General features: G+C 71.1%; 107 protein-coding genes, 1 tRNA gene and 1 pseudogene (2 of these 109 cut by a window edge). 53 read left to right on the top strand and 56 right to left on the bottom strand.

Annotated features, from left to right (window positions below; genetic code table 11):
- The 4 genes and pseudogenes from M6I34_RS17510 to M6I34_RS17495 form a co-directional block, all read left to right on the top strand.
- Positions 1–1356, top strand: the 3' end of a protein-coding gene (locus M6I34_RS17510) for a pyruvate carboxylase (RefSeq protein WP_272487094.1). 2247 nt of this gene lie to the left of the window's left edge; 1356 of the gene's 3603 nt are visible here — the last part of the coding sequence; its start codon lies beyond the left edge, outside the window; its stop codon occupies positions 1354–1356.
- Between the two features lie 52 nt (positions 1357–1408).
- Positions 1409–1900, top strand: a pseudogene (locus M6I34_RS17505) (GNAT family N-acetyltransferase); the annotation flags it as partial.
- Positions 1897–2424, top strand: coding sequence for a methylated-DNA--[protein]-cysteine S-methyltransferase (locus M6I34_RS17500; protein WP_272487093.1), 528 nt, complete (start codon positions 1897–1899; stop codon positions 2422–2424). The pseudogene M6I34_RS17505 and the gene M6I34_RS17500, both read left to right, overlap by 4 nt.
- Positions 2425–2596: 172 nt before the next feature.
- A complete protein-coding gene (locus tag M6I34_RS17495) occupies positions 2597–3487 on the top strand; it encodes a dienelactone hydrolase family protein (RefSeq protein WP_272487092.1) in 891 nt (296 codons plus the stop codon).
- Positions 3488–3539: 52 nt separating this feature from the next.
- Here the strand turns inward: M6I34_RS17495 and araD are convergent, their stop codons facing one another.
- The 5 genes from araD to M6I34_RS17470 form a co-directional block, all read right to left on the bottom strand.
- The gene (gene araD, locus M6I34_RS17490; protein ID WP_272487091.1) at positions 3540–5273 is read right to left on the bottom strand and encodes an L-arabinonate dehydratase; all 1734 of its coding nucleotides are present in this window, start codon (positions 5271–5273) and stop codon (positions 3540–3542) included.
- A 2-nt stretch (positions 5274–5275) separates the two neighbouring features.
- The gene (locus M6I34_RS17485) at positions 5276–6145 is read right to left on the bottom strand and encodes a carbohydrate ABC transporter permease (protein ID WP_272487090.1); all 870 of its coding nucleotides are present in this window, start codon (positions 6143–6145) and stop codon (positions 5276–5278) included.
- A 51-nt stretch (positions 6146–6196) separates the two neighbouring features.
- Positions 6197–7099 carry a carbohydrate ABC transporter permease gene (locus M6I34_RS17480; RefSeq protein WP_272487089.1) on the bottom strand — a complete coding sequence of 301 codons (903 nt, stop codon included), beginning with the start codon at positions 7097–7099 and terminating at the stop codon, positions 6197–6199.
- 88 nt (positions 7100–7187) lie between these two features.
- Positions 7188–8507, bottom strand: coding sequence for an ABC transporter substrate-binding protein (locus M6I34_RS17475; protein WP_272487088.1), 1320 nt, complete (start codon positions 8505–8507; stop codon positions 7188–7190).
- 41 nt (positions 8508–8548) lie between these two features.
- Positions 8549–9604 carry an ABC transporter ATP-binding protein gene (locus tag M6I34_RS17470; protein WP_272487087.1) on the bottom strand — a complete coding sequence of 352 codons (1056 nt, stop codon included), beginning with the start codon at positions 9602–9604 and terminating at the stop codon, positions 8549–8551.
- A gap of 223 nt (positions 9605–9827) precedes the next feature.
- Here M6I34_RS17470 and M6I34_RS17465 point away from each other — a divergent pair, with 223 nt between their 5' ends.
- Positions 9828–10349, top strand: a complete 522-nt coding sequence (locus tag M6I34_RS17465; RefSeq protein ID WP_272487086.1) for a ferritin family protein — start codon at positions 9828–9830, stop codon at positions 10347–10349.
- Positions 10350–10417: 68 nt separating this feature from the next.
- Positions 10418–10786, top strand: a complete 369-nt coding sequence (locus M6I34_RS17460; RefSeq protein WP_272487085.1) for an HPF/RaiA family ribosome-associated protein — start codon at positions 10418–10420, stop codon at positions 10784–10786.
- A gap of 84 nt (positions 10787–10870) precedes the next feature.
- On the opposite strand, the gene M6I34_RS17455 is transcribed toward M6I34_RS17460, so the two are convergent.
- Positions 10871–11953 carry a malate/lactate/ureidoglycolate dehydrogenase gene (locus M6I34_RS17455; protein ID WP_272487084.1) on the bottom strand — a complete coding sequence of 361 codons (1083 nt, stop codon included), beginning with the start codon at positions 11951–11953 and terminating at the stop codon, positions 10871–10873.
- Positions 11954–12157: 204 nt separating this feature from the next.
- Here M6I34_RS17455 and M6I34_RS17450 point away from each other — a divergent pair, with 204 nt between their 5' ends.
- From M6I34_RS17450 to M6I34_RS17440, 3 genes are read left to right on the top strand one after another with little or no spacing between them, the layout of a single operon-like run.
- Positions 12158–12925, top strand: coding sequence for an HpcH/HpaI aldolase family protein (locus tag M6I34_RS17450; RefSeq protein ID WP_272487083.1), 768 nt, complete (start codon positions 12158–12160; stop codon positions 12923–12925).
- 13 nt (positions 12926–12938) lie between these two features.
- Positions 12939–13724 (top strand): SDR family NAD(P)-dependent oxidoreductase, encoded by a 786-nt coding sequence (locus M6I34_RS17445; RefSeq protein WP_272487082.1) that lies wholly within the window; start codon positions 12939–12941, stop codon positions 13722–13724.
- Between the two features lie 34 nt (positions 13725–13758).
- Positions 13759–15531 carry a cation:proton antiporter domain-containing protein gene (locus M6I34_RS17440; protein ID WP_272487081.1) on the top strand — a complete coding sequence of 591 codons (1773 nt, stop codon included), beginning with the start codon at positions 13759–13761 and terminating at the stop codon, positions 15529–15531.
- On the opposite strand, the gene M6I34_RS17435 is transcribed toward M6I34_RS17440, so the two are convergent.
- The gene (locus tag M6I34_RS17435) at positions 15485–16435 is read right to left on the bottom strand and encodes a methylglyoxal synthase (RefSeq protein WP_272487080.1); all 951 of its coding nucleotides are present in this window, start codon (positions 16433–16435) and stop codon (positions 15485–15487) included. The genes M6I34_RS17440 and M6I34_RS17435 overlap by 47 nt on opposite strands.
- A gap of 54 nt (positions 16436–16489) precedes the next feature.
- On the opposite strand from M6I34_RS17435, the gene M6I34_RS17430 reads away from it, so the two are divergent.
- Both M6I34_RS17430 and M6I34_RS17425 read left to right on the top strand, forming a co-directional pair.
- On the top strand, positions 16490–18292 hold the full coding sequence (locus M6I34_RS17430) for a M14 family metallopeptidase (protein WP_272487079.1): 1803 nt from the start codon (positions 16490–16492) through the stop codon (positions 18290–18292).
- Positions 18293–18466: 174 nt separating this feature from the next.
- Positions 18467–20023 carry an aminotransferase-like domain-containing protein gene (locus M6I34_RS17425; protein WP_272487078.1) on the top strand — a complete coding sequence of 519 codons (1557 nt, stop codon included), beginning with the start codon at positions 18467–18469 and terminating at the stop codon, positions 20021–20023.
- Between the two features lie 288 nt (positions 20024–20311).
- Here the strand turns inward: M6I34_RS17425 and argF are convergent, their stop codons facing one another.
- Together argF and M6I34_RS17415 are read right to left on the bottom strand one after the other, a co-directional pair.
- Positions 20312–21232 (bottom strand): ornithine carbamoyltransferase, encoded by a 921-nt coding sequence (gene argF / locus M6I34_RS17420; protein WP_272487077.1) that lies wholly within the window; start codon positions 21230–21232, stop codon positions 20312–20314.
- A gap of 15 nt (positions 21233–21247) precedes the next feature.
- Complete coding sequence (locus tag M6I34_RS17415; RefSeq protein WP_272487076.1) at positions 21248–22447, bottom strand: aspartate aminotransferase family protein; 1200 nt, start codon at positions 22445–22447, stop codon at positions 21248–21250.
- A 201-nt stretch (positions 22448–22648) separates the two neighbouring features.
- Between M6I34_RS17415 and M6I34_RS17410 the strand changes: the two genes are divergently transcribed.
- The 5 genes from M6I34_RS17410 to M6I34_RS17390 all read left to right on the top strand — a co-directional run bounded on the left by M6I34_RS17410 (position 22649) and on the right by M6I34_RS17390 (position 27088).
- Positions 22649–22945, top strand: coding sequence for a DUF3579 domain-containing protein (locus tag M6I34_RS17410; RefSeq protein ID WP_272487075.1), 297 nt, complete (start codon positions 22649–22651; stop codon positions 22943–22945).
- A gap of 144 nt (positions 22946–23089) precedes the next feature.
- Positions 23090–24136: a DctP family TRAP transporter solute-binding subunit gene (locus tag M6I34_RS17405; protein ID WP_272487074.1), complete on the top strand. Its 1047-nt coding sequence runs from the start codon at positions 23090–23092 to the stop codon at positions 24134–24136.
- Positions 24137–24310: 174 nt separating this feature from the next.
- A complete protein-coding gene (locus M6I34_RS17400) occupies positions 24311–24832 on the top strand; it encodes a TRAP transporter small permease (RefSeq protein ID WP_272487073.1) in 522 nt (173 codons plus the stop codon).
- Complete coding sequence (locus M6I34_RS17395; protein ID WP_272487072.1) at positions 24829–26112, top strand: TRAP transporter large permease; 1284 nt, start codon at positions 24829–24831, stop codon at positions 26110–26112. Before M6I34_RS17400 ends, M6I34_RS17395 begins: the two co-directional genes overlap by 4 nt.
- A 139-nt stretch (positions 26113–26251) precedes the next feature.
- On the top strand, positions 26252–27088 hold the full coding sequence (locus tag M6I34_RS17390; RefSeq protein WP_272487071.1) for a response regulator: 837 nt from the start codon (positions 26252–26254) through the stop codon (positions 27086–27088).
- An 82-nt stretch (positions 27089–27170) separates the two neighbouring features.
- Here the strand turns inward: M6I34_RS17390 and efp are convergent, their stop codons facing one another.
- Positions 27171–27734 carry an elongation factor P gene (efp, locus tag M6I34_RS17385; RefSeq protein ID WP_272487070.1) on the bottom strand — a complete coding sequence of 188 codons (564 nt, stop codon included), beginning with the start codon at positions 27732–27734 and terminating at the stop codon, positions 27171–27173.
- A gap of 47 nt (positions 27735–27781) precedes the next feature.
- Positions 27782–29011: an elongation factor P maturation arginine rhamnosyltransferase EarP gene (locus tag M6I34_RS17380; protein WP_272487069.1), complete on the bottom strand. Its 1230-nt coding sequence runs from the start codon at positions 29009–29011 to the stop codon at positions 27782–27784.
- Positions 29012–29136: 125 nt separating this feature from the next.
- Here M6I34_RS17380 and M6I34_RS17375 point away from each other — a divergent pair, with 125 nt between their 5' ends.
- Complete coding sequence (locus tag M6I34_RS17375; RefSeq protein ID WP_272487068.1) at positions 29137–30510, top strand: MFS transporter; 1374 nt, start codon at positions 29137–29139, stop codon at positions 30508–30510.
- Here M6I34_RS17375 and M6I34_RS17370 read toward each other — a convergent pair.
- On the bottom strand, positions 30396–30674 hold the full coding sequence (locus M6I34_RS17370) for a KTSC domain-containing protein (RefSeq protein ID WP_272487067.1): 279 nt from the start codon (positions 30672–30674) through the stop codon (positions 30396–30398). The two genes, M6I34_RS17375 and M6I34_RS17370, sit on opposite strands and share 115 nt — an antisense overlap.
- Positions 30674–32677 carry a gamma-glutamyltransferase family protein gene (locus tag M6I34_RS17365; RefSeq protein WP_272487066.1) on the bottom strand — a complete coding sequence of 668 codons (2004 nt, stop codon included), beginning with the start codon at positions 32675–32677 and terminating at the stop codon, positions 30674–30676. The genes M6I34_RS17370 and M6I34_RS17365 overlap by 1 nt, the downstream gene beginning before the upstream one ends.
- Positions 32678–32757: 80 nt before the next feature.
- Between M6I34_RS17365 and M6I34_RS17360 the strand changes: the two genes are divergently transcribed.
- The gene (locus M6I34_RS17360) at positions 32758–34122 is read left to right on the top strand and encodes an amidase (protein ID WP_272487065.1); all 1365 of its coding nucleotides are present in this window, start codon (positions 32758–32760) and stop codon (positions 34120–34122) included.
- A 61-nt stretch (positions 34123–34183) separates the two neighbouring features.
- On the opposite strand, the gene M6I34_RS17355 is transcribed toward M6I34_RS17360, so the two are convergent.
- The 5 genes from M6I34_RS17355 to M6I34_RS17335 all read right to left on the bottom strand — a co-directional run bounded on the left by M6I34_RS17355 (position 34184) and on the right by M6I34_RS17335 (position 40607).
- Positions 34184–34912, bottom strand: coding sequence for an NUDIX hydrolase (locus M6I34_RS17355; RefSeq protein WP_272487064.1), 729 nt, complete (start codon positions 34910–34912; stop codon positions 34184–34186).
- Entirely contained in the window at positions 34909–37986 is a 3078-nt protein-coding gene (locus M6I34_RS17350; RefSeq protein ID WP_272487063.1) for an efflux RND transporter permease subunit, read from the bottom strand. Before M6I34_RS17350 ends, M6I34_RS17355 begins: the two co-directional genes overlap by 4 nt.
- 1 nt (position 37987) lies before the next feature.
- A complete protein-coding gene (locus M6I34_RS17345) occupies positions 37988–39145 on the bottom strand; it encodes an efflux RND transporter periplasmic adaptor subunit (RefSeq protein WP_272487062.1) in 1158 nt (385 codons plus the stop codon).
- Between the two features lie 58 nt (positions 39146–39203).
- The gene (locus M6I34_RS17340; protein ID WP_272487061.1) at positions 39204–39767 is read right to left on the bottom strand and encodes a peptidase associated/transthyretin-like domain-containing protein; all 564 of its coding nucleotides are present in this window, start codon (positions 39765–39767) and stop codon (positions 39204–39206) included.
- Positions 39768–39836: 69 nt separating this feature from the next.
- Positions 39837–40607 carry a class II aldolase/adducin family protein gene (locus M6I34_RS17335; protein ID WP_272487060.1) on the bottom strand — a complete coding sequence of 257 codons (771 nt, stop codon included), beginning with the start codon at positions 40605–40607 and terminating at the stop codon, positions 39837–39839.
- Positions 40608–40721: 114 nt separating this feature from the next.
- Here M6I34_RS17335 and M6I34_RS17330 point away from each other — a divergent pair, with 114 nt between their 5' ends.
- Positions 40722–41528: an enoyl-CoA hydratase/isomerase family protein gene (locus tag M6I34_RS17330; protein WP_272487059.1), complete on the top strand. Its 807-nt coding sequence runs from the start codon at positions 40722–40724 to the stop codon at positions 41526–41528.
- 10 nt (positions 41529–41538) lie between these two features.
- Here M6I34_RS17330 and M6I34_RS17325 read toward each other — a convergent pair whose 3' ends face one another.
- The 9 genes from M6I34_RS17325 to M6I34_RS17285 all read right to left on the bottom strand — a co-directional run bounded on the left by M6I34_RS17325 (position 41539) and on the right by M6I34_RS17285 (position 49717).
- Positions 41539–42678 carry an aminotransferase class V-fold PLP-dependent enzyme gene (locus M6I34_RS17325; RefSeq protein ID WP_272487058.1) on the bottom strand — a complete coding sequence of 380 codons (1140 nt, stop codon included), beginning with the start codon at positions 42676–42678 and terminating at the stop codon, positions 41539–41541.
- Positions 42679–42814: 136 nt separating this feature from the next.
- Positions 42815–43579 (bottom strand): 3-hydroxyacyl-CoA dehydrogenase, encoded by a 765-nt coding sequence (locus M6I34_RS17320; RefSeq protein ID WP_272487057.1) that lies wholly within the window; start codon positions 43577–43579, stop codon positions 42815–42817.
- 4 nt (positions 43580–43583) lie between these two features.
- Positions 43584–45671, bottom strand: coding sequence for a sodium-translocating pyrophosphatase (locus M6I34_RS17315; protein ID WP_272487056.1), 2088 nt, complete (start codon positions 45669–45671; stop codon positions 43584–43586).
- Between the two features lie 112 nt (positions 45672–45783).
- Positions 45784–46437 carry an adenylate kinase gene (gene adk, locus M6I34_RS17310; RefSeq protein ID WP_272487055.1) on the bottom strand — a complete coding sequence of 218 codons (654 nt, stop codon included), beginning with the start codon at positions 46435–46437 and terminating at the stop codon, positions 45784–45786.
- Between the two features lie 102 nt (positions 46438–46539).
- A complete protein-coding gene (kdsB, locus tag M6I34_RS17305) occupies positions 46540–47313 on the bottom strand; it encodes a 3-deoxy-manno-octulosonate cytidylyltransferase (protein WP_272487054.1) in 774 nt (257 codons plus the stop codon).
- Positions 47313–47513, bottom strand: a complete 201-nt coding sequence (locus tag M6I34_RS17300) for a Trm112 family protein (RefSeq protein WP_272487053.1) — start codon at positions 47511–47513, stop codon at positions 47313–47315. Before M6I34_RS17300 ends, kdsB begins: the two co-directional genes overlap by 1 nt.
- On the bottom strand, positions 47431–48564 hold the full coding sequence (gene lpxK, locus M6I34_RS17295) for a tetraacyldisaccharide 4'-kinase (protein WP_272487052.1): 1134 nt from the start codon (positions 48562–48564) through the stop codon (positions 47431–47433). The genes M6I34_RS17300 and lpxK overlap by 83 nt, the downstream gene beginning before the upstream one ends.
- Entirely contained in the window at positions 48561–48995 is a 435-nt protein-coding gene (locus M6I34_RS17290; RefSeq protein ID WP_272487228.1) for an ExbD/TolR family protein, read from the bottom strand. Before M6I34_RS17290 ends, lpxK begins: the two co-directional genes overlap by 4 nt.
- Positions 48996–49009: 14 nt before the next feature.
- Entirely contained in the window at positions 49010–49717 is a 708-nt protein-coding gene (locus tag M6I34_RS17285) for a MotA/TolQ/ExbB proton channel family protein (protein ID WP_336254713.1), read from the bottom strand.
- A 317-nt stretch (positions 49718–50034) separates the two neighbouring features.
- Here M6I34_RS17285 and xseA point away from each other — a divergent pair, with 317 nt between their 5' ends.
- The 3 genes from xseA (at position 50035) to M6I34_RS17270 (ending at position 52552) form a co-directional block, all read left to right on the top strand.
- Positions 50035–51390, top strand: coding sequence for an exodeoxyribonuclease VII large subunit (xseA, locus tag M6I34_RS17280; RefSeq protein WP_272487051.1), 1356 nt, complete (start codon positions 50035–50037; stop codon positions 51388–51390).
- 158 nt (positions 51391–51548) lie between these two features.
- Positions 51549–52130, top strand: coding sequence for a superoxide dismutase [Fe] (gene sodB, locus M6I34_RS17275; RefSeq protein WP_272487050.1), 582 nt, complete (start codon positions 51549–51551; stop codon positions 52128–52130).
- Positions 52131–52303: 173 nt separating this feature from the next.
- Positions 52304–52552 (top strand): GlsB/YeaQ/YmgE family stress response membrane protein, encoded by a 249-nt coding sequence (locus M6I34_RS17270; protein WP_272487049.1) that lies wholly within the window; start codon positions 52304–52306, stop codon positions 52550–52552.
- Here the strand turns inward: M6I34_RS17270 and M6I34_RS17265 are convergent.
- Complete coding sequence (locus tag M6I34_RS17265; RefSeq protein WP_272487048.1) at positions 52525–53034, bottom strand: DUF192 domain-containing protein; 510 nt, start codon at positions 53032–53034, stop codon at positions 52525–52527. The genes M6I34_RS17270 and M6I34_RS17265 overlap by 28 nt on opposite strands.
- A 112-nt stretch (positions 53035–53146) precedes the next feature.
- Between M6I34_RS17265 and icd the strand changes: the two genes are divergently transcribed.
- Positions 53147–54400, top strand: coding sequence for an NADP-dependent isocitrate dehydrogenase (icd, locus tag M6I34_RS17260; RefSeq protein WP_272487047.1), 1254 nt, complete (start codon positions 53147–53149; stop codon positions 54398–54400).
- 46 nt (positions 54401–54446) lie between these two features.
- On the opposite strand, the gene M6I34_RS17255 is transcribed toward icd, so the two are convergent.
- The 6 genes from M6I34_RS17255 to M6I34_RS17230 all read right to left on the bottom strand — a co-directional run bounded on the left by M6I34_RS17255 (position 54447) and on the right by M6I34_RS17230 (position 59489).
- Positions 54447–55718 (bottom strand): NAD(P)/FAD-dependent oxidoreductase, encoded by a 1272-nt coding sequence (locus M6I34_RS17255; RefSeq protein ID WP_272487046.1) that lies wholly within the window; start codon positions 55716–55718, stop codon positions 54447–54449.
- A gap of 207 nt (positions 55719–55925) precedes the next feature.
- On the bottom strand, positions 55926–56459 hold the full coding sequence (locus tag M6I34_RS17250; protein ID WP_272487045.1) for a DUF3299 domain-containing protein: 534 nt from the start codon (positions 56457–56459) through the stop codon (positions 55926–55928).
- Between the two features lie 25 nt (positions 56460–56484).
- The gene (locus tag M6I34_RS17245; protein WP_272487044.1) at positions 56485–57747 is read right to left on the bottom strand and encodes an ABC transporter permease; all 1263 of its coding nucleotides are present in this window, start codon (positions 57745–57747) and stop codon (positions 56485–56487) included.
- The gene (locus M6I34_RS17240; RefSeq protein WP_272487043.1) at positions 57744–58463 is read right to left on the bottom strand and encodes an ATP-binding cassette domain-containing protein; all 720 of its coding nucleotides are present in this window, start codon (positions 58461–58463) and stop codon (positions 57744–57746) included. Before M6I34_RS17240 ends, M6I34_RS17245 begins: the two co-directional genes overlap by 4 nt.
- Entirely contained in the window at positions 58460–59011 is a 552-nt protein-coding gene (locus M6I34_RS17235) for a ZrgA family zinc uptake protein (RefSeq protein ID WP_272487042.1), read from the bottom strand. The genes M6I34_RS17240 and M6I34_RS17235 overlap by 4 nt, the downstream gene beginning before the upstream one ends.
- Before the next feature lie 274 nt (positions 59012–59285).
- A complete protein-coding gene (locus M6I34_RS17230) occupies positions 59286–59489 on the bottom strand; it encodes a cold-shock protein (protein WP_272487041.1) in 204 nt (67 codons plus the stop codon).
- Positions 59490–59796: 307 nt separating this feature from the next.
- Here M6I34_RS17230 and clpS point away from each other — a divergent pair, with 307 nt between their 5' ends.
- The 6 genes from clpS to tal all read left to right on the top strand — a co-directional run bounded on the left by clpS (position 59797) and on the right by tal (position 65730).
- Positions 59797–60105, top strand: a complete 309-nt coding sequence (gene clpS / locus M6I34_RS17225) for an ATP-dependent Clp protease adapter ClpS (RefSeq protein WP_147704152.1) — start codon at positions 59797–59799, stop codon at positions 60103–60105.
- Positions 60102–62411, top strand: coding sequence for an ATP-dependent Clp protease ATP-binding subunit ClpA (clpA, locus tag M6I34_RS17220; protein WP_272487040.1), 2310 nt, complete (start codon positions 60102–60104; stop codon positions 62409–62411). The genes clpS and clpA overlap by 4 nt, the downstream gene beginning before the upstream one ends.
- A gap of 209 nt (positions 62412–62620) precedes the next feature.
- Entirely contained in the window at positions 62621–62938 is a 318-nt protein-coding gene (locus M6I34_RS17215; protein WP_272487039.1) for a c-type cytochrome, read from the top strand.
- Positions 62939–62955: 17 nt separating this feature from the next.
- Positions 62956–64275 carry an NAD(P)/FAD-dependent oxidoreductase gene (locus tag M6I34_RS17210; RefSeq protein ID WP_272487038.1) on the top strand — a complete coding sequence of 440 codons (1320 nt, stop codon included), beginning with the start codon at positions 62956–62958 and terminating at the stop codon, positions 64273–64275.
- A gap of 25 nt (positions 64276–64300) precedes the next feature.
- Complete coding sequence (locus M6I34_RS17205; RefSeq protein WP_272487037.1) at positions 64301–64792, top strand: disulfide bond formation protein B; 492 nt, start codon at positions 64301–64303, stop codon at positions 64790–64792.
- On the top strand, positions 64789–65730 hold the full coding sequence (tal, locus tag M6I34_RS17200; protein WP_272487036.1) for a transaldolase: 942 nt from the start codon (positions 64789–64791) through the stop codon (positions 65728–65730). The genes M6I34_RS17205 and tal overlap by 4 nt, the downstream gene beginning before the upstream one ends.
- Positions 65731–65786: 56 nt before the next feature.
- Here tal and M6I34_RS17195 read toward each other — a convergent pair whose 3' ends face one another.
- The 4 genes from M6I34_RS17195 to coaBC all read right to left on the bottom strand — a co-directional run bounded on the left by M6I34_RS17195 (position 65787) and on the right by coaBC (position 68529).
- Complete coding sequence (locus M6I34_RS17195; RefSeq protein WP_272487035.1) at positions 65787–66299, bottom strand: flavodoxin family protein; 513 nt, start codon at positions 66297–66299, stop codon at positions 65787–65789.
- A 120-nt stretch (positions 66300–66419) separates the two neighbouring features.
- A complete protein-coding gene (gene dut, locus M6I34_RS17190; RefSeq protein ID WP_272487034.1) occupies positions 66420–66866 on the bottom strand; it encodes a dUTP diphosphatase in 447 nt (148 codons plus the stop codon).
- Positions 66863–67327 carry a hypothetical protein gene (locus M6I34_RS17185; RefSeq protein ID WP_272487033.1) on the bottom strand — a complete coding sequence of 155 codons (465 nt, stop codon included), beginning with the start codon at positions 67325–67327 and terminating at the stop codon, positions 66863–66865. Before M6I34_RS17185 ends, dut begins: the two co-directional genes overlap by 4 nt.
- The gene (gene coaBC / locus M6I34_RS17180; protein WP_272487032.1) at positions 67324–68529 is read right to left on the bottom strand and encodes a bifunctional phosphopantothenoylcysteine decarboxylase/phosphopantothenate--cysteine ligase CoaBC; all 1206 of its coding nucleotides are present in this window, start codon (positions 68527–68529) and stop codon (positions 67324–67326) included. Before coaBC ends, M6I34_RS17185 begins: the two co-directional genes overlap by 4 nt.
- Before the next feature lie 96 nt (positions 68530–68625).
- Here coaBC and M6I34_RS17175 point away from each other — a divergent pair, with 96 nt between their 5' ends.
- Complete coding sequence (locus M6I34_RS17175) at positions 68626–70386, top strand: FAD-dependent monooxygenase (protein ID WP_272487031.1); 1761 nt, start codon at positions 68626–68628, stop codon at positions 70384–70386.
- A gap of 8 nt (positions 70387–70394) precedes the next feature.
- Complete coding sequence (locus tag M6I34_RS17170) at positions 70395–70592, top strand: DUF2783 domain-containing protein (protein WP_272487030.1); 198 nt, start codon at positions 70395–70397, stop codon at positions 70590–70592.
- A 43-nt stretch (positions 70593–70635) separates the two neighbouring features.
- On the opposite strand, the gene M6I34_RS17165 is transcribed toward M6I34_RS17170, so the two are convergent.
- On the bottom strand, positions 70636–71568 hold the full coding sequence (locus tag M6I34_RS17165) for a bile acid:sodium symporter (RefSeq protein WP_272487029.1): 933 nt from the start codon (positions 71566–71568) through the stop codon (positions 70636–70638).
- 130 nt (positions 71569–71698) lie between these two features.
- On the opposite strand from M6I34_RS17165, the gene M6I34_RS17160 reads away from it, so the two are divergent.
- Both M6I34_RS17160 and M6I34_RS17155 read left to right on the top strand, forming a co-directional pair.
- Positions 71699–72580, top strand: a complete 882-nt coding sequence (locus M6I34_RS17160; RefSeq protein WP_272487028.1) for a DMT family transporter — start codon at positions 71699–71701, stop codon at positions 72578–72580.
- A 41-nt stretch (positions 72581–72621) separates the two neighbouring features.
- Positions 72622–73092 carry a GFA family protein gene (locus M6I34_RS17155; RefSeq protein WP_272487227.1) on the top strand — a complete coding sequence of 157 codons (471 nt, stop codon included), beginning with the start codon at positions 72622–72624 and terminating at the stop codon, positions 73090–73092.
- Between the two features lie 52 nt (positions 73093–73144).
- Here M6I34_RS17155 and lspA read toward each other — a convergent pair whose 3' ends face one another.
- From lspA to M6I34_RS17140, 3 genes are all read right to left on the bottom strand, one after another.
- Complete coding sequence (lspA, locus tag M6I34_RS17150) at positions 73145–73639, bottom strand: signal peptidase II (RefSeq protein WP_272487027.1); 495 nt, start codon at positions 73637–73639, stop codon at positions 73145–73147.
- Positions 73639–76509 carry an isoleucine--tRNA ligase gene (gene ileS / locus M6I34_RS17145; protein WP_272487026.1) on the bottom strand — a complete coding sequence of 957 codons (2871 nt, stop codon included), beginning with the start codon at positions 76507–76509 and terminating at the stop codon, positions 73639–73641. The genes lspA and ileS overlap by 1 nt, the downstream gene beginning before the upstream one ends.
- 86 nt (positions 76510–76595) lie before the next feature.
- Positions 76596–77552 carry a bifunctional riboflavin kinase/FAD synthetase gene (locus tag M6I34_RS17140; RefSeq protein WP_272487025.1) on the bottom strand — a complete coding sequence of 319 codons (957 nt, stop codon included), beginning with the start codon at positions 77550–77552 and terminating at the stop codon, positions 76596–76598.
- A gap of 99 nt (positions 77553–77651) precedes the next feature.
- Here M6I34_RS17140 and purN point away from each other — a divergent pair, with 99 nt between their 5' ends.
- From purN to M6I34_RS17125, 3 genes are all read left to right on the top strand, one after another.
- Positions 77652–78317, top strand: coding sequence for a phosphoribosylglycinamide formyltransferase (purN, locus tag M6I34_RS17135; protein WP_272487024.1), 666 nt, complete (start codon positions 77652–77654; stop codon positions 78315–78317).
- A gap of 164 nt (positions 78318–78481) precedes the next feature.
- Positions 78482–79690: an RsmB/NOP family class I SAM-dependent RNA methyltransferase gene (locus M6I34_RS17130; protein ID WP_418953571.1), complete on the top strand. Its 1209-nt coding sequence runs from the start codon at positions 78482–78484 to the stop codon at positions 79688–79690.
- A 164-nt stretch (positions 79691–79854) separates the two neighbouring features.
- Complete coding sequence (locus M6I34_RS17125; protein ID WP_272487022.1) at positions 79855–81048, top strand: DesA family fatty acid desaturase; 1194 nt, start codon at positions 79855–79857, stop codon at positions 81046–81048.
- Positions 81049–81132: 84 nt separating this feature from the next.
- On the opposite strand, the gene rpmG is transcribed toward M6I34_RS17125, so the two are convergent.
- From rpmG to radC, 3 genes are all read right to left on the bottom strand, one after another.
- Entirely contained in the window at positions 81133–81288 is a 156-nt protein-coding gene (gene rpmG, locus M6I34_RS17120) for a 50S ribosomal protein L33 (RefSeq protein WP_147704130.1), read from the bottom strand.
- A gap of 37 nt (positions 81289–81325) precedes the next feature.
- A complete protein-coding gene (rpmB, locus tag M6I34_RS17115; RefSeq protein WP_272487021.1) occupies positions 81326–81559 on the bottom strand; it encodes a 50S ribosomal protein L28 in 234 nt (77 codons plus the stop codon).
- 164 nt (positions 81560–81723) lie between these two features.
- Positions 81724–82398, bottom strand: a complete 675-nt coding sequence (gene radC, locus M6I34_RS17110) for a RadC family protein (protein WP_272487020.1) — start codon at positions 82396–82398, stop codon at positions 81724–81726.
- 157 nt (positions 82399–82555) lie between these two features.
- Here radC and M6I34_RS17105 point away from each other — a divergent pair, with 157 nt between their 5' ends.
- Genes M6I34_RS17105 through guaD form a run of 7 tightly spaced genes read left to right on the top strand, consistent with a single transcriptional unit; the run spans position 82556 to position 89997 of the window.
- Positions 82556–83044, top strand: a complete 489-nt coding sequence (locus M6I34_RS17105; protein ID WP_272487019.1) for an FKBP-type peptidyl-prolyl cis-trans isomerase — start codon at positions 82556–82558, stop codon at positions 83042–83044.
- On the top strand, positions 83044–84009 hold the full coding sequence (gene ispH, locus M6I34_RS17100; RefSeq protein ID WP_272487018.1) for a 4-hydroxy-3-methylbut-2-enyl diphosphate reductase: 966 nt from the start codon (positions 83044–83046) through the stop codon (positions 84007–84009). Before M6I34_RS17105 ends, ispH begins: the two co-directional genes overlap by 1 nt.
- Positions 84010–84019: 10 nt before the next feature.
- Positions 84020–85537: an ABC transporter ATP-binding protein gene (locus M6I34_RS17095; RefSeq protein ID WP_272487017.1), complete on the top strand. Its 1518-nt coding sequence runs from the start codon at positions 84020–84022 to the stop codon at positions 85535–85537.
- Positions 85527–86630, top strand: a complete 1104-nt coding sequence (locus tag M6I34_RS17090; protein ID WP_272487016.1) for an ABC transporter permease — start codon at positions 85527–85529, stop codon at positions 86628–86630. The genes M6I34_RS17095 and M6I34_RS17090 overlap by 11 nt, the downstream gene beginning before the upstream one ends.
- Before the next feature lie 4 nt (positions 86631–86634).
- Positions 86635–87567 carry an ABC transporter permease gene (locus M6I34_RS17085; RefSeq protein WP_272487015.1) on the top strand — a complete coding sequence of 311 codons (933 nt, stop codon included), beginning with the start codon at positions 86635–86637 and terminating at the stop codon, positions 87565–87567.
- 22 nt (positions 87568–87589) lie between these two features.
- Positions 87590–88678, top strand: coding sequence for a BMP family ABC transporter substrate-binding protein (locus tag M6I34_RS17080; protein WP_272487014.1), 1089 nt, complete (start codon positions 87590–87592; stop codon positions 88676–88678).
- Positions 88678–89997, top strand: a complete 1320-nt coding sequence (guaD, locus tag M6I34_RS17075; RefSeq protein WP_272487013.1) for a guanine deaminase — start codon at positions 88678–88680, stop codon at positions 89995–89997. Before M6I34_RS17080 ends, guaD begins: the two co-directional genes overlap by 1 nt.
- Before the next feature lie 18 nt (positions 89998–90015).
- Here guaD and M6I34_RS17070 read toward each other — a convergent pair whose 3' ends face one another.
- From M6I34_RS17070 to M6I34_RS17060, 3 genes are read right to left on the bottom strand one after another with little or no spacing between them, the layout of a single operon-like run.
- A complete protein-coding gene (locus M6I34_RS17070; RefSeq protein ID WP_272487012.1) occupies positions 90016–90999 on the bottom strand; it encodes a tripartite tricarboxylate transporter substrate binding protein in 984 nt (327 codons plus the stop codon).
- Between the two features lie 29 nt (positions 91000–91028).
- The gene (gene catC / locus M6I34_RS17065) at positions 91029–91307 is read right to left on the bottom strand and encodes a muconolactone Delta-isomerase (RefSeq protein WP_272487011.1); all 279 of its coding nucleotides are present in this window, start codon (positions 91305–91307) and stop codon (positions 91029–91031) included.
- A gap of 1 nt (position 91308) precedes the next feature.
- Entirely contained in the window at positions 91309–92517 is a 1209-nt protein-coding gene (locus M6I34_RS17060; protein ID WP_272487010.1) for a muconate/chloromuconate family cycloisomerase, read from the bottom strand.
- A gap of 152 nt (positions 92518–92669) precedes the next feature.
- Here M6I34_RS17060 and M6I34_RS17055 point away from each other — a divergent pair, with 152 nt between their 5' ends.
- Genes M6I34_RS17055 through ydiK form a run of 4 tightly spaced genes read left to right on the top strand, consistent with a single transcriptional unit; the run spans position 92670 to position 96237 of the window.
- Complete coding sequence (locus M6I34_RS17055; protein WP_272487009.1) at positions 92670–93575, top strand: LysR substrate-binding domain-containing protein; 906 nt, start codon at positions 92670–92672, stop codon at positions 93573–93575.
- A gap of 23 nt (positions 93576–93598) precedes the next feature.
- Positions 93599–94279, top strand: a complete 681-nt coding sequence (locus M6I34_RS17050; RefSeq protein WP_272487008.1) for a flavin reductase family protein — start codon at positions 93599–93601, stop codon at positions 94277–94279.
- A gap of 50 nt (positions 94280–94329) precedes the next feature.
- Positions 94330–95160 (top strand): metal-dependent hydrolase, encoded by an 831-nt coding sequence (locus tag M6I34_RS17045; protein WP_272487007.1) that lies wholly within the window; start codon positions 94330–94332, stop codon positions 95158–95160.
- A 21-nt stretch (positions 95161–95181) separates the two neighbouring features.
- A complete protein-coding gene (ydiK, locus tag M6I34_RS17040; RefSeq protein ID WP_272487006.1) occupies positions 95182–96237 on the top strand; it encodes an AI-2E family transporter YdiK in 1056 nt (351 codons plus the stop codon).
- Between the two features lie 60 nt (positions 96238–96297).
- On the opposite strand, the gene M6I34_RS17035 is transcribed toward ydiK, so the two are convergent.
- Positions 96298–96373: transfer RNA gene (locus tag M6I34_RS17035), tRNA-Thr, on the bottom strand.
- Positions 96374–96478: 105 nt separating this feature from the next.
- The gene (locus M6I34_RS17030; protein WP_272487005.1) at positions 96479–97552 is read right to left on the bottom strand and encodes a Rossmann-fold NAD(P)-binding domain-containing protein; all 1074 of its coding nucleotides are present in this window, start codon (positions 97550–97552) and stop codon (positions 96479–96481) included.
- 60 nt (positions 97553–97612) lie between these two features.
- Here M6I34_RS17030 and M6I34_RS17025 point away from each other — a divergent pair, with 60 nt between their 5' ends.
- From M6I34_RS17025 to M6I34_RS17010, 4 genes are all read left to right on the top strand, one after another.
- Entirely contained in the window at positions 97613–98656 is a 1044-nt protein-coding gene (locus M6I34_RS17025; RefSeq protein ID WP_272487004.1) for a CDP-6-deoxy-delta-3,4-glucoseen reductase, read from the top strand.
- A 262-nt stretch (positions 98657–98918) separates the two neighbouring features.
- The gene (locus M6I34_RS17020; protein WP_272487226.1) at positions 98919–99578 is read left to right on the top strand and encodes an ABC transporter ATP-binding protein; all 660 of its coding nucleotides are present in this window, start codon (positions 98919–98921) and stop codon (positions 99576–99578) included.
- Entirely contained in the window at positions 99575–101971 is a 2397-nt protein-coding gene (locus tag M6I34_RS17015) for an ABC transporter permease (protein WP_272487003.1), read from the top strand. The genes M6I34_RS17020 and M6I34_RS17015 overlap by 4 nt, the downstream gene beginning before the upstream one ends.
- Positions 101972–101977: 6 nt before the next feature.
- Positions 101978–103153, top strand: a complete 1176-nt coding sequence (locus tag M6I34_RS17010; RefSeq protein WP_272487002.1) for an efflux RND transporter periplasmic adaptor subunit — start codon at positions 101978–101980, stop codon at positions 103151–103153.
- Between the two features lie 21 nt (positions 103154–103174).
- Here the strand turns inward: M6I34_RS17010 and M6I34_RS17005 are convergent, their stop codons facing one another.
- The 5 genes from M6I34_RS17005 to M6I34_RS16985 all read right to left on the bottom strand — a co-directional run bounded on the left by M6I34_RS17005 (position 103175) and on the right by M6I34_RS16985 (position 107609).
- A complete protein-coding gene (locus M6I34_RS17005; RefSeq protein ID WP_272487001.1) occupies positions 103175–103903 on the bottom strand; it encodes an ABC transporter ATP-binding protein in 729 nt (242 codons plus the stop codon).
- A gap of 26 nt (positions 103904–103929) precedes the next feature.
- Positions 103930–104703 (bottom strand): ABC transporter ATP-binding protein, encoded by a 774-nt coding sequence (locus M6I34_RS17000; protein ID WP_272487000.1) that lies wholly within the window; start codon positions 104701–104703, stop codon positions 103930–103932.
- Between the two features lie 13 nt (positions 104704–104716).
- On the bottom strand, positions 104717–105886 hold the full coding sequence (locus M6I34_RS16995; protein WP_272486999.1) for an ABC transporter permease subunit: 1170 nt from the start codon (positions 105884–105886) through the stop codon (positions 104717–104719).
- A gap of 10 nt (positions 105887–105896) precedes the next feature.
- Positions 105897–106829 carry a branched-chain amino acid ABC transporter permease gene (locus M6I34_RS16990; RefSeq protein ID WP_272486998.1) on the bottom strand — a complete coding sequence of 311 codons (933 nt, stop codon included), beginning with the start codon at positions 106827–106829 and terminating at the stop codon, positions 105897–105899.
- A 468-nt stretch (positions 106830–107297) separates the two neighbouring features.
- Positions 107298–107609: a c-type cytochrome gene (locus tag M6I34_RS16985; RefSeq protein WP_272486997.1), complete on the bottom strand. Its 312-nt coding sequence runs from the start codon at positions 107607–107609 to the stop codon at positions 107298–107300.
- Positions 107610–107826: 217 nt separating this feature from the next.
- Between M6I34_RS16985 and M6I34_RS16980 the strand changes: the two genes are divergently transcribed.
- On the top strand, positions 107827–108105 hold the full coding sequence (locus M6I34_RS16980) for a TIGR04438 family Trp-rich protein (protein ID WP_272486996.1): 279 nt from the start codon (positions 107827–107829) through the stop codon (positions 108103–108105).
- 60 nt (positions 108106–108165) lie between these two features.
- On the opposite strand, the gene ilvD is transcribed toward M6I34_RS16980, so the two are convergent.
- Positions 108166–109845 (bottom strand): dihydroxy-acid dehydratase, encoded by a 1680-nt coding sequence (ilvD, locus tag M6I34_RS16975; protein WP_272486995.1) that lies wholly within the window; start codon positions 109843–109845, stop codon positions 108166–108168.
- 200 nt (positions 109846–110045) lie between these two features.
- On the opposite strand from ilvD, the gene lgt reads away from it, so the two are divergent.
- On the top strand, positions 110046–110769 hold the 5' portion of the coding sequence (gene lgt, locus M6I34_RS16970; RefSeq protein WP_272486994.1) for a prolipoprotein diacylglyceryl transferase. It continues 86 nt past the right edge of the window; the window shows 724 of its 810 coding nt (coding positions 1–724); the start codon lies at positions 110046–110048; its stop codon lies beyond the right edge, outside the window.

Raw genomic sequence — 110769 nt, 5'->3', positions numbered from 1 at the left:
CAGCGCGCCGGCGTGCAGATCATCGGCGTCAAGGACATGTCCGGCGTGTGCCGGCCGCGGGCGGCGCGCGAGCTGGTGGCCGCGCTGAAGGCCGAGACCGGCCTGCCGGTGCACTTTCACACGCACGACACCAGCGGCGCGTCGGTGGCCTCGGTGCTGGCGGCGATCGAGGCCGGCGCCGACGCGGTCGATGGCGCGATGGACGCGATGAGCGGCCTGACCTCGCAGCCCAACCTCGGCGCGATCGTCGCCGCGCTCGAGGGCGGCGACCGCGACCCGGGCATCGATCGCGAGTCGATGCAGGCGATCTCGCACTACTGGGAAGGCGTGCGCCGGCTCTACGCGCCCTTCGAGTCCGACATCCGCGCCGGCACGTCGGACGTCTACCGGCACGAGATGCCGGGCGGCCAGTACACGAACCTGCGCGAGCAGGCCCGGGCGCTGGGCCTGGAGCACCGCTGGCCCGAGGTCGCGCAGGCCTACGCCGAGGTCAACCAGCTGTTCGGCGACATCGTCAAGGTGACGCCGACCTCGAAGGTCGTCGGCGACATGGCGCTGTTCATGGTGGCCAACGACCTCGACGCGGCCGACGTCGCCGACCCGGCTCGCGAAGTCGCCTTTCCCGAGAGCGTGGTGTCGCTGTTCAAGGGCGAGCTCGGCTTCCCGCCGGACGGCTTTCCGGCGGCGCTGTCGCGCAAGATCCTCAAGTGCGACAGCGCCAATCCGATCCTCGCCGAGCCGCCTAAGCCCTATCGGCCGGGCGACCGGCTGGCGCCGGCCGACCTGGAGCTCGCGCGCGAGGAGGCCGCGAAGGCGGCGGGCCGGCAGGTGAGCGACGACGACCTGTCGTCCTGGCTGATGTACCCGAAGGTGTTCCGCGACTACGCCGAGCACCGGCGCCACTACGGCGACGTGTCCGTGCTGCCGACCCAGGCCTTCTTCTACGGCATGCGCGAGCGCGAGGAGATCTCGATCGACATCGACCCGGGCAAGACGCTGGTCGTGAGGATGCAGGGCACCGCGCCCGCCGAGGAAGAGGGCCTGGTGCGGGTCTTCTTCGAGCTCAACGGCCAGCCGCGCACGATGCGGGTCGAGAAGGCCGGCGCTGCGCGGGCGGCGAAGCGGCGCCAGGCCGACCCGACAGATCCCTCGCAAGTGCCGGCGCCGATGCCGGGAATGATCGTGACGGTGGCGGTGAAGGCCGGCCAGAAGGTCCGCGCCGGCGATCCGCTGGTCTCGATCGAGGCGATGAAGATGGAAACCCAGATCCGCGCCGAGCGGGACGGCACGGTGAAGGCGGTCCACGTGAAGTCCGGCGACACGGTGGAGGCGCACGACCTGCTGGTCGAGTACTGATCGGGGAAGGGGGAAGAGAGAGGGCGGAAGGGAGAAGAAGATGACGGACGGGCGGTGGGTCGTTCGGCCTCTGCGGGCCGACGAGAAGGAGAAGTGGTGGCCGCTGTGGCGCGGCTACCAGCAGTTCTACGGGGTCGAGATTCCGGACGAGGTCAGCGACCTGACCTGGGCGCGCTTCCACGATTCGAGCGAGCCGATGCACGCGATGGGCGCGTTCGCTGCCGGCGAGGCCGGTGCGTCGGGCGCCGGCGAGGCCGCGGCGGACGGCGACCGCCCGCGCCTGCTCGGCATCGTGCACTACGTCTTCCATCGCTCCTGCTGGACGGCCGGCCCCTACTGCTATCTGCAGGACCTGTTCACGGTGCCGGAGGCGCGCGGCCGGGGCGTGGGCCGGGCGCTGATCGAGGCGGTCTACCAGCGCGCCGCCGAGGCGGGGGCCAGCCGGGTCTGGTGGCTGACCCAGGAAACGAACTACGCGGGCCGGATGCTCTACGACCGGGTCGCCGACCGGCCCGGCTTCATCCAGTACCGCAAGCTGCTGTGAAGCCGGAGGCTTCCGCCGCCTCCTTCCGGCGCGTCGACTCGCCGCTCGGCCGCGTGTTGCTGGTCGCCGCGCGCGGCCGCCTGACCGGGCTCTACTTCGAGGGCCAGCGGGACGAGCCCGATCTGGGCCTGGCGCCTGGCGAGGACCGGCAAGCGCATGCCGAGGACGCGACCGTGCTCGACCGGGCGAGCGGGCAACTGCGGGAGTACTTCGACGGCCGCCGCCGGCGCTTCGACCTGCCGCTGGAACTCGTCGGCACGCCCTTTCAGCGCGAGGTCTGGCAGGCCCTGCTCGCCATCCCATTCGGCGCCACGAGCACCTACGGCGAGATCGCGGCGCGAATCGGGCGGCCGCGGGCCGTACGGGCGGTCGGCGGCGCGATCGGGCGCAACCCGGTGTCCATCGTCGTTCCCTGTCACCGGATCGTCGGCAGCGACGGTTCGCTGACCGGTTTCGGCGGGGGGCTGCCGCGCAAGCGCGCGCTGCTCGGCATCGAAGGCGCCATGCCATCGTCGCTGCTCTGACTCGGTCGCAAGGGCCGGGCGTCCCGCGGCCCGGTTCGGCCGTGGAGTCGGCTGCTTCGGGCCGCCCTGTTGCTCGTCGGCCTGCTGCGGCGCGGTTGAAAGTCCCCCTCGCTTCGGGTGACCATCCATCGTCCGGGTGATCTTTCGCGGGTGACCGCAACGGGGGACGGCGATGAACGCACCGCAAGCGCTGACGCAGCTCGAGATCGACCAGCGCGTGTTCGATCTCTACGACGAGTACTGCCACGGCCGGATCGACCGGCGCACCTTCCTGGCCCGCGCTGCCGCGGTGACGGCCGGCGGGCTGGCGATGGCCCATGCGCTGCTGCCGAACTACGCGGCCGCGCAGACGATCTCCTTCACCGATTCGCGCATCAAGGCCCGCTACGTCGATTACCCGTCGCCCGGCGGCAACTCCGGGCAGATGCGGGGCTACCTGGTGCAGCCGGCCGGCGCCGGGCCCTTTCCCGCCGTGCTGGTCATCCACGAGAACCGCGGGCTGAACCCGTACATCGAGGACGTCGCGCGCCGGCTCGCGGTCGAGGGCTTCCTCGCGCTGGCGCCCGACGGCCTGTCCCCGCTCGGCGGCTATCCGGGCAACGACGACGACGGCCGCGCGATGCAGGCGAAGCTCGACCAGCCGAAGCTGCGCACCGACATGCTGAACGGCGCGCGCTTCCTGAAGGCGCATCCGCTGTCCTCAGGCAGGCTGGGCGTGACCGGCTTCTGCTGGGGCGGCGGGACGACGAACTGGCTGGCCACCGAGCTGGGCGCCGACATGCAGGCGGGCGTGCCGTACTACGGCGCCGCGGCCGAGACCGCGAGCGTCCCGAAGATCGCGGCGCCGCTGCTGGTCCACTATGCCGAGAAGGACGAGCGGATCAACGCGATGCGGCCGGCCTTCGAGGCGGCGCTGAAGCAGGCCGGGGTGCCGCACGAGATGCACGTGTACCCCGGCACCCAGCACGGCTTCCACAACGACTCCACGCCGCGCTACGACGAGGCGGCCGCTAAGCTGTCCTGGGAGCGCACCCTGGCCTTCTTCCGCAAGCGCCTGATCTGAGAACGCGCGCTCCCCGGAGCCGTTATCGGGGTCGGCAGGGCCTGCCCGGGCCTCAGTGGATCTCGGGCTCGGGATTGCGGCCGGGCTTGGCCAGGAAGTCGAAGTCGCAGCCCAGGTCGGCCTGCTGAACGTGCTGCGAGAACAGCTCGCCGTAGCCGCGCTCGAAGCGGCGCTCGGGGCGCTTCCAGGCCGCGCGCCGGCGCGCGAGCTCGGCCTCGTCGACCTCGAGCTTCAGCACCCGGTCGGGCACGTCCAGCGTGATCATGTCGCCTTCCCGCACCAGCGCGAGCGGGCCGCCCACGTACGACTCGGGCGCCACGTGCAGCACGACCGTGCCGTAGCTGGTTCCGCTCATCCGGGCGTCGGAGATGCGGATCATGTCGCGCACGCCCTTCTGCAGCAGCTTCTTCGGCAAGGGCATCATCCCCCACTCCGGCATTCCCGGCCCACCCTGCGGACCCGAGTTGCGCAGGACCAGGATGCAGGTTTCGTCGACGTCGAGGTCCGGGTCGTCGAGCCGTCGCTCGAGCTCGTTGTAGTCGTCGAAGACGATCGCGCGGCCGGTGTGCTTCAGCAGCGAAGGCGTGGCCGCCGAGGTCTTGATCACCGCGCCGTCGGGCGCCAGGTTGCCGCGCAGGATCGCCACGCCGCCCTCGGCCTCGAGCGGCTTCTCGCGGGTCATGATCACGTCGGGCAGGTGGATCGGCGCGCCGGCGATCTCCTCGCCGAGCGTGCGCCCGGTGCAGGTCGGCGTGTCGCGGTGGAGAAGGTCGCCGAGCGCGTCGAAGAACGCGCGCGACCCGCCCGCGTAGAACAGGTCTTCCATCAGGTACTTGCCCGACGGCCGCAGGTTCAGCGTGACCGGGGTGGTCTTCGACAGCCGGTCGAAGTCGTCTAGCCCGATGTCGATGCCGGCGCGGCGGGCCATCGCCACGATGTGCACGACCGCGTTGGTCGAGCCGCCGCCGGCCATCATGACGGTGATCGCGTTCTCGAAGCTCTTGCGGCTGAGCAGGTCCGAGGGCTTGAGGTCTTCCCAGACCATCTCCACGATGCGCCGGCCCGAGTTCGAGGCCAGCCGCGGGTGGTTGGAGTCGGCCGAGGGAATCGTGGCGCCGCCCGGAAGGATGAAGCCCAGCACCTCGGCGATCGTGGCCATGGTGGAGGCGGTGCCGAAGGTCATGCAGGTGCCGAAGGAGCGGGCGATGCCTTCCTCGATCTCGTGCCAGTCTTCCTGCGTGATGTTGCCGGCGCGCAGCTCGGAGTGGTACTTCCAGACGTCGCTGCCCGAGCCGAGCTGCTGGCCCCGCCAGTTGCCGCGCAGCATCGGGCCGGCCGGCATGAAGATCGTGGGCAGGTTCATGCTGATCGCGCCCATCAGCAGCGCGGGCACGGTCTTGTCGCAGCCGCCCAGCAGCACGCAGCCGTCGGCCGGGTAGGAGCGGAGGATCTCCTCCGTTTCCATGGCCAGCAGGTTGCGGTACATCATCGTGGTCGGCTTCTGGAAGTTCTCCGACAGCGTCAGCGCGGGAATCTCCACCGGGAAGCCGCCGGCCTGCCAGATGCCGCGCTTGACTTCCTCGGCGCGGGTCCGGAAGTGGGCATGGCAGGGGTTGATGTCGCTCCAGGTGTTGACGATAGCGATGACCGGCTTGCCCGCGAAGTCGCGGCGGTCGTAGCCGATCTGCAGGGTGCGCGAGCGGTGTCCGAAGGCGCGCAGCGTGTCGACGCCGTACCAGCGATGGCTGCGGAGCTCTTCGGGCCTGCGGCGGGGGCGGTCGGCCATGGCTACTCCTTGACCGCGCCGGTCATGCCGGAGACGTAGTACTCGACGAAGAAGGAGTAGATCACCGCCACCGGGAGCGACCCGAGCAGCGCGCCGGCCATCAGCGATCCCCAGTGGTAAACGTCGCCTTCGACCAGTTCGGTGATCACGCCGACCGGAACCGTCTTCACCTCTGACGACGACACGAAGGTGAGCGCGTAGATGAACTCGTTCCAGGACAGCGTGAACGCGAAGATGCCGGCCGAGATCAGGCCCGGCACCGCGAGCGGCAGGATGATCTTGACCAGGATCTCCCAGCGGGTGGCGCCGTCGATCAGCGCGCACTCCTCGAGCTCGTAGGGAATCGAGCGGAAGTAGCCCATCAGCAGCCAGGTGCAGAACGGGATCAGGAAGGTCGGGTAGGTGAGGATCAGCGCCCAGCGGGTGTCGAACAGGCCCAGGTTGAACACGATGGCCGCCAGCGGGATGAACAGGATGCTGGGCGGCACCAGGTAGGCGAAGAAGATCGCCAAGCCGGTCGGCTTGGCGCCCTGGAAGCGCAGCCGCTCGATCGCGTAGGCCGCCAGCACCGAGGCGAACAGCGAGAAGAAGGTGGACACCACCGACACGATCATCGTGTTCAGCAGCCACTCGGGGTAGGGCGTCTCGAACAGCAGCTTGTGGAAGTGGTCGAGCGTGGGGCTGTTCAGCCAGAACGGGTTGCCGTCGCGGTCGAGCAGCTCCTCGTTCGGCTTGAACGAGGTCATCCCCATCCAGTAGAACGGGAACAGCAGCACGAAGACGAAGATCCCGAGCGGGATGTAGACGGTGACCCACCTGCGCGGCAGCGACTGCAGGTAGTCCATGCCGCTGGTTTCCTTCTGTTCGGCCATGTCGGCGAATGCTCCCCGTGTTCGAAGTCTTGTCGGTGGCGTCGTGCCGGCTCAGCGGTCGCTGCCGCCCTGCTGCCAGGCGCGGCGCTGCAGCCCGAAGTAGCTGAACATGATCGCCGCGAGCAGGAAGGGCACCATCGAAATCGCCAGCGCGGCGCCTTCGCCGAGCGCGCCGCCCGGGATCGCGCGCTGGAAGGACAGCGTGGCCATCAGGTGCGTGGCGTTCAGCGGCCCGCCGCGGGTCAGCACGTAGATCAGCTGGAAGTCGGTGAAGGTGAACAGCACCGAGAAGGTCATCACGACCGCGATGATCGGCGTGAGCATCGGCAGCGTGATGTTGCGGAACTGCTGCCAGGGCGTGGCGCCGTCGATCGCCGCGGCCTCGTACAGGCTGGGCGAGATCGTCTGCAGGCCGGCCAGCAGCGAGATCGCCACGAAGGGAATGCCGCGCCAGACGTTGGCGGCGATCGTGGAGAACCTCGCCATCCACGGGTCGCCGAGGAAGTTGATGTACTCGTCGATCAGGCCCATGCGCGCGAGGACCCAGCTGATCACCGAGAACTGGGCGTCGTAGATCCACCAGAACGCGATCGCCGACAGCGCGGTGGGCACGATCCAGGGCAGCAGGATGACCGCCCGGAAGAAGCTCTTGAACGGCAGGTGCTTGTTCAGCAGCAGCGCCAGCCAGAGCCCGAGCAGGAACTTCAGGATGCTGGCGACGATCGTGTAGAACAGCGTGTTGAACAGCGACAGGCGCGCGACGCTGTCGCCGAAGAGGAATTCGTAGTTCTCGAGGCCGATGAACGAGCCGCCGCGGCCGATCTTGGTGTCGGTGAAGCCCAGCCACACGCCGAGCCCCAGCGGATAGGTCAGGAACAGCAGGAGCAGCACGGCCGCCGGCAGCATGAACAGCAGGCCCAGCGCATTGCGGTTGTTCAGGATTCTGTCGAGCACGTCGTTCGGCCGTGAGGGTTGGACGAGGCCCCCGCCGGCGCAGGGCCGGCGGGGGCGCGCTACGAGGAGCGCCGGAGACTTTCCCGGCTCAGACCTTGTAGTAGCGCTCGGCGCGCTTCTGGGCGCGCTCGGCGGCTTCCTTCGGCGAGCGCTGGCCCGAGGCGGCCTCGGCCATCATGTTGACCACGATGAAGTCGGCCATCGCGCCCGCCGAGGCGTAGCCCAGCTTGCCCGGCCAGCCGCCCGGCCGCATGATCTTCACGGCGTCGCGGTACGGGGTGTGCTTCGGGTCGCTCGTCCAGATCGGGTTCTTCGAGTACGCGTCGAGCGGGTGCGACACGTAGCCGATCGCCGCCTGCATCCACGGGCCGTACTGCTCTTCTTCCATCATGAACCGGATGAACTCCTTCGCAGCCTTCGGGTACTTCGTGTGCTTGAAGATCATCTGGTTGAAGAACAGGTTGAACTCGGTCGGCACGCCGGCCGGTCCGATCGGCATGTTCGCGTGGTTGATGTCGGCCGCCAGCGCGTTGATCTTCGGGTCCTTCGAGGTCTTGGCCGCGTAGTACACCGAGATGCCGTTGCAGGTGACGCTGACCTGGCCGTCCAGGAAGGCCTTGTTGTTGTTCGGGTCGAGCCAGGACAGCGTGCCGGGCACGAAGGTCGAGTAGAGCTCCTTGATGTACTCGAGCGCCTTGATCGTCTCGGGGCTGTTGACGACGACGTTGTTGTTCTTGTCGACCAGGCTGCCGCCGAAGGCCCAGAGCAGCCAGTGGGTCCAGGTGTTGCCGTCGCCGGTGGCGTTGCCGAGCGCGAAGCCGACCGGCGTGCCCTTCTCCTTCAGCGCCTTGCACATCTTCAGGAAGCCGTCGGTGTCCTTCGGGAAGGAGTCGAAGCCGGCCGCCTTCAGCTGGCTGGTGCGGTAGACCATGCAGTTGCCGGCCGCGCCCAGCGGGATGCCGATCCAGCGCTGGCCGTCGGGGCGCAGGTACTGCTCGCAGACCGGGTACCAGCCGCCGTACTTCTTGCCGAGGTAGTCGGCCAGGTCGGTGACGTCGACCAGCTTCTCGGGGTACAGGTTGGCGTCGTCGTTGGTGGACAGGATGATGTCCGGGCCGGCGCCGGTGTTCGCCGCGACCGCCGCCTTCGGGCGCACATCTTCCCAGCTCTCGCTGTCGACGCGGACCTCGATGCCGGTCTTCTCGGTGAACTTCTTGACGTTGGCCAGGTACTGGTCTTCGTCGCCCTGAACGAAGCGCTTCCAGCGCAGCACGCGCAGCTTGGCGCCCGGCTCCGGCTGGTTGTTCCACTGGGCATGCGCGCTGGGAATCCACAGCGCGGGCGCGGCCACCGCGCTGCCCGCGGCGACGCCCGCGGTGGTCTTCAGAAAGTCACGGCGTTGGGTCATGGTGTCTCCTCCTTGTCTTGCGGGGTGGGATCGGCCGCGGGCTAGAGCCGCTTGCCGCTTGCTGCATCGAACACGTGGATCGCCTCGGCCATCGGCTCGAGGAAGATCTTCGAGCCGGGATGGAAGTCGTGCCGCTCGCGGAACACCGCCATCAGGTCGCCCGACGGGCATTTCGTGAAGACCTGCGTGTCGGCGCCGGTCGGCTCGATCACGACGACTTCGCTGGGGATGCCGGCCTGGCCGAGCGTGAGGTGCTCGGGCCGGATGCCGAACACGACCTTCTGCCCGGACGCCGCCTTCAGGCCCGGAACGGGAATCCGCGTGCCGCCCGCCAGCTCGACGCTGGTGCCGTCGGCGCCGATCTGGCCGTCGAGCATGTTCATGGCCGGCGAGCCGATGAAGGTGGCAACGAAGGTGTTGGCGGGGCGGTCGTAGAGCTCGAGCGGCGCGCCGATCTGCTCGACGATGCCGTCGTGCATGACGACGATCTTGTCGGCCATCGTCATCGCCTCGATCTGGTCGTGGGTGACGTAGATCGACGTGGTCTTGAGCCGCTGGTGCAACTCCTTGATCTCGGTGCGCATCTGCACCCGCAGCTTGGCATCGAGGTTGGACAAGGGCTCGTCGAACAGGAACACCTGCGGCTTGCGCACGATCGCGCGGCCCATTGCGACGCGCTGGCGCTGGCCGCCGGACAGCTGGCGCGGATAGCGGTCGAGGTACTGGGTGAGCCCGAGGATGCCGGCCGCCTCGTTGACCCGCGTGTCGATCTCGGCCTGCGGGCGCTTGGCGAGTTTCAGCGAGAAGGCCATGTTGTCGCGGACCTTCATGTGCGGGTAGAGCGCGTAGTTCTGGAAGACCATCGCGATGTCGCGCTCTTTCGGCTGCACGTTGTTGACCACGCGCTCGCCGATCCGGATCTGGCCGGAAGAGATTTCCTCGAGTCCGGCGATCATCCGCAGCAGGGTGGACTTGCCGCAGCCCGACGGGCCCACCAGCACGCAGAATTCGCCGTCGGAGATCGAGATGTCGACGCCGTGGATGACCTTGGTGGCGCCGAATGCCTTCTGGACGCCTTCGATGCTGACCGATGCCAAGCAGTGTCTCCCGATGTTTCGTATTCGTGCCCGCCCGCGGCCCGGCGGGGGAATCCCGACTCTAACGCATCAGGCGCCGGTAGCGCCAATGTCGGAAGCGCTTGACGCGGGTCAACCGTTCCGGGTTTCCGCCCGGGCAAAGTCCGTATTGACCTCAATGACCTGCCGTGCCCGGCCGGATCGGCCCGCCAGCCGGTTCCGGCACCCGATCCTCCGAGTCCGGATGAAGACCGCCACACCCGACCAGAACGCCCTGACGAGCGCGCTTGCGCTGCGCCAGCAGGCCGTGGCGCGCTGGCGGCAGCTTGCGGAGCGCGCGGCCACGCGGGATCCCGGCCTCGCGCCGGCGCTCGCCCGGGTCAGCGCAAGCGAGCAGCAGCACGCCGAGCGGCTCGCCCGGGAGCTGCCGATGCTCGACGGCGAGGAATTCGTGCGGATCGTCGGCGCCACGCGCCCGGAGGGGGCGGCGGCCGGGCGCGAAGCCCGGAGGCCGGCACGCGCGGGGGGCGGACGCGGCGACGGCAATGCCGTCGGTGGCGACGGCGAGGCCTCGCTGGGCGCGTGCGCGCGCGCCCTGGAGGACGCCCTCGCGCACGAGCGACGGCTGCGCAGCGCGTTCGAGCAGCTCGCCGCCCGCGCGGGCGACGACCAGATCCGGGTCCGGGCGCTCGCGCTCGCGCTGGCCGAGACCCGCCACCTGCGGGTGCTCGAGGAAGCCCTGGGCTCGCTGCGTTGTAAGCTCTAGCCAGCAGGCGGGTGCGTCCGGAGGGCGCCCCGCTCGCCGAGACACTCCACGAAGGACGCAAGCCGAAGATGAAAATACCCCTGCAGATCAGCTTCCACGACATGCCCGTTTCGCCCGCCCTCGAGGCCCTGATCCGGGAGAAGGCCGCCAAGCTCGAACAGTTCCACCCGAACATGACCGCGTGCCGCGTCGTGGTCGACAAGCCGCACAACCACAGCCAGCAGGGCGAGCAGTTTTCCGTCACGGTCGACGTGACCGTTCCCGGCGCGAACCTGGTGGTCAACCACGTTCGCAACGAGGACGCGAACGTCGCGGTGCGCGACGCCTTCCTGGCGGCCCGCCGCCAGGTCGAGGATCACGTGAAGCGCAAGCAGGCCGAGGTTCGCCACCCGGGCCAGCGGCCGGTCGCCGAAGCGCCGGAATCCCCCGAGGTCTGACGCGATCCGGCGGGCCCTGCAACGGGGCCCGCCGCCTGTCTCGGGCAGGCAGGCGCCCGGGAACCGCTCCCGGGCGCCGCTGGATCAGGCCAGCCCTGCCGCCCGCATCGTCTCGACGCGCGAGACCTTGACCTTCTCGCCCGCCGCCAGGATTTCCTCCCAGGTCGTGCCGTCGACCGGGATGCCCTCGGCCTGCCGCTTCGCGCGGGTCTCGCGTTCCGGCTCTCCCGCGATCCGGACCTTGTCGAAGCCGGGCGCCGGAGGCGACTGCCGAAGCGAGTCGACGAAGGCCAGGCTTTCGCGGGCGAAGGCATCGGCGCCGTTGCCGACCTTGGCCGGGTCGATCAGGATGGTCAGCATGCCGTTGTAGACGCGGCGGCTGCCGTCGTGGGGCCCGTGCCAGGTGCCCCCGCCGGTCAGCGCGCCGCCCAGCAGTTCGCAGACGACCGCCAGCCCCGAGCCCTTGTGCTCGCCGAAGGGCAGCAGGGCGCCCCAGGGCGGGATCACCACGTAGCGCGGGTCGTCGGTCGGCTGGCCCTTGTCGTCGATCAGCCGGCCGGGCGGCACCTTTTCGCCCTTGTTGTGCGCGACGCGCATCTTGCCCTGCGCGACCGCGCTGGTCGCGAAGTCCAGGATCATCGGCGGCTGGCCTTCCAGCGGCACGCCGATGCAGCAGGGATTCGTGCCGAAGCGGGCATCCGAGCCGCCGAAGGGCGCGACGCTGGGCCGGGTCATCACGTTGACGAAGTGCAGCGAGATCATGCCCGCGGCGGTGGCCTGCTCGGCCCACTGGCCGATGCGGCCGAGGTGATGCGAGTTCGCCAGGGTCATGATGCAGGCGCCGTGCCGGCCGGCCCGCTCGATCCCCATCTCCATCGCGGCCTTGCCGATCGTCTGGCCGTAGCCTCGCTCGCCGTCGAGCGCGAGCAGCGCCCCCGAGTCGAGCTTCACGCTCGGGCGCCGATCGACCAGCAAGCCGCCTTCCAGAAGCGAGTCGACGTAGCGCGGGATCATGCCCACGCCGTGCGAGTCGTGTCCGGTGAGGTTCGCGCCGACCAGGCTCTCGGCTACCTGCCGGGCTTCCTCGGCGGAACTTCCCCCGGCGGCGACGATTGCGGCGATGGCCCGCGTCAGGGCCTGCGATTCGATCGTGACGTAGTCCGCCATCCGAGCTGTCTCCGTTCGGCCACCGTGGCCCGTGGCGGAGCAGTTTACTGCGCGGCGCGGGGCCCCGAGGGCCGGCTCGGTACAATCGGCCGCGATACCGGAACGACCGACCGGAACGGCAACCCGTCGGGAGCGACAACCCGACCGGACCGACAACCCGTCCGGACCCACGACGTCCGGACCCACAACGAAACGGAGCGTCGATTGGAACTGCCCGTCAATGCCTTCAAGCACGCGATCGCCGCCGGGCGCCCGCAGATCGGCCTGTGGTCGAGCATTCCCTCGAACTACTCGGTCGAGATCATCGCGGGCGCCGGCTTCGACTGGATCCTGCTCGACACCGAGCACACGCCGAACGACCTGGAATCGGTGCTGTCCCAGTTGCAGGCGGCTGCCGGATACCCGGACACGACCGCGATCGTCCGGGTGCCGTGGAACGACCAGGTCGTGCTGAAGCGCTACCTGGACGCCGGCGTGCAGACGGTGCTGATCCCCTTCGTGTCGAGTGCCGACGAGGCGCGCGCGGCGGTGTCCTACACCCGCTATCCGCCCAAGGGCGTGCGCGGCGTCGGCGGCACGACGCGGGCCACCCGTTTCGGGCGCATCCGCGACTACACGAAGCTGGTCGAGCGCGAGCTGTGCGTGCTGGTGCAGGTCGAGACGAAGCAGGGTCTGGACAACATCGAGGAGATCTGCGCGGTCGACGGCATCGACGGCGTGTTCATCGGTCCGGCCGACCTGCACGCGTCGCTCGGCCACACCGGCGAGACCGCCAATCCGGAGATCCTGCCGCTGATCGACGACGGCATCCGGCGTATCCGCAAGGCCGGCAAGGCGCCCGGCGTGCTCACGCCGGCCGAGCCGCTCGCCCGGCGCTGGCTCGATTGCGGCGCGCTGTTCGTGGCGGTGGGCGCCGATGCCGGACTGCTGGCGCGCGGCGCGGAAGCGCTGGCCCAGCGCTTCAAGGGCTGAGGCCGGAGCGGTCATGCAACTGGACCTGGCAGGGCGCGTCGCCGTCGTGACCGGCGCGAGCAAGGGCATCGGCTTCGCCTGCGCGCGGGCCTTCGCGCGCGAAGGCGCGAGGGTGGTCGGCGTCTCGCGCTCGGCCGAGGGGCTGGCCGCCGCGCGCGAGGCGCTCGCCGCCGACGGGCTCCGGATGGAGACGGTCGCCGCCGACCTGCGCGATCCGGGCGAGGCGCTCGCCGCGATCGGCGAGATCGAGGCCACGATCGGCCCGATCGAGGTGCTGGTGAACTCGGCCGGGGCCGCCCGGCGCTACGGTCCCGACGAGCTCGACGCCGAGGGCTTCCGCCAGGCGATGGACGCGAAGTACTTCACCACGGTCCACATGATGGAGCCGGTGGCCAGGCGGATGGCGGTTCGCGGGCGCGGAGCGATCGTCAACATCGTCGGCCAGGGCGGCCGGCAGGCCAGCACGATGCACATCGCGGGCGGGGCGGCCAACGCCGCGCTGATGCTGGCCACGGTCGGCATGGCGCAGGCCTGGGCGGCCCGGGGCGTGCGGGTCAACGCGATCAACCCCGGGCTCACGCGGACCTCGCGCGTCGAGGAGGGGCTCGCCGCCGAGTCGCGCGCGACCGGCATCGGCCGGGACCAGTTGCTCGAGCGGGCGATCGCGAAGATACCGATGGGCCGGATGGCCGAGCCGGAGGAAATCGCCGACGTGGCGCTGTTCCTGGCCTCGCCGCGCGCGGCCTACGTGTCGGGGGCGATCGTGCCGATGGACGGCTGTGCGGCCTCGGTGATCTGAGCCGCCGCACGACGCGCGACTGACCGGGCGCCCGATGCACGAAGGCGGCATCCCACACCTGCGCGAGGCGCTGCTGTTCCTGGCGCTCGCCGGCATCCTGATCCCGCTGCTGCAGCGCTTCAGGGTCGGCAACGTGCTGGGCTTCCTGGTCGTCGGGCTGGCGGTCGGGCCCTTCGGGCTGGGCCGCTTCGCCGCCGACTTCCCCTGGCTCTCCTGGCTCACCTTCTCGGGCGGACCCGGCGTCTCCGCGCTGGCCGAGATCGGCGTGATGTTCCTGATGTTCTCGATCGGCCTGGAGCTGTCGACCGAGCGGCTCTGGGCGATGCGGCGCTGGGTATTCGGCGCGGGCAGCTTGCAGATGCTCGCCACCGCGCTCGCGGCCGGCCTGATCGCAGCGTCGCAAGGGCTGGACGGTCGCACCGCCCTGCTGGTCGGGCTGGTCCTTGCGTTCTCGTCCACCGCGGTGGTGATGCAGCTGCTGGCGGCCCGGCGCGAGCTCGGCACGCCGACCGGCCGTTCGGTCTTCTCGATCCTGCTGCTGCAGGACCTGGCGGTGGTGCCGGTGCTGATCCTGGTCGGCACGCTGGGCGGCCCGAGCGAGGGCGGCGTCGGGCCGTCGGTGGCGCTCGCGCTGCTGAAGGCCGGCGCGGCGATCGCCTTCATCTACCTGCTGGGCAGGCGGGTCATCCGCCCGCTGTTCCATCTGTTCGCTGGCGCGCGCCAGGCCGACACCTTCATGGCGCTGACGCTGCTCAGCTCGCTGGGCATCGCGTCGCTGACCTGGGTGGCGGGCCTGTCGATGGCGCTCGGGGCCTTCCTGGCCGGCCTGCTGCTGGCCGAGACCGAGTTCCGACACGAGGTCGAGGTCGCGATCGAGCCTTTCCGGGGCCTGCTGATGGGGTTGTTCTTCATGTCGGTCGGCATGGGCATCGACCCGGCGGCGATCCTGCGCGATCCGCTCTGGCTGCTCGCCGCGCTTGCCGGCCTGTTCGCGCTGAAGTCGCTGATCGTGGCGGGGATCGCCAGGGCGTTCGGGCTGTCGTGGGGGCGAAGCGTGGAGGCCGGCCTTCTGCTCGGACAGGGCGGCGAGTTCGCCTTCATCGTCGTGGGCGTGGCGATGGTCGGGAAACTGCTCGCTCCCGAGCTGGCGGCCTTCCTGATGATGCTGATCGGCCTGTCCCTGTTCGTCACGCCGGCCTTCGCGTCGCTCGGCCGCGCGCTGGGCGAGCGGATCGAGCGCGCGCTAGCGCCCGCGCCGGGCGAGATCGAGCTTCCGCGCGGGCTGGACGGTCACGTCGTGATCGCCGGCTTCGGCCGGGTCGGGCAGCTGACCGCGGACCTGCTCGACGCGCAGGGCATCGCCTGGATCGCGATCGACGACCAGCCGGCCACGGTGGCGCGCTTTCACGCGAAAGGCCTGCCGGTGTTCGTCGGCGATGCCGGCCGGGTCGAGCTGCTGCGTCGCCTGGGCATCGAGTCGGCGCGCGCGGTCGTGCTGACGATGGACAGGCCCGCGGCGGCGCTGCACGCGCTGGCGGCGCTGCGCCACGAGTGGCCGGCGCTGCCGGTCCTGGCGCGCGCGCGCGACGAGGCGCACGCGGCGGAGCTGCGTCGCGCCGGGGCGTCGGCGGTCGTGCCCGAGACGCTGGAGGCCGCGCTGCAGCTCGGCGCCCGCGTGCTGGAGACGGCCGGCCTGCCCGAGGAGCTGGTGGCGCGCCAGGTCGAGCTCGAGCGCGGCCGCCGCGAGTCGGCCTGGGGCGCTAGCCGGCGCGGTCCGGGGCGGGGCGAGGAACCGGGGCAGGGCTGACCGCGGCGCGCCTTGCCGCGTCCGCGATCCAGTCGCGGGCGGTGGCGAGGTCGCCGTAGCAGGCGACCTGCTCGGTGACCGTGCGCGCGGCGCGCTCCAGCAGCTGGATGTCGGCCTCGTGCTGGCGCGCCACGTGCGGGTCCTCGAGGAACAGCACCCGCTGGCAGGCGCCGTCGAGCAGCAGCTCGGCGATCTGCGCGTCGCCGCCCAGCGGGCCGCTCTTCAGCGCCCTGACCCAGGCGCCGCTGCGGCCGGGCCGCAGCTCGCGCGCGAGCTCGTTGAGCAGGCCGCCGGTGGTGCCGGTGGCCACCCGCATCGCGAACCGGTCGAAGAAGTCGAAGTGCTCGCGCACCAGCTCGATCATCTCGGCCTTGCGCGCGTCGTGCGCGACCAGCGCGATGGTCTGCGAGCCGAAGTCGAACAGCGGATCGAGCGCGGGGTTCGGCGAGGCGCCCGCCGCCACCGCGCGCAGCTCGAACCACTCGCGCGCCCCGAGCAGCGTCGACAGGAAGGGCCTGGCGTGGATGATGCACTGCCGCTTGAGCGCGACCGCCTCGGGGAAGGTCGACGAGGGGTCGACCGGATCGATCAGGTAGATCGCCGCGTGGATCGCGGTGGCAGGGTCCGGGTCGACGACGCGCGAGACCAGCCGCATCAGCCCGCCCTCGCGGCCGTACGGATAGCGGACCAGGCCGTCGTAGTCCTCGAGCAGCCCCTCCCGGCGGATCGCGTCGTGGGTGCGGCCGACGGCCAGGATCGTCGGCGCGAGCGGCTTGCGCACGACCGGCTCGATCTCGCGGACCAGCCGGAACAGCGCCGCGTCGGGCGTGTCGTGATGCAGCCGGTTGGCGGCCAGGCCGATTCTCAGGGAAGGGGGAAGAGGGAAGGGGGAAGGGGATGGCATGGCGCGGATCGCTTAAGCTTGGGCGGGTCGAGATCGAATGATGCCTGCGCGACGATGACGAAGAACAGCGAGAAGACCCCGAATTCGAAGAAACCCGGCGGGCGCGGCGCCGGACGGACGTCCGGTCGCCGGGAGGCCCCGGCGGCGCTGCCGCAGCCGCGCTTCGACCGCTTCCCCCGGCACGAGGAACTCGGGCGCCTGCTGCGCGGCTATGCCGAGGCGCGGCCCGACCTGTTCGAGCTGCGAGAGCTCGGCCGCAGCTTCGAGGGCCGCGAGATCTGGCTGCTGGTGGCCACGAACCGCGCGACCGGGCCGGACACCGACAAGCCGGCCTTCTGGGTCGACGGCAACATCCACGCGGCCGAGCTCACCGCCTGCACCGCAGTGCTGTACTGGCTGCACCGGCTGGCGACCGGTTACGGCACCGACCCCCGGATCACCGCGCTGCTCGACACGCGCTGCGTCTACCTGTGCCCGCGCCTGTGTCCCGACGGCGCCGAGCTGGCGCTGGCCGACCGTCCGCGGCACATCCGCTCGTCGACCCGGCCCTGGCCCTTCGACGAGGCGCCGGTCGACGGCCTGACCGTCGAGGACGTCGACGGCGACGGCCGCATCCTGACGATGCGCATCGAGGATCGGCACGGCGGCTGGAAGCCGCACCCCGACGAGCCGCGCCTGCTGGTGCCTCGCGAGCCCGGCGACCTCGACGGGCCCTTCTACCGGGTGATTCCCGAGGGCAGGCTGGCGAACTGGGACGGCATCACGGTCAGCGTCAACCGCGACCGCGAGGGCCTGGACCTGAACCGGAACTTCCCGCCGAACTGGCGGCAGGAGTTCGAGCAGACGGGCGCAGGGCCGTTCCCGACCAGCGAGCCCGAGGTGAGGGCGATGGTCCGCTTCGTCGTCGATCACCCGAACATCGGCGCTGCGGTCAGCTTCCACACGCACAGCGGCGTGATCCTGCGGCCGATGGGCGGCGAGTCCGACGAGCAGATGATTCCCGAGGACCTGTGGACGATCAAGCGTCTGTCGAAGCTCGGCGAGACGCTGACCGGCTACCCGTCGGTCAGCATCTTCCACGACTTCAAGTACCACCCGAACGAGGTGATCAGCGGCACCCAGGACTGGTTCTACGAGCACCTCGGCGCGTTGTTCTGGACCGTGGAGTTGTGGGCGCCGAACCGCGAGGCCGGCATCACCGGCTACGACTGGATCGGCTGGTACCGTGAGCACCCGGCCGAGGACGACCTGAAGCTGCTTGCGTGGAGCGACTCGCAGTGCGGCGGCAAGGCGCACGTCGACTGGTACCCGTTCGAGCATCCGCAACTGGGCCGGGTCGAGCTCGGCGGCTGGGACCGGATGAACTACTGGCGCAACCCGCCGCCCGAACTGCGCGAGCGCGAGGTCGCGCGCTTCCCCGACTGGCTGACGACGCTCGCGCTGTCGCTCCCGCGGCTCGAGCTGGTCGCCGCCGAGGCGCATCCCCTGGACGACGAGGCCGGCGCCGGCGGCAAGGGCCTGTGGCGAGTCCGGCTCGCCGTCGGCAATGCCGGCTACCTGCCGCAGTACGTGACCCGGCGCGCGCAGGCGCGCAAGACGGTGCGCGGCGTGATGCTGTCGATCGAGCTGCCCGAGGGGGCCGAGCTGGTGTCGGGCAAGCCGCGCGAAGAGGCCGCGCAGCTCGAGGGGCACGCGCCGCCGACCTCGCTGCAGGCCTTCCTGCCGAACCGCAGCGTGACCGCCGACCGGACCCACCGCGACTGGGTCGTTCGCGCTCGCGCCGGCGCGCGGGTCGTGCTCGCCGCCGACGGCGGGCGCGCCGGCAGGCTCCGGATCGAGCTGACGCTGGGCGGCTGACGCGGAGCGGCTGCCGCGGGGCTGCCTGCCCCGGCGCGCCCGGTGGGCGTCCGGAACCGTACCGGTACGGCTCCATGACGGTGCCGACGCCGTGTCGGTCCGGCGTGCCGGTACGCGGGCCGCGCGGCGCGCTAAGGTCGGGGGTCCCGACGAACCCGAGCGAGAGGCCCCCCGATGGACCGCGCGAATCCCGACGATCCCCGGAAGCTGCTGGCGCGGCGAGCAGGCGCGATGCGCAGCTCGGCCGTGCGCGACCTGCTGCACGACGCCCGACGGCCCGGCATGCTTTCGTTGGCGGGCGGCCTGCCGGCGCCCGATCTGTTCGACGTGGACGGACTGGCCGAGGCCGCCGGGGCGGTGCTGCGTGAGGTTCCGCGCGAGGCGCTGCAATACGGCACGACCGAGGGCGACGAGGCCTTGCGCGCCCAGCTCGCCGCGAGCCTGCGCGCCCGGGGGGCGAGCGTTTCCGACGACGCGCCGCTGGTCACGACCGGATCGCAGCAGGCGCTCGACCTGATCGCGCGGGCCCTGCTCGAGCCGGGCGATCGCGTCGTCGTCGAACGGCCCGGCTACCTGGCCGCGCTGCAGGTGTTCGCGCTGACCGAGGCGCGCTGCGTCGGCGTGGCCGGCGACGCGCGGGGCCTGCGGGTGGAGGCGCTGCCCGAGGCGGCGGGGCTCGGCGGCAAGGAACAGGGCGGACCGGCCGGCGGGCGCCTGAAGCTCGCCTACGCGGTCACGAACTTCGCGAACCCGACCGGCGCCACGCTGGACCTGGATCGGCGCATCGCGCTGCTCGAGTGGGCGGTGCGCAACCGGGTGTTCGTGCTGGAGGACGATCCCTACGGCGGCCTGCGGGTCGAGGGCGAGCACCTGCCGCCGCTCGTCGCGCTCGCGCCCCGGGTGCCGGGCGCGGCCGGGCTGTGCGGCTACGTGTCCTCGCTGTCCAAGGTGCTGGCGCCGGGCCTGCGGATCGGCTACGCGGTGCTGCCGGACTGGCTGCGCGGGCCGGTGGTGCGGATCAAGCAGGCGCTTGACCTGCACACCTCGACGCTGGCGCAGGCGATCGCCGCGCGCTACCTGGCGAGCGGCCGGCTGGAGGCGCGGATGCCCGCGATGCGAGAGGCCTACCGCGAGCGGCGCGACGCGCTGTGCGAAGCGCTGGCGCAGGCCTTCGGCCCTGCGCTGCGCTTCTCGCGGCCCCAGGGCGGCATGTTCGTGTGGGCGCGCTTCACCGACGGCACCGACACCTCGCGCTTGCTGCCGCGCGCCCGCGACGAGGGCATGATCTTCGTGCCCGGCGAGGCTTTCTACGACGCCGAGCCCGATCGCTCGGCGCTGCGGCTCAGCTTCTCCACCGCCACGCCGGCCGAGCTCGCCGAGGCGGTCGCAAGGCTGGCCCGGGCCCATCGCGCGCTGCGCGGGCAGGCGGCGACTGGCGCCGAAGCGACCGGCGCGAATCCCGGTGCGTCGCCGCGCGGATCGAGTGCCGCCGCATCGACCCGGTCGACCGGCGCGGCCGATTCGAACGCTGCGGCCGCCACGGCCGGCGACCCGTCGCAGCCGGGGCCGTCGGGCCCGCGGGGCGACCGGGTGCGCGAAGCCTGCCTCGCGGCAGCGCTCGAAGCCTGGGAAGACGCCGGCATGCGCGGCCTGTGCGCCGAGGGAAGGTGGGAGGTCGCGATCGGCGCGATCCGTTCGCTCGATCTCGACACGCTGGATCGACAAGACTGAGCGCGCGTTTCGCGGCGTCGCGCCGACGCCGCGCAGTCCACAAGCTCCAGGGCAGGGGGCGGCCAGCCCGAAGCGGGGCATCGTGCAAGCCGAGCGCCACCGAAAGAAATCTCGCGGGACCCGCTCGCCGCGGGGCGAAGCCCCCTGCGAGGCGGGTGCGAGATTTCGAGGTGGGCGAGGGAAGCCCCGCGAAGCGGGGCCGCAGCACCATGCCCCGCTTCGGGCTGGCCGCCCCCGGCCCGGGCGAATGCCACTGATAACGTCGGCGCGACGCCGCGAAACGCGCGCTCAGGTCGCCAGGCGCCCCAGCAGCAGGTACTCCATCAGCGCCTTCTGCGCGTGCAGCCGGTTCTCCGCCTCGTCCCACACCACCGACTGCGGCCCGTCGATGACCTCGGCGGCCACCTCCTCGCCGCGGTGCGCCGGCAGGCAGTGCATGAACACCGCGTCGGGCGCCGCCACCGACATCATCTCGGCGTCGACGCACCAGTCGGCGAAGGCCTTGCGGCGCTCGTCGTTCTCGGCCTCGAAGCCCATGCTGGTCCACACGTCGGTGGTGACCAGGTGGGCCCCGCGGCAGGCCTCCATCGGGTCGGCGAACTGCTCGAAGTGATCGGTGCCGAACAGGCCGGCCCGCTCGGGTTCGACCTCGTAGCCTGGCGGCGTCGACACGTGCACGTTGAAGTCGAGCAGCTCGGCCGCCTGCAGCCAGGTGTTGCAGACGTTGTTGGAGTCGCCGATCCAGGCGACCGTCTTGCCGGTGATCGGGCCGCGGTGCTCGATGAAGGTGAAGATGTCGGCCAGGATCTGGCAGGGGTGGTACTCGTTGGTGAGTCCGTTGATCACCGGGACCCGGGAGTTCGCGGCGAAGCGCTCGACGATCTCCTGCTCGAAGGTGCGGATCATGACCAGGTCGCACATCCGCGAGATGACCTGCCCGGCGTCTTCCACCGGCTCGCCGCGCCCGAGCTGCGAGTCGCGGGTGTTCAGGTAGATCGCCGCGCCGCCCAGCTGGTGCATGCCGGCCTCGAACGAGAGTCGGGTGCGGGTGCTGGCCTTCTCGAAGATCATCACCAGCGTGCGGTCGGCCAGCGGGTGGTAGGTCTCGTAGCGCTTGAACCGCTCCTTGATGATGCGGGCGCGCACGAACAGGTACTCGATCTCCTCGCGCGTGAGGTCCTTGAACTGCAGGAAGTGCTTGAGCGTCATGGCCGCCACCCTGTCTCAGGCGGCCTGCGCGGCCGGGCGCGACAGGAATTCGCGGACCAGCGGCACGAGCCGGTCGACCAGCAGTTGCGCGTGCTCGCGGCCGAAGATCAGCGGCGGCAGCAGGCGGATCACCCGGTCGGCGGTCACGTTCAGCACCAGGCCGGCGGCGAGCGCCGACTTGACCAGCTCGCCGCAGGAGCGGTCGAGCTCGATGCCGATCATCAGCCCCTGGCCCCGGACTTCGGCGACGCCCGAAAGGCCGCCGAGCTCGCGCCGGAAGGTGTCGATCAGCCAGCCGCCGACCTCGGCGGCGTTCTGAAGCAGGCCGTCTTCCTCCATCGTGGCGATCGTGACCAGGCCCGCGCGCATCGCGAGCGGATTGCCGCCGAAGGTCGTGCCGTGGTTGCCGGGCCCGAAGACCTCGGCGGCCGCGCCGTGGGCCACGACCGCGCCGATCGGCACGCCCGAGGCCAGCCCCTTGGCGAGCGGCATCACGTCGGCCTTGATGCCGGCCCACTGGTGGGCGAACCACTTGCCGGTGCGCCCGGTACCGCACTGGACCTCGTCGATCATCAGCAGCCAGCCCTTCTCGTCGCAGAGCCGGCGCGCCTCGCGCATGAACTCGACGCCGGCGGGCTGGATGCCGCCCTCGCCCTGGATCGCCTCCATGAACACCGCGACCACGTTGGGACGCTCGGCCGCGACCTTGCGCAGCGCGGCCACGTCGTTCAGCGGAATCCGGACGAATCCCTCGACCAGCGGCTCGAAGCCCTTCTGCACCTTCTCGTTGCCGGTGGCCGACAGCGTGGCCAGCGAGCGGCCGTGGAAGGCCTTCTCGAAGACGACGATCTCGGGCAGCGCGATGCCCTTGCCGTGGCCGAACTTCCGGGCGATCTTGATCGCCGCCTCGTTCGCCTCGAGGCCGCTGTTGCAGAAGAACACGTTGGTCATGCCCGACAGCTCGACCAGCTTCGCGCCGAGCTCGGTCTGCAGCGGCACCTCGAACAGGTTCGAGCTGTGGATGATCCGCGCGACCTGCTCGCGCAGCGCCGCCACGAGCTTCGGATGGTTGTGGCCCAGCGTGTTGACCGCGATGCCCGACAGGCAGTCGAGATAGCGCTTGCCCTCGGTGTCGAAGAGCCAGGCGCCGTCTCCGTGGCTGAACGCCACCGGCAGCCTTGCGTAGGTGTTCATCAGGGGGGAGGTCGCTGCCATCGCGAGATCCTTTTCTTTTCCGGTTAGGGTCCGGGGAGCGGACCTCTGCGTGGAATTGTATGGGAAGGCCCCGATGCGGCCAACGAAGGCGCAGGCGCTGCCGGTATAATCCTCGGCTTGCGCTCACGCGCCTTGCCGCGCACAGGGCCGCACTCCCCCGATCGGGAGCGCGCCGCCCAGCCGGGCGCGCCGCCCCTCGACATGACCGACAGCCCCGCCGTCCAGTCCTTCGTCATCCTCGGCGTGACCGGGAGCGGGCGGCCGTTCAGGCCCAGCGACTGGGCCGACCGTCTCTGCGGCGTCATGGCCGGTTTCCGGCCGCCGGGCAGCGTGGCCGATGCGCGCCTCGCCTGGTCCCCCTACGTGATGCCCGGATTCCACGAGGGGATCCGCTGCGTCGTCGTCGACGCCCGTCTGCACGGCATCGAGCCGATGGCCTACGACTTCCTGCGCCGCTTCGCGGCCGACAACGAGCTGCGCGTCGTCGAGACCGCCTGAGGGCGGCTTTCCGGAAAGCGGGCGGCGGCGCCCGCGGGGAACCGTGGCGGCGCGCCTGTGTCGGTCGCTTGCCCCGCGCTACAATGGCCGCAACGGGCCGGGCGTCTCGGTCCGCAACAATGTCCAAAGTGGAGGATTCCGGAGATGGATCGTCGTTCCCTGCTCAAAGCCGGCGCCGCCGGTTCGGCCGCGCTTGCCGCGCCGTTCGTCGTCACGCGTGGCGCGCACGCCCAGAACTACAAGGCCGAGTACCGGCTTTCGACCGTCGTGGGCACGGCCTTCCCCTGGGGCAAGGGCGCAGACATCTGGATCAACCTGGTGCGCGAGCGCACCCAGGGCCGGATCAACATCAAGATGTACCCGGGCGTCTCGCTGATCAACGGCGACCAGACCCGCGAGTTCTCGGCCATCCGCCAGGGCGTCATCGACATGGCGGTCGGCTCCACGATCAACTGGTCGCCGCAGGTCAAGGAGCTGAACCTGTTCTCGCTGCCCTTCCTTTCGCAGGACCACGCGGGCCTCGACGCGCTGACCCAGGGCGAAGTCGGCAAGCGGATCCTGCAGATCGTCGAGAAGGCGGGCGTGGTGCCGCTGGCCTGGGGCGAGAACGGCTTCCGCGAGGTCACCAACTCCAAGCGCGAGATCCGTACCCCGGCCGACATGAAGGGCCTGAAGTTCCGCGTGGTCGGCTCGCCGATCTTCAACGACACCTTCACCGCGCTGGGCGCGAACCCCACGCAGATGAGCTGGGCCGACGCGCAGCCCGCGCTGGCCTCGGGTGCCGTCGAGGGCCAGGAGAACCCGCTGCACGTCTTCACCGCCGCCAAGCTGCACACGCTGGCCCAGAAATTCGTGACGATGTGGGACTACGTGGCCGACCCGCTGATCTTCGTCGTGAACCCCGACATCTGGAAATCGTGGTCCCCCGCCGATCGCGACATCGTCCGCCAGGCCGCGGTCGAGGCCGGCAAGCAGGAAGTCGCGCTCGCCCGCAAGGGCCTGGCCAACGGCGACTTGTCGATGGTCAAGGAGGTCGAGGCGCTGGGCGTGAAGGTCACCCAGCTGAGCGCCGACGAGAAGGCCGCGTTCCAGAAGGCGATCAAGCCGGTCTACGACAAGTGGGCCAAGCAGATCGGCGCCGACCTGGTCAAGAAGGCCGAGGCTGCGGTCGCGGCCAGCCGCAAGGGCTGATCCGAGTCCCGGCCGCGGCACGCCGCGGCCGGCGCCGAAGGCCGGGATGCGCGCGTCCCGGCCTTTTTCAGTTCGATCGCCCCGCGCGCAGCCCGCTGAGCCGCCTGCGGCGATGCGTTCCCCGCGCGGCCCGGATTCCTCCCCGACCACACCCCAGTTACATTCCCGACCACGATGCCCGATCCGGACCGCAACGCAGCGCCCGATCCGACCGCGCCGGCGGACCAGGCGGATCCGCCCAGGCGCCGATACCTGCCCGAGGACCTGGTCGGCGCGCTGGCGATGGCGCTGCTGACGGCGATCACCTTCGGCAACGTGCTGGTGCGCTACTTCACCAGCGAGTCCTTCGCCTGGACCGAGGAGATCTCGGTGTGGCTGATGGTCGTGGTCACGATGGTCGGGGCCGGTGCGGCGGTGGTGCGTGACCGCCACATCCGCGTCGAGGTCTTCTACCTCGGCGGCACCGCGACCCGGCGCAGTCGATTGTCGGCGTTCTCCTCGCTCGCGACCGTGGCGGTCTTCCTGCTGCTTTTCGGGCTGGGCCTGCGCCTGTTCTGGGACGACTACCGCTACGAGGTCACTTCGCCCGGCATCGGCGTGCCGCAGTGGTGGTACACGATCTGGCTGCCGCTGCTTTCCCTGGCGATCGCGATCCGCGCGATGCACCGCCTGATCCGCGAGTCGAGGCCGTCATGACCGGATTCGCGATCTTCGCCGCCTTCATCGCGCTGATGCTGCTCGGCGTGCCGATCGGCGTCGCGCTCGCGCTGGCGGGCGCGGTAGGCATCGGGCTGGCCGAGCTCGGCTGGCTGTCGATCCCCAACAACTTCTACGCCGGCATCGCGAAGTACCCGCTGCTGGCGCTGCCGATGTTCGTGCTGGTCGGAGCGGTATTCGAGCGCTCGGGCGTGGCGAAGCGATTGGTCGACTTCGCGGTGGCGCTGGTCGGGCGCGGCCCCGGAATGCTGCCGCTGGTTGCGATCGGCGTGGCGATGTTCATGGGCGGCATCTCCGGCTCCGGACCGGCCACTGCCGCCGCGGTCGGCGGCGTGATGCTCGGCGCGATGGCGCGAGCCGGCTATCCGCGCGCGTACTCGGCAGCGGTGATCGGCTCCGCGGCGGCAGTCGACATCCTGATCCCGCCGTCGATCGCGTTCATCGTCTACTCGGTGCTGGTGCCGGGGGCCTCGGTGCCGGCGCTGTTCGCCGCGGGCATGGTGCCGGGCGTCCTGGCGGGGCTCGCGCTGATGGTCCCGGCGGTCTGGCTGGCCCGCCGCCACGGCTTCGGCATGAACGAGGCCGGCGAGCCGAGGCCGCCATTCTGGCGCGCGCTGCGCGAAGCGAGCTGGGGCCTCTTCGCGCCGGTGCTGATCCTCGGCGGGATGAGGCTGGGCTGGTTCACGCCGACGGAGGCGGCCGTCGTCGCCGTGGTCTACGGCGTGTTCGTCGGCATGGTCGTCTACCGCACGATCGGCCTGCGCGAGCTCGTCGACATCCTGGTCGATGCGGCCGAGACCTCGGGACTCATCATGGTCGTCGTGGCGCTGGCCAGCATCTTCGCGTACACGGTGAGCACGCTGGGCATCGTCGACCCGATCGCGAAGATCGCCCAGGACGGCATCCTCGGCTCCTGGGCGGCGCTGGCGGTGGTGATCCTGGTGCTGCTCCTGGTGGGCATGGTGCTCGACGGCATCTCGATCTTCCTGATCTTCGTGCCGCTGCTGGTGCCGCTGATGCGGGCCTACGCGTGGGACCCGGTGTGGTTCGGCGTGTTGCTCACCTTCATGGTCGCGATCGGGCAGTTCACGCCGCCGGTCGCGGTCAACCTGATGGTCTCGGCCCGGCTCGCCGGGGTCGCGATCGAGCAGACGGCGCGCTGGGCGATCTGGTTCGTCTTCTCGATGATGGTGGCGCTGGTGGCGCTGGTAGCTGTCCCCGACCTGGTGCTGTGGCTACCCAATGCCCTCGGCTACTGAGGGTGCTCAGGTCGTTTCTCTCGAGCCGACTGCAAGTCTCTGTGAAAAAAGCATTTTTGGCGAAGAAAACGATTGCCCATCGGGGCGGTGCTGCGCTTAAAATCCGTCCGAATCGCACGGCCTGCCGGAACCCGCTGACATGACCGAACGACATCCGACCCATGACGAGCGCCCGGAGTTCAAGGTGGCGGTCTTCGGACTCGCCACGCGCTTCCGCAAGCTGCTCGAGATCGTGCTGCGCCACGCCCACCACAACCGCTACCGGTTCTCGATCGCGACCTCGCGCGGGCCGGGGAACTTCGACGTGGCGCTGGTCGACATGACCGTGCACGGCGGGCCCAACCTGTTCGAGAAGCTGACCAAGGTCGTCGATCGCGAGACCGTCGTGCGGGTGGGGCGGCGCGCCGACCCGTCCCGGCAGCAGGACGACCTGCTGGTCCAGGCCTTCGTGGCCCAGGTGCTGTTCACGCTGAACCGGGTCGTCGACCGGCAGATCCAGAAGAAGCGCGAGCACGAAGCCTCGGCGGCGGCGAGGCCCGGGCTGGTGGTCTCGGACTTCGGCGTGCTGCGCAGGCCGCGGGTGCTGGTGGTGGACGACAGCCCGACCGTCCGGCGGCAGCTCGGCACCGCGCTGCGGCAGATGGGCATCGACTGCGAGGCGGTCGCGAGCGCCGGCGAAGCGCTCGAGCAGCTCGGCATGCGCCGCTACGAGCTGGTGCTGGCCGACGTGGTGATGCCCGACATGGACGGCTACAGGCTGACGCGGCTGATCAAGAAGAACCGCTCGCTGCGCGGCATGCCGGTGGTGATCCTTACCAGCCGGTCCTCGCCCTTCGACCTGGCGCGCGGCGCGCTGGCCGGCTGCAACAGCTACCTGGTCAAGCCGGTGACCCTGCAGTCGTTGCGCGAGACGCTGACGCGACACCTTCGCCGCGTGGCGCGGCGCGAGGACGGCGGGGCGCCGGTTCCGGCCTGAAAGCGGCCGGGCCGGCGTGGCCGGCCCGGAAGACGCCGCCGGCTGCGAGTGGCCGGCGAACCGGGCCGTGCCCGGAAGACGATCAGGCCTTGACGCGCGAGCGGTACTCGCCGGTGCGGGTGTCGATCTCGATCTTGTCGCCGATCTCGACGAACGCAGGGACCGGCAGCTCGAAGCCGGTCGGCTTGATGCGCGCGGGCTTCATCACCTTGCCCGAGGTGTCGCCCTTGACGGCCGGCTCGGTGTACTCGACCTCGCGGACCAGCGTGGTCGGCAGCTCGACCGAGATCGCGCGGCCTTCGTAGAAGGTCACCTCGCACTGCATGCCTTCCTCGACGTAGTTCAGCGCGTCGCCCATGCTCTCGGCTTCGACTTCGTACTGGTTGTAGTCGGCGTCCATGAACACGTACATCGGGTCGGCGAAGTACGAGTAGGTGACTTCCTTCTTGTCGAGGATGACGACGTCGAACTTCTCGTCGGCCTTGTAGACCGTCTCGGTGCCCGAGTTGTTGAGGAGGTTCTTCAGCTTCATCTTGACGACGGCTGCGTTGCGGCCCGACTTGTTGTACTCGGCCTTGAGGACCACCATCGGGTCCTTGCCGATCATGACGACGTTGCCGGTGCGGAGTTCCTGAGCGATTTTCATCGGATGCGGTCCCGGGCCATTTCTGGCCGATGCTGATAAACCGGAAATTATAGCCTGCCGCGCAGCCACTCGGCCAGGTTGGTCGCGAGATCGGCCTGCCCGAGCAGGCTGTCGGTCCAGCGGCGGAAGGCCGATTCGGCAGGCGCGGCGACGCGCTCGAAATCCTGCCAGGCAGCCCCGGCGTCGCCCCGGCCCGACCAGGCGCGCATCAGCGATTCGATCGCGTCGACCGCGTCGCCGATGGCCGCCTTCGTCTCGCTCGTGACTGCTTTCGCTTCCCCGGTCGCCGCGGGCTCGTCGCCCGCCGCTGCCCCGGTTGCGCCGACCGCCGCGGCGCGCAGCCGGGCCAGGAAGGCGTCGAGCTTCGCATGGTGGGCGCCGTCGGGCTGGCGGTAGGGCTGCCAGACGAAGGGCCGCCTCGCCCAGTGCGCGCGGATCCACGAATCCTCGCCGCGCACGAAGTTCAGGTCGCACAGCCGCAGCAAGGCGTCGTAGCCGTCCTGCGGCAGGAAGCGGATCCGCGCGATCCGCAGGCTTCCGCGATGCGCGGGCGGGTCGTCCGGGGCCAGGCCGGCGCCCGCGAAGGCCTCCGGCGCGTCCGGCGCGATGCCTTCGGGAACCAGCAGCAGCGTCGGCCGGTCGCCGGCGGCCAGCGCGGGCAGCAGGTCCTCGAGCGGCGAGTCCGGATAGCAGAACAGCGAGACGACGCGCTCGCCGGGCAGCGACGCGCGGCCGCAAAGGCGCGCCAGCGCGGCCGCGCGTTCGGCCCCGGCGGGCCGGTCGGCCGGCGCCAGCGCGTCGCGCTCGCGCAGCAGGCCGCCGGTGGCGGCGGTGAAACCCGGATAGAAGAAATGCTCGACGGCGCCGTCGGCGGGCTTGACCGAGGCGAGGCCGTGGCAGCCGTCGACCCAGGGCTCGGCGCTCAGGTATTCGAGGTGGATCCAGGCCGGCCGCGCCGGCGCGCCGGCCAGCATCGCGCGGATCCAGTCGGGAGGCTCGCAGCCGAAGGCGGAAACGACGGCGTCCGGCGCCGGGGCTGCGCCCTGCCAGGGCGCGAGGGGCCAGGGTGCGACGACGACGCCGGCCTCGGTCGGCGTGCCGCCCGCCAGCCGGTCGACCAGCTCGGGCCGGTCGATGAACAGCGTAACCGCAGCCTCGTGCTCGCGGGCGAGCTGCCGGGCCAGCCGCCAGCAGACGCCGGCATCGCCGAAGTTGTCGACGACGCGGCACAGGATCCACCAGCGGGTACCGGCGGGCAGGGGGCTCGCTGCTTGCATGACGGGCGAAAAGGGAACGGGCGGCAGCTGGCGCCGGGGCGGCCCGGCGGGCAACGGAGTATCCTGATGATCGCATTTCCCGCGCCGGTTCCGTCGCGGTCGCTCGACAACTACCCGGATCCAGGATGAGCTCCCACCCCGACGCGCAGGCTGGCGCGTTCTCGCGAATCGTGCTGATCGGCGCGCTGATCCTGCTGCTGTCGATGGGCGTTCGCGCCACCGCCGGCATCTTCATGCAGCCGATGCTGCTCACGCACGGCTGGAGCCGCGAGTTCTTCTCGAACACCTTCGCGCTGCAGAACCTGGCCTGGGGCGCCGGCGCGATCCTGATGGGCATGCTCGCCGACCGCTTCGGCGCGGTGCGCGCGATCGCGCTGGCCGCGCTGCTCTACGCGGCAGGGCTCGCCGGCACGCTTTTCGTGAGCTCGCAGGCCGGGCTGATCCTGTTCTTCGGACTGATGGTGGGCATCGGCCAGGGCGGCACGACCTCGGCGCTGGTGATGCCGGCGATCGGCCGCGCCACGTCGCCGATGGCGCGCAGCGCCGCGCTGGGCGTGGCCAATGCCGGCGGCTCGCTCGGCCAGTTCCTGGTCGTGCCCGCCGGGCACCTGCTGATCGAGGCCTTCGACTGGCCCGCGGCGCTCCTGATCATGTCGGTCGCAGTGGCGGCGATCGCGCCGCTCGCCTGGGCGATGTTCGGGCGCGGCGCCGCCTCGGCCTCGCACGCCGCCGGCGGCCAGCCGGCGGCCGAGCACGCGGTCGACACCGGCCCGTCGCTCTGGGCGGCGATCCGCGACGCCTTCCGCCGCAAGCCGTTCGCGCTGCTGGCCGGCAGCTACTTCGTCTGCGGCTTCCAGCTGGCCTTCATCACGCTGCACCTGCCGGCCTACGTGGTCGACAACGGGCTGGCGGCCAGCCACGGCGCGATGGCGATCGCGACGATCGGCCTGTTCAACGTGATCGGCTCCTTCGCGGTGGGCTGGCTCGGCGGGCGGCACAGCAAGAAGATGCTGCTGGGCTGGGTCTACGCGCTGCGCGCGGTCTTCGTGGTGCTGCTGCTGGTGCTGCCGGTCTCGCCGGCCTCGCTGTACCTATTCGCGGCCGGCATGGGCCTTCTGTGGCTGAGCACCGTGCCGCTCACGATGGGCCTGGTCGGGCAGATCTTCGGGCTGCGCTACGCGGCCACGCTGGGCGGCTTCGTGTTCCTGAGCCACCAGATCGGCAGCGCCACCGGCGTGTGGATCGCCGGCCAGAGCTACGCGGCCAGCGGCTCGTACGACGTGATGTGGTTCGCCTCGATCGCGCTGGCGCTGGCCGCCGCGGCGCTCGCCTGGCTGATCGACGAGCGCCCCGATGCCGGCGAGCGGCCGGCGGGCAGCGGGGGTCAGCCTTCGCTCGGCCCCGGCCCGAACAGCGAGTCGAGTTTCGCGCGCGCGCCGCTGCCGCCGGCTGCCCGTCCCGCGTCGAACGCATACTCCTCCTCGATCCGGTCGGCATAGAAACTGGCCGGGTTGGGCGAGGCCACGAAGCGCCGCCAGACCTCGGCCGGCACCGACTTGAAGGCCTTCAGCGAGCCGTCGACGAACTCGATCTCGAGGCGCTGTTCGCCCGCGTCGTAGCCGGCCGACTTCAGCCGGCCGCCGCCGATCCTGCGTCTTTCCATCATCGCTCTCCGGTTGTCGGACGCCGTTGCGCCGGGGGCGCCGCCTCGCGGCCGACGGTGGCCGGCGCCGCCGGTCGTGCAGTGACCACCGCCCCCTCGCGGCGCGGGTCGACCGCGCCGGTCAGCAGGCAGCCCCGATCCTGACGCGCGGGCGCCCGGCAGTCCAGTGCGATCGCGTGCAGGCCGCTGGTCATCGGCACCAGTTCGACCCGGTGCCCGCGGTCGCGCAGCGCGGCGGCCAGCACGGCCGGCGCGCGGTCGCGCTCGAGCTCGGTGGCGCCGTTGCGGTTGCCCAGGTTCGGCAGCGACACGGCCCGCTGGGGATCGACGCCCTCGTCGAGGATCGCGATCAGGCTGCGCGCGACGTGATTGATGATCGACGGGCCGCCCGGCGAGCCGATCACGAGCACCGGCCTGCCGCTCGCGCGGTCGAACGCGATCGTCGGCGCCATCGAGCTGCGCGGGCGCTTGCCCGCCTCGACCCGGTTGGCGACCGGCCTGCCGTCGGCGCTTGCAGGGAACGAGAAGTCGGTCAGCTGGTTGTTCAGCAGGAAGCCGCGGACCATCAGGCGCGCGCCGAAGGCGCTCTCGATCGACGAGGTCAGCGACAGCGCGTTGCCGCGCGCATCGACGATCGACATGTGGGTGGTGGCCGGTTGCTCCAGCGAGGCGGCAGGGCCGGGCATGCGGGCCGCGCGCGAGGCGGAGGACACCGCGCGGGGGACGCCCGGGGCGACCGGTGTCGGCAGCGCGCGCGGGCCGATCGCCGCGGCGCGACCTGCGAGGTAGGCGTCGTCGAGCAGGGCCGACAGGAAGCCCGGCGACGACGAGGCGGCGAATTCCGGGTCGGCCAGGTATCGGTCGCGGTCGGCGAACGCGAGCTTGCCGGCCTCGGCGAAGCGGTGGGCACCGGCCGGGTCGAGCGCGCCGCCGCCCGGGCCGAGCGGCGCGCCCGACCGGTCGCGCTCGGCAGCCGCCACGGTCAGCCGCGCCGGCGCGGCGCGCCAGAGCTTCAGGATCTGCGCCACGGTCGCGCCCCCCGACGACGGCGGCGGCATGCCGCAGATCCGGTGCTCGCCGTGATCGACACAGAGCGGCTCGCGCAGCATCGGCCGGTAGAAGGCGAGGTCGCGCTCGCCGAGCAGTCCGGGGTTCGTCGGATGGCCGCGGACCTTGTCGACGATGTCGCGGGCGATCGGGCCGGCGTGCAGGGCCAGGCTTCCTTCGCGCGCGATCCGCTCCAGCGTGTCGGCGAGCGCCGGGTTGCGCAGCCTGTGGCCGGCCGGCCAGGCCCGGCCGCTCGAGTCGTAGAAGAGCGCCGCGGCCTCGGGGTCGGCGCGCAGCGCCGGGTCGCGCTCCAGCAGCGCGTGCAGCCGGGGGCCGACCTCGAAGCCCTCGCGCGCCAGCGCGATCGCCGGCTCGAACAGCCGCGACCAGGGCAGGCGGCCGTGCCGCGCGTGGGCGGCCTCGAGCATGCGGACCAGCCCGGGCACGCCGACCGAGCGCCCGCCGACGACCGCCTCGAAGAAGGGCAGGGGCCGGCCGTCCTCGCCGAGCAGCAGGGCTTCGCCGGCGGCGGCCGGAGCGGTCTCGCGCCCGTCCCAGGCCTCGAGCCGCTTCGCGCCGGCGTCGAAGTGCAGCAGGAAGCCGCCGCCGCCGATGCCCGAAGACTGCGGCTCGACCAGCGTGAGCACCATCTGCGCGGCGATGGCCGCGTCCAGCGCGCTGCCGCCCGCCTCGAGCATCGCCCCGGCTGCCTCGCTCGCGTGGCGATTCGCGGTGACCGCCATCCAGCCCTGGCCCCGGACCGCGTCGCGGTGACCGGCGAAGCCGGTCGCCGCCTCGGGAACGGCTGCGGTCGGCGCCGCCGCGCGATCCGGCGCGGGCGGCCCGGCCGGCGATCGTGAGGGCTGCTCGGTGGACGACTCGCGCGCCGCCGTCGGCCACGGCGCCAGCGCGAGCAGCATCGCGAGCATCGCGGCCGCCGGCAGCGCCGCGCGCATGCGCCAAGCGGAACGTCGGGGTCGGTCGGATCGGGTCACCGGCCCATAATAGCGGCTGAGGAAACCGGAGACAGACCGCCATGACCCAGATCGCCGAAGCCGCCGCCGCCATCGCTGCGGGCACCGTCACCGCCGAGTCGCTGCTGGAGCAGGCCCGCGAGCGCGCGCAGCGCGCGGCCGACCTGAACCCGATCGCGCACGTCGACTGGGACGCGGCGCTGGCCGACGCCCGCGAGCGCGACGCGCAGGCCCGGGCCGGCGGGCCGCTGGGCCCCTTGCACGGCATCCCGGTCTCGATCAAGGACCTGTTCAACGTGCGCGGCATGCCCACCAGGGGGGGCACCCGCGCCCCGCTGCACGAGCTGTCGGATCGCGAGGCCAGCCTCGTGACGCGCCTTCGCGACGCCGGGGCGGTGATCTTCGCCAAGACCAACATGCACGAGATCGCGCTCGGCGCGACCGGCGAGAACCGCTGGACCGGCGATGTGAAGAATCCGTTCGACCCGGCGCGCCAGGCCGGCGGCTCGTCGAGCGGGGCCGGCGTCTGCGCGGCCACCGGCATCGGCCTGGCCGGCATCGGCAGCGATACCGGCGGCTCGGTCCGGATTCCGGCGGCGTTCTGCGGCGTGACCGGCTTCAAGCCGACCTTCGGCGCGATCCCGCTCGACGGCGCGCTCTACCTGTCCTGGACCTGCGACCACGCCGGGCCGCTCGCGCGCTCGGTCGACGACTGCGCGCGGCTCTTCGAGGTCATGTCGCAGCGGCGCAGCTCGCACGGCACGGTCGCCCGCGCGCCTCGGCTGGCGGTCCCCGCAGCGTGGCTGCGCGGCCGCCTGCAGGCGGCGGTGCGCGAGCACTTCGAGCGCGCCTGCGCGACGCTGCGCGGCGCCGGCGCCGAGATCGTCGAGGTGGCCACGCCGCTCTTGCCCACCGCCACCGACTGCTACACGCCGATCGTCCGGGCCGAGGCCGCCTGGGTGCACCGCCGCGCGCTCGAGGCAGGCGGCGAGGGCTTCTCCGACCTGGTGCTGCCGCCGCTCGAGGCCGGCCGCAAGCTCGCCGCGCTCGACTACATCGACTCGATGAAGCAGCGCGACCGGATCCGCGCCGAGCTCGACGCGATCCTGGCCGGTTTCGACGCGATGCTGCTGCCCAGCTCGGCGGCGCTGCCGCCGCTTCGTGGCCAGGCCGAGGTCGACGTCGAGGGCGGACGGATCACGGTCCGGGAGGCAGTGCTCGGCCAGACGCTGCCGTTCTCGATGTGCGGGCTGCCGGCGCTCACGCTGCCGGCCGGGCTGGTGGCCGACGCCTACGGAGCCGGCACGCCGGCGCTGCCTGCCGGGCTGCAGCTGGTCGGTCGCTTCGACGGCGACGCCTCGCTGCTGGCACTGGGCCGCTGGGTCGAGGGCCTGGTCGGCGACGCGCCGGCGCCCGCCGGCTTCTGATCGCGCGCCGCCCGGGGCAGCCACTCGCCCCGGGGCGACGAACCGCGGGCCGCCCGGTGGCTCACCGCCAGGCGAAGGCCGGCTGGTCGAAGTGCGCGACGCGGGTCTCGCGGCCTGCGATGCAGACCTCCCGGAACTGGTACAGCACCGCCGCGGTCGGCGCTGCGATCCAGTTGTCGCCTACCGGCATCCGCAGCACCGGGTGCCCGCCGCCTTCGACCTCGTCCAGCAGCGGGGCATCTTCGCGCATGAACTCCGCGACCGGTATGCGGTGGATGCTCGCGACCTCGTCCGGATTGAGTGCCAGCCGCCGCGCCTCGCCGGCCCACACCACGACCGGGGTGATCGCGTAGCCCGAGCGCGTCACGTAGTCGTCCAGCCGACCGAGGATGGTCTCCTCGCCGAGCACGAGCCCGACCTCCTCCTGAAGCTCCCGCAGCGCTGCCTGCTCCGCGCTCTCGCCTTCGTCGACCCGCCCGCCGGGCAGCGCCCACTGGCCTGCATGGCTGCGCAGCCGCATCGAGCGCCGGGTGAGCAGCAGCGCGGCGCGCCGGCTCCAGAGCGGGGGCGACGGCACGCCGGGCAGCTCGGCGCCGTGGCCCTCCTCGACGATCGCGACGGCGACCGCCGCGCGGCGAGGCGGGTGCGGATGGCCGGCCGCCGGCGAGGCCGGCGCGAGCAGCGGGAACGACGCGAGCCGCGCGGCGATCTGCCGGCGCAGCGCGGTTTCGAAGCGGATCTCGGGCGGCATCGTGACGGTGCGGTCGGTCGGCGGCGAGAGCGGCTTCATCGTGCGACGGCGCCGGCAGGCGGGCGCTCGCCCGTGCGTGCGGCGTCGCGCGCGCGATCGCGCGCGAGCAGCGTGTACGCGGCCGGCACGACGAACAGCGTCAGCACCGTGCCCAGGCTCATGCCGCCGACGATGACCCAGCCGATCTCCTGGCGGCTCGCGGCCCCGGCGCCGTGCGCGATCGCCAGTGGGATGGCGCCGGCGACCATGGCGCCGGTGGTCATCAGGATCGGCCGCAGCCGCAGCACCGCGGCCTCGATCACGGCTTCGAGCTTGCCGCGGCCCGCGTCCTGCAGCGCGTTCGCGAACTGGACGATCAGGATGCCGTGCTTGCTGATCAGCCCGATCAGCGTGATCAGTCCGATCTGGCTGTAGATGTTCAGCGTGCCGCCGGTCAGGTGAAGCGCGGCCAGCGCGCCCGCCATCGACAGCGGCACGGTCAGCAGGATGATCAGCGGGTCGACGAAGCTCTCGAACTGCGCGGCCAGCACCAGGTAGATGAAGACCAGGGCCAGAACGAACACGAACATCAGGCTGCTGCCGGCCTCGCGGAACTCGCGCGACTGCCCCGAGTAGTCGTAGCGCACCGTGGGCGGCAGGACCCGCTCCACCGTGCGCTCGAGGAACGCCAGCCCCTCGCCCAGCGAGTAGCCGGGCGCCAGGTTGGCGGTGATCGTCGCCGAGCGGAACTGGTTGAAGCGGTTGAGCTCCTTGGGCGCGACCGCCTCCTCGAGGCGGACCAGGTTCGACAGCTGGATCATCGAGCCGCTGCGGCTGCGCACGTAGATGTCCTCGATCGCGCCGGGCGTCAGGCGCTCGTCCGGCGCCACCTGCACGATCACGTCGTACTGCTCGCCGTTCTGGTTGAAGCGGGTGACCTGGCGGCCGCCGAGCAGCGTCTCCAGCGTGCGGCCGACGGCCAGCACGCTCGCGCCGGTGTCCGCGACCCGCTCCCGGTCGACGTTGACCTGGACCTGCGGCTTGTTCAGCCGCAGGTCGCTGTCGACGTTGACCAGGCCCGGCCAGGCAGCGGCTTCGGCCAGCACCAGCGACACGTATTCGTCGAGCTTCTCGTAGCTCTCGGAGGTCTGGATCACGAACTCGATCGGACGGTTTCGCGCGCTCTGGCCGAAGGAGCCGGGGTTGTTCGCCGAGGTCCGCACGCCGGCGATCCGCGACAGGTCGCCGCGGATCGACTCGACGATCTCCATCTGCGTGCGCTCGCGGTCCTCCCACGGGATCAGCCTGGAGAACGAGATCAGCTCGGTCACCGCGCGCGAGCCGACGATGACGAAGGAGTTCGCGACCTCGGGAATCCCGTCGAGCAGGCGCTCGAGCTGGCCGATGTAACGGCTGGTGAAGTCGATGGTCGAGCCCTCCGGGGCGTTGCCCGCCGTGAAGATCACGCCGCGGTCCTCCAGCGGCGCGAGCTCGGACTTCAGGCTCGAGAACAGCAGTCCGCTCGCGCCCGCCGCGAGCAGCGCGACCAGCGCGACGGCCGGCCGCATCCGCAGGCTCGCCGCGAGCGTCCTGCGGTACGCGGCGGTCATGCCCACCAGCACCCGCTCCAGCGCGTTGTAGAAGCGGCCGTGCGTCTCGTGCTCGCGCAGCAGGCGCGAGCACATCATCGGAGACAGCGTCAGCGCGACGAAGCCGGACACGACGACGGCGCCCGCGAGCGTGAGCGCGAACTCGGCGAACAGCCCGCCGGTGCGGCCCGGCGCGAAGGCCACCGGCGCGTAGACCGCGGCCAGCGTGAGCGTCATCGCGACGACCGCGCCGGAGATCTCCCTGATGCCAGTGATCGCCGCCCTCATCGGCTTCATGCCCTGCTCGACGTGGCGATGGATGTTCTCGAGCACGACGATCGCGTCGTCGACCACCAGGCCGATCGCCAGCACCATGGACAGCAGCGTAAGCGTGTTGATCGAGAAGCCGAGCACCTCCATCAGCGCGAACGCGCCGATCAGCGAGACCGGGATGGTGACCAGCGGCACGATCGTCGCGCGCGCGGTGCGAAGGAACAGGAAGATCACGAGCACGACCAGCACGACCGCCTCGGCGATCGTGGTGTACACCGCCTCGATCGAGCGGTCGATGAACACCGAACTGTCGTAGGCGATCGCGATGCTCATGCCCGCCGGCAGGTCGCGCTCGAGCTGCGGCAGCACCGCGCGCATCTCGTTGGAGATGTCGAGCGGGTTCGCGGTCGCCTGCTTGACGATGCCCAGGACCACCGCCTGCCTGCCGTTGTAGCGGGTGATCCGGCGCTCGTCCTGCGGGCCGAGCTCGACCCGCGCGACGTCTCCCAGCCGCACCGCGAAGCCGCCGGCGTCCTTGACGACGATCTCGCGAAACTGTTCGGGCCGGACCAGCCCGGTGCGCGACAGCACGGTGAACTCGGTGTCGGGGCCCTCGATGCGGCCCGACGGCACCTCGGCATTCTGCTGGCGCAGGGCGTCCTCGATGTCCTGCACGGTCAGTTCGTAGGCGGCCAGCCGTGCGCGGTCGAGCCAGATCCGCATCGAGTAGCGCCGCTCTCCGAAGATGCGAACCTCGGCCACGCCCGGCAGCGTCTGGAGCCGGTCGCGCACGTAGCGGTCGGCGTAGTCGGAGATCTCGACCGTCGGCGCGCGATCGCTGGTCAGCGCGACGAAGATGATCGCCTGCGCGTCGGCCTCGACTTTCGCGATGACCGGCTCCTCGATCTCGTCGGGCAGGCGGCCGCGCACCCGCGACACGCGGTCGCGCACGTCGCTGGCGGCGACGTCGGGGTCGGTGCCCAGCCGGAAGCGGACCGTGATGCGGCTCAGCTCGGCCTCGCTGCTCGAGGTCAGCGCCTCGATGCCCTCGATGCCGGCGATCGAGCCCTCGAGCACCTGCGAGACCTGGGTCTCGATGATCTCGGCGCTGGCGCCCAGGTAGTTCGTGCGCACCGACACGATCGGCTGGTCGATGTTCGGGTACTCGCGCACGGTCAGCCGGGTGTAGGACACCAGCCCGACCAGCACGATCACCAGGCTGAGCACCGTCGAGAAGACGCGCCGTCGGATGAAGAACTCGAACGGGCTCAACTCAGGCTCCGGGCCGGGGCGCGGCGAGTTCGACCGGCGCCTGGTCGCGCAGGCGCTGGTGGCCGGCGCTGACCACCGTGTCGCCTTCGGCCAGGCCTGCCAGCACCTCGACGCGGCCCGGCCTGCGAACGCCGAGCTCGATCGCGGTGAGCCGGGCCTCGCCGTCGACGACCCGGTACACGTAGCGCCTGTCGCCCTTCGCGAAGACCGCCGAGTCGGGGATCAGGATCGCTCGCTCGCGCCGGCTCACGACGATCTCCACGCGAGCGAACAGGCCAGGCGCGAGCTCGCCCTTCGGGTTCGGGATTCGCGCGCGCATCCGGATCGCGCGGCCGCCGACCTCGACGATCGGATCGATCGCGTAGACCGTGCCCTCGAAGCGCCGGTCGGGCAGGGCGTCGATCGTCACGTTCACCTGCTGGCCGTTGCGCAGCGCCGGCAGCGCGAGCTCGGGCACGCGGAAGTCGAGCTTCACCGGATCGGTGTCGGCCAGTGCGACGATCGGGTCGCCGGGTTCCAGGTAGGCGCCGGCGCTGATCGTTCGCAGGCCGACGACGCCCGACAGCGGGGCGCGGATCGTCGTCTTCGCGAGCCTCGCCTCGGCCAGCGCGATGCCCGCCTCGGCCGCCTGCAGCGCGGCCAGCGCCTCGTCGCGAGAGCGAGGCGATGCCATCCCCTCGCGGGCCAGCTTCGCGAAGCGCTCGTTGTTGGCGCGGGCGAGCGTCAGCTCCGAGCGGCTGCGCGCCAGCTCGGCCTTCAGGACCGACGCGTCGAGCTGCACCAGCAGGTCGCCGGCGGCGACCCGTTGTCCCTCGCGGAAGGCGATCTTCTCGACGCGGCCCGCGATCTCGGACGTGACGGTGACCGCCTCGTCGGGCAGCAGGCTGCCGACCGCGCGGATCGACTCGACCAGCGGCTCGACCCGCACACGGGCGGTCTCGACGGTGACGGGCGCGGCCGACGCCGGCGGCTTGCCGGCAGCGGTGCGCGCGGAAGGCGGCGAGGCCTTGTCGCGCTGCCCGATCATGTCGCGCAGCGCGCGCAGATCCGCTTCGTCGTAGAGCAGAGACGCCGCGACGGCCGCGGCCGACAGTGCCGCGAGGATCAGCCAGAAGCGCCACCCGGTGCGCGGTCGGCGCTCGGTCGGAGAAGCTGTCATCGGTCTCGTGAGCGGGGGCGGTCAGTGCCGATGGTAACCGCGCTCGCAGCCACGGGCCTCAACGCGACAGCGTCAGGTCGACCGTGCGCCCGCCGCCGGTGGTGACCCGCTGCATCAGCGAGCCGCCGGCGCGTCGCTCGCCCTCCTGCCAGCGGACCACCGCGGTCAGGAAGAAGGTTCCGCTGGCGACCCGGTCGAAGCGGAAGCGGCCATTCGCGTCGCACTGCGCCTGCCTGACCAGCTTCGTGTACTCGGGCGGGTCCGGGTCGAAGCGATAGCTGCGGCCGTCCAGGCTCGCGCCGCGCTCGTCGCTGCCGTACAGCGCGCGCACGCGGATCCGCGCGTAGTCGGTGGCTGGCACCAGGAAGACGGATTGGCCGGCGCAGGTGACCACCGTGCCGTTGCGCTGGCGCACCGATGCGCTGCCGGTGACCGTGTTCGGGCCGCTGGCGAGCAGGCGGGCCGCCAGCGTGGCGTCGTAGGGCGTGCTGATCCGGTAGACGGTGCCGCCGGGCGCCGCGGGCTCGGATGGCCCGAAGGGCGGCAGCGCGCAACCGGCCAGCGCGGCGAACAGTGCGACGGCCGAGAGGGTGCGGGCATTCGAGAAGGTGCTGGCGTTCATGGCGTGAGGGCCTCCTGTCGTGCTGGCGGCGCCTGGGCGAGCCCTGCTCGAGCTCCGGCGGTGAGGCGACTAGTCGGCGTAGCCGGGCAGCTCGCGGTCGAGCACCCGCATCATCGCCTCGAAGAACAGGCGTTCGCGCTCCGCCAGCGAGTGCGTGTTGTCGGGATTGGGCGCCTTCACGCGGGCGACGACCTCGGGCGGCAGCACCTGCAAGGGCCGGCCCGAGCCCATCGCGAGCAGCTGCGCGCGGCAGACGCGCTCGAGCCGGTAAAGGCGGCGGTAGGCCTGCGCGACCGTGTCGCCGACGACCAGTACGCCGTGGTTCTTCATGAACACGACGTGCCCGTCGGTGCCGAGCAGCCCGGCCAGGCGCTCGCCCTCGGCGAGCGTGTCGGCGAGTCCGTTGTACCCGTCGTCGTAGACGATGTGGCCGTCGAAGAAGGCCGCGGTCTGGCTGGTCGGCAGCAGCCGGTTGTCCTCGAGCATGTTCAGGGCCAGAGCCCAGGTCTGGTGGGTGTGCAGCACGACGCTGGCGCCGCAGATGCGGTGGATCGGCGCGTGGATGCAGCGCGCCGACAACTCGACCACGCCCTGTCCCTCGATCGTGCGGCCGGCTTCGTCGAACACCGCCAGGTCGCTGGCGCGCGCTTCCGACCAGTGCAGGCCGAAGGGCAGGATCAGGTAGCGGTCCCGCTGGCCCGGCACCGCCACCGTGAAGTGATTGTCGATGCCCTCGTCGAGCTCGTGCAGGACGGCGAGACGCAGCGACGCTGCCAGATGGACTTTGGCCTGCTGCACCGGATCCGCGATGCGCGATGCGGCGAGGGAATGGACGGACATCGGGGCTGCTCCTCGAAACTGGATGGCGAGCCCCGAGTATAGGGGCGTGGTCCGTCGAGGTCGCGCTGGGTTAGTCTTTCGACCGGAACGAAGCTCGAACCACGGAGAAGACGGGTGCAAGCAGGCTACGAGAACCTGAAGCTGGAAGTGGCCGATCGCTGCGCCGTGGTCACGCTGGACCGGCCCGCCGCGCGCAACGCGCTCTCCAGCCGGCTGATGCGCGAGCTGATCGCGGTCGCTCGCGAACTCGGCGAGCGCGACGACGTGGACGCGGTGATCCTGACCGGCGCCGCGCGTTTCTTCTCGGCAGGCGCCGACCTGGACGACGCCCGGGCCTGGGCCGATGCCTCGCTGTCGATTTCCGAGCGGCGCCGGATCACCGCGACCGGATATCGCCTGTGCCGGGCCTGGGAGGAGATTCCGCAGGTCACGATCGCCGCGATCGAGGGCTACGCGGTCGGCGGCGGCCTGGCGCTGGCGCTGGCCTGCGACTGGCGCGTCGCCGGGGAGGACGCCTTCGTGTCGCTGCCCGAGATCTCGCTCGGCATTCCGCTGACCTGGGGCACGATCCCGCGGCTGGTCAACCTGCTCGGCCCGGCGAGGGCCAAGCGGCTGACGATCCTCTGCGAGCGCTTCGCGGCGCCGCAGGCACTCGAGATCGGCCTGCTCGACTACGTGGCGGCGAGCGGCGGCGCGCTGGCGCTGGCGCGCGAGGTGGCCGCGCGCGCGATGTCGATGCCGCCGGCGGTCGTGCGGATGAGCAAGGAGTCGATCAACGCAGTGGCCACGGCGCTGAACCACGCGGCCGGCTACATGGCGCACGACCAGATCGCGCTGGCCGCGGCCAGCGCGGAGTCGCGGGCGGCGCGCGAGGCGGCCTTGCGACGCAAGCGCCCCGGCTCGCGCGGCGACGGCGGCTAGAAAACGGTCCTCAGGCCGCCGCCTGCGCCGCCTGGGACAGCGCGCGCTCCAGGTGCGCCACGGTGCGCTCGATGTTGCCGAGCTTGTCCAGCCCGAACAGGCCGATCCGGAAGGTCCGGAAGTCGGCCGGCTCGTCGCACTGCAGCGGCACGCCGGCGGCGGTCTGCAGGCCCAGCCCCAGGAAGCGCTTGCCCGAGTGGATTTCCGGGTCGTCGGTGTAGCTGACCACCACGCCTGGCGCCTCGAAACCGGGCGCCGCCACGCTCGGGAACCCGCGGCCGGCGAGCAGGGCGCGCACGCGGGCGCCGAGCGCCAGCTGGTCGGCGCGGGCCTTGTCGAAGCCGTAGCGCTTCGTTTCCAGCATCGCGTCGCGCACGCTGGCCAGCGCATCGGTCGGCATCGTCGCGTGGTAGGCGTGACCGCCCTTTTCGTAGGCCTCCATGATCTGCAGCCACTTGCGCAGGTCGCAGGCGTAGCTGGTGCTGGTCGTGGCCTCGATGCGCTCGCGCGCGGTGTCGCCCAGCATCACGAAGGCGCAGCAGGGCGAGCCGCTCCAGCCCTTCTGCGGCGCGCTGATCAGCACGTCGACGCCGGTGGCCTTCATGTCGACCCACACGGTGCCCGACGCGATGCAGTCGAGCACGAACATGCCGCCCACCGCGTGCACCGCGTCGGACACCTGCTTCAGGTAGTCGTCGGGCAGCATCATGCCGGCCGAGGTCTCGACGTGCGGCGCGAAGACCAGCTCGGGCTTCTCGCGCGCGATCGTGGCGACGACCTCTTCGATCGGCGGCGGCGCGAAGGCGGCCTGCCGGCCCGGGCCGACCGGGCGGGCCTTGAGCACGATCGCCTCGGACGGGATGCCGCCCATCTCGAAGATCTGCGACCAGCGATAGCTGAACCAGCCGGTGCGGATCACCAGGCACTTCCTGCCGGTGGCGAACTGCCGGGCCACCGCCTCCATGCCGAAGGTGCCGCTGCCCGGCACCACGACCGCCGAGTGCGCGCGGTAGACCTCCTTCAATACGCCGGAGATGTCGCGCATCACGCCCTGGAAGCGCTGCGACATGTGGTTGAGCGCGCGGTCGGTGAACACGACCGAGTATTCGAGCAGGCCGTCTGGATCGACGTCGGGACGCAGTCCGGGCATGGCGACTCCTCACGGGGATTGTCGTTGGATGGCCGTTCGAGCATACCCCCAAAGAAAAAGCCGGGCCATCGGCCCGGCTTTCCAGTGGCGCCTCGCCGAGGGAGCGGATTCCCCGGCGGGCCCGGCTGCACGCCGCTCAGCGCGGCGCCATGCGGATCGCGCCGTCGAGCCGTATCGTCTCGCCGTTCAGCATCGTATTGGCGAAGATGTGCTCGACCATCGACGCGTACTCGGGCGGGCGCCCGAGCCGCGAGGGGAAGGGCACCTGCTTGCCGAGCGAATCCTGCGCCTCTTTCGGCAGGCTCTGCAGCAGCGGCGTCAGGAAGAGACCCGGCGCGATCGTGACGACGCGCACGCCGTCGCGCGCCAGGTCGCGGGCGATCGGCAGCGTCATTCCCACGATGCCGCCCTTCGAGGCCGCGTAGGCGGCCTGCCCGATCTGGCCGTCGTAGGCGGCCACCGAAGCGGTGTTCACGATGACGCCGCGCTCGCCTTCCTGGTTCGGCGCGTTCTTCACCATGGCCGCAGCCGCCAGGCGCAGCATGTTGAAGCTGCCGATCAGGTTGATCTGCACGACCTTCGCGAACAGGTCGAGCGGGTGCGGGCCGTCCTTCCCGACCGTCTTGCACGGCGGGCCGATGCCGGCGCAGTTCACCAGTCCGACCAGCTCGCCCATCTCCAGGGCGGCGGCCACCGCGGCCTGCGCGTCGGCCTCGGCGGTCACGTCGCAGCGCACGAAGCGCGCGGCCGCGCCGAGCTGGCCGGCGAACTCCGCGCCCAGCTTGTCGTTGACGTCGGCGATCAGCACCTTGCCGCCGAGCTCGACGATGCGCTGCGCGGTCGCGCCGCCCAGCCCCGAAGCGCCGCCGGTGACGACGACGACCTTGCCCCTGACGTCCATTGCCTCAGCCTCCGTGCATCACGCCCATCAGCGGCACCAGCAGCAGCGCCACGATGTTGATGATCTTGATCAGCGGGTTGACGGCCGGGCCGGCGGTGTCCTTGTACGGGTCGCCGACCGTGTCGCCGGTCACCGCGGCCTTGTGCGCCTCGGAGCCCTTGCCGCCGTGGTGGCCTTCCTCGATGTACTTCTTGGCGTTGTCCCAGGCGCCGCCGCCGGTGCACATCGAGATCGCGACGAACAGGCCGGTCACGATCGTGCCCATCAGCACGCCGCCGAGCGCCTCGGGGCCGAGGAAGATGGCGACCAGGATCGGCACCGCCACCGGCAGCAGCGACGGGATCATCATCTCCTTGATGGCCGCGCCGGTGAGCAGGCCGACCGCCTTCGAGTAGTCGGGCTTGGCCGTGCCCTCCATGATGCCCTTGATCTCGCGGAACTGGCGGCGCACTTCCTCGACCACCGAGCCGGCCGCGCGACCGACCGCCTCCATCGCCATCGCGCCGAACAGGTAGGGCACCAGGCCGCCGATGAACAGGCCGATGATGACCATGTGGTTCGACAGGTCGAAGGTCACGTGCATGCCCTGCGACTCGAGCGCGTGCGTGTAGTCGGCGAACAGCACCAGCGCGGCCAGGCCGGCCGAGCCGATCGCGTAGCCCTTGGTGACCGCCTTGGTTGTGTTGCCCACCGCGTCGAGCGGGTCGGTGATGTCGCGGACCGACGACGGCAGCTCGGCCATCTCGGCGATGCCGCCGGCGTTGTCGGTGATCGGGCCGTAGGCGTCGAGCGCCACCACGATGCCGGCCATCGACAGCATCGAGGTGGCCGCGATCGCGATGCCGTACAGGTCGCCGAGCCAGTAGGCGGAGATGATCGCGGCGCAGACCAGGATCACCGGCCAGGCGGTGGACTTCATCGACACGGCCAAGCCGGCGATGATGTTGGTGCCGTGGCCGGTGGTGGAGGCCTGCGCCACGTAGCGCACCGGCTTGAACTGCGTGCCGGTGTAGTACTCGGTGACCCAGACGATCAGGCCGGTGAGGATCATGCCCACGACCACGCACAGCCACAGGTTCATCACCGAGGTGCCGGCGCGCGACAGGTCGACGTCGCCGAACACCCAGCGCGTGATCGGCCAGGCGGCGATCGTGGCGATCAGGCCGGCCCAGATCAGGCCCTTGTACAGCGCGCCCATGATGTTGGTCGTGCCGGGCTTGGCCTTGACGAACATCGCGCCGATGATCGACGCGATGATCGACACGCCGCCGAGCGCGAGCGGGTAGACCACCGCCTGCGGCTCGGCGCCGGTGACCATCAGCGAGCCGAGCAGCATCGTGGCGATCAGCGTGACCGCGTAGGTCTCGAACAGGTCGGCGGCCATGCCGGCGCAGTCGCCGACGTTGTCGCCCACGTTGTCGGCGATCACCGCCGGGTTGCGCGGGTCGTCCTCGGGGATGCCGGCCTCGACCTTGCCGACCAGGTCGGCGCCCACGTCGGCGCCCTTGGTGAAGATGCCGCCGCCCAGTCGCGCGAAGATCGAGATCAGCGAGGAGCCGAAGGCCAGGCCGATCAGCGGCTTGAGCACGTCGTGCAGCGAGCCGACCTTGTCCAGGCCGTGCGGCGCGCTGCCCATCAGCACGCCGTAGTAGCCGGCCACGCCGAGCAGGCCCAGGCCGACCACCAGCATGCCGGTGATCGCGCCGCCGCGGAAGGCCACGTCGAGCGCGGGCCCGAGCCCCTGGGTGGCCGCCTGCGCGGTGCGCACGTTGGCGCGCACCGACACGTTCATGCCGATGTAGCCGGCCGCGCCCGACAGGATCGCGCCGATCGCGAAGCCGACCGCGGTGGCCATGCCGAGGCCGGGGAGCATCCAGATCGCGATGAACAGCACGATGCCGACGACGCCGATCGTGCCGTACTGCTTGTTCAGGTAGGCGCGCGCGCCCTGCTGGATCGCGCTGGCGATCTCCTGCATTCGCGCGTTGCCGGCGTCGAGGCCGAGGATCCACCGGCTCGACGCGATTCCGTAGATCACCGCGGCCAGGCCGCAGACGAGAGCGAACCAGAGGCTCGCCGAAGTCGCTGTCATGTTGTCACCCCCAAGAAGTCGTTTTGATATCGGAACAGCAGCAACGGAAATCGTGTCGGCGCGGATCGGGCGCCCCCGGGGAGTCTCCGGTCCCCGGGAATGCGACGAGAGTCTACGCGAGCGCCGCCAGCGCGCGCGCGGTGATCTCTTCGACCGAGCCCTGGCCGGAGATGCGGCGGTACCGAGGCGCCGCGGGATCGCCGGTCTTCGCCCAGTCGCCGTAGTAGTCGACCAGGGGCCGGGTCTGGGCGCGGTAGACCTCGAGGCGCTTGCGCACGGTCTCCTCGCGGTCGTCGTCGCGCTGGATCAGGTCCTCGCCGGTGACGTCGTCCTTGCCGGCGACTTTCGGCGGGTTGAAGCGCACGTGGTAGGTGCGCCCGCTCGCCACGTGCACGCGCCGCCCGCTCATCCGCTCGATGATGTCCGCTTCGGGAACGTCGATCTCGAGCACGAAGTCGAGCTTCACGCCGGCGGCCTTCATCGCCTCGGCCTGCGGGATCGTGCGCGGGAAGCCGTCGAACAGATAGCCCGACTGGCAGTCGGGCTGCTGCAGACGGTCCTTGACCAGGCCGATGATGATGTCGTCGGAGACCAGCCCGCCGGCGTCCATGACCTTCTTGGCCTCGAGGCCCAGCGGCGTGCCGGCCTTGACCGCGGCCCTGAGCATGTCGCCGGTCGAGATCTGGGGGATGCCGAACTTCTTGGTGATGAAGGCAGCTTGCGTGCCTTTGCCGGCGCCCGGCGGGCCGAGGAGAATCAGACGCATGAAATGACCTGGAGTTGATTGTCGCGAACCGGGCGCGCGCAGGGGCGCGGGCCGGGCGGCTCGCCGAAGCCCGGGAAGCGTACCGTCAAAGCCGACGGACGGTCAATTTGGCGCAACGCTCGCCCCGGCCGGCCCGCCGCCCGACACGATGCGGCGCACGCGCTCGAGGTCGGCCGGCGTGTCCACGCCAGGCGGGGGCTGCTCGTCGGTGACCTCGACCGCGATCCGGTGGCCGTGCCACAGCGCGCGCAACTGCTCGAGGGACTCGAGGGCCTCGATCGGCGCGCGCTCGAGCGTCGGGTACGCGAGCAGGAAGCCGACGCGGTACGCGTACAGGCCGATGTGGCGCAGCGCGCAGGCCGGCACCGGCGCCGTGCCGTCGCGGTCGAACGGGATGGACGCGCGCGAGAACAGCAGCGCGCGGCCCGTGCGGTCGAGCACCACCTTGACCACGTTCGGGCTGCGCCAGTCGTCGACCTCGTGGATCGGGTGCGCGGCGGTGGCGATCGCCGCGTCGGGCGAGGCCGCCAGCCGCGCGGCGACCGCCCGCACCAGCGGCGGCGGGATCAGCGGCTCGTCGCCCTGCACGTTGACCACGATCGCGTCGGCGGGCAGGCGCAACAGCCGGGCGGCTTCGGCCAGCCGGTCGGTTCCGGACGGATGATCGGCGGCGGTCATCACCGCCTCGAAGCCGGCCGCGCGCACCGCCTCGGCGATCCGCCCGCTGTCGGTGGCGATCGCCACCCGCTGCGCGCCGGCGGCCCGTGCCCGCTCGGCCACGCGCACCACCATCGGCCGGCCGCCGATGTCGGCCAGCGGCTTGTCGGGCAGGCGGGTCGAGGCCAGGCGCGCCGGGATCAGCGCCACGAAGTCCATCAGTCGGTCTGTTCGATGCGTCGTGCCTCGTCGACGAGCATGACCGGGATGCCGTCGCGAACCGGGTAGGCCAGCCGGTCGGGCCGGCAGATCAGTTCGCCGTCGAGCGGCGCGCCGTCAGGCGCCGTGCCGCCGCGTTCGAATTGCAGCGGGCCCTTGCAGATCGGGCACACCAGGATGTCGAGCAGGCGTGCGTCCAAGATTCGCCTCGCGCAGTGCGTTGTCGAGCCAGTCGACGAATGCGGGATCGAGCCGCGCCGACGCCTCCAGCGCCCAGCAGCGGTCGTCCGCCCAAGCCCGGCATTTTACGGCGTCCTTGGTCGTCATCACGACGAAGCGGGCGCGCAGCGCGCGCAGCGCGTCCCGCCCCGGCACCTGGTGGTCGCCGGGCTCGACCCGCAGGCCCGGGGGCAGGCCGAGCGCCTCGAGCGCCTGGAAGAAGCGGGCAGGCGCCCCGATGCCCGCCACTGCGGCCAGGCAGCCGGGCGCGTCGCTCGCGCCGCAGGCCGCCGCGACCGCGGCCCTGAACGCGGCCGGTTCGAGCGGCGCGCCGCGGCCGTCGACGCGCACGAAGCGCTCTGGCACCACGTCGAAGCGGAAAGCGGGAGGGGCGGCAGCGGGCGGATCGGCCGGGCCGTTCAGCGCGATCGCGTCCATCCCCGCCAGGTGCGCGAGCGGCTCGCGCAGCGGGCCGGCCGGCAGCAGCCTGCCGTTGCCCGCGCCGCGGGCGTCGAACACCGCGATCTCGATGCTGCGCGGCAGCCCCGCGTGCTGCAGCCCGTCGTCGCTGACGACGACGTCGATTTCCGGATGGGCCTGCAGCAGCAGCGCGAGCGCCTCGGCCCGGCGGCGCCCGGCGGCGACGGGGCGGCCGGTCTGCGCCGCGAGCAGCAGCGGTTCGTCGCCGGCATCGGCCGCGTCGTCGCCGGCGCGCACCAGCCGCGCCTCGGTGCGCCGCGCGCCGTGGCCGCGGGCCACGATGCCGGGCGTCCAGCCGCGCGCCGCGAGGGCCGCGACCGTGGCCGCGACCAGCGGCGTCTTGCCCGCTCCGCCCACGACCAGGTTGCCGACGACCACGACCGGCACCGGCGGCGCCGGCAAGGCCTCGATCGCGCGCCGCTGGCGGGCGGCCACGGTCGCGACCAGCCGGGAAAGGGGGGCGAGCAGCAGCCCGGCGGCCCGGGCGGCGGCGGCCGGCGCCGGCTCGAACCAGAGCCGCTGCAGCGCCGCCTCGAGCCGCTGCCGGATCAACGCGCGCCGGCCCCTGAGGTGCCGCTCTGTGCAGCGAAGGTGACCCGCGCGATGCCGGCCTGGCGCGCCGCCTCGAGCACCGCCACCACCGACTGGTGGCGGGCACCGGCGTCGGCGTGGATCACCAGCACCGGCTCCTTGCGGCCGCTGGCCGCGCGGGCCAGCTCGGCCGACAGGGCCTCGGGCGAGACGATCCGGGCGGCGCCGGCATCCAGCACGTAGCGGCCGTCGGCGGCCACGGCCACGACGATCTCGACGGGCCGTTCGGCTGCCTGCTCGGCGTTGGCGCTGGGCAGGTCGACCTGCAGCTCGGTGAACTTCGAGTAGGTCGTCGTGACCATCAGGAAGATCAGGATGACCAGCAGCAGGTCGATCAGCGGGATGAAGTTGATCTCGGGCTCCTCCCGGCGCCGGCCGGGGTGGAAGCTCATCGCGTGGCGCCCGATCATGCGGCGGGGCTCGCCTTGGCGCGCTCGGCGGCCGGGCGGGGGGCGCGGCGCACCGGCTTGCGGGGCTCGGCCTCGGCGGCGGTCTCGCCGGCGGCCGCCGGCAGCGGCTCGGCGGCGACCAGGTCGACGAGTCGCAGCGCCTGCTGCTCCATCTCGGTCAGGTAGCCGTCGACCCGGGCGCGGAAGTGCCGGTAGGCGATCAGCGCAGGAATCGCGATCAGGATGCCGAAGGCGGTGTTGTAGAGCGCGACCGAGATGCCGTGGGCCAGCTGCTGCGGGTTCGTGCCGCCGGGCGCCTGCGCCCCGAAGATCTCGATCATGCCGACGACCGTGCCGAACAGGCCCATCAGCGGCGCCACGGTGGCGATCGTTCCCAGGCCGGACAGGTACTTCTCGAGCTCGTGGGCGACCGCCCGCCCGGTGTCCTCCATGGCCTCCTTCATTCGCGCGCGGCCGCCCGCCTCGTGGCGCGCGCCCGCCGCGAGCACGCGGCCCAGCGGCGAGCTGGCCGAGAGCCGCGCCAGCAGTTCGGGGGTGACCGGAACCGCGCCCCGCAGGCCGGTCAGTTCGTCGAGCAGGCCGTCGGGCAGCACCTTGGGGCGCCTGAGCGCGAGCCCGCGCTCGATGATCAGCGCGACCGCCGCCACCGACGTCACGATCAGGAACCAGATCGGCCAACCGGCCGCCTCGATCAGGGACAGCAATTCGATCTCCAGGAACCGACCCGCCGGGTCGGGATTGCGGGCCCGCAATTGTCGGCGTTTTCGAACCGCTGCCGCAAGCGCCGCCGGTCGCCTCGCGAGTTGTCGACAGAAGCTGTGGACAACTCTGTGAAGAAAGCGCTGGATAATGCGGGGAAAGCGCGAATTTCCATGCGTTGCGGCCGGTGCCCAATTCGTTCGCACCGGAAAAGCTCATCGCAATCAATCACTTATGAACCATTTGCTACAGCAGATCGGGGCCGTCGTCAAAATGCACGCAGCCACGCGGCTTTGTGGAAAGGTTCCGCCCGGAAACCCGCATGAATGCTGAAATCCGCCCCGGAAATCACGCAGGGACGCGGGAAATCCTGACGGTCTCCGAGCTGAACCGCGTCGTTGCTGGGATCCTGGAGCGGAGCCTCGCAATGGTGCGGGTCGAGGGCGAGCTGTCCAACGTCGTGCGGGCCGCCAGCGGCCACTGGTACTTCTCGCTGAAGGACCCCGGCGCCCAGGTCCGCTGCGTGATGTTCCGCGGCAAGGCCAGGCACGTCGATTTCGTGCCGCGCGAAGGCGACCGGGTCGAGGTGCTCGCCTTCGCCACTCTCTACGAGGCGCGCGGCGAGTTCCAGCTCAACGTCGAGGCGATGCGCCGCGCCGGGGCCGGCGACCTGTACCGGCGCTTCCTCGAGTTGAAGGAGCGGCTGCAGAAGGAGGGGCTGTTCGACGCGACCCGCAAGCGCGCGCTGCCGGCCGCGCCGGCGGCGATCGGCGTGGTCACCTCGCCGCAGGCCGCCGCGCTTCGCGACGTCCTCACCACGCTGAGGCGCCGCGCGCCGGCGATCCCGGTCGTCGTCTACCCGACCCAGGTCCAGGGCGCCGACGCGCCGGCGCAGATCGTCGCGGCGATCGGCCGGGCCGCCGCCCGGCGCGACTGCGACGTGCTGCTGGTGGTGCGCGGCGGCGGCTCGATCGAGGACCTCTGGTCGTTCAACGACGAGCGCGTCGCCCGCGCGATCGCCGCGTGCCCGCTGCCGGTCGTGGTGGGGGTCGGGCACGAGACCGACTTCACGATCGCCGATTTCGTCGCCGACCTGCGCGCGCCGACCCCCACCGCCGCAGCCGAGCTGGTGGCGCCGGATCGACGCGAGCTCGCCCGTGGCGCGCACCGACTGGCCCAGCGCCTGCGGGCGGCGATGCTGCGCGCGCTCGACCGGGCCGGCCAGCGGCTCGACACCGGCACCCGGCTGCTGAGGCCGCCGTCGGCGCAGTGGCGCGACCGGGCGAGACGGGTCGCGGCCCTCGCGCAGCGGCTGGCCGCGGCCGGAAACGCGCAGCGGCTGCGGCGCTCGGCCGCGCTGGAGCGGCTGGCCGCCCGGCTGCGCGCGCCGCGCGCCGACCTGGCGCGGCAGCGGCTGGCGGCGCTGGAGCGTAGGCTGGCGGCCGCCGGGCGAGAGGCGCTCGCGTGGCGGGCGCGTCGGGTGGACTCAGCGGCCGCCGCGCTGGCGCTGGTCAGTCCGCAGGCGGTGCTCGACCGGGGCTACGCGATCGTGACCGGCGAGGACGGCACGGTGCTGCGCGACGCGGCCCTGGCCCGGACCGGAGAGCAGGTGTCGGTGCGGCTCGCGCATGGCTCGATCGACGCGGCGGTGACCGCGGTGCGGCCGGAGCAGGGCTGAGCGAGGGCCGGGCGTTTCGCCCCGTCGCCGTCCGGGCTTCGCTGGAGGACCGGCCCGGTTCGTCCTAGAATGCTCGGCTTTCGCCCGACCCGACGCGCATCCGCCCGCGCCGCGCCGTCGATAGACGATTCACTTCCAGGAAAGCACGAGGACAAGACATGGAACACCAGCTGCCCGCCCTGCCGTACGCCGCCGACGCGCTCGCCCCGCACATCTCGAAGGAGACCTTCGAGTACCACCATGGCAAGCACCATCAGGCCTACGTGACCAACCTGAACAACCTGATCAAGGGCACCGAGTTCGAGAACGCCAGCCTCGAGGACATCATCCGCAAGTCGCAGGGCGGCGTGTTCAACAACGCGGCCCAGGTCTGGAACCACACCTTCTTCTGGCACTGCATGAAGCCGAACGGCGGCGGCGAGCCTTCGGGCGCGCTGGCCGACGCGATCAAGGCCAAGTGGGGCTCCTACGATGCCTTCAAGGAGGCCTTCACCAAGAGCGCGGTCGGCAACTTCGGCTCTGGCTGGACCTGGCTGGTCAAGAAGGCCGACGGCAGCGTCGACATCGTCAACACCAGCAACGCCGCCACCCCTCTTACCGGCGCCGACAAGCCGCTGCTGACGATCGACGTGTGGGAGCACGCCTACTACATCGACTACCGCAATGCCCGGCCCAAGTTCGTCGAGACCTTCCTGAACAGCCTGGTGAACTGGGACTTCGCGGCGAAGAACTTCGCCTGAAGCCGGGGCGGCGCGGCGCTCGAGCGCCGCTTCGCAGCTCGAACAGGGGCCCTTCGGGGCCCCTGTTGCCTTTGGCCTGCCGGCCGCCGCCGTGGCGCGTGACGGTCGCCGGCGGTTCGCCCAGCGCCCCGATCGTGCTTCAATGCGGGGGTCGACCCGACGAGGAGGCAAGCATGAGCCTGATCTGGACCGCGATCATCGGCCTGGCCATCGGGGCCGTCGCCAAGTTCCTGATGCCGGGCCCGCAGGGCGGCGGCATCATCGTGACGATGCTGCTGGGCATCGTCGGCGCCTTCGTGGCCGGCTTCATCGGCCGGGCGATCGGCTTTTACCCGGCGGGCGCCGGGGCCGGCTTCATCGCGTCGGTGCTCGGCGCGATCCTGGTGCTCTGGGTCTACGGCAAGTTCTTCCGGAAGACCTGAGGGTTCCTGAGCTGGAAGCCGGCGTCGATCCCGCGCTTCGCGAACCAGCCCTGTTCCATCTCGAGCGCGTAGCGCACCGGCCGCTTCGGGCAATGGCTTTCCTCGCTGCGAGGCGCCATGTCCTCGATGTTGACCACGGTGCCGTCGTCGTCCAGGAATGCGATCGACAGCGGGATCAGCGTATTGCGCATCCAGAAGCAGTGACCGGCCTTCTCGCGGAACACGAACAGCATCCCGTGGCCCGGGGCCAGTGACTGCCGGAACATCAGGCCGACCGCGCGCTTCCGGTCGTCGTCCGCGACCTCGGCCTTGATCAGGTGCATACCGGCCTGCAGCGTGACCGTCGGCAGCTCGGGCTGGGGGCGCCCCTGGGCGGCGGCCGGGGCGGGCGCCAGCAGGCCGCCCGCCGCGGCCGCGAGCGCTGCGGCCAGAGCCAGGGCGGCGGCCAGGCGCAGGCCGGATCGTCGGGCGGTTTGCGTCATGTCAGGTGGTGTTCCGGCGACAGGCGCGCCGAGGGGCGGCGCGGGTTTCGATGCGGCATAATTATGGGCTAACCCGCATCCCGCACAACCCATCTACCGAGGAATCCTGCGAATGTATCAGCACGTCAAAGTCCCTTCGGCTGGCGAGAAGATCAAGGTCAATGCCGACTTTTCGCTGCAGGTTCCCGACAATCCGATCATTCCGTACATCGAGGGCGACGGCACCGGCATGGACATCACGCCGGTCATGCTCAAGGTGGTCGACGCGGCGGTGGCCAAGGCCTACGGCGGCAAGCGCAAGATCCACTGGATGGAGGTCTACGCCGGCGAGAAGTCGACCAAGGTCTACGGCCCCGATGTCTGGCTGCCCGCCGAGACGCTCGAGATCGTCAAGGACTACGTCGTGTCGATCAAGGGGCCGCTCACCACGCCGGTCGGCGGCGGCATCCGCTCGCTGAACGTCGCGCTGCGCCAGGAGCTCGACCTGTACGTCTGCCTGCGCCCGGTCCGCTACTTCAAGGGCGTGCCCTCGCCGGTCCGCGAGCCCGAGAAGACCGACATGGTGATCTTCCGCGAGAACTCGGAGGACATCTACGCCGGCATCGAGTACGAAGCCGAGAGCCCCAAGGCGAAGAAGCTGATCGACTTCCTGATCAAGGAAATGGGCGTCACCAAGATCCGCTTCCCCGAGACCTCCGGCATCGGCATCAAGCCGGTGTCGCGCGAAGGCACCGAGCGCCTGGTCCGCAAGGCGATCCAGTACGCGATCGACAACGACAAGCCCTCGGTCACGCTGGTGCACAAGGGCAACATCATGAAGTTCACCGAGGGTGGCTTCCGCGACTGGGGCTACGCGCTGGCACAGAAGGAATTCGGCGCGCAGCTGGTCGACGGCGGCCCGTGGTGCTCGTTCAAGAACCCGAAGACCGGCAAGGACATCATCGTCAAGGACGTGATCGCCGACGCCTTCCTGCAGCAGATCCTGCTGCGCCCGGCCGAGTACTCGGTGATCGCCACGCTGAACCTGAACGGCGACTACATCTCCGACGCGCTGGCCGCGCAGGTCGGCGGCATCGGCATCGCGCCGGGAGCCAACCTGTCCGACTCGGTGGCCATGTTCGAGGCCACCCACGGCACCGCGCCGAAGTACGCCGGCAAGGACTACGTGAACCCGGGTTCGGAGATCCTGTCGGCCGAGATGATGCTGCGCCACATGGGCTGGACCGAGGCGGCCGACCTGATCATCTCGTCGATGGACAAGGCCATCCAGTCGAAGAAGGTCACCTACGACTTCGCGCGACTGATGGAAGGCGCCACCCAGGTGTCGTGCTCGGGCTTCGGCCAGGTGATGATCGACAACATGTAAGCGGCCAGGGCGCGCCGGCCCCCGGGCCGGCGCGCATCCGGACCGGTCAGCGCTCGAGCTTCTCGATGCCGAGCGCGCTCAGCACGTACTTCTCGTAGATCGGCTCCGAGCTGCCGTTCTTCATCTTGTAGAGGAAGTACTTCTCGAAGGCCACCTTGGCGAGGTGGACCCACTTCCCCTTCTTGAACCAGTTCACGTTGCGCGGCGGGATCTGGGGCAGGGCCACGAAGGCGGCGCCGGTGTCGCCCATGTCGGCCAGGCAGATCGCATTCCAGGTGCCCTTGGCGTCGGCCGGCTTGCCCTCGAGCTCGGCGGCGATGTTGTGCACGATCGCGGTCACCATCGTCTCGATCATGTAGCCGGTCTTCGGCGCGCCGGTCGGCACGGGCGTGGCCTCGACCGGGGGAATCGCCACGCATACCCCCGCCGAGAAGATGTTCCGGTGCTTCTTGCTGCGCTGGAACTCGTCGATCAGCACGAAGCCGCGCGGGTTGCACAGGCCCTCGACCCCCGCGACCGCGTCGACGCCCTTGAAGGCCGGCAGCATCATGCTCAGCTTGAACGGCAGTTCGTGTTCCTGCTTCGGCTGTCCCTTGTCGTCGACCTCGGTCACGAACATCTTGCCCGCTTCGACCCGGGTCACCTTGGCATTGGTGATCCACTTGATGTCGTTGTTCCGGAAGTCGCTCTCGAGCAGGGATTTGGAGTCGCCGACCCCGCCCAGCCCGAGGTGGCCGATGTAGGGTTCGCTGGTCACGAAGGTGATCGGCACCTTGTGGCGCAGCTTGCGGCGCTGCAGGTCCTTGCTGAGGATGAAGGCGAACTCGTAGGCCGGGCCGAAGCACGAGGCGCCGGGCATCGCGCCGACGATCACCGGGCCCGGGTCGTCCAGGAAGGACTGGTAGTCGCTCCAGAACTGCTCGGCATGGTCGACGGTGCAAACCGACCGGGTGTGGCCTTGCGGGCCCGATCCGGGCACCTCGTCGAAGGAAAGCTTCGGGCCGGTCGTGATGACCAGGTAGTCGTAGGCGAGTCGCTCGCCGTCGGCCAGTTCCAGCGCGTTGCCGTCGGCGTCGATGCGTTGCACCGGCCGGGCCACGAACTCGATGCCCTTTTTCTCCAGGTGCGGGCGGATCGGGAAGGTGATCGCGTCGCGCTTGCGCCAGCCCACGGCCAGCCAGGGGTTGGAGGGGACGAACTGGAAGTAGTCGACCGCGTTCACGACCGTGACGCGGTGGGACTTGTCCAGTTTCGCGCGCAGTTCGTAGGCGGCCGGCATGCCGCCGGTGCCTGCTCCGAGTACGACGATGTGTGCCACGGTCCTGACCCTCCTGCCGGCTTCGTCGGCGCCTGACTTCGATGCGGGCCGGGACGCCCGCGCTGATGATCAGAGCCTAGCGCCGCCGGGCCGCGCCGGCGCATCGCGCGTCGAAGCTTTCTTGGCGGACGTCAAGACGGGTGCAGTTACCGGGGATTCCCGAGGCCGTTTCGCGGCGCCGGGGGGCGCCGGGGCCGCGGCGGGCGGTCAGTAGCGCACGACGCGCCTGGCGTCCATCACGTAGCCGCTGACCCCCATCCCGGTGTCGGAGCGGTCGATGCGCAGGGTTCCGCTGACCCAGACCGCCTCCATCGTGCGCAGGCCGCGCACCGGCTTGTCCGCGCGCACGTGGACGATCTGGTTCGCCGGGGGCGGCGGGGAGTGGATGCACGCGCCGAAGTAGGGGACCAGCAGGAACTCGCCGACCCCGCGCTCGTCCTCTTCGAGCGGCACCAGGTAGCCCGGCAGGCGGACCTTGCGCCCGGCCATCGCCGGCACGGTCGGCGCGTTGTCGAGGATCTCCCGGATTCGCTTCATCAGCGCCTGGGCACGCGGGTCCGCGTCGTGAAGGTACGAGGGGACCTGCAGTCCTTCGAGGGACTTCATCGGGTCCCAGTCCTTCGGGACCAGGTCCTCCCAACTGATCTCGGGAAACTCCTCGGTGCGGGCGGCGCCGGGCAGCGCGAGCAGCGTTGCCGCGAAGAGGAGGCGGCGGCGGGTCTCGGAGCGGGTCGAGGTCAAGCTTTCCTCCATCGATGCGCAGAGGTCAGGCGTTCGCCGACAGGCCGTCGGAAAGCGAAAGCCGGTAGGCGCGCCAGGCGGGCAGCAGGCTCGCGAACCAGCCGGCCGCGACGAGCGCGGCCGCCAGCAGCCACTGCGTCGTCGTCGGGCGGGCTGCCTCCAGCGTGAGCCCGAAGCTCGACTGCAGCCAGGGGGCGAGCGCGAGGATCGCGAACGACAGCGCGATCGCGCCGGCCGCCACGCCGGCAAGCGTGACGAGGCCCCCTTCCAGCGCCAGCAGCCCCAGGACGTGCCTCGGCCCGGCTCCGGCAGCCCGCAGCACGGCCAGCTCTCGCCGGCGCTCGTTCAGGCCGGCCAGGATCACCGACACGAGCCCTCCGAAGCTGACCAGCGCGACCATGCCGGACATCAGCAGCAGCGCCCGCTCCCCGGCGCCGATCAGCTGCCAGAGTTCGTCGAGCGCAACGCCCGGCAGGATCGCCATCAGAGGCTCCCCATCGAAGCCGTCGATGCGTCGCTGGGTCGCGAAGACGGCGCTGCGTCGTTCGAGGCCGACCAGCGCGGCGGTCACCGCCTTCGGCCGCAGTTCGAGCGCTCGCGCCTGCTCCGGGCCGATTCGGGAACCGGGCCTGGGCATCCCGCCCATCCAGTCCGCGTGAATCGCCTCGATCGCCTCCAGGCTGACCAGGACCGAGCGGTCGACGGGGGTGCCCGTGCGGGCAAGAATGCCGGCGATCCGGAAAGGCTTGTCGGCGTGCTCGGCGACCCCGATGGGGCCGCTGCCGTGCGCGAGCGTGATCGAATCCCCGACCCGATAGCCGAGTCGCGCGGCCACCTCGGCACCCACGACCGCGTCGAACAGGTCGGAGAAGACCTCGCCTTGCGCCATGCGCAGCGCCTGGCGACTGCCGTAGCGGAAGCGCTCGAAGTAGGCGGTCGTGGTGCCGACGACCGGGAACCCGCGATGCGAGTCGCCCAGCGAGATCGGCACCACCCAGGCCACGGAGGGCATCGCGGCGACGGCCTCGACGCTGCGCATGCCGATGTTGCTGGTCGGCGCGCCGACGTGGAAGACGGAGAAGAGAAGCAACTGGACCGAGCCGGTCCGGGCGCCGACGATCAGGTCGGTGCCGGAGATTGCCGAGCCGAAGCTCGCGCGCAGGTCGGTTCGCACCCGCTCGACGCCGAGCAGCATGAAGGTGGACAGCGCGATCGAAAGGATCGTCAGCACGAGGGTGGAGCGCCGGTTCCAGGCGCTCAGTGCCGCGAGCCTGAGCAGGAAGCTCATGCTTGCGCGGCCTCGTGGCGGGGCGCGCGGTTGATCGACGGCAGCGCCAGTTCCCGGCTGAACCGCCCGGCGAGGCTCAGGTCGTGGCTCACGAAGACCAGCGCGCTGCCCGACGCGGCGCATGCGTCGAGGAGCAGGGCGAGGAAGTCGTCGCGATTGCCCTCGTCCAGCGCGGAAGTCGGCTCGTCGGCGACCACCAGGTCCGGGCCCCCGATCAGGGCGCGAGCGGCCGCGACCCGCTGTTGCTGGCCGACCGACAGGGTGGCAGCCGCCCGTTGGCAGGCGCTGGCCGGCAGCCCCATCGCCGCGAGCAGGGCCTCGGCCTGGGCGCGAGGCGAGCCGGCCATCCTTGCCGCGGCCTGCGCGCGGGCGGACGAGAAGCCGCACGGCAGCACCGCGTTGTCGATCGCGCTCAGCCACGGAACCAGGTTGAACTGCTGGAACACGTAGCCGACGTGACGGGCGCGGCGCCGGTCGCGCCGGGCCGGCCGCATGTCGCGCCAGTCCTGCCCGAGCAGCGCCACCCGCCCTTCGGCGGCGGTCAGCACTCCCGCCATCAGCGACAGCAGCGTGCTCTTGCCGCAGCCGCTCGGGCCGTGCAGGAACAGCGCCTCGCCGCGCTCGACCCGCAAGGCGGCGATCTCGAGGCAGTCCGTCCGATCGGCGGGCCAGCGAAAGCGCAGGCCTTCGATCTCGAGCACCGATGCGTCCGTCATCGTTGCGGGCGGTCGGCCAGGATCAGGCGCGGCTGGGTGGCGCGAAGGCGCTGCGCGGACTGGCCGCCCGGCGAGGCGACGCGGGCGTCGACCGTCCGGATCGACTTGAAGGCCGGGAACAGGCCCAGGTCGAGGTGTCTTGCCGCCCGGGCGTCGCGGCACTCGAAGCGGAAACTGCCGACCAGGTCCCCGTGCGCGGGCTGGCCGGCCACAGCGGGGGAAGGGGCGCCGTCGCCTTGCCGCCCGAGCAGCGGCGCCTCGATCGCGGCCGCGGCGAGCTCGCATCCGCCTGCCGGATCGATCCGGAAGAGCCGGTCGGCGGCCTCGAGGCGGGCGATCGCCTGCTCGACCCGCTCGCGCTCCGCCCGGTTGCGCGGGGGGCGCTCGAATCCGACCAGGTCGTGCAGTGGCACCCTCAGTTCGACCAGTATCGCAGGGGCCTCGACCGCCACGTCGAGTTCCGCGTTGCCGTGCGAATGGGCGCCGCCGGCCAGCGCGATGGCCGGCAGGCAGGCAGCGAGAAACAAGGGAAGGTGTCGCGTCGTCATTTCCGGAATCCGGTCCGATCGGCGACGCACAGCGCCCTTAGGGCGCGCGTCGCGGCCGGCAACGATCGGGAGATTAAACCGGAGGACGGGCGACCGCGCCTTTAATGCAACACGATAGCATGTGTATTGCGCCGGCGATCGGTGTGCGAGGCAGGGGGCTCGCGGCGCAAAGCAAGAACGCCGGGGGATTCCCGGCGTTCCTGGTGACAGCCGCAGACCGGTCGGCGGCCGGCGGCAATCGCGAGATCCGGCCGGCGGCCGGATCGGGTGGCGGTCAGGCCGCCTGGATGTTCGAGGCCTGCTTGCCCTTGGGCCCGGTGACGACTTCGAACTGGACCTTCTGGCCCTCCTTCAGCGTCTTGAAGCCGTTCATCTGGACCGCGCTGAAATGCGCGAACAGATCCTCTCCGCCATCGTCGGGCGTGATGAAGCCGTAGCCCTTCGAATCGTTGAACCACTTAACGGTGCCTGTAGCCATGCCTGAACATTCCTGAAAACGATTACCGGGCCGGCTGGAAACCTCTCGGTCCTCCCCCTGATCCGGCCCGCCTGTCGCTGCGCCCCTCGAGAGAGTGACCGCGCTGCCCCGTTCTGAAAGGATTTGTCGGGCTGGCACGACCCCGGAGGAAATATCCCCGGACAGCGCTCGGATTCTTTTTCGTAATCGGGCCGGCGTCAAGTGCCGGGGGCCCGCGAAAGCGTGGCGTCGTGAACGCGGTCACGGCGGGCGCGACCGCTTGCCGGGCGATTGTTGCGCCGCCCTCGCGACTCGCTAGAATGCATTCATGGCGACCCGGCACGATCCCTCCACCGTTCTCGAACGTCGGGAATCGCGTCTGAAGCCGCCGCCGATGTACCAGGTGGTCCTGCTCAACGACGATTTCACCCCGATGGAGTTCGTCGTGAGCGTCTTGCAGAAGTTCTTCGGCATGGGGCGCGAGAAGGCGACCCAGGTGATGCTGAAGGTTCACCGGGACGGACGCGGCGTCTGCGGCGTATTCCCTCGCGATATCGCAGCGACGAAGGTCGAGCAGGTCAGCAGTTATTCACGCGAGCATCAGCACCCGCTGCAGTGCGTGATGGAGGAAGCATGATCGCCCAGGAACTTGAAGTCAGTCTGCACATGGCCTTCGTCGAGGCCAGGCAGCAGCGGCACGAATTCATCACCGTCGAGCACCTGCTGCTCGCGCTGCTCGACAATCCGTCGGCGGCCGAGGTGCTGCGTGCCTGCGCGGCCAACATCGACGAGCTCCGCCGCAGCCTGACCGGCTTCATCAAGGAGAACACGCCGATCGTGCCGGGCGCCGAGGAAATCGACACCCAGCCCACGCTCGGCTTCCAGCGCGTGATCCAGCGCGCGATCATGCACGTGCAGAGCACGTCCAACGGCAAGAAGGAGGTGACCGGCGCCAACGTGCTGGTCGCGATCTTCGGCGAGAAGGACTCGCACGCCGTGTACTACCTGCACCAGCAGGGCATCACGCGGCTCGACGTCGTCAATTTCATCTCGCACGGCATCACCAAGACCCCGCAGCCCAAGGAGCCGCAGAAGGACGAGCAGGCCGAGGGCGAGCAGGAGGCCGCCGGCGGCCAGCCGGGCGCGCTCGAGCAGTACACGCTGAACCTGAACGCGGCAGCCAAGGAAGGGCGGATCGATCCGCTGATCGGCCGCGAGCAGGAAGTGGAACGCGTCATCCAGGTGTTGTGCCGGCGCCGCAAGAACAACCCGCTGCTGGTCGGCGAGGCCGGTGTGGGCAAGACCGCGATCGCCGAGGGGCTCGCCTGGCGCGTCACTCAGGGCGACGTGCCCGAGATCCTGTCCGACGCGGTCGTCTACTCGCTCGACATGGGCGCGCTGCTGGCGGGCACCAAGTACCGCGGCGACTTCGAGCAGCGGCTCAAGGCGGTGCTCAAGCAGCTCAAGCAGGCCCCCAACGCGATCCTGTTCATCGACGAGATCCACACGCTGATCGGCGCCGGCTCTGCCTCGGGTGGCACGCTCGACGCTTCCAACCTGCTGAAGCCGGCGCTGTCCTCGGGCCAGCTCAAGTGCATCGGCGCGACCACCTACAACGAGTACCGCGGCATCTTCGAGAAGGACCACGCGCTGTCGCGGCGCTTCCAGAAGATCGACGTCGTCGAGCCATCGGTCGAGCAGACGGTGCAGATCCTGCGCGGTCTCAAGTCGCGCTTCGAGGAGCATCACGGCGTGCGCTACTCGGCCTCCGCGCTGTCGGCCGCCGCCGAGCTGTCGGCCAAGTTCATCAACGACCGGCACCTGCCCGACAAGGCGATCGACGTGATCGACGAGGCCGGCGCCGCGCAGCGCATCCTGCCCAAGAGCAAGCAGAAGAAGGTCATCGGCAAGAACGAGATCGAGGACATCGTGTCCAAGATCGCGCGCATCCCGCCGGCCTCGGTGTCGTCCGACGACCGCAGCAAGCTGCAGACGCTCGACCGCGACCTGAAGGCCACCGTGTTCGGCCAGGACCCGGCGATCGACGCGCTGGCCGCTGCGATCAAGATGTCGCGCTCGGGCCTGGGCAAGCCGGACAAGCCGATCGGCGCCTTCCTGTTCTCCGGCCCCACCGGCGTCGGCAAGACCGAGGTCGCCAAGCAGCTCGCGTTCATCCTCGGCATCGAGCTGATCCGCTTCGACATGTCCGAGTACATGGAGCGGCACGCGGTGTCGCGGCTGATCGGCGCGCCCCCGGGCTACGTCGGCTTCGACCAGGGCGGGCTGCTGACCGAGGCGATCAGCAAGAAGCCGCACGCGGTGCTGCTGCTCGACGAGATCGAGAAGGCGCACCCGGACATCTTCAACATCCTGCTGCAGGTGATGGACCACGGCACCCTCACCGACAACAACGGCCGCAAGGCCGACTTCCGCAACGTGATCGTCATCATGACCACGAACGCGGGCGCGGCCGACCTGCAGCGCCGCAGCATCGGCTTCTCGGACAGCCGCGAGGCGGGCGACGAGATGGTCGAGATCAAGCGGATGTTCACCCCCGAGTTCCGCAACCGGCTCGACGCGATCATCAGCTTCAAGGCGCTCGACGAGGAGATCATCCTGCGCGTCGTCGACAAGTTCCTGATGCAGCTCGAGGAGCAGCTCCACGAGAAGAAGGTCGACGCGGTGTTCACCGACCGGCTGCGCAAGATGCTCGCGAAGAAGGGCTTCGATCCGTTGATGGGCGCCCGGCCGATGCAGCGGCTCATCCAGGACACGATCCGCAAGGCGCTGGCCGACGAACTGCTGTTCGGCAAGCTGGTGTCGGGCGGACGGGTCACGGTCGACCTGGACGAGAACGAGCAGGTCGTGCTGTCCTTCGCCGAAGGCGAGCCGCCGTCCTCGGGCGGCGAGGGCGAGGAGCAGATCGAGGTGCTGCCGGCCTGAGCGGCCGGCGCACCCTCCCGGCGGGACCTTCGGGTCCCGTTTTCGTTTCCGTTGCCGCGTGCGCGGAGCGCCAATGGAAAGAATAAGCAAATTCGACCGCCCCGGTAAGCGCGCCGGGCGGTGCGGGCTTGTCTAGAATGAACGGTTCAACAACGACCCTGCGGGCACGACGACGCTCCGCCCGGTCGAGACGAAGCGAGGAGAATCACATGAGAACGATGAAGACGGTCGCCGCGGCCTGCATGGCGATCGGCCTGGCGGCTGCCGCGCTGCCGGCGCATGCCCAGCAAGCGCGTTACCTGGCCGCGAATTGCGCGAACTGCCACGGCACCGACGGCCGCTCGGCCGGCGGCGGCGGCATGCCCGGGCTGGCCGGCCTCTCGGCCACCTACTTCGTCGAGCAGATGAAGGCGTTCCGCGAGGGCAAGCGGCAGGCGACGATCATGCACCAGATCGCCAAGGGCTACACCGACGAGCAGATCGTCGCGCTGGCCGACTACTTCTCGAAACAGCAGCCGTCGAAGTGAGCGGGGGAGGAACGACCATGAACGGAATCGACAACACCCGCCGCCGCCTCGCGCAGGCGCTCGGCTCGGGTTCTGCCCTCACGATGCTCGGCGCCGGCGGCGCCGTCGGCCTGGCCGGCTGCGCCGTGGACGGCGCGCCGGCCGTTTCCAGCGGCACCCTGGGTCGCGTGCTGGTGATCGGCGGCGGATTCGGCGGCGCCACGGCCGCCAAGTACCTGAAGAAGTGGGGCGGCCCCGGCATCGACGTCACGCTGGTCGAGCGCCAGGCGGCCTTCGTGTCCTGCCCGCTGTCGAACCTGGTCCTCGGCGGCTCGCGCCGGATCGAGGACCTGACCACGTCCTACGACGGCCTGCGGCAGGCCGGCGTGAAGGTGGTGCGCGACGAGGTCCGCTCGGTCGACCCGGTCACCCGCAAGGTGAGCTTCGCCGGCATGGCCGAGCAGACCTTCGACCGGATCGTGATGTCGCCCGGCATCGACTTCAATTTCTCGGCCATCCAGGGCCTGGACGCCGAGGCCCAGAAGACGATCCTGCATGCCTGGAAGGCCGGCCCGCAGACCGTGGCGCTGCGCCAGCAGCTCGAGGCGATGCCCGACGGCGGCGTCTACGTGCTGACGATCCCCCGCGCCCCGTATCGCTGCCCGCCGGGGCCCTACGAGCGGGTCTGCCAGGTCGCGCACTACTTCAAGACCTACAAGCCGAAGTCGAAGATCGTCGTGCTGGATGCCAATGCGGACATCCAGTCGAAGAAGGCCCTGTTCCTGAAGGAGTGGAACGGCCAGTACAAGGGGATGATCGACTACCAGCCGAACATGCAGGTCACCGAGGTCGACGCCCGCAGCCGGACCGCGATCACCGACCTGGGCGACAAGGTCAAGGCGAGCGTGCTGAACGTCGTCCCGCCGCACGGCGCGGCCGACATCGCGCGCCAGGCCGGTCTGGTCAACGCGAACGATCGCTGGTGCCTGGTCGACTGGTCCACGCTCGAGTCGACCGCCGCCAAGGGCATCCACGTGCTGGGCGACGCCACGATGCCGGCGCCGGCGATGCCGAAGTCGGGGCACATGGCGAACCAGCACGGCAAGGCCGCCGCGGCCACGATCGTCGAGATCCTGAACGGGCGCGCGCCCGAGCCGCAGATGATGGCGAACACCTGCTACAGTTTCGTCGACGACAAGCGGGTCATCCACGTCGCGTCGGTGCATCGCTGGTCGCCCGAGAACAAGACGATCGAACCGGTCAAGGGTGCCGGCGGCGTCTCGGCCGAGGCCAGCCTGCTCGAGGGCACCTACGCGAACGCCTGGGCCCGCAACATCTGGAACGACATGCTGACCTGAACGGTCGGCGATAGCCGAGAGCCGAATGCCGCGTTCGCCTGGATCGATCTTCACCGCAGTCGCCGTGCTCGCTGCCGGCGCGGTCGCGCTGGCGCTGGTGCTTCAGCACGCCTTCGGGATGGAGCCCTGCGCCTGGTGCACCTTCCAGCGGGTGATCTTCCTGGCGGTCGCGGCCGCGGCGCTGCTCGCCGCGGCGCTGCGGCCGGTGCGCGCCGCCTTCGCGCTGGCCGGCGCGCTCGTCGTGCTGCTGGCCGCGGGCGGCGTGTGGGCGGCGCTGCACCAGCAGTTCGTCGCGTCGAAGGCCGACTCCTGCGCCTACACCTTCGCCGACCGTTTCCTGCTGCGCACCGGTCTCGACGAGAAGTTCCCGGCCCTGTTCGAGGCGACGGCCTCCTGCGCCGATGCGAACGCGCCGCTGCTCGGGCTGCCGTTCGCCGCCTGGAGCGCCGCGCTGTTCGCGCTGTTGTGCCTCGCGTCGATCGCCGCGCTGCGCACCGGCCTGAGGAGAACGCGATGAGCGCGCTCGACAGACTGAAGCAGTGGACCACCGTGGTCGCCGACACCGGCGACTTCAACGCGATGCGGGCCTACGCGCCGCGCGATGCCACGACCAATCCGTCGCTGATCCTGAAGGCGGTCCAGAAGCCCGAGTACCGGTCGCTGGTCGAGGAGACCGTGGCCGCCCATCGCGGCGAGCCGGTCGAGGCGTTGTGCGACCGCTTGCTGGTGCGTTTCGGCCGCGAGATCCTGTCGATCGTGCCGGGTCGGGTGTCCACCGAGGTCGATGCCCGGCTGTCCTTCGACACCGAGGGCACGATCGCGAAGGCCCACGCCCTGGTCGGCCTGTACGAGGCCGCCGGCGTGTCCCGCGAGCGGGTGCTGATCAAGGTCGCGTCCACCTGGGAGGGCATCCGGGCCGCCGAGCGCCTCGAGAACGAGGGCATCCGCTGCAACCTGACGCTGCTGTTCTCCTTTCCGCAGGCGGTTGCCTGCGCCGACTCAGGCGTCACGCTGGTCTCGCCCTTCGTCGGCCGCATCTACGACTGGTACCGCAAGCGCGACGGCGTCGACTTCGCTCCGGCCGACGACCCCGGCGTCCAGTCGGTTCGGCGCATCTACACCTACTTCAAGAAGTTCGGCTACCAGACCGAGGTGATGGGGGCCAGCTTCCGCAGCACCGGCCAGGTGCTGGCGCTGGCTGGCTGCGACCTGCTCACGATCAGCCCCGAGCTGCTCGAGCAGCTGAAGGCCTCCGACGCGCCCTTCGATCGCGCGCTCGACCCCGAGGCCGCGAAGGCGCAGCCGGTCGAGCGCGAGCGCTTCGACGAGAAGCACTTCCGGTTCGCGGTCAACGAGGACGCGATGGCTTCCGACAAGCTGGCCGAGGGCATCCGCCTGTTCGTGGCGGACGTGCGCAGGCTCGAGACGATCGTCGGACAGGCCGCGGCGGGCTGACCCTCGCTCCCGGCGCCCGCCGGCTCGATCGCCGCGTCCCGCCCGGCCGGCGGCCGTTACCAGAGGCCGACTGCCAGTCCCGCCGCCAGCGTCGCCCCGAGCTCGGCGGCCCGCGCAAGTTCGGCTTCCGGAATCCTCTTCGGCGCGAGGATCGCCTCGGGCGTCTGCGCGTGCGTGATCACCAGCAGCGGATCTGCCACCTGCCGAAGCCGCCAGCCGGTCGCGAAGCGCTGCAGTTGCCGGATCGTTCCCTGGCCGTCGGAGCCGGCGCAGACGATCGCCGCGAAGGGCAGGCCGTTGACCCGGTCCAGGACCGGATACCAGCATCGGTCGAAGAAGTCCTTGCTCACGCCGGCCATCGTGGCGAGGTTCTCCGGGGTCGCCACCAGCAGCGCCGACGCGCCGAGCACGTCGTCGGGGCCGGCATGGTCGGCGCGCGCCAGCACGACCTGGACCTCGGCGCTCGCCTCGGCCTGCTCGAGCGCGTCGCGCGCGCCGGCCGCGGCGGCCTCGGCCAGTTGTCGCGTGCCGCCGGTCATCGACCACCAGACGATCAGCAGGCGCTTCATCGCAGGGAGGGGAGGCGCTTCATGGCAAGGCGGGCAGGCGCTTCATGGCAAGGCGGACAGCCACCTCGGGCAGGTGGCGATCGGGCGCGCGCCGCGTCCGGAATCCGGCGCGCCGGCCGCTCAGAGGCTGCCGGTGCTGCCGAAGCCGCCCGCGCCGCGCTCGCTGGCCTCGAACGAATCGACGACGTCCAGCTCGACCTGCACCACGGGCACGACGATCATCTGCGCGATGCGCTCCATCGGCTCGATCGTGAAGGCCGCGTTGCCCCGGTTCCAGCACGAGACCATCAGCGGCCCCTGGTAGTCGGAGTCGATCAGGCCGACCAGGTTGCCGAGCACGATGCCGTGCTTCGTGCCCAGGCCCGAGCGCGGCAGGATCATCGCCGCGTAGCCGGGGTGGCCCAGGTGGATCGCCATGCCGGTCGGGATCAGCCGGGCGTCGCCGGGCGCGAGCACGAGCGGCGCGTCGAGGCAGGCGCGAAGGTCCAGGCCCGCGCTGCCGGAGGTCGCGTAGTGCGGCATCTGGCTGCGCAGCCGCTCGTCCAGGATTCGAACGTCGAGTCTCATTTCGTCGGTTTCTTCGTGGTGCGCTTTCGGAGTACCAGGCCGGTGCCCAGCACCAGCAGGCCGGGCAGCATCGTGTCGACCGCGGGCCCGCCATCCAGCACCGACATCAGGACCAGCGCGATGCCGGCGCCGATCAGCCACCACGCGCCGGCCGCCAGCGCCAGCGCGCGGGCGGGCCCGGCGGGCCAGTGCCGTGCAGGCGGCCGGGCGTACTCGCCGGCGCGCGTCGTCGGGGCGGGCCGCGTCGGCGCGGAAGCTCGCGCAGCCCCGGCAGGTCGTGCGGTCGCGGGAGGCCCTGCAGTCGTGGAGGGCCGTTCGGTGGTGGAAGGCCGTGCGGTCGCGGAAGGCTGGGCCGGGCCGGCCGCCTGCTCGGCCGTCCGCGCATTCAGCTGCTCGACGTAGCGGACGAAGTCCCCGCCCGGCGGCTCCGATGCGTCGAGCGGGGCCTCGTTCCTGTTCACGCGCGGGCCTTCGGCAACCGGGTCGCGATCTCGGCGACCAGTTCGGCCGCCAATGCGTCCTTGCTCGCGCGCGGGAGCTTTCGGCTGCCCGCGGCATCGATCAGCAGCAACTCGTTCTCGTCGCGCCCGAAGGTCTCGTGGCCGATGTTGCCGACCAGCAGCGGCACGCCCTTCTTCTCGCGCTTGGCGGCGCCGTTGGCCTCGAGGTCCTCGCTCTCGGCGGCGAAGCCGACGCACCAGGGAGCGTCGGGCCGGCGCGCGACCTCGGCGAGGATGTCCGGGTTCTGCGCGAACTCGAGCGCTGGCGGTCCGCCGCCGTCGGTCTTCTTCAGCTTGCTGGCGCTGCGGTTCGCGACCCGCCAGTCCGCCACCGCGGCCACCGCCACGAAGACGTCGAAGCGGCCGGCGTCGAGCTCGCGCATCACCGCGCGGTGCATCTGCTCGGCGGTGGTCACGTCGATTCGCGTCACGCCCATCGGCGTGGGCAGGGCCGTGGGGCCGGCCACCAGCACCGCCTCGGCGCCGGCCTGCCGGCAGGCGCGCGCGATCGCGAAGCCCATGCGCCCCGACGACAGGTTGGTGATGCCGCGCACCGGGTCGATCGGTTCGAAGGTCGGCCCGGCGGTGAGCAGCACGCGGCGCCCGGCCAGCCGCTTCGGCACGAAGAAGGCTTCCATCGCCTCGGCGAGGTCCTCGGCCTCGAGCATCCGGCCCTCGCCGGTCTCGCCGCAGGCCTGGTCGCCCGAGTCGGGGCCGAAGAAGCTCACGCCGTCGTCGCGCAGTCGCGCGACGTTGCGCTGCGTGGCCGGATGCGCCCACATCTGCCGGTTCATCGCCGGCGCCACGACCAGCGGGCAGTCGCGCGCCAGGCACAGCGTGGACAGCAGGTCGTCGCACAGGCCGTTGGCGAGCTTGGCCAGGAAGTCGGCGCTGGCCGGCGCGACCAGCAGCGCGTCGGCCGCGCGCGACAGCTCGATGTGGGCCATGCCGTTGTCGATGCGCGTGTCCCACTGGTCGGTGAACACCGGCTGGCCGGTCAGCGCCTGGAAGGTGGCGGTGCCCACGAAGTGGGTGGCGGCCTCGGTCATCGCGACCTGCACCGCGGCGCCGCGGCGCTGCAGCTCGCGGGCCAGGAAGGCGGCCTTGAAGGCGGCCACGCCGCCGGTGACCCCGAGCAGGATTCGTTTGCCTTCGAGCTTCATGGGCGCTGTATAGCACATCGGCCGGGCGGGCGCCCCCGGGCGGGCCGCGCTGTTAATCTTGCGCTTCGAGAAGAAAAGCGGCTCGCAGGAGAGGGGATGCAGCTCCGGACACCCGATCGGCTCGGGGCCTTCGAATACCGGCGCCACCCGGCGCGCCTGCCTGCGCTGCGCGACGGGCGGGAGGCCACGCGTCACAGGGTGGTGGTCGCGGGCGGCGGCCCGGTGGGGCTGGCGGTGGCGCTCGGCCTCGCGCGCCTGGGCGTGCCCTCGCTGGTCGTCGAGGCGGACGAGACGGTCTGCGTCGGCAGCCGGGCGATCTGCCTGTCGCGACGCAGCCTCGAGATCCTGGATCGGCTGGGCGTGCTGCCGGCCTTCGTCGACAAGGGACTGGCCTGGACGGGCGGTCGCAGCTTCTGGCGCGACACCGAGGTGCTTCGCTTCCTGATGCCGCACGACGCCGACCAGCGGCTCGCGCCGATGACCAACATCGAGCAGTACTACATCGAGCAGTTCCTGCTCGACGGCATCGCGAAGCACCCGGAGCTGGTCGAGGTCCGCTGGGGCACGAGCGTCCTGGCAGTGAGCGCCGGCGACCACGGCGTCGAGCTGGCGCTGGAAGCCGCGGGCCGGCGCTACGCGGTCCACGCCGACTGGCTGGTCGCCTGCGACGGCGCGCGCAGCCTGGTCCGGGACCAGCTGGGCCTGAAGATGTCGGGCACCAGCTACGAGGGCCGCTACGTGATCGCCGACATCGAGGCCGACCTCGGTTTGCCCACCGAGCGGCTCGCCTGGTTCGATCCGCCGGCCAATCCGGGGCGCACCGTGCTGATGCACCGCCAGCCCGACGACCTGTGGCGCATCGACTACCAGCTGCGGCCCGACGAGGATCCCGACGAGGCGGTGCGGCCCGAGAACGTGCTGCCGGTGATCCGGGCCCAGCTCGCGATGCTCGGCTTCACCGGCGACTGGAAGGCGATCTGGATCAGCATGTACCGCGCGAGCGCGGTGTCTCTCGAGCGTTATCGCCACGGCCGGGTGCTGTTCGCCGGCGACGCGGCGCACCTGGTGCCGATCTTCGGCGTGCGCGGCCTGAACAGCGGCTTCGAGGACGCCTGGAACCTGGCGTGGAAGCTCGCTCGGGCGGCGGGCGGCAACGGAGCGCGCGGCGGCCTGCCCCCGGGCGGGTCCGAGCGCCTGCTCGACAGCTATTCGCTCGAGCGCCGCCATGCCTGGCGGCAGAACATCGCGCAGGCCACGAAGAGCACCGAGTTCATGGCGCCGCCCTCGCGCGGCTTCGAGCTGATGCGCGACGCGGTGCTCTCGCTGGCGGCCGGACATCCGGCCCTGCGCTCGCTGATCAATCCGAGGCAATCCAGTTCTATTCCGTACCCGGATTCCCCGCTCAATACGCCGGACCGGCCCGGCGAATTCGGGGCCTCCGCGGGCGCGCCCGGCGAGGCGCTCGCCGAGTGTCCGCTGCGCGACGCCGCGGGCGCGGTCGTTCACCTGACGCAGCTGCCCGGCGACGGCTTCACCCTGCTTTGCTACGGAGGAGGTGCCGGCCCGGCCGGCGACGCGGCGCGGATCCTCGCCGATTCGCCGCCGGGTTGCGGCCTGGCGGTGGTCACGATCGCTCCTGCGGGCGGCGAGGGCACGGCCGCGGCGGATGCGGTCGACGCGTCCGGGCGCTTCGCGGCGCTCTACGATGCCAGGCCCGGAAGTGCCTGGCTCCTCCGGCCCGACGGCAACGTCTGCGCCCGCTGGCGCGCGATCGACGCGCAGGCGGTGATCGCGGCGCTCGCCCGCGCCCTCGGGTCGCCCGCCGCCGGCCCGGCGCAGCCGGCGCTCACAGGATGAACGCGACGATGAACCGACCAACGCTGACCGAGGCCGAGCGCGACGACGCCTACACCCGGATCTGCCAGGCCGTCACCGAGGCCGGGGCCGAGCGCGAGTCGCTGTTCCTGGCCCGCCTCTGCCTGCTGCTGGCCGAGGAGGTCGGCGATTCCGCGAGGGTGGGCGCGGCGATCGACGCGGCCCGGCTCGATCCCGGCGCGCGCTGAGCGCGCCTGGCCGCGGCGGGAGTCGCTCCGCGCGCCGGCCGGCTCAGCGCCGGCGCAAGCTTCGCCGCAGGAAGGGGGCGAGCAGCAGGGGCGCGAAGTACATCGGGACCTGGGCGATTCCCACGTACAGCGAGAAGGCCTCGCCGGCGGTGCCGGCGGTCACCACCAGCATCAGGCCCATGTTGCGGTTGCCGCTCATGATCGCGGCCGCATAGCCGGAGGCGACGCCGGCGCGCCGGAACAGCAGGTAGCCGGCGACGTGCAACAGCGCCGTCGCCACGCAGGCCAGCGCGAGCAGCATGCCGATGAAGGCCGGCTCGCGCAGCAGCCTGTCGGTCACGCCGTCCATCACGGCGATCGCGAACACGACCAGCAGCAGCACGTTGACGCCGCCGAGCAGGTCGCCGTTGCGGGCGAGCCGCTGCATGCCGAGCAGGCGCCGCAGGCCCCAGGCGAGCGCGAAGGGCAGCAGCACCAGCGCGGTGACCCGGGCGAAGAAGGCGGCGAGGTCGACCTCGACGCCGGCGCCGGGCAACAGCAGGCCGACCAGCGGCGTCAGCGTGAGCGGCAGCAGCAGCGTGGTCGCGACCGTGGCGACGACGGCCAGCACGCCGTCGAGCCCCAGGATCATCGCGAACACCGCGGCCGAGCCGATCGGCGGCGCGGCGGCCTGCAGCACGAGCAGCAGCCGCAGGTCGGGCGGCAGGCCGAGAAGCAGGCTCGCGCCCCAGGCGATCAGCGGCGAGGCGAGCAGCTGCCAGGCGGCGATCGCCGCCGGAAGCGCCGGCCGGCGAAGCGCCGCGCCCAGGTGCTCCCAGTCGAGCCGCAGCAGCACCGCGGTGAGCGTGCCGATCACTGCGGCGCTCAGCAGCGGGCGCAGCAGCGCCGCCAGGTCGGGCAGGGCGACGCCGACGAACACGCCGGCCGGCAGCGCCCAGCGCGCCCAGCGGCCGAGGATTCCGAGAAAGCTTCGCAATTCGTGGGCCGGCGAACGGAAAGGGCAGAATGACCGATCTTCTCCCATTCTCCGGGCGAGCGGGCTCGTGCCGGCACGGCGAGCGCCGGCCCGCATCCCGTTTTCGGCCGAACCGCCGCGCTTCCCGCCAATGACCACCCGCAACCGCGCGCTGATCCTGCTCGCCGCCCTGACGCTGATCTGGGGGACGAACTGGCCGATGTTCCCGCTGGCGATGCGCGAGATTTCGGTCTGGACCTTCCGGGCGATCGCGATGCCCGCCTCGGGGCTGATCCTGCTGTCGGTCGCGCGGGCCCGCGGCCAGTCGCTCGCGATCCCGCGCGAGCACTGGCCGGTGGTCGTCGCCGCTTCGCTGGTCTACCTGGTCGTCTGGAACCTGGCCAGCACCTACGCGGCGATCATCATCCCGTCGGGGCAGGCGGCGGTGCTGGGCTTCACGATGCCGCTGTGGGCCGCGCTGATCTCGTGGGCCCTGCTCGGCGAGCGCCTGACGCCGCGGCTGATCCTGGCGGTGGCGCTCGGCGCAGCCGCCGTCGTGCTGCTGATGGTGCCGAACTTCGGCGCCTACGCCGACGCGCCGCTGGGGCTCGCGCTGGGCCTGCTCGCCGGGCTGGGCTGGGCGGTCGGCACGCTGCTGCTCAAGCGCAGGCCGGTGCCGGTGCCGACCACGGTGCTGACCGGCTGGCAGTTGCTGGTGACCTCGGGGCCGATCCTGGTCGGCGCGGCGGCCTTCGGCGACCACGACTGGTTCGTGCCGAGCTGGCAGTCGATCGCGGTGATCGCCTACATCGTGCTGGTGCCGATCACGATAGGCAACGTGATCTGGTTCTCGATCGTGGGCCTGCTGCCGGCGAACGTGGCCGGCCTGTCGTCGGTGATGGTGCCGGTGGTCGCGATGGTCTCGGGCGCGATCGTGCACGGCGAGCCGCTGGGGCCGCTGCAATGGCTGGCGATGGCGTGCAGCGCGTCGGCGCTCTCGCTTGCCTTGCTCAGGCCGGCCGCGCCGAAGTAGGCTCGGTCGTCCCGCGCCTGCCGGAGAAGACCATGAAGCCGATGAAGCTGAACGGATCCTGCCACTGCGGCGCGGTGCGCTTCACCGTGACCGCCGCGTCCCCGTATCCCTTCATGCGCTGCTACTGCTCGATCTGCCGCAAGACGGCCGGCGGCGGCGGCTACGCGATCAACCTGGGCGCCGACCGGCGAAGCCTGAAGGTGACCGGCGAGGAGAACCTGTCGGTCTACCGCGCCCGGCTGGACGACGGCAGCCTCAGCACCGGCGAGCGCAGCTTCTGCAGCCGCTGCGGCAGCGCACTGTGGCTCTACGACCCGACCTGGCCCGGGCTGGTGCACCCGCATGCGTCAGCGATCGACACGCCGCTGCCGGTGCCGCCCGACCGGGTGCACATCATGCTCGGCTCGAAGGCGAGCTGGGTCGAACCCGAGGTCCGGGAAGGCGATCGGTGCTTCGACGACTACCCGGACGAATCGCTCGCGCAGTGGCACGCGCGGCACGGCTTCGCTTAGCCGCCGCGCGGGCGCGGCGCCCTCGGCCCAGCGCGGGCGCGGCTCGTTCCGCTCAGCGCGCGCGCCGCACGCGCAGGATCTCGTCCAGGATCAGCAGCGCCGCCCCGAACGTGATCGCCATGTCGGCGACGTTGAACGCCGGCCAGTGCCAGTCGCGCCAGTACAGCAGCACGAAGTCGGTGACCTTGCCCTGCCAGACGCGGTCGATCACGTTGCCGATCGCGCCGGCCAGGATCAGCGACAACGCGAACGCGAACAGCCGCTGCGAGCCGTGGCGCGCCAGCATCCACACGATGAACACCGCTGCCGCGATGCCGATGCCGGTGAAGAACCAGCGTTGCCAGCCGCCGGCACCGGCCAGGAAGCTGAAGGCCGCGCCGCGGTTGTAGACCAGCGTGAAGTCGAAGAAGCCGGGGATGACCGGCACGCGCTCGCCGAAGTCGAGCGCGCGCACCGCGATCCACTTGGTGAGCTGGTCGAGCGCGATCAGCGCCGCGGCCAGCCCGAGGTGCCGGCCGAGCCGGTTCGGCGCGCCGCGCGAGGCCATCAGGCGAACTCGCGCGGCTCGCCGTCGCCGTGCAGGTTCGACACGCAGCGCCCGCAGATCGACGGATGCTCCGGATCGGCGCCGACGTCCTCGCGCCAGTGCCAGCAGCGCTCGCACTTCTGGTGGGCGCTCGGCTCCACGACGATCGCAGTCTCGTCGGCGCTGGCTGCGCGCTCGACGCGGGCGGCCGACACGATCAGCACGAAGCGCAGGTCGTCGCCGAGCGAGGTGACCGCGTCGTGCCGGTCACCGTGCAAGTGCAGGACCACCTCGGCCTGCAGCGAGGAGCCGATGCCGCCGGCCGCGCGCACTTCCTCGAGTCGCTTGAGCACGTCGGCGCGCACCGCGCGGATCGCCTCCCACTTCGCGCGCAGCGCCTCGGCATCGGGCTGGGCCTCGAAGGCGCGGTACGTCTGCGCGAAGATCGTCTCTCCGCCCGCCTTCCAGAGCTTCGGCGCGAACAGCGGCCAGGCCTCCTCGGCGGTGAAGGACAGGATCGGCGCGACGACCCGCAGCAACGAATCGGTGATCGCGTGCAGCGCGGTCTGCGCCGAGCGCCGCGCCAGCGAGCCGGGCGCGGTCGTGTACAGCCTGTCCTTCAGGATGTCGAGGTAGAAGGCGCCGAGGTCTTCCGAGCAGAAGGTCTGGATCTTCGCGACCGCCGGGTGGAACTCGAAGACCTCGTAGTCGGCCTCGATCGACTTCTGCCAGGCCGCGGTCATCGCCAGCGCGTAGCGGTCGATCTCGAACATCCGGTCCAGCGGCACCGAATCCTTGGCCGGGTCGAAGTCGGACACGTTGGCCAGCAGGAAGCGCAGCGTGTTGCGGATGCGCCGGTACGCCTCGACGACCCGCTTGAGGATCTCGTCGGAGATCGACAGCTCGCCCGAGTAGTCGGTGCTGGCCACCCACAGGCGCAGGATCTCGGCGCCCAGCGTGTCGGACACCTTCTGCGGCGCGATCACGTTGCCGACCGACTTGGACATCTTGCGGCCCTGGCCGTCGACGACGAAGCCGTGCGTGAGCAGCGACCGGTAGGGCGGCTCGCCGTTGAGCATCGACGAGGTGAGCAGCGACGAGTGGAACCAGCCGCGGTGCTGGTCGCTGCCCTCGAGGTACATGTCGGCAGGGAAGGTCGACTGGTCCTTGTGCGAGCCGCGCAGGACGGTCTCGTGCGTGGTGCCGGAGTCGAACCAGACGTCGAGCGTGTCGCGGTTCTTCACGTAGTGCGCGGCCTCGTCGCCGAGCAGTTCCTGCGGGTCGAGCCGCTGCCAGGCCTCGATGCCTTCGCGCTCGATGCGCTGCGCGACCGCCTCGATCAGCTCGGGCGTGCGCGGATGCAGCTCGCCGGTTTCCTTGTGCACGAAGAAGGCCATCGGCACGCCCCACTGCCGCTGGCGCGACAGCGTCCAGTCGGGCCGGTTGGCGATCATGCCGTGCAGCCGCGCCTTGCCCCAGGCCGGATAGAAGCGGGTGGCCTCGATGCCGCGCAGCGCGGTCTCGCGCAGGGTTTCCTCGCCGTCGACGGGCTTGACGTCCATGCCCGCGAACCACTGGCTGGACGCGCGATAGATGACCGGCGTCTTGTGCCGCCAGCAGTGCATGTAGCTGTGCGGGTACTTCTCGACCGAGAACAGGCAGCCGTGTGCGCGGATGTGCTCGACGATCTTCGGGTTGGCGTCCCAGATCGACAGGCCGGCGAAGTCGGGCAGCCAGCTCGCATAGGTGCCGTCGCCGAGCACCGGCTGCAGGATCTCGTCGTCCTTCATGCCGTGCTGCTTGCACGAAGCGAAGTCTTCGACGCCGTAGGCCGGCGCCGAGTGGACCAGGCCGGTGCCGGAGTCGAGCGTCACGTAGTCGCCCAGGTAGACCGGGGAAAGCCGGTCGGCGAAGGGATGGCGGAACGCGATCAGCTCGAGCGCCTGGCCCTTGCACTTCGCGAGCACCTGCCAGCTGCCCTCGGCGTCGAGCTTCCAGCGCTTCAGGCAGGCCTCGACCAGGTCGGCCGCCACGACAAGCAGCGCCGGCGCGCCCTGCCAGTCGGCCACGCGCACCAGCGCGTAGTCGAACTCGGGGTGCAGGTTCAGCGCCTGGTTGGCCGGGATGGTCCACGGCGTGGTCGTCCAGATGACCGCGTAGCCGCGCTCGATCGGCAGAGCGGGCAGGCCGAAGGCCTTCGCGAGCTTCGGCAGCTCGGCCGGCTCGAACGGAAAGCCGACGTCGACCGACGGGTCGGTGCGGTCGGCGTACTCGACCTCGGCCTCGGCCAGCGCAGAGCCGCAGTCGAAGCACCAGTTCACCGGCTTCAGGCCGCGGAACACGTAGCCCTTGTTCAGGATCTTGCCGAGCGCGCGCAGCTCGTCGGCCTCGTTGCCGAAGGCCATCGTCTTGTACGGGTTGTCCCAGTCGCCGAGCACGCCCAGCCGGATGAAGTCCTTCTTCTGGCGCTCGATCTGCTCGGTCGCGTAGGCGCGGGATTTCGCCTGCACCTCGTCGGCCGGCAGGTTCTTGCCGAACTGCTTTTCGATCTGGATCTCGATCGGCATGCCGTGGCAGTCCCAGCCCGGCACGTAGCGCGCGTCGAAGCCCGCCATGTTGCGGCTCTTGACGATGATGTCCTTCAGGATCTTGTTGACCGCGTGACCGATGTGAATGTCGCCGTTCGCGTAAGGCGGGCCGTCGTGCAGCACCCAGACCGGCCGACCCTTCGAGGCCTCGCGGATCGCGCGGTAGATGCCCTTCTCCTGCCACTGCTTCGTCCACTGCGGCTCGCGCTTGGCGAGGTCGCCGCGCATCGGGAACGGCGTGTCGGGCAGGTTCAGCGTGTCGCGGTACGACGCGGCGGGCTTGCCTTGTTTGCCTTCGGACATCTCGTTGTTCTCTCGGGGAAATCGGTTCGGGATCGGGGATCGTTCGGGAAATTCGCGGCGGGCTCGGTGGCTCGGGCGCTCGGGGCTCAGGCGTGCTGCGCGAGCCAGTCGCGCGCCTGGTCCTCGTCGCGGCGGATCTGCGCCACCAGCAGGTCGAGCGAATCGTAATGGGCCTCGTCGCGCAGCTTGTGCAGGAACTCGACGCTCACGCGCCGTCCGTACACCTGCCGCGAGAAGTCGAACAGGTGCACCTCGAGCAGCAGGGCGCCGTTCTCCTCGACCGCGGGGCGCGTGCCGAGGCTGGCCACGCCGGGCAGCGGCGCGTCGCCCAGGCCGTGCACCTGCACCACGAAGATGCCGCTGAGCGCCGGGCGCGGAAAGCGCACCGGCAGGTTCAGCGTGGGAAAGCCCAGGTCGCGGCCCAGCTTGCGGCCGTGGATCACGCGGCCGCTGATCGTGTACGCCCGGCCGAGCAGGCTGCGCGCGCGATCGAAGTCGCCGGCGGCGAGCGCGTCGCGCACCGCCGAGCTGGACACGCGGACGCCGTGGCGCTCGACGGTGGGCTGGCGCATCAGGTCGAAGCCGAAGCGCGGGGCGGCTTCGGCGAGCATGTCGTAGTCGCCGCGGCGCCGGGCGCCGAAGCGGAAGTCGTCGCCGACCATCAGGCAGCGGGCCTGCAGGCCTTCGACCACGATGCGCTCGATGAATTCCCCGGCCGGCTGCGAGGCCAGCGAGGCGTTGAAGTGCGCGATGCAGACGCGGTCCACGCCGCACTCGGCCAGCGCCTCGAGCTTGTCGCGGCTGGTGCTGATCCGGGCCGGCGGCGTGACCGGCGCGGCCCCGGGGCGGGGATGCGCAGCGAACCACTCGCGCGGATGCGGCTCGAAGGTCAGCACGCAGACCGGCAGGTCGCGCGCGCGCGCCGCCGCCGACAGCTGCGCCAGCATCTCGCGATGCCCGACGTGCACGCCGTCGAAGTTGCCGATCGTCAGCGCGCAGGGGCGCCGCCGATCGGGCGGGGGCAGGCGTCGGAAGACTTCCATCGGGGCGCGTTTCCGGGAGGGGCTGGGGCGGCGATGCAAAACCTTGAATTATAAGGCTTTGCCGGCCGATTCGCCCAGCCTCGATGATAGAATTCCACGATGAAAAAAATCGTGATCCTGATCTCGGGGCGCGGCTCGAACATGGTCGCGATCGCGCGGGCCTGCGAAGCCGAGGCCTGGCCCGCCCGGATCGTCGCGGTGATCGGCAACCGGCCCGGCGCCGAGGGGCTGGCCCGTGCCGCCGAGCTCGGCCTGCCGGTGCGCGTGGTCGACCATCGCGAGCATGCCGATCGCGAGTCCTTCGACGCCGCGCTGGCTGCCGAGATCGACGCGCTGGCGCCCGACCTGATCGTGCTGGCCGGCTTCATGCGCATCCTGACCGACGGCTTCGTGCGGCGCTACGCCGGCCGCATGCTGAACATCCATCCGTCGCTGCTGCCCGCCTTCCCGGGCCTGGCCACCCACCGGCGCGCGCTGGCCGCCGGGGTGAGGGTGCACGGCTCGACCGTGCATTTCGTGGGCGCCGAGCTCGACGACGGCCCGATCCTCGCCCAGGCGGCGGTCGAGGTGCGCGACGAGGACACCGAGCAGACGCTCGAGGCGCGGGTGCTCGAGGCCGAGCACCGCCTCTACCCGATGGCGGTGCGCTGGTTCGTCGAGGGCCGGCTGCATGTCGAGGGCCGGCGGGTCAGGCTGCTGCCGCGGGGCGAGGGCCCTGCCGGGGGCGCGGCGGGCGATTCGCGTCTGGTCTGGAGCGCGACGTGAGCGGGCGGGATCGCAAGCGCGCCGGCGGCGCGGGCTCGCGCGGCCCGGGCGCCGGCAAGCCGCCCCGGGGCGCGGCGCGCGGCGGCGGCCAAGGCGCCGGCAGACCGACGGCCGGCGCGGCGCGCGCCCCGGTCGACGTGCGCGCGCTCGAGGCGGTGCTGCCGATGACGATGCCGGCCGACACCGCGCTGCGGCGCTTCTTCCGCGAGCATCCGGAAATGGGCCGGCGCGATCGCGCCGCGGTCGCCGAGACCGTGTTCGACGTGCTGCGCAACCGGCGCCTGTACGCGCACCTCGCGCAGAGCGGCGACGGTCCGATCGCGCAGCGGCTCGCCGCGGTGTCGCGGATCCGCCGCGGGCTGCCGGTACGCTCCGAGCGCGCCGACGGTTCGCCGCCCGACTGGCTGGCCCGGGCCCGCGACATCGATCCGGCCACGTTGCCCTTCGCGATCCGCTTCAGCCTGCCCGACTGGCTCGCCCCAGCGATCGAGTCGCGCGCCGATGCAGCGGCGCTGGCTGCGGCGCTGCTCGAGCCGGCGCCGCTGGACCTGCGCGTGAACGACGCGAAGGGTGGGCGCGACGCGGCGATCGCCACGCTGGCCGAGGACGGCATCGAGGCCGACCCGCTCGCGATCGCGCCGCTGGCGCTGCGGGTGAAGGGCAAGCCGGCGCTCGAGGCCAGCCGCGCCTTCGTCGAGGGCCTGGTCGAGGTGCAGGATGCCGGAAGCCAGCTGCTCGCGATGCTGGTGGGCCCGAAGCGCGGCCAGACCGTGGTGGACCTCTGCGCCGGCGCCGGCGGCAAGACGCTCGCGATGGCGGCGGCGATGCGCTCGACCGGGCAGGTCTTCGCGTGCGACGTTTCCGCGCAGCGGCTGCTGCGGCTGCGGCCGCGGCTGCAGCGGGCCGGCGCGACCAACGTGCAGCCGATGGCGATCGACAGCGAGCGCGACCCGAAGCTGGGGCGGCTGGCCGGCCGGGCCGACGCGGTGCTGGTCGACGCGCCGTGCAGCGGCACCGGCACGCTGCGCCGCAACCCGGACCTGAAGTGGCGCGGCGACCCGACCTCGCTGGGCAGGCTGCTCGAGCAGCAGCAGTCGATCCTCGAAGCGGCCGCGCGGCTGGTCAAGCCCGGCGGCGTGCTGGTCTACGCGACCTGCAGCCTGCTGCCCGAGGAGAACGAGCGGCAGGCCGAGCGTTTCGAGGCGGCCCATCCGGAGTTCGTCCGGGAGCCCGCCCGAACCGCGCTCGCGGCCCAGGGCGCCGGGATCGATCCGGCCGATCCGGATGGCGACCCGCCGGGCCTGCTGCGACTGCTGCCGCACCGCGACGGCGTCGACGGCTTCTTCGCGGCGCGCTGGAAGCGGGCGCGCTGAGTCGTCGCGGCGCGACGGAAGAGGCTGCGCCGAACGCGGCGCGGCGGTTATCATTCCCCCGAGCCGCGGCCATGGGCGGTGCCTCCCGAGCCTCGCCCTGCCGCCCGGCGCTGCCCATCGAGGCGGCCGTTCGGCCGCCCGCCGTCTGACCTGGAGACTTCTTCTTGCTGGACTTCCTGCTTCGCTTCCTCGACCAGGGCCTCGTCGACGCCGCCTGGTGGCAGATCGTGCTCTACACGCTGGCCGCCACGCACGTGACGATCGCCGGGGTCACGATCTACCTGCACCGCTGCCAGGCCCACCGTGCGCTGGACTTGCACCCGGTCGTATCGCATTTCTTCCGCTTCTGGCTCTGGCTGACCACCGGCATGGTCACGAAGGAATGGGCGGCCATCCACCGCAAGCATCACGCGCGCTGCGAGACCGAAGAGGATCCGCACAGCCCGGTGCGCTGGGGCCTGGGCAAGGTGCTGCTCGAAGGCGCCGAGCTGTACCGGGCCGAGGCGCGCAACCTGGAAACGCTGCAGAAGTTCGGGCACGGCACGCCCGACGACTGGGTCGAGCGCAAGGTCTACTCGAAGCATCCGGTGCTGGGCGTTTCGCTGCTGCTGATCGGCACGGTGGCCGCGTTCGGCGTCATCGGGCTGGCGGTCTGGGCGGTGCAGATGCTGTGGATCCCGGTCTGGGCGGCGGGCGTGATCAACGGGCTCGGCCACGCCAAGGGCTACCGCAACTTCGACTGTCCCGACGCGAGCACCAACATCTTCCCGTGGGGCATCCTGATCGGCGGCGAAGAGCTGCACAACAACCACCACACCTTCGCCAGCTCGGCCAAGCTGTCGGTCAAGTGGTACGAGTTCGACATCGGCTGGATGTACATCCGGATCCTGGCCATGCTCGGGCTGGCCACGGTGCGCCGCACGGTGCCCAAGCCGAAGTTCGCCGAGGCCAGGCCGGTGATCGACCTGGAGACCGTGCAGGCGGTGATCGCGCACCGTTACGACGTGATGGCCCATTACGCCCGCACCCTCAGGCAGGCCTGCGCCGACGAGGCGCGGCGCCTGGCGCAGCGCCCGGAGGGCAAGCTGGTCGCCTCGGCCCGCAGGTGGCTGCACTGGGACACCGCGCGCTGGAGCGAGCAGCAGAAGGCGCGGGTCGCCGAGATCTTCGCCGCCAGCGAGCGGCTGCAGAAGATGGTCGAGATGCGCCGCGAGCTCGCCAAGCTCTGGGAGCGCTCGAACCTGAGCCGCGAGCAACTGGTGGCGCACCTGCAGCAGTGGTGCCAGCGCGCCGAGGCGAGCGGCATCCGGTCGCTGCAGGAGATGTCGCGGCGGGTCAGGTCCTACACGGCCAGCTGAGGCCCGCGTCGCGGGCGGGCCGGCCCCGCCAACGAAAAAGCCCCGCATCGCGGGGCTTTTTCGCTCACTGCAAGGAAACGAAGATCACTTGATCTTCGTTTCCTTGTAGATCACGTGCTTGCGGGCGACGGGATCGAACTTCTTGATCTCCATCTTCTCCGGCATGTTCCGCTTGTTCTTGGTGGTCGTGTAGAAGTGGCCGGTGCCGGCCGTCGACTCGAGCTTGATCTTGTCGCGCATGATGTTTGCCTCGCTTGTTCGGGGAGCTTCGTATCGCTCAGGCTTCGCCGCGGGCGCGCAGGTCGGCCAGGACCGTGTCGATGCCCACCTTGTCGATCATCCGCAGGCCGGCGTTGGTGATGCGCAGGCGCACCCAGCGCTTCTCGGACTCGACCCAGATGCGGCGGTATTGCAGGTTCGGCAGGAAGCGACGCTTGGTCTTGTTGTTCGCGTGCGAAACGTTGTTGCCGACCATCGGCGCTTTTCCGGTGACTTGGCAGACTTTGGCCATGATCAGTGTTCCTGTCAGGATCTCGCTAACGGGGAGCTCTCAGGCACGAGGGCCAGGGGCAATTCCGCAGTACGGAGGCCCGGCTCGGGTTGCGGTGGACCCGCTCGGATCCAGCAAAGCTCGCCATTATAGGTGAACCTGGCCGCGCCAGGCAAGTGAGTCGCCTACAGCAGCCCCGCCTCGGCGAACGAGTAACAGCGGTTGCCGGCCACGATCAGGTGGTCGAGCACCGGGATGTCGAGCGGGCGCAGCGCCGCGCGCAGCGCGTCGGTCAGCATCCGGTCGGCGGCGCTGGGTTCGGCCACGCCTGACGGGTGGTTGTGCGCGAAGATGATCGCCGCGCAGTTCAGCTCGAGCGCCCGCCGGGCGACTTCGCGCGGGTAGACGGCGGTCTGGGTCAGCGTGCCGCGGAACAGCTCTTCGGCCGAGATCAGCCGGTTCTGGCTGTCGAGGAAGAGCCCAGCGAAGATCTCGTAGCCGCGGTCGCGCAGCCACAGGGCGAGGAAGTCCCGGACCGTGCCGGGCGACTGCAGCGAGTCGCGGGCGCGCAGTTCCTCGCGCAGCGAGCGCCGCGACAGCTCGACCGAGGCCTGCAGCAGCGCCCAGCGCGCCGGCCCTAGCCCCGGACGGGCGAGCGCATGCTCCTGCCGGGCCGACAGCAGCCCGCGCAGCCCGCCGTATTCGGCGAGCAGCTCGTTGCCCAGGTCGACCGCGCTGCGGCCCGGCATGCCGGTGCGCAGCAGCACCGCCAGCAGTTCGGCGTCGGAGAGCCGCGCCGCCTCGCCTGCCAGCAGGCGCTCGCGGGGACGTTGATCGGTCGGCCATTCGGTGATCGTCATGGTGTCGCTCGAGTCGTCCGGACAGGGTCCGGGAATGGTTCGGGGAAGAGTGCGGGGAAACTGCAGGAAACCGGCCAGGCAGGGCAGGGGCCGAGCCGGCGGCAAGACCCCGCACTCAGCCGGGTGCGGCGGCCACCCATCCCTTAGAATGGCGGGCATGAACACCCGATCGCCCGACGCCTCGCCCGGCGACGCCGGCAGCCCCGCGAGGGTTGCGCCCGGCTCCTACCTGACCCTGCATTACCGGCTCAGTCTGGCCGAGTCGGGGGCGGACGTCATTAATACCTTCGTCGAGCGGCCTGCCACGCTTCAGCTGGGCCTAGGCCAGATGGCCGAGCCGCTCGAGCGTTGCCTGCTGGGCCTGGCCGACGGCGCGCACGAGATCTTCGAGCTCGAGGCCGACGACGCCTTCGGGCCGCGCAATCCGGAGCTGGTCCAGAAGCTGTCGCGCGCCACCTTCGACGCCAACGTCGAGCCGGGCAGCGATTACCAGCCCGGCGACCTGGTCGAGTTCCCGACCGCCGACGGCGGTCGCTTCGCCGGCGTGCTGAAGGAGCTCACCGAACGCTACGCGCTGTTCGACTTCAACCACCCGCTGGCCGGCCAGCGGGTGCGCTTCGAAGTCCGCATCCTGGGAATCCTCTGATGGCCGATACGCTTGCGCTGCTCGCCCAGCCGCGGGGCTTTTGCGCCGGCGTCGACCGGGCGATCGAGATCGTCGAGCGCGCGCTCGAGCGATTCGGCCCGCCGGTCTACGTTCGTCACGAGATCGTCCACAACGACCACGTCGTCGGCGAGCTGCGCGCCAAGGGCGCGGTGTTCGTCGACGAGCTCGACCAGGTGCCGGCCGGATCGGTCGTCATCTTCTCGGCGCACGGCGTGTCCCGCGCGGTGCGCGACGAAGCCGAGGGGCGCGGCCTGCAGGTGTTCGACGCGACCTGCCCGCTGGTCACCAAGGTGCACGTCGAGGTCGCCAAGATGCGCCGCGAGGGCCGCGAGGTGGTCATGATCGGCCACGCCGGCCACCCCGAGGTCGAGGGCACGATGGGCCAGGCCGACGACGGCATCCATCTGGTCGAGACCACCGAGGACGTCGCCCGGCTGCAGGTCGCCGATCCGTCCCGCCTGGCCTACGTCACGCAGACGACGCTGTCGGTCGACGACTGCCGCGGCATCATCGAGGCGCTGAAGGCGCGCTTCCCGGCGATCGCCGAGCCCAAGAAGCAGGACATCTGCTACGCCACGCAGAACCGCCAGGACGCGGTCAAGTTCATGGCCCCGCAGTGCGACCTGGTGCTGGTGATCGGCTCGCCCACCAGCTCGAACAGCAACCGCCTGCGCGAAGTCGCGGAGAAGCTCGGCTGCGAGGCGAAGCTGATCGGCTCGGCCGCCGAGCTCGACCCCGCCTGGCTGGCCGGCAAGCGCCGGATCGGCGTCACCGCGGGGGCGTCGGCACCCGAGGTGCTGGTCGAGCAGCTGGTCGCGCGCCTGCGCGAGCTCGGCGTGGGCAGCGTCCGGGCGCTGCCCGGCGTGGAAGAGCACATGACCTTCCCGCTGCCCAAGGGCCTGGCGCGCGGCGAACCGGCGCCGGACGCCTCCACCAGGGCCTGAGCCCCGCGCGATGCCCGAAGGCCTGCCCGCCCGCCTCTCGCTGCGCGGCATCGGCAAGGCCTACCCGGGCGTCGTCGCCAACGAGGACATCGACCTCGACGTCGCCCCGGGCGAGATCCACGCCGTGCTCGGCGAGAACGGCGCCGGCAAGTCGACGCTGATGAAGATCGCCTATGGCGTCGTCCAGCCGACCGCCGGCGAGATCTTCTGGGAGGGCATGCCGGTCGTGCTTCGCGACCCGGCCCACGCGCGCAGCCTGGGCATCGGCATGGTCTTCCAGCACTTCTCGCTGTTCGAGTCGCTGACCGTCGTCGAGAACGCGGCGCTGGCCCTGCCCGGCAGGCCCGACCTCGCCGACCTGGCGCGGCGGATCGAGGCGGTGTCGCAGCGCTACGGCCTGCCGGTCGACCCGCATCGACTGGTCCACGCGCTGTCGGTCGGCGAGCGGCAGCGGGTGGAGATCATCCGCTGCCTGCTGCAGAACCCGAAGCTGCTGATCATGGACGAGCCGACCTCGGTGCTCACGCCGCAGGCGGTCCGGAGCCTGTTCGGCATGCTGCGCAAGCTCGCGGCCGAGGGCTGCAGCATCCTGTACATCAGCCACAAGCTCGACGAGATCCGCGAGCTCTGCCATTCGGCCACCGTGCTGCGCGCCGGCCGCGTGACCGGCCGCTGCGTGCCGGCCGAGGAGACGCCGGCGTCGATGGCGAGGATGATGATCGGCGACGAGCTGCCGGTGCCCCGCCACGGCCGGCCGGCCGAAGGCGGCGAGACCCGTCTTCACCTCGCCGGTCTGTCGCGGCCCAGCGACGATCCGTTCGGCGTCGACCTGAAGGAGATCGAGCTCGACGTGCGGGCCGGCGAGATCGTCGGCATCGCAGGCGTATCCGGCAACGGCCAGCAGGAGCTGCTCCGGGCGATCTCGGGCGAAGAGCCGCTCGACAGCGCGCAGCCGATCCGGCTGTTCGGCTACGAGGCGGGCCGCTACAGCGTGGCGCGCAGGCGCGAGCTCGGCCTCGGTTTCGTGCCCGAGGAGCGCCTGGGCCGCGGCGCGGTGCCGCGGATGAGCCTCGTGCAGAACGCGCTCCTCACCGCGCACCGCAAGGGCATGCGCCGCGCGGGCCTGATCGACTTCGCCGCCGCGCGCCGCTTCGCGGCCGACTGCATCGCGCGTTTCGGCGTGAAGGCGCCGGGGCCGCAGGCCAGCGCCGGCTCGCTGTCGGGCGGCAACCTGCAGAAGTTCATCGTCGCGCGCGAGATCCTGCAAAAGCCGGGCCTGCTGGTCGTGGCGCAGCCGACCTGGGGCGTGGACGTCGGCGCGGCCGCCTTCCTGCGCCAGCAGCTGGTCGACCTGCGCGATGCCGGCTCGGCGGTGCTGGTCGTGTCGGAGGAACTCGACGAGCTGTTCGAGATCTGCGACCGGATCGCGGTGATCGCCGGGGGCCGGCTGTCGCCGCTGCGGCCGGTCGCCGAGACCGGCATCGAGGAGATCGGGCGCTGGATGGGCGGAGGCTGGGATGCAAGCTGAGCGCGCGAGGCGCCGGCCCTGGCAGCCGCGCATCGAGGCGAGGCCCGCGCCGTCGCCGGCCTGGCGATGGCTTTCCCCGCTCGTTGCCGCGCTGCTCACGGTGGCCGGCGTCGCGGCGGTCTTCCTCGCGCTCGGCAAGGACCCGCTCGAGGGCCTGTCGGTGTTCTTCCTCAACCCGCTGCGCGACGGCTATGCGATCGCCGAGCTGCTGCTCAAGGCCACGCCGCTCGCGCTGATCGCGGCGGGCCTGGCGGTCGGCTTCCGCGCGAACGTGTGGAACATCGGCGCCGAAGGCCAGTTCGTGGTCGGCGCGATCGCCGCAACCGGCCTGGCGCTGGCCGCGCACGACAGCGGGGCGGCCTGGCTGCTGCCGGCGATGTTCGTGGCCGGCGCGCTCGGCGGCGCGGCCTGGGCGGCGATCCCGGCGCTGCTGAAGACCCGCTTCAACGCCAGCGAGATCCTGGTCTCGCTGATGCTGGTCTACGTGGCCCAGCTCGGCGCGTCGTGGCTGGTGCACGGACCCTGGCAGGACCCGGCCGGCTTCAACTTCCCGCAGACCGTGATGTTCGAGGAGGCCGCGCTGCTGCCGCTGCTGCTCGAGGGCACGCGGCTGAACCTCGCGTTCCCGGTCGCGATCGGGGCGCTGATCGCCGCCTGGGTGTTCATGCAGCGCAGCTTCGCCGGCTTCCAGATGCAGGTGGCCGGGCAGGCCGAGGCCGCGGCGCGCTATGCCGGCTTTCCGGTGGCCCGGGCGGTCTGGATCGGCATGCTCGCCGGCGGCGCGGCGGCAGGCCTTGCCGGCATGGCCGAGGTCGCGGGCCCGATGGGCCAGCTCACCGAGCACGTGTCCAACCAGTACGGCTTCGCGGCGATCATCGTGGCCTTCGTCGGCCGGCTGCACCCGGCGGGCATCGGGCTGGCCAGCCTGCTGATGGCGCTGCTGTACATCGGCGGCGAGCAGGCGCAGCAGTACCTGAACCTGCCCTCGTCGATCTCCAAGGTCTTCCAGGGGATGCTGCTGTTCTTCCTGCTGGGCGCCGACGTCTTCGTGCAGTACCGGCTGCGCCTGCGCGCGCCCAGGCTGGCGGGCTGAGCCGATGGAGAACGGGCTGCTCGCCGCGATCCTGTTCGCCACCGTGGTGGCAGGCACGCCGCTGGTCGTGGCCGCGCTCGGCGAGCTGGTGGCCGAGCGCGCGGGCGTGCTGAACCTGGGCGTCGAGGGGATGATGGCGGTCGGGGCGGTGGCCGGCTTCGCCGCCGCGCACACCTGGGGCAGCGCACCAGCCGGCGTCGGCGCGGGCCTGCTGGCGGGGGCCGGCATGTCGGCGATCTTCGCCTTCCTCGCGCTCACGCTCACCGCCAACCAGGTGGCCGCCGGGCTCGCGCTGTCGATCTTCGGCGTCGGGTTGTCCGCCTTCGTCGGCAAGGCCTGGGAGTCCGAGTCGCTGGCGGCGGTGCCGGCCACGCGGATCCCGCTGCTGGCCGACCTGCCGCTGCTCGGGCCGGCGCTGTTCTCCCACCAGTGGCTGGTCTACGTTTCCTGGCTGCTGATCGCCGCGGTGGCCTGGTTCCTGTCGCGAAGCCGGGCCGGGCTGGTGCTGCGGGCGGTCGGCGAGTCGCCGGCCTCGGCGCACGCGATCGGCCACCCGGTGCTGCGGATCCGCTGGCTGGCCACGCTGTTCGGCGGGGCGATGGCCGGCGTGGCCGGCGCCTTCCTGTCGGTGTTCCACACGCCGCTGTGGGCCGAGGGCATGGTGGCCGGCAAGGGCTGGATCGCGCTGGCGCTGGTCGTGTTCGCGACCTGGCGCCCCTTGCGCGCCGCCTTCGGCGCCTACCTGTTCGGCGGCGTCATGGTCGCGCAGCTTTTCCTGCAGGGCTCGGGCCTGCAGATCGAGATCCCCTCGCAGTTCCTCAGCGCGCTGCCGTATCTGGCCACGGTGATCGTGCTCGTGGCAATCTCGCGCAATCGACAGAAGATCCGCCTGAATTCTCCGGTATCGCTGGGCCAGCCCTGGCGGCCGGACGCCTGATTTCCCGACCGGAGACAAGAAGATGAACGATCGCAGGTCCTCGCTGAAACTGCTCGCCGCGGCCGCAGGCGCGTCGGCCCTGCCGGGCCTGGCGCGCGCGCAGTCGAGCGCGCCGCTGAAGGTCGGCTTCGTCTACGTGAGCCCGATCGGGGAGGCCGGCTGGACCTTCCAGCATGAGCTCGGGCGTCGCGAGATCGTGCAGGCCTTCGGGCCGAAGATCGAGACCCGCTTCGTCGAGAGCGTGCCAGAGGGGGCCGACGCCGAGCGGGTGATCCGCGAGATGGCCCAGAGCGGCCACGGCCTGGTGTTCGCGACCAGCTTCGGCTACATGAACTACGTGGAGCGCGTGGCCCGCGCCTTCCCGAAGACGGTCTTCCTGCACGCGACCGGCTACAAGACCGGCCGCAACATGGGCGTCTACAACGCCCGCTTCTACGAGGGCCGCTACCTGAACGGCGTGATCGCCGGCTACATGACGAAGTCCAACGTGCTGGGCTACGTGGGCGCCTTCCCGATCCCCGAGGTGCTGCAGGGAATCAACGCCTTCGCGCGCGGGGCGCGCAGCGTGAACCCGAACGCCGAGGTGCGGGTGATCTGGGTGAACTCCTGGTACGACCCGGGCAAGGAGCGCGAGGCGGCCAACACGCTGATGTCGCAGAACGCCGACATCGTGACCCACCACACCGACTCCACCGCGGTCGTGCAGGCCGCCGAGGAGCGCGGCAAGTGGGCCTTCGGCTACCACTCGGACATGTCGAAGTACGGGCCGAAGGCGCACCTGACCGCGACCACGCACCACTGGGGCGAGTTCTACAAGCGTACCGTCGAGCAGGTGATGGCGGGCAGCTGGAAGACCGGCAGCCTGTGGGGCGGCATGAAGGACGGCATGGTCAGGCTGGCCCCGCTGAACCCGGCGGTTCCGGCCGAGGTGCGCGCGAAGATCGAGAAGCTCGAGGCCGACATGAAGTCCGGCGCGCTGCACGCCTTCGCCGGGCCGGTCGTCGACCAGGACGGCAAGACCCGCCACGCGAGCGGCCCGATGCCCGACGAGCAGCTGGGCAAGATGGACTACTACGTGCAGGGCGTGGCCAGCCGCTTGCCCAAGCGCTGATGCGGCGTGCCGCGTACCGCGGCGAGATCGTCGACTTCACCGGCGATCCGCTGCGCGACGGCGAGGCGGCCTGCCGGCACTTCGCCGACGGCCTGCTGGTCGTGGGCGACGGGCGCGTGCAGGAGCTCGGCCCCTTCGACGCGCTGGCCGCTCGCATCGGCGACACGCCGGTCCGCGACCTGCGCGGCCGCATCCTGGTGCCCGGTTTCGTCGACGCGCACGTCCACTATCCGCAGACCGACATCGTCGCCTCGCCCGCCCCGGGCCTGCTCGATTGGCTCGAGCGCTACACCTTTCCGGCGGAGCGGCGCTTCGCCGACCCCGGCCACGCGGCCGAGGTCGCGGGCTTCTTCCTGGACGAACTGCTGCGCAACGGCACGACGACCGCGATGGTATGGGCCACCGTGCATCCGGTCTCGGTCGACGCGATCATGCAGGCGGCGCGCGCCCGCAACATGCGGCTGATCGCCGGCAAGGTGCTGATGGACCGCAACTGCCCGGCCGACCTGTGCGAGACCGCCGAGTCGGGCACGGCCGAGACCCGCGCGCTGATCGAGCGCTGGCACGGCGCGGGCCGGCTCGGCTACGCGGTCACGCCGCGTTTCGCGCCCACCTCTACCCCGGCGCAGCTGGCCGCCTGCGCGAGGCTGCTCGACGAGCATCCGGGCGTCTGGCTGCAGTCGCACCTTGCCGAGAACGCCGACGAGCTGCGCTGGGTCGCCGGGCTGTTCCCGGACGCGCGCAGCTACACCGACGTCTACGACCGCTTCGGTCTGCTGCGCGGCCGCAGCGTTTGGGCGCACGGCATCCATCTCGACGATGCCGACCGCGAGCGCCTGGCCGCGAGCGGCGCGACGGTCGCCTTCTGCCCGACCTCGAACCTGTTCCTGGGCAGCGGCCTGTTCGATGCCGCGGCCGCCGATCGACAGGGGCTGCGCTACGCGCCGGCCACCGACGTGGGCGGCGGCACCAGCTTCTCGATGCTGCGAACGCTGGCGGCCGCGCACGACGTGATGCGGCTGCAGCGCCAGGCGCTGTCGGGCCTGCGTGCGCTGTGGCTGGCCACGCACGGCGCCGCGCAGGCCATCGGGCTGGACGACCGGATCGGCAGCTTCGAGCCGGGCCGGGAGGCGGACTTCGTGGCGCTGGACCCGGCCGCCACGCCGCTGCTGGCGCGGCGCACCGCGCAGGCCGGGAGCCTCGAGGAGCGGCTGTTCGCGCTGACGATGCTGGGCGACGACCGGGCGGTGGCGGGGGTGTGGATCGCCGGAGGATGCATGAAGCCGCCGACGGCTCGCGGCGTCGACGGCTTCACCTGATTCGCGCCGGGGGGCGGCTCACTTCGGGCTGATGCCGCGCTCCTTCAGGACCACGCCCCACTTGGCGATCTCGGCCTTCAGGTGGGCGTCGAGCTGCTCGGGGCTGCTGCCGATCGGCTCGGCGCCGATCGTCGCGAAGCGCTCCTTGACCGCGGGCAGGTTCATGGCCGCGACGAGTTCGCGCTGCATCGTGTCGACGATCTCCTTGGGCGTGCCGGCGGGCATGAACACCGCGAACCACGGCGCCAGCTCGTAGCCGGGCAGGCCGGCTTCCGCGACCGTCGGCACATCGGGCAGCATCGACGAGCGCTTCGCCGTGGTCACCGCGATCGGACGAAGCTTGCCCGACAGGATGTGCGGGCGCGCGGAGGTGACGCTGTCGAACATGTAGTCGACCTGTCCGCCCAGCAGGTCCGCGACCGCCGGGCCGCTGCCCTTGTAGGGCACGTGCAGCATGTCGACCTTCGCCATCGACGCGAACAGTTCGGCGGCAAGGTGGATCGACGTTCCGGTGCCGGCCGAGGCATAGGTGAACTTCCCGGGGTTCGCCTTCGCGCGCTCGATCACCTCGCCGAGGGTCTTCACGTCGAGCCGGCCGGTGTTCACGACCAGGACGTTCGGCACCACGGCGAGCAGCGACACCGGCGTGAAGTCCTTGACCGGGTCGTGGTTGAGCTTCGTGTAGAGGAACTGGTTAACCGCCATCCCGTTGGCCACGATCATCATCGTGTAGCCGTCGGCGGGCGCACGGGCCACCGAGTCGACGCCGATGTTGCCGCCGGCGCCGGGCCTGTTCTCGACGACGAAGGGCTGCCCCAGCTTCTTCTGCAGCTCTTCGCCGAGCGTTCGCGCGATGTTGTCCATCGCGCCTCCGGGCGGGAAGGGGACGACCCAGCGGACCGCCTTCGACGGATAGCCGGCTGCGAGAGCCGGGGCGGTGGCTGCCACCGACGCGAGCGACGCGGCGGCGAGCAGCGCGGCCAGGAATTTGCGGATCTTCATTCGGATTTCTCCTCGGTCTGGTCGTGACTTCAGGCGATCGCCGACGGATGGCGGGCCAGCGGGGTCACGTGGATCTTCATGTACGGAAAGAGCGGGAGGGCGGACAGCGTCGCGTGCAGCGCGTCGTTCGACTCGACGTCGAACACACTGTAGTTCGCGTACTCGCCGACCACCCGATACAGGTGCAGCCACTTCCCCTCGTGCTGCAGCCGCTGGGCGTAGGCCTTTTCTTCGGCCTTGATCGCCTCGGCGGCCTCGCGAGGCATGTCGGCGGGCAGGTGGACGTCCATGCGGACCAGGAACAGCATCTCAGTTCTCCTCGGGCGTTTCGGTCGTGTCGGCCGTGGCGGTCTGCGTCCGTGGCGCTGCGCCCAGGTCGACACGGATCGGCCGACGCTCACGGCGGTCGCGGTCGAAGGCGTCCAGCTTCTCGCGGTCGACCTCGACGCCGAAGCCGGGGCCGTCGGGCATCTCCAGGCAGAAGTCCTTCGCGCGGAGCGGCTCGGTCACGATGTCCTCGACCAGCAGCATCGGGCCGAACAGCTCGCAGCCGGCGGTGAGCCCGGGGATCCCGCAGAACACGTGGGCGGACGCGGCGCTACCCAGGGAGGTTTCCAGCATGGTGCCGCCGTAGCAGGCGATGCCTGCCGCTTCGGCCACCGCCGCGACCTTTCGCGTGTTCGTGAGTCCGCCGTGCTTGGTCACCTTCAGCGAGAACACATGCGCCGCCCGGCTGGCCGCCAGGCTCAACGCGTCCTGGGGCGAGCAGACGCTCTCGTCGGCCATGATCGCCGGGCCGGACTCTCGCGCGCAGAGCTCGCGCAGCAGCTCGGTCTGCCAGCGCGCCACCGGCTGCTCGGCCATCGCCACACCGGCGTCGCCGAGCGCGGGCACCCAGCGGCGTGCGGCCAGCCAGTCCCAGGCCTGGTTCACGTCGACCCGGATCTCGGCGCGATCGCCGAGTGCCCGGGCGATCGCGGCCACCCGCGCGACGTCGTCCTCGGGGCGACCCGAGCCGATCTTGATCTTGAACAGCCGGTGCTTGCCTTCGGCCAGCTTGCGCTCGGCCTCGGCGATGTCCAGTTCGGGGTTGCCGGTGGCGAGCGTCCACGCGAGCGGCAGGCGATCGTGCAGCTTGCCGCCCAGCAACTGCCAGGCCGGCAGCCCGACGGCGCGCGACACCGCGTCGATCATCGCCATCTCGACGGCCGCCTTCGCGAACCGGTTGCCCTTGCAGAGCCGCTCGAACAGCTCGAGCTGGCGCTCGAAATGGCGCGGGTCCGTGCCCAGGATCGCCGGGGCGAGGTAGTCGTCGACGATGTGCCTGATGCTCTCCGGCGACTCCTCGCTCCACGAGGCGCCGCCTATGGTCGCCGCCTCGCCGAAGCCGATCGCGCCGTCGTCCAGCGCGATCTCCACGATCACGTAGGTCTGGGTTCGCACCGCCCCGAACGCCAGCTTGTGTGCGCGTACGGTGGGGATGTCGACGATCCGGCTGGTGCAGCGGGTGATCTTCATGGCCTGCCTGGCGATTGCATGCAGCAAACCTTAGGGAGTTTTGAAAGATTGATCCAATGATTAATTTAGGATGAAATAATCGACAAAATCGAACGAACGGGCAGGCCAGCCGGCCTTGGGAGCCCGCGCAAGGCAGTGCCGGGGGCATCGATATGGAACTTCGCCAGCTTCGCTACTTCCTCGCGGCGGCCGAACTCGATCACGTGTCCAGGGCCGCCGACCGGAGTCACGTTTCGCAGTCCACGCTGTCGCACGGCATCCGCCAGCTCGAGGAGGAGCTCGGCGTGGCGCTGTTCGACCGGATCGGCCGGGGCGTCCGGCTGACCAAGGCCGGCCGCACCTTCAGCGCTCACGCAGCCCGCGCGCTTCGCGAGCTCGACGGCGGCGTCGCGGCCCTGAAGTCGCTGCAGTCGCTCGAGGGCGGGTTGCTCGAGATCGGCGTCATCCCGACCTTTCTGACGACGCTGGTCCCGCAGGCGGTTGCCGATTTCTCCAGGGACCATCCGAAGGTCGCGGTCCGGATCCTCGAGCTGCGGGCGGGGGAGGTCGAGGAAGAACTGGTCGCCGGGCGTCTCGATCTCGGCGTGGCGTTCCATCCGGCACAGAAGGCGGAGCTCGACGCGGAGCCCCTGTTCGAGGAGCGTCTCGACCTCGCGGTCGCGCACGGACACGAGCTGTCGGGGCGGCGTCGCGTCGGGGCGGCCGAGTTGCAGGGGCGGGCGATTGCGCTGTTGTCGAAGCGGTTCGCGACTCGCCGCCTGATCGATTCGGCGCTGGCCAGGCACGGCGTCGCGCCGAGGGTCGCGGTCGAGATGGAGTCGGTCGACGCCCTGCTCGAAACCGTTTCCCGGCAAGGCTTGCCGACGATCGCGCCGGATCGGGCGATCGCATCGACCTCGGGGGTGCACGGCATCAGGATCGGCCTGCCGGGCTTCGTCAGGCCGGCCGGCCTGCTGTGGCGCCGGGACGCCTCGCGGCTGGCGCCGGCGGTCGAGTTCGCGAGGCGCCTGCGCTTACTATGCAGAGTTCCCGGCGGCCGTGGCGGCCCGGGGACCTGAACCGAGCCAGAGGAGACCGCACGATGTACTACGAACCCGGGGTCACCCCGCACGGCCTGCCGCACGACCCGTTCAAGTCCTGCGTGGTGCCGCGGCCGATCGGCTGGATCTCCACCGTGGACTCGCAGGGCCGGCACAACCTGGCGCCGTACAGCCAGTTCCAGAACGTGACCTTCGACCCGCCGATCGTGATGTTCTCGGCCAACCAGGACACGCGCGGCCAGCGCAAGGACTCGGTTCGCAACGCCGAGGAAACCGGCGAGTTCGTGTGGAACATGGCCACTTACGCGCTGCGCGAGGCGGTCAACGCCACCGCCGAAGAGTTGCCGCCCGAGGTCGACGAGTTCGAGCGCGCGGGCCTGGTCAAGCTGCCCTCGCGCAAGGTGAGGCCGGCGCGGGTGGCCGGCTCGCCGATCCAGTTCGAGTGCGTGTACCTGAACACGCTGCGATTCCCGGGCGCGCCGCCGATGGGCACCGTGGACGTTGTGTTCGGGCGCGTGCTGGCGATCCACATCGACGACGAAGTCATCGACGAGAAGGGCATGGTCGACGTGCTGAAGATCCAGCCGCTCGCGCGGATGGGCTACTTCGACTACACCTACGTCGACAACAAGTTCCAGATGGTGATCCCGGGCAGCAACCGGGCGCTGCTGGCGGGGCTGGAGGGGTCGGCGGAGAAAGCCGCGAAGGCGGGCCGAAGCTAGCCGTGTCCGCGCCGGCCCGCGATAATGGACGCCGCCACCGGAGCTTCCAATTGAGCACCCTCGCCATCCGCCGCCTGCTGATCGACCTCGAAACCGAGGTGCCGCGCCACTGGTGCGCCGGCGACCCGTTCCGCACCGCCTTCTTCGACGCGCTGTCGATGAGCTTCCCGGTCGGCGAGCAGTTCTTCATCGACGCGGTTCGCAACGGCCACAAGGCCTTGCCGGCCGAGGCACGGGCCCGCTTCGACGACGAGGTGAAGGGCTTCGTCGGCCAGGAGGCCACGCACCGGCGCATCCACGGCCTGTTCAACGGCCACCTGGAGAAGCTCGGTTACGTGAACGACTGGGGGCCGCGCGCCGCGAGGCGCGTCGAGCCGCTGATGACGATGGACCCGCGCCACGCACTGGGCATCACGGCGGCCAACGAGCACTACACCGCGATCTTCGCCGAGTGGCTGCTGCGCCACCCCGAGGTGTTCGACGGCGTCGAGCCCCGGTTCGCGCTGATGTGGCGCTGGCACGCGGCCGAGGAATCCGAGCACCGCTGCATGGCCTTCGACCTGTATCAGGCGCTGGGCGGCAACCTGCGCTGGCGCAGGCGCTGGATGTGGATCGTCACCGTGTACTTCTCGGCGGACCTGATCCGCCAGACCGCGTCCAACCTGCGCCGCGACGGCGAGCTGTGGCGCTGGCGCACCGTGCGCAGCGCCGCGCGCTTCATGTTCGGCAAGGGCGGGCTGTTCCGCGAGACCTTCGGCCAGTGGCGGCGTTATTTCCGCGCCGACTTCCACCCGGGGCGCGAGGGCAGCGACGACGGCGTGCGCTGGCTGCGCGAGAACGCGGGCGCCTATGCGGTGGTGGGGCGGGAACCCGCGCGCTGAATCGTCGACGGGGAGCCGGCCTTGAGTCAGCCGCGCGCGGACCTGTTCCGAAGCACGCTGTCCGTGCTCTTCATCGTTGGCATGGTCGTGCTGAACGCCTGGGTGTTGCAGCCGTTCCTGATGCCGACGATCTGGGCCGCAACGATCGTGGCGGCCACCTGGCCGCTGATGCTGAGACTGCAGGCCCGCCTGGGCGGCCGGCGATGGCCGGCGGTTGGCGCGATGACCCTCGGACTCTTCGCACTGCTGGTCGCGCCCCTGACCTTCGGGGTGCTGGCCCTGCTGGATCACGTCGACGACATCGTGGCCCTGGTCGGGCGGCTGTCCGGCTTTCGCCTGCCGCCGGCCCCGGAATGGCTGCTCGCGGTGCCTTTCGTCGGGCCGAGGATCGAGGCTGCCTGGGAGAAGACGATCGCGTCGGGGGCGGAGGGGTTGCTCGCCGTCCTCGAGCCACACGCGGTCGATGCGATCCAGTGGGTGGCCGGCGAACTGGGCCTCGTCGGCGTCCTGGTCATGCAGAGCCTGATGGTCGTCGTGCTGGCCGCGGTCATGTACGCGCGCGGGGAGGCCATGGCCGCGGCGCTGAAGCGGGTCGGCAGGCGCCTGGGCGGCGCGCACGGCGAGTCCCTGGTGCACCTGTCGGCGCAGGCGGTGCGCGGGATCTTCCTGGGGGTCGGCGTGACGGCGGTGGCGCAGGCCGTGGTCGGTGGTGCCGGCCTCGCGATCGCCGGCGTGCCTCACGCGGTCGGGCTCACGATCGTGATGTTCGTGCTTTCGCTGGCGCAGCTGGGGCCCCTTCCCGTGCTCGTGCCGGCCGTCGCGTGGCTGTTCTGGGCGGGGGCCGCGGGCTGGGCGGTCTTCCTGCTCGGGGTCTGCATCCTGGTGAGCGCGCTCGACAACTTCCTGCGGCCGTGGCTGATCCGCAAGGGCGTCGAGTTGCCGCTGCTGCTCGTCTTCGGCGGGGTGGTCGGGGGGATGCTCGCCTTCGGGCTGGTGGGCATCTTCATCGGCCCGATGGTCATCGCGATCGCGCACGCGATGCTGCAGGCCTGGCTGTCCCAGGCGTCGCGACGATGAGCCCAGCGGCCGCAAAGCAAAACGCCCGCCGGGGGCAAGCCCGGCGGGCGTTCAGAAGACTGGTGCCGATGGACGGACTCGAACTGTCGACCTTCGCATTACGAATGCGCTGCTCTACCAACTGAGCTACACCGGCGTTCCGCGGAGAACCCGCAGAGCCAAAAATTATATCAGAGGCGCTCGACCGCCGCGCAAGCGCCAGCTCGGGTCGTTCGCCCGAACGGGGCGCCCCGCTCGGGTTTCAGTGCGCCTTGCCGGCCGGATGCTGCCGCCGCACCTCGGCCAGCGCCGCGTCCACCGTCGGCCAGCGCAGCCGCACCCGGAGCTCCCGCTTCAGTCGCCGGTTCGACAGCCGCCGGGACTCGCTCATGAAGGACAGCATCATCGGCGACACCTGCCGCGCCAGTTCGGCGCGCGGCAGCCGCGGCGGGCGGGGCAGGCCGCAGGCGTCTGCGACCCGGTCGAACCAGTCGCCCATCCTGAGGTCCGAGTCGTCGACCGCGTTGACCGTTCGCCCCGGCCGGCCGCGAAACAGCGCGAGCCAGGCGATCGCTGCCAGGTCCTCGGCGTGGACGTGGTTGGTGTACGTGTCCTCGGCGGGCACCGGCGCCGGCAGGCCGCGACGCAGGCGATCGACCGGCAGCCGGTCGTGCGCGTATATGCCGGGCACGCGCAGGACCGATCCGCGCACCAGACCCGTGCGCACCGCGCCGCGCAGCCGCCGCTCGGCTGCGACCCGACGCTTCGCCCGGGCCGTCGTCGGCGCCACCGGCCGGGCCTCGTCGACCTCGGCGCCGCCGCAGTCGCCATAGACGCCGGTGGTGCCGATCAGGGTCCAGCGACCGGGCAGGCCGGCCGCGAGCGGCGGACGCAGGCGTTCGCGCAGCGGCAGCAGTTCGGCGTTGCGGCCGAAGCGGCGGCGCGCCAGCGCGACCGACCGGCCGCGCGCGGCGATCAGGCGGCCGAGCCGCGGGTCGTCTTCGCCGGTGTCGGGCGGCGGCGCCAGGTGGATCGACCAGCGGGCGAGGCCGCCCAGGCGCCTGGCGTCGGGAGCGGCCCCGGGCCGGAGACCCGCAGTACCCGCGCGCGGGCCGCGCAGCGGCGCGTCGAGATCGATCGCCAGCGTCCGGGCACCCAATCCGCGCGCGGCGGCGCGGCGCGCGGGGTCGCGGGTCACGGCCACGACCGAGATCTGCCGGTCGGCGATCCGCGCCCCGAGCCGGCCCAGCAGCCTCATTCCGACGTCGCCGCAGCCGACCACGAGCAGTCTCGGCCGGCGCAGGCGGGAAACGGGGCAGGGGGCAGGGGCTCGCATCGGTCTCGTCCGGGCAGCGGGCGATAATAGCGACTTTGCCCGTTCCGGTCCCGAGAAGCCATGTCCGCCACCGTCACCGTCCAGCCCAGCGGCCGCCAGTTCACCGTCGAGGACGACGAATTCATTCTCGACGCCGCGCTGCGCCAGGGCGTCGTGCTGCCCTACGGCTGCAAGAACGGCGCCTGCGGCTCCTGCAAGGCGAAGGTGCTCGACGGCACGGCCGAGATGGGGCCGCATTCCGACAAGGCGCTGAAGCCGGCCGAGGCGGTCGAGGGCTACGCGCTGATGTGCTGCTCGAAGCCGCAGGGCGACCTGACGATCGAGAGCCGGGTGGTGGCGGCCGCAGGCGACATCCCGGTGCGCAAGCTGCCCTGCCGGGTCGCGTCGATCGAGCGCGCCGCCCCCGACGTGGCGATCGTGAAGCTGCAGTTGCCGGCCAACGAGCGGCTGCAGTACCTGGCCGGCCAGTACATCGAGCTGATCCTGCGCGACGGCGCCCGCCGCAGCTATTCGATGGCGACCGCCCCGCACCTGGCCGAGCAGCTCGAGCTGCACATCCGCCACATGCCCGGCGGCCGGTTCACCGACGCGCTGTTCGGCGCGGCGCAGCCGGCGGTCAAGGAGCGTGACATCCTGCGCCTCGAAGGGCCGCTGGGCACCTTCTTCCTGCGCGAGGAAAGCGACAAGCCGATCGTGCTGCTGGCCAGCGGCACCGGCTTCGCGCCGATCAAGGCGGTGATCGAGCACGCGCGGCACAAGGACGTCCGGCGGCCGATGACGCTGTACTGGGGCGGCCGCCGCCCGCAGGACCTGTACATGAACGCGCTGTGCGAGCAGTGGACTGCCGAGATGCCGCACTTCCGCTACGTGCCGGTGGTGTCCGACGCGCTGGCCGAGGACCTGTGGCAGGGCCGCAGCGGCTTCGTGCATCGCGCGGTCATGGAGGATTTCCCGGACTTGTCCGGCCACCAGGTCTACGCCTGCGGCGCGCCGGTGGTCATCGATGCGGCGCGGCGCGATTTCGTCGGGCAGTGCGGCCTGCCCGAGGACGAGTTCTACGCCGATTCGTTCACCACCGAGGCTGACCTGGCGAAGGCTGGTTGAGCCGGCTCGCGCGCGGCCGGGCCGACGCCCCGCTCGGCCTCGGTTGACTTCCCGCAAGGCGCGGCGCCGGCGAGTCCCCGAGCGGGGGGCGATCTGCTAAGTTGGACGGCCCAGGCCGGCGGGGGCCGGCGATCCGTCCGACGCCATGTCCGATTCCAGCAGTCCGAGCGCCACGCAATCCGTGACGGCCGAGCCCGGCAACGGCGAGGCCGGCGGTCGCGAGGCCGTCTTCCGGGCGCGGGGCATATCCAAGGTCTACCGGATGGGCGAGGTCGAGGTGCACGCGCTGCGCGACGTCGACCTGGACCTGTACGCAGGCGAGCTGGTGGTGCTGCTGGGGGCCTCGGGCAGCGGCAAGTCCACGCTGCTGAACATCCTCGGCGGGCTCGACCGGCCCACTTCGGGCGAAGTCCGCTATCGCGACCACGACCTGAGCGCCGCCGGCGACGCGCAGCTGACCCGCTTCCGGCGCGAGCACGTCGGCTTCGTGTTCCAGTTCTACAACCTGATCCCGAGCCTGACCGCGCTCGAGAACGTGGCGCTGGTCACCCGGATCGCGGCCGACCCGATGGACCCGGCGCAGGCGCTCGAGATGGTCGGGCTGGGCGAGCGGCGCAACCACTTCCCGGCCCAGTTGTCCGGCGGCGAGCAGCAGCGGGTGGCGATCGCCCGCGCGGTCGCCAAGCGGCCCGACGTGCTGCTGTGCGACGAGCCGACCGGCGCGCTCGACTATCCGACCGGCAGGCTGGTGCTCGAGGTGCTCCAGCGGGTCAATCGCGAGCTCGGGACGATCACCGTCGTGATCACGCACAACGCGGCGATCGCGGCGATGGCCGACCGGGTCGTCCGCATCAGCAGCGGGCGCATCGTCGAGATCACGCGCAACGCACGGCGCGCGTCGCCCGACGAGATCTCGTGGTGAGCAGGAACCGGCAGCGCGCGCGCCTGGCGGTGAGCCCGAGGCTGCGCATCGTGCTGCGCGAGCTCTGGCACCTGCGCGGGCAGGTGCTGGCCGCGGCGCTGGTCGTCGCCTGCGGCATCTCGGCCTTCGTCGCGCTGCGCGCGACCTACCATTCGCTGCTGGTGGCGCAGGCCGACTATTACGCGGCCTACCGGTTCGCCGACGTCTTCGCCCGGCTCGAGCGCGCGCCCGAGGGCCTGGCCGCGCGGGTCGGCGAGGTCCCGGGCGTGGCCGAGGTGCGCACGCGCGTGGTCGTCGACGTCACGCTCGACGTGCCGGGGCTGGCCGAGCCGGCCACCGGGCGCCTGGTCTCGATCCCCGAGCGGCGAGAGCCGATGCTCAACGACCTGGCGCTGCGCGCCGGCCGCTGGATCGAGCCGGGCCGGGCAGGCGAGGCGATCGCCAGCGAGACCTTCGCGCGGGCGAACGGCCTGCGCATCGGCGACACGGTCGGCGCGATCCTCAACGGCCGCTGGGCCCGGCTGACGATCGTCGGGCTCGCGCTTTCGCCCGAGTACGTCTACGAGGTCGGCCCCGGCAAGGTGTTCCCCGACAACCGCCGGTTCGGGGTGCTGTGGATGAGCCGCGAGGCCCTCGGCCCGGCCTTCGACATGGACGGCGCGTTCAACGACCTCGCCCTGTCGCTGGCGGAAGGCGCGTCCGCGCAGGAGGTCGTCGACCGGCTCGACAGGCTGCTCGCGCCGTACGGGGGCCTGAGCGCCTACCCGCGCCGCGACCAGTTGTCGCATCGCTTCCTCGCCGACGAGTTCGGCGAGATCGAGATCATGACGACCTACATCCCGGCGCTGTTCCTCGGCGTGGCCGCCTTCCTGCTGTACGTGGTGCTGTCGCGCATGGTCAGCATGCAGCGCGCGCAGATCGGGCTGCTGAAGGCCTTCGGATACGCGGACATCGGAGTGGGCATGATGTACCTCGGGTTCGCGGTCTGCGTCGTGGCGATCGGCGCGTCGGCCGGCGTGGCCCTCGGCGCGTACATGGGCGGCCTCGTGACCGACCTGTACGCCGAGTACTTTCACTTCCCGCGGCTCGCCTTCGAGCTTCGACCGCCGGTGCTGGTCGCCACGGTGCTGATCGGCCTGGCCGCGGCAACGATCGGCGCGCTCGGCGCGGTGCGCGGCGTGCTGGCCCTGCCGCCGGCCGAGGCGATGCGCCCCGAGGCGCCGGCCAGCTTCCGCGAGGGCTGGCTCGACAGGAGCGGCCTTGCGCGCTTCGTGGCCCCGGCGCTCCGGATGATCCTGCGCAACCTCGCGCGCCGGCCCTGGAAGGCCCTGCTGTCGATCGTGGGGATCGCGCTCGCGGTCGGAACGATGGTCGTCGGTCGCTTCGGCATCGACGGCGCGGCGCACCTGCTGCACGTGCAGCTCGACCTGATCCAGCGCGGCGACGTGAGCGTGACGTTCCACGAGCCCCGCGAGTCCGCGGCGCTCAACGAGGTCGCGCGCCTGCCGGGCGTCCTGCGCGCGGAGGGGTTCCGGGCCGTCCCGGTGTGGCTGCGCAACGGGCATCGCGCGAAGAAGGTCCAGATTCTCGGGCTCGCGCCCGATGCCGAGCTGCACAGGCTCCTGGACCGGGACCTTCGTCCGGTCCCGATCCCGCCCGATGGCCTTGCGCTGTCTCGCAAGCTGGCCGAGCTGTTGGGTCTGGCGCCCGGCGACGTCGCCAGGATCGAGGTGCTCGAAGGCGCGCGCGAGGTGCGCGAGTTGCCGGTGGCGGCGATCGTCGACGAGTACCTGGGGCTGGGCGCCTACATGGATGGCCGCGCGCTCGCGCGCCTGCTTCGCGAGGACGCGCCCGTCTCCGGCGTGAACCTGCGGGTCGATCCGGCGCGCGCGGCGGATCTGTTCTCGGTCCTGAAGGGCCTGCCGCCGGTCGCCGGCGTCGAGGTCAAGGAGACCACGCGCGCGGTCGTGCAGGATTCGCTGGACCGGGCGATCAGGGTGTTCAGCCGCATCCTCGTCGGCTTCGCCGGGATCATCGTGCTGGGCGTCGTCTACAACAGCGCCAGGATCGCGCTCTCGGAGCGCGGCAACGAGCTGGCCAGCCTTCGCGTGCTCGGCTTCCGGAACCGCGAGGTACTGGCCATCCTGCTGGGCGAGCAGGCATTGCTGGTGGCGACGGCGATTCCGCTCGGCCTGCTGGCGGGCTACGGCATGTCGGCCGCGCTGGCCACCGAGTTCGAGCGCGAGATGTTCCGCATCCCGCTCGAGATCGACGGCGCGACCTATGCTTACGCGACGCTGGCTGCCGTCGGGGCGGCCCTGCTGTCGGGAGTGCTGGTCGCGCGGCGGGTCAGGAGCCTGGACCTGATAGCGGTCCTGAAGACGAGGGAATGACAACCGATGAAGACCCTGCTCCGGCGAATCTCCTACTCGGCGGCCGCGCTCGGTGCGGCAGCCTGGCTCGCATGGGCGCTGAGGCCCGAACCGATCGTCGTCGAGACGGCCCGCGTCGAGCGCGGGCCCATGCAGGTGACGCTGGACGAGCGCGGCGAGATGCGCAGCCACGACCGTTTCACGATCGCCGCGCCGGTCTCCGGCCGACTGCTGCGCATCGAGGTCCACGACGGCGACCGCTTCGACGAAGGGCAGGTGCTGGCGCTGATCGCGCCGCTTCCGCTCGGGCCGCGCGAGCGCGACGAGCGCATCGCGCGCGTCGCCGCAGCCGAGGCGCTGCAGCGCGAGGCAGAGGAGCGCGCGCGGCATGCCCAGGCCGACCTGGCCCTGGCTCGGCGCGAACGCGAGCGCATCGAGCGGCTGGTCGCGGAGAACTTCGTCTCGCCTCAGGCGGCCGAGCAGGCGCGCAACGCCGAGGCCACGGCCGCCAACGAGGCCGACGCCGCGCGCTTCCGGGCGCGTTCGGCGGCGGCCGATGTCAGGGTGGCGCGCGCGGCCCTGCTCGGTCCGGGCACGGCCGGCGCCGACGGGACGACGCTGGTGCCGGTGCGGGCGCCGGTCGCCGGTCGCGTGCTGCGCGTGCCCGACAACAGCGAGCGGGTGGTGGCCGCCGGGGCCCCGCTGATGACGATCGCCGACCTGTCGCGGCTCGAGGTCGTCGTGGAGATGCTGTCGACCGACGCGGTGCGCGTGCGTCCCGGAATGCCGGTGCTCGTGGACGGCGGGCCGGGCACGGCGGACCTGCGCGCCGAGGTGCGCCTGGTAGAGCCCTACGCGTTCACCAAGGTCTCGGCGCTCGGCATCGAGGAGAAGCGGACCAACGTCGTGGCGGACCTGCTCGACGATCCCGGGCCGCTCGGCGACGGCTACCGGATCGAGGCCAGGGTCGTCGTCTGGCAAGCCGCCGACGTGCTGCGCGCGTCCGCGAGCGCGGCATTCCGCTGCGGCGAGCGCTGGTGCGCGTTCGTCGTCGACGAAGGGCGGGCGCGCCGTCGGGAGATCGCGATCGGGCAGCGCAATCCGCTGCAGGTCCAGGTGCTGGAGGGGCTGGTCGAAGGCGACGTCGTCATCCGCTATCCGGGCAACGACCTCGAGGACGGTTCCAGGGTCGCGGCGCGCTGAGCCGCTACCCGCCGCCGGCGGTCAGGCGTCCGCTTCCTCGCCCAGGTAGGCCGCCCGCACCCGCGGATCGTCGAGCATCTGCTTCGCCGGGCCGGTCATCGTGACCAGGCCCGAGTCCATCACGTAGCCGCGGGTCGCGCACTCGAGCGCGAGCTTCGCGTTCTGCTCGACCAGCAGGATCGTCGTGCCCTGCGCCGACACCTCGCGCACCACCTCGAAGATCTTCTCGACCATGATCGGCGACAGGCCCATCGAGGGCTCGTCGAGCAGCAGCAGCGAGGGCCTGCTCATCAGCGCGCGCGCCATCGCGAGCATCTGCTGCTCGCCGCCCGACATCGTGCCGGCCAGCTGGTCGGCGCGCTCCTTCAGGCGCGGGAAGGTCTCGAACATGCGCTCGATGTCGGCCCGCACGCCGGCCGCGTCGCGGCGCGTGTAGGCGCCCATCTGCAGGTTCTCGGTGATAGTCATCCGCGCGAACACGCCGCGGCCCTCGGGCACCATCGCCAGCCCGCGCCCGACCAGGTCGTAGGCGCCGAGCCCGCGGATCGATGCGCCGCGATACTGCACGTCGCCGCCGGCCCAGGGCAGGGTGCCGGTGACCGCCTTCAGCGTGCTGGTCTTGCCGGCGCCGTTGGCGCCGATCAGCGCGACCAGCTCGCCCTCGTGCACCTCGAGGTCGACCCCCTTGACTGCCTGGATGCCGCCGTAGGCGACCTGCAGGCCCCTGATGCTCAGTACCGTGTCGGACATGGTGTTCGCTTCCGCTGCAGGCCGCGTCAGTGCGCGGCGGCCGTGCCGAGGTAGGCCTCGATGACGGCGGGATTGCGCTGGACCTCGGCCGGCACGCCCTCGGCGATCACCTTGCCGTAGTCGAGCACGGTCACGCGATCGCAGAGCCCCATCACCAGCTTCACGTCGTGCTCGATCAGCAGGATCGTGACGCCGTCGCCGCTGATGCTCTTGAGCAGGTCGCGCAGCGTGAGCTTCTCGGTGGCGTTCATGCCCGCGGCCGGCTCGTCGAGCGCGAGCAGGCGCGGCTCGGTGGCCAGCGCCCGGGCGATCTCCAGCCTGCGCTGGTCGCCGTAGGACAGCGTGCGCGCCTGGTAATCGGCGTAGCGGCCGATTCCGACGTAGTCGAGCAACTCGAGCGCGCGCTTGCGGATCGCGTCTTCCTCGGCGCGCTGCGAGCCGCTGCGGAACACCGCGCCGACCACGCCGGCCTTCGTTCGCACGTGCCGGCCGACCATCACGTTCTCGACCGCGGTCATCTCGCCGAACAGGCGGATGTTCTGGAAGGTGCGGGCGATGCCGGCCTGCGCGACCTTGTGGACCGCGGTCGGTTCGTAGGCCTGGCCGTCGAGCTCGAAGCTGCCCGAGTCGGGCGTGTACAGCCCGGTGATCACGTTGAAGAAAGTCGTCTTGCCGGCGCCGTTGGGGCCGATCAGGCCGTAGATCTGGCCGCGCCGGATCTGCAGGCCGACGTCGGACAGGGCCTGCAGGCCGCCGAAGCGCTTGTTGACGCCGCTCACCGAAAGCAGGAGATCGCTCATTTCCGCAGTCTCCTCAGGCGCCCGGCCGGCCGGCGGCTGCCGGCGCGCCGGCGGCCTCGGCAGGCAGCCCCGCGCGGGTCGGCCGGATGCCGTGCTTGGGCGCCGGCCAGATGCCGGTCGGGCGGAACAGCATGATCAGCACCAGCGACAGGCCGAACAGCAGCATCCGCAGAGCCTCGGCCGGGATCAGCTCGTCGCCGAACAAGGCCAGCTGCACCGGCTTGGCGACCTCGCGCAGCGTCTCGGGGATCGCGTAGAGCAGGATCGCGCCGAGGATCACGCCGGGCACGTGGCCCATGCCGCCCAGCACGACCATGGCCACGATGACGATCGACTCCATCAGGATGAAGCTCTCGGGCGACACGAAGCCCTGGAAGGACGCGAACATCGCGCCCGACACGCCGCCGAACGATGCGCCCATCGCGAACGCGAGCAGCTTCATGTTGCGCACGTTGATGCCCATCGCCTTCGCGGCGATCTCGTCCTCGCGCACCGCCATCCAGGCGCGGCCGATCCGCGAGTCCTGCAGGCGGATCGACACGACGATCACGCCGATCGTCAGCACGAGGAACAGGTAGTAGTACAAGGTGACCGACGGGATCGTGAACCCGCCTATCTCGAGGTTGCGCGAGAAGTCGACGCCGCCGATGCGCACCGGGTCGATGTTGCTGATTCCCTGCGGGCCGTTGGTGAAGTTCAGCGGCGCGTTCAGGTTGTTCATGAAGATCCGGATGATCTCGCCGAAGCCCAGCGTGACGATCGCCAGGTAGTCGCCGCGCAGCCTGAGCACCGGCGTGCCGAGCAGGATCCCGAATATCGCCGCCAGCCCCGCGCCCAGAGGCACCACCATCCAGATCGAGCTGTGCAGGCCGTCGGGGAAGGTGGCCGCGATCCACGGAAAGTTCATCGCCAGGTGCGGCGACGCGAGCAGCGCGTACATGTAGGCGCCGACCGCGTAGAAGGCGACGTAGCCGAGGTCCAGCAGCCCCGCGTAGCCGACGACGATGTTCAGGCCCAGCGCGAGCATCACGTACAGCAGCGCGAAGTCGGCCATCCGCACCCAGCGGTTGCCGCCCATGCCCAGCACGAAGGGGAGCACCGCCAGCACCAGCGCGATGACGATCGTGGCCGCGAAGGCGGCGCGCGGCTTGCCGGTCAGCGAAGGAACGAAGTGCGTGATCATCTCCGCCTCCTCAGGCCCGGTCGGCGACGCGCTCGCCCATGATCCCGGACGGCCGGAACAGCAGCACCAGGATCAGCACCGCGAACGCGAAGATGTCCTGGTAGTGGCTGCCCAGGAAGCCGCCGGTCAGGTCGCCGATGTAGCCGGCCCCCAGGCTCTCGATCACCCCGAGCAGCAGGCCGCCGACCACCGCGCCGGTGATGTTGCCGATCCCGCCCAGCACCGCGGCGGTGAAGGCCTTCAGGCCCGGGATGAAGCCCATCGAGAAGTGCACGATGTTGTAGTTCATCGCGACCAGCACGCCGGCCACCGCGGCCAGCGCCGCGCCGATCGCGAACGTGGCCGCGATCACCTGGTTGGCGTTGACGCCCATCAGGCTGGCGATCCGGGGGTTCTCGGCGGTGGCGCGCATCGCGCGACCCAGCTTGGTCTTGTTGACCAGCGTGACCAGGCCCACCATCAGCGAGGCGGCCACGACCAGGATCAGGATCTGCTTGGGCGCCAGGATCGCGCCGAAGATCGGCACCGGGTCGGTGGGCAGCAGGTCCGGGAACACGATCGGATTCGGCTTCCAGATGATCATCGCGACCGTCTGCAGCACGATCGACATGCCGATCGCGGTGATCAGCGGCGCGAGCCGGGGCGCGTTGCGGAGCGGCCTGTAGGCGACGCGCTCGATGAAGACCGACAGCAGCATGCAGACCGGGATCGCGGCGAGCGTCACGATCAGCAGCACCAGCGGCCCGGGCACGCCGGCCGCAAGCAGGGTGGGCACCAGCCAGACCGCGACCATCGCCCCGATCATCAGCACCTCGCCGTGCGCGAAGTTGATCAGCTGCAGGATGCCGTAGACCATCGTGTAGCCGAGGGCGACCAGCGCATAGACGCTGCCCAGCACGAGGCCGTTCAGGATCTGCTGGAGCAGGATGTCGAAATTGAACAATTGCGTCTCTCCGTGGCTGCACGCACCGATCGCGTGCTGGAAGCACGGCGAGAACCGGCGTGACGGCTTATGCAGGATCCATGCCGAGCGGACCCGTTCCGAAAACGCGAAGCGGGCGCGATTCTAGCGGAAAGCGGGCGATCGAGACAGGGAAGGGGGAGGGACGGGAAGGGAGAAGAGAGAAGGGGGGAAGGGACAGGCGGGGCGGAAGCGCGTGCCGAAAAAAAATGCCCCGGTCGGATCGATCGGGGCAAACCAGCCAGGGAGGAAACCAGGGAGACTGGGATCGAGGCTACGCGCCGCGGATCGCGCTGTCGCGCAGCGGGGGATCGCCGGCGCCGCGAACCCGACGGGCGGCCGGAAGCGGGTCGGCCCGGGCGATGGGGTCGATGAACCCGTTCGCGAAACCATGAAAAAAGGGGCGCGTCGCGCCCCTTTCCTGCCGACCCGGGATGCCCCGGGAACGGATCACTTGATGCTCAGGACCCACTTGGCGAGGGTCTCGCCCTCGGCCTCGGAAACCTGCGGGTTGGCCGGCATCGGGATCTGGCCCCAGACGCCCACGCCGCCCTTGCGGATCTTCTCGGACAGCTTGGCGACCGCATCCTTGTCGTTCGCGTACTTGGCGGCGACGTCCTTGAAGGCGGGGCCGATCAGCTTCTTGGCCTCGGCGTGGCAGGCCAGGCAGTTCTTGGCCTTGGCCAGGTCGGCGCTGGCCATGGCGGCGCCCGACGCACAGGCGAGGGCGACGGCGAGCGAGAGGGTGCGAATCGCTTTCATGAGTGCTCCGATGAATTGATGCTTCCGGAATCGATGTTCTATCGAGTCCCCGAGAGTGTACCGCAGGACGGTCCGACACCTTTCTCAAAACGCACCGGGCGCCGGGCGGTTGACCCCGGCCCGCCGTCGAGTCCCTCGAGGATGCCGTTCGACCGGCGGGAGATGACCCGGGCCGGCGCATCGTCGAGACTCGACTCGTCAAATCGGGAGAAGTGCGATGCCGTTCGTCTGGACTGGAGTCTTGCTGCTGGCGCTGCGCGCGTTCGGCATCGAGCCGGTGTCGGAATGGTCGTGGGGATGGATCCTGGCCCCCTTCGCCTGCGCCTTCGTGTGGTTCGAGATCGTCGAACCGCTGTTCGGGCTCGATCGGGTCGCCGATCCGGGCGAAGCGCTGGCAGAGACCCGCCGCAAGCGGATCGAGGCGATGTTCCCGCACTTCAGGTTCAGGCGCCGCCCGGTGCGCAGCGCCGCCACCACGGACGACGGCACCGGCTGAACCGCCGGCGCACCCTGCCGAGACGGCGCGGTCGGCACTGCCTCCCGCGCCGTCGTCGCGTCAGAAGTCGTCGAGCACCGCGCCGCGGCTCGCGCTGCTGGTCAGCGCGTTGAACTTGGCCAGCACGCCGCGCTTGTACGGCTGCTCGGGTGCCTTCCACTCGGCCCGGCGCTTCGCCAGCTCTTCTTCACTGACGTTGACCTGGAGCAACAGCTGGTGCGCGTCGATCGTGATCGAGTCGCCTTCGCGCACCAGTCCGATCGGGCCGCCGACCGCGGCCTCGGGCGCCACGTGGCCGACGACCATCCCCCAGGTGCCGCCCGAGAAGCGGCCGTCGGTGATCAGGCCGACCGACTCGCCCAGCCCGGCACCGATGATCGCCGACGTGGGGGCGAGCATCTCGGGCATGCCGGGCGCGCCCTTCGGGCCCAGGTAGCGCAGGATCATGATGTCGCCGGCGACGATCTTGCCGTCGAGGATCGCCTGCAGCGCGCTCTGCTCGTCGTCGAACACGCGCGCCGGTCCGGTGATGACCGGGTTCTTCAGGCCGGTGATCTTGGCCACCGCCCCTTCGGGCGACAGGTTGCCCTTCAGGATCGCCAGGTGGCCCTGCTTGTACAGCGCCTTGTCGATCGGGAAGATGACGTCCTGGTCGGCGCGCGGCGCATCGGGGACGTCCTTCAGTTCCTCGGCCAGCGTGCGGCCGGTGATCGTGAGGCAGTCGCCGTGGATCAGCCCGGCGTTCAGCAGGATCTTCAGCACCTGCGGGATGCCGCCGGCGCGGTGCAGGTCGGTGGCAAGGTACTTGCCCGAGGGCTTGAGGTCGCAGATGATCGGCACCCGCTTGCGGATGCGCTCGAAGTCGTCGATCGACCAGTCGATGCCGGCCGAGTGCGCGATCGCCAGGTAGTGCAGCACCGCGTTGGTCGAGCCGCCGGTGGCCATGATCAGCGTGACCGCGTTCTCGATCGACTTCTTCGTGACGATGTCGAGCGGCTTCAGGTCCTTGCGGACCGCTTCGACCAGCACGCGCGCCGACTCGGCGGCCGACTGGCGCTTCTCGTCGTCGGGGTTGGCCATGGTCGAAGAGCCGAGCAGGCTCATGCCCAGCGCCTCGAACGACGAGGACATCGTGTTGGCGGTGTACATGCCGCCGCAGGAACCGGTGCCGGGGATCGCGTTGCGCTCGATGCCCTCGAAGTCTTCCTCGCTCATCCGGCCGCGCGAGAATTCGCCCACCGCCTCGAAGACCGAGACGATGTTCAGGTCCTGTCCCTTCCAGCGGCCCGGCTTGATCGTGCCGCCGTAAACGTAGATGGCCGGCACGTTGGCGCGCATGATGCCCATCATGCCGCCGGGCATGTTCTTGTCGCAGCCGCCGATGACCAGCACGCCGTCCATCCACTGGCCCTGCACCGAGGTCTCGACGCAGTCGGCGATGACCTCGCGCGAGATCAGCGAGTACTTCATGCCCTCGGTGCCCATCGACATGCCGTCGGAGATCGTGGGCGTGCCGAAGACCTGCGGGTTGCCGCCGGCGGCCTTGACCGCCTCGACCGCCGCGTCGGCCAGCACCTGAAGGCCGCTGTTGCACGGCGTGATCGTGCTGTGTCCGTTGGCGATGCCGATCATCGGGTTGGCGAAGTCGCTCTTCTCGTACCCCATCGCGTAGTACATCGAGCGGTTGGGCGCGCGGGCGACGCCCTCGGTGATGTTGCGGCTGCGGCGGTTCGCGGTCATGGCTTGGGCTGGCTGGTCGGTTGAAGGATCGTCGGCCAGTTTAGCAAAGCGCTCTCCCCGTGGCCGGACGCCCGCCCCACATAGCGGACCGTCGCCCGCGCTCCGTCGTCCCACGCCGTGGCGGCCCGTGTCAGAATCCCCCGGGCGCCCCGACGATCCTCGGCCGGCGCGGACCGGCGCGACCACTTCCAAGCCTCTTCATGCTCGTTCACCCGCAGTTCGACCCGATCGCCTTCAGCCTTGGACCGGTGGCCGTACGCTGGTACGGCCTGATGTACCTGGTCGCGTTCGCGCTGCTGTTCCTGCTGGGCCGCGCCCGTATCCGCGCCGGCGCGCCGTCGGTGCCGCCGAAGTTCGGCGTGCGCGACCTCGAGGACCTGCTGTTCTGGGGCGCGATCGGCACGGTGCTCGGGGGGCGGCTCGGCTACGTGCTGTTCTACAAGCCCGGCCACTTCCTCGCCAACCCGCTCGACATCCCGATGGTCTGGCAGGGGGGCATGGCCTTCCACGGCGGCCTGCTCGGGGTCATCGCGGCGATGGCGCTCTTTGCGTGGCGGCGCGGCTGGCCCTTCCTGCGCATCGCGGACTTCATCGCGCCGCTGGTGCCGCTCGGCCTGGCGGCGGGGCGCATGGGCAACTTCATCAACGGCGAGCTCTGGGGCAGGCCCACCGACCTGCCCTGGGGCCTGGTGTTCCCGCAGGCCGGCGACGGCATCGCGCGACATCCTTCCCAGCTGTACCAGTTCGCCGGCGAGGGCCTGCTGCTGTTCGCGATCGTCTGGCTGTTCTCGTCGAAGCCCCGGCCGATGGGCGCGGTCTCGGGCGTATTCCTGGCAGGTTACGGGGCGCTGCGCTTCCTGGCCGAGTTCGGCCGCGAACCCGATGCCTTCCTGGGCCTGCTCGGCTTCGGGCTGTCGATGGGAC

The sequence above is a fragment of the Zeimonas sediminis genome, from assembly GCF_023721795.1.
GTDB lineage: Bacteria > Pseudomonadota > Gammaproteobacteria > Burkholderiales > Burkholderiaceae_E > Zeimonas > Zeimonas sediminis.
Note: the sequence above shows the minus strand (reverse complement) of the source record. Positions and strands in the feature narration are given on the sequence as shown.

Excerpts from the sequence above, each read along its gene's own strand:
- M6I34_RS17495 (WP_272487092.1), top strand. The coding sequence starts at position 2,597 with ATGAACGCACCGCAAGCGCTGACGCAGCTCGAGATCGACCAGCGCGTG.
- araD (WP_272487091.1), bottom strand. The coding sequence starts at position 5,273 with ATGGCCGACCGCCCCCGCCGCAGGCCCGAAGAGCTCCGCAGCCATCGC.
- M6I34_RS17485 (WP_272487090.1), bottom strand. The coding sequence starts at position 6,145 with ATGGCCGAACAGAAGGAAACCAGCGGCATGGACTACCTGCAGTCGCTG.
- M6I34_RS17475 (WP_272487088.1), bottom strand. The coding sequence starts at position 8,507 with ATGACCCAACGCCGTGACTTTCTGAAGACCACCGCGGGCGTCGCCGCG.
- M6I34_RS17465 (WP_272487086.1), top strand. The coding sequence starts at position 9,828 with ATGAAGACCGCCACACCCGACCAGAACGCCCTGACGAGCGCGCTTGCG.
- M6I34_RS17460 (WP_272487085.1), top strand. The coding sequence starts at position 10,418 with ATGAAAATACCCCTGCAGATCAGCTTCCACGACATGCCCGTTTCGCCC.
- M6I34_RS17455 (WP_272487084.1), bottom strand. The coding sequence starts at position 11,953 with ATGGCGGACTACGTCACGATCGAATCGCAGGCCCTGACGCGGGCCATC.
- M6I34_RS17445 (WP_272487082.1), top strand. The coding sequence starts at position 12,939 with ATGCAACTGGACCTGGCAGGGCGCGTCGCCGTCGTGACCGGCGCGAGC.
- M6I34_RS17440 (WP_272487081.1), top strand. The coding sequence starts at position 13,759 with ATGCACGAAGGCGGCATCCCACACCTGCGCGAGGCGCTGCTGTTCCTG.
- M6I34_RS17435 (WP_272487080.1), bottom strand. The coding sequence starts at position 16,435 with ATGCCATCCCCTTCCCCCTTCCCTCTTCCCCCTTCCCTGAGAATCGGC.
- M6I34_RS17430 (WP_272487079.1), top strand. The coding sequence starts at position 16,490 with ATGACGAAGAACAGCGAGAAGACCCCGAATTCGAAGAAACCCGGCGGG.
- M6I34_RS17425 (WP_272487078.1), top strand. The coding sequence starts at position 18,467 with ATGGACCGCGCGAATCCCGACGATCCCCGGAAGCTGCTGGCGCGGCGA.
- argF (WP_272487077.1), bottom strand. The coding sequence starts at position 21,232 with ATGACGCTCAAGCACTTCCTGCAGTTCAAGGACCTCACGCGCGAGGAG.
- M6I34_RS17415 (WP_272487076.1), bottom strand. The coding sequence starts at position 22,447 with ATGGCAGCGACCTCCCCCCTGATGAACACCTACGCAAGGCTGCCGGTG.
- M6I34_RS17410 (WP_272487075.1), top strand. The coding sequence starts at position 22,649 with ATGACCGACAGCCCCGCCGTCCAGTCCTTCGTCATCCTCGGCGTGACC.
- M6I34_RS17405 (WP_272487074.1), top strand. The coding sequence starts at position 23,090 with ATGGATCGTCGTTCCCTGCTCAAAGCCGGCGCCGCCGGTTCGGCCGCG.
- M6I34_RS17400 (WP_272487073.1), top strand. The coding sequence starts at position 24,311 with ATGCCCGATCCGGACCGCAACGCAGCGCCCGATCCGACCGCGCCGGCG.
- M6I34_RS17395 (WP_272487072.1), top strand. The coding sequence starts at position 24,829 with ATGACCGGATTCGCGATCTTCGCCGCCTTCATCGCGCTGATGCTGCTC.
- M6I34_RS17390 (WP_272487071.1), top strand. The coding sequence starts at position 26,252 with ATGACCGAACGACATCCGACCCATGACGAGCGCCCGGAGTTCAAGGTG.
- efp (WP_272487070.1), bottom strand. The coding sequence starts at position 27,734 with ATGAAAATCGCTCAGGAACTCCGCACCGGCAACGTCGTCATGATCGGC.
- M6I34_RS17380 (WP_272487069.1), bottom strand. The coding sequence starts at position 29,011 with ATGCAAGCAGCGAGCCCCCTGCCCGCCGGTACCCGCTGGTGGATCCTG.
- M6I34_RS17375 (WP_272487068.1), top strand. The coding sequence starts at position 29,137 with ATGAGCTCCCACCCCGACGCGCAGGCTGGCGCGTTCTCGCGAATCGTG.
- M6I34_RS17370 (WP_272487067.1), bottom strand. The coding sequence starts at position 30,674 with ATGGAAAGACGCAGGATCGGCGGCGGCCGGCTGAAGTCGGCCGGCTAC.
- M6I34_RS17365 (WP_272487066.1), bottom strand. The coding sequence starts at position 32,677 with ATGCGCGCGGCGCTGCCGGCGGCCGCGATGCTCGCGATGCTGCTCGCG.
- M6I34_RS17360 (WP_272487065.1), top strand. The coding sequence starts at position 32,758 with ATGACCCAGATCGCCGAAGCCGCCGCCGCCATCGCTGCGGGCACCGTC.
- M6I34_RS17355 (WP_272487064.1), bottom strand. The coding sequence starts at position 34,912 with ATGAAGCCGCTCTCGCCGCCGACCGACCGCACCGTCACGATGCCGCCC.
- M6I34_RS17345 (WP_272487062.1), bottom strand. The coding sequence starts at position 39,145 with ATGACAGCTTCTCCGACCGAGCGCCGACCGCGCACCGGGTGGCGCTTC.
- M6I34_RS17340 (WP_272487061.1), bottom strand. The coding sequence starts at position 39,767 with ATGAACGCCAGCACCTTCTCGAATGCCCGCACCCTCTCGGCCGTCGCA.
- M6I34_RS17335 (WP_272487060.1), bottom strand. The coding sequence starts at position 40,607 with ATGTCCGTCCATTCCCTCGCCGCATCGCGCATCGCGGATCCGGTGCAG.
- M6I34_RS17325 (WP_272487058.1), bottom strand. The coding sequence starts at position 42,678 with ATGCCCGGACTGCGTCCCGACGTCGATCCAGACGGCCTGCTCGAATAC.
- M6I34_RS17320 (WP_272487057.1), bottom strand. The coding sequence starts at position 43,579 with ATGGACGTCAGGGGCAAGGTCGTCGTCGTCACCGGCGGCGCTTCGGGG.
- M6I34_RS17315 (WP_272487056.1), bottom strand. The coding sequence starts at position 45,671 with ATGACAGCGACTTCGGCGAGCCTCTGGTTCGCTCTCGTCTGCGGCCTG.
- adk (WP_272487055.1), bottom strand. The coding sequence starts at position 46,437 with ATGCGTCTGATTCTCCTCGGCCCGCCGGGCGCCGGCAAAGGCACGCAA.
- kdsB (WP_272487054.1), bottom strand. The coding sequence starts at position 47,313 with ATGGACTTCGTGGCGCTGATCCCGGCGCGCCTGGCCTCGACCCGCCTG.
- M6I34_RS17290 (WP_272487228.1), bottom strand. The coding sequence starts at position 48,995 with ATGAGCTTCCACCCCGGCCGGCGCCGGGAGGAGCCCGAGATCAACTTC.
- xseA (WP_272487051.1), top strand. The coding sequence starts at position 50,035 with ATGAATGCTGAAATCCGCCCCGGAAATCACGCAGGGACGCGGGAAATC.
- sodB (WP_272487050.1), top strand. The coding sequence starts at position 51,549 with ATGGAACACCAGCTGCCCGCCCTGCCGTACGCCGCCGACGCGCTCGCC.
- M6I34_RS17270 (WP_272487049.1), top strand. The coding sequence starts at position 52,304 with ATGAGCCTGATCTGGACCGCGATCATCGGCCTGGCCATCGGGGCCGTC.
- M6I34_RS17265 (WP_272487048.1), bottom strand. The coding sequence starts at position 53,034 with ATGACGCAAACCGCCCGACGATCCGGCCTGCGCCTGGCCGCCGCCCTG.
- icd (WP_272487047.1), top strand. The coding sequence starts at position 53,147 with ATGTATCAGCACGTCAAAGTCCCTTCGGCTGGCGAGAAGATCAAGGTC.
- M6I34_RS17245 (WP_272487044.1), bottom strand. The coding sequence starts at position 57,747 with ATGAGCTTCCTGCTCAGGCTCGCGGCACTGAGCGCCTGGAACCGGCGC.
- M6I34_RS17240 (WP_272487043.1), bottom strand. The coding sequence starts at position 58,463 with ATGACGGACGCATCGGTGCTCGAGATCGAAGGCCTGCGCTTTCGCTGG.
- M6I34_RS17235 (WP_272487042.1), bottom strand. The coding sequence starts at position 59,011 with ATGACGACGCGACACCTTCCCTTGTTTCTCGCTGCCTGCCTGCCGGCC.
- M6I34_RS17230 (WP_272487041.1), bottom strand. The coding sequence starts at position 59,489 with ATGGCTACAGGCACCGTTAAGTGGTTCAACGATTCGAAGGGCTACGGC.
- clpS (WP_147704152.1), top strand. The coding sequence starts at position 59,797 with ATGGCGACCCGGCACGATCCCTCCACCGTTCTCGAACGTCGGGAATCG.
- clpA (WP_272487040.1), top strand. The coding sequence starts at position 60,102 with ATGATCGCCCAGGAACTTGAAGTCAGTCTGCACATGGCCTTCGTCGAG.
- M6I34_RS17215 (WP_272487039.1), top strand. The coding sequence starts at position 62,621 with ATGAGAACGATGAAGACGGTCGCCGCGGCCTGCATGGCGATCGGCCTG.
- M6I34_RS17210 (WP_272487038.1), top strand. The coding sequence starts at position 62,956 with ATGAACGGAATCGACAACACCCGCCGCCGCCTCGCGCAGGCGCTCGGC.
- M6I34_RS17205 (WP_272487037.1), top strand. The coding sequence starts at position 64,301 with ATGCCGCGTTCGCCTGGATCGATCTTCACCGCAGTCGCCGTGCTCGCT.
- tal (WP_272487036.1), top strand. The coding sequence starts at position 64,789 with ATGAGCGCGCTCGACAGACTGAAGCAGTGGACCACCGTGGTCGCCGAC.
- M6I34_RS17195 (WP_272487035.1), bottom strand. The coding sequence starts at position 66,299 with ATGAAGCGCCTGCTGATCGTCTGGTGGTCGATGACCGGCGGCACGCGA.
- dut (WP_272487034.1), bottom strand. The coding sequence starts at position 66,866 with ATGAGACTCGACGTTCGAATCCTGGACGAGCGGCTGCGCAGCCAGATG.
- coaBC (WP_272487032.1), bottom strand. The coding sequence starts at position 68,529 with ATGAAGCTCGAAGGCAAACGAATCCTGCTCGGGGTCACCGGCGGCGTG.
- M6I34_RS17175 (WP_272487031.1), top strand. The coding sequence starts at position 68,626 with ATGCAGCTCCGGACACCCGATCGGCTCGGGGCCTTCGAATACCGGCGC.
- M6I34_RS17170 (WP_272487030.1), top strand. The coding sequence starts at position 70,395 with ATGAACCGACCAACGCTGACCGAGGCCGAGCGCGACGACGCCTACACC.
- M6I34_RS17160 (WP_272487028.1), top strand. The coding sequence starts at position 71,699 with ATGACCACCCGCAACCGCGCGCTGATCCTGCTCGCCGCCCTGACGCTG.
- M6I34_RS17155 (WP_272487227.1), top strand. The coding sequence starts at position 72,622 with ATGAAGCTGAACGGATCCTGCCACTGCGGCGCGGTGCGCTTCACCGTG.
- lspA (WP_272487027.1), bottom strand. The coding sequence starts at position 73,639 with ATGGCCTCGCGCGGCGCGCCGAACCGGCTCGGCCGGCACCTCGGGCTG.
- ileS (WP_272487026.1), bottom strand. The coding sequence starts at position 76,509 with ATGTCCGAAGGCAAACAAGGCAAGCCCGCCGCGTCGTACCGCGACACG.
- M6I34_RS17140 (WP_272487025.1), bottom strand. The coding sequence starts at position 77,552 with ATGGAAGTCTTCCGACGCCTGCCCCCGCCCGATCGGCGGCGCCCCTGC.
- purN (WP_272487024.1), top strand. The coding sequence starts at position 77,652 with ATGAAAAAAATCGTGATCCTGATCTCGGGGCGCGGCTCGAACATGGTC.
- M6I34_RS17130 (WP_418953571.1), top strand. The coding sequence starts at position 78,482 with ATGACGATGCCGGCCGACACCGCGCTGCGGCGCTTCTTCCGCGAGCAT.
- rpmG (WP_147704130.1), bottom strand. The coding sequence starts at position 81,288 with ATGCGCGACAAGATCAAGCTCGAGTCGACGGCCGGCACCGGCCACTTC.
- rpmB (WP_272487021.1), bottom strand. The coding sequence starts at position 81,559 with ATGGCCAAAGTCTGCCAAGTCACCGGAAAAGCGCCGATGGTCGGCAAC.
- radC (WP_272487020.1), bottom strand. The coding sequence starts at position 82,398 with ATGACGATCACCGAATGGCCGACCGATCAACGTCCCCGCGAGCGCCTG.
- M6I34_RS17105 (WP_272487019.1), top strand. The coding sequence starts at position 82,556 with ATGAACACCCGATCGCCCGACGCCTCGCCCGGCGACGCCGGCAGCCCC.
- ispH (WP_272487018.1), top strand. The coding sequence starts at position 83,044 with ATGGCCGATACGCTTGCGCTGCTCGCCCAGCCGCGGGGCTTTTGCGCC.
- M6I34_RS17095 (WP_272487017.1), top strand. The coding sequence starts at position 84,020 with ATGCCCGAAGGCCTGCCCGCCCGCCTCTCGCTGCGCGGCATCGGCAAG.
- M6I34_RS17090 (WP_272487016.1), top strand. The coding sequence starts at position 85,527 with ATGCAAGCTGAGCGCGCGAGGCGCCGGCCCTGGCAGCCGCGCATCGAG.
- M6I34_RS17085 (WP_272487015.1), top strand. The coding sequence starts at position 86,635 with ATGGAGAACGGGCTGCTCGCCGCGATCCTGTTCGCCACCGTGGTGGCA.
- M6I34_RS17080 (WP_272487014.1), top strand. The coding sequence starts at position 87,590 with ATGAACGATCGCAGGTCCTCGCTGAAACTGCTCGCCGCGGCCGCAGGC.
- guaD (WP_272487013.1), top strand. The coding sequence starts at position 88,678 with ATGCGGCGTGCCGCGTACCGCGGCGAGATCGTCGACTTCACCGGCGAT.
- M6I34_RS17070 (WP_272487012.1), bottom strand. The coding sequence starts at position 90,999 with ATGAAGATCCGCAAATTCCTGGCCGCGCTGCTCGCCGCCGCGTCGCTC.
- catC (WP_272487011.1), bottom strand. The coding sequence starts at position 91,307 with ATGCTGTTCCTGGTCCGCATGGACGTCCACCTGCCCGCCGACATGCCT.
- M6I34_RS17060 (WP_272487010.1), bottom strand. The coding sequence starts at position 92,517 with ATGAAGATCACCCGCTGCACCAGCCGGATCGTCGACATCCCCACCGTA.
- M6I34_RS17055 (WP_272487009.1), top strand. The coding sequence starts at position 92,670 with ATGGAACTTCGCCAGCTTCGCTACTTCCTCGCGGCGGCCGAACTCGAT.
- M6I34_RS17050 (WP_272487008.1), top strand. The coding sequence starts at position 93,599 with ATGTACTACGAACCCGGGGTCACCCCGCACGGCCTGCCGCACGACCCG.
- M6I34_RS17030 (WP_272487005.1), bottom strand. The coding sequence starts at position 97,552 with ATGCGAGCCCCTGCCCCCTGCCCCGTTTCCCGCCTGCGCCGGCCGAGA.
- M6I34_RS17025 (WP_272487004.1), top strand. The coding sequence starts at position 97,613 with ATGTCCGCCACCGTCACCGTCCAGCCCAGCGGCCGCCAGTTCACCGTC.
- M6I34_RS17020 (WP_272487226.1), top strand. The coding sequence starts at position 98,919 with ATGGGCGAGGTCGAGGTGCACGCGCTGCGCGACGTCGACCTGGACCTG.
- M6I34_RS17010 (WP_272487002.1), top strand. The coding sequence starts at position 101,978 with ATGAAGACCCTGCTCCGGCGAATCTCCTACTCGGCGGCCGCGCTCGGT.
- M6I34_RS17005 (WP_272487001.1), bottom strand. The coding sequence starts at position 103,903 with ATGTCCGACACGGTACTGAGCATCAGGGGCCTGCAGGTCGCCTACGGC.
- M6I34_RS17000 (WP_272487000.1), bottom strand. The coding sequence starts at position 104,703 with ATGAGCGATCTCCTGCTTTCGGTGAGCGGCGTCAACAAGCGCTTCGGC.
- M6I34_RS16995 (WP_272486999.1), bottom strand. The coding sequence starts at position 105,886 with ATGATCACGCACTTCGTTCCTTCGCTGACCGGCAAGCCGCGCGCCGCC.
- M6I34_RS16985 (WP_272486997.1), bottom strand. The coding sequence starts at position 107,609 with ATGAAAGCGATTCGCACCCTCTCGCTCGCCGTCGCCCTCGCCTGTGCG.
- M6I34_RS16980 (WP_272486996.1), top strand. The coding sequence starts at position 107,827 with ATGCCGTTCGTCTGGACTGGAGTCTTGCTGCTGGCGCTGCGCGCGTTC.
- ilvD (WP_272486995.1), bottom strand. The coding sequence starts at position 109,845 with ATGACCGCGAACCGCCGCAGCCGCAACATCACCGAGGGCGTCGCCCGC.